Source organism: Pseudomonas proteolytica (assembly GCF_007858275.1).
Classification (GTDB): domain Bacteria; phylum Pseudomonadota; class Gammaproteobacteria; order Pseudomonadales; family Pseudomonadaceae; genus Aquipseudomonas; species Aquipseudomonas proteolytica.
On record NZ_VFEV01000026.1, the window covers coordinates 1 to 92659 of the forward strand.

84 protein-coding genes are annotated in these 92659 nt (G+C 60.1%); 39 read left to right on the forward strand and 45 right to left on the reverse strand.

Features of this window, described 5'->3' with window-relative positions; translation table 11 throughout:
• Positions 1 to 185: 185 nt before the first annotated feature.
• From FIV38_RS18610 to rplU, 5 genes are all read right to left on the reverse strand, one after another.
• A complete protein-coding gene (locus tag FIV38_RS18610; RefSeq protein WP_092230502.1) occupies positions 186 to 650 on the reverse strand; it encodes a CreA family protein in 465 nt (154 codons plus the stop codon).
• A gap of 13 nt (positions 651 to 663) precedes the next feature.
• On the reverse strand, positions 664 to 1782 hold the full coding sequence (gene proB / locus FIV38_RS18615; RefSeq protein ID WP_057441105.1) for a glutamate 5-kinase: 1119 nt from the start codon (positions 1780 to 1782) through the stop codon (positions 664 to 666).
• A gap of 123 nt (positions 1783 to 1905) precedes the next feature.
• Complete coding sequence (gene cgtA, locus FIV38_RS18620; protein ID WP_092230505.1) at positions 1906 to 3129, reverse strand: Obg family GTPase CgtA; 1224 nt, start codon at positions 3127 to 3129, stop codon at positions 1906 to 1908.
• Positions 3130 to 3322: 193 nt separating this feature from the next.
• Entirely contained in the window at positions 3323 to 3580 is a 258-nt protein-coding gene (gene rpmA / locus FIV38_RS18625; protein WP_029292052.1) for a 50S ribosomal protein L27, read from the reverse strand.
• 34 nt (positions 3581 to 3614) lie between these two features.
• On the reverse strand, positions 3615 to 3929 hold the full coding sequence (rplU, locus tag FIV38_RS18630; protein ID WP_003176051.1) for a 50S ribosomal protein L21: 315 nt from the start codon (positions 3927 to 3929) through the stop codon (positions 3615 to 3617).
• A gap of 377 nt (positions 3930 to 4306) precedes the next feature.
• On the opposite strand from rplU, the gene FIV38_RS18635 reads away from it, so the two are divergent.
• The 3 genes from FIV38_RS18635 to FIV38_RS18650 all read left to right on the forward strand — a co-directional run bounded on the left by FIV38_RS18635 (position 4307) and on the right by FIV38_RS18650 (position 6243).
• Positions 4307 to 5275, forward strand: a complete 969-nt coding sequence (locus tag FIV38_RS18635; protein ID WP_092230507.1) for a polyprenyl synthetase family protein — start codon at positions 4307 to 4309, stop codon at positions 5273 to 5275.
• A gap of 172 nt (positions 5276 to 5447) precedes the next feature.
• Positions 5448 to 5789 carry a zinc ribbon domain-containing protein YjdM gene (locus FIV38_RS18645; RefSeq protein ID WP_029292067.1) on the forward strand — a complete coding sequence of 114 codons (342 nt, stop codon included), beginning with the start codon at positions 5448 to 5450 and terminating at the stop codon, positions 5787 to 5789.
• Positions 5790 to 5985: 196 nt separating this feature from the next.
• Positions 5986 to 6243, forward strand: coding sequence for a PA4570 family protein (locus tag FIV38_RS18650; protein WP_029292069.1), 258 nt, complete (start codon positions 5986 to 5988; stop codon positions 6241 to 6243).
• Between the two features lie 147 nt (positions 6244 to 6390).
• On the opposite strand, the gene FIV38_RS18655 is transcribed toward FIV38_RS18650, so the two are convergent.
• Together FIV38_RS18655 and FIV38_RS18660 are read right to left on the reverse strand one after the other, a co-directional pair.
• On the reverse strand, positions 6391 to 7008 hold the full coding sequence (locus tag FIV38_RS18655) for a BamJ family beta-barrel-assembly machinery protein (protein ID WP_029292071.1): 618 nt from the start codon (positions 7006 to 7008) through the stop codon (positions 6391 to 6393).
• A 146-nt stretch (positions 7009 to 7154) separates the two neighbouring features.
• Entirely contained in the window at positions 7155 to 7643 is a 489-nt protein-coding gene (locus tag FIV38_RS18660; RefSeq protein ID WP_029292073.1) for a TIGR00645 family protein, read from the reverse strand.
• A 164-nt stretch (positions 7644 to 7807) separates the two neighbouring features.
• Here FIV38_RS18660 and FIV38_RS18665 point away from each other — a divergent pair, with 164 nt between their 5' ends.
• Positions 7808 to 9628, forward strand: a complete 1821-nt coding sequence (locus FIV38_RS18665) for a hypothetical protein (protein ID WP_092230509.1) — start codon at positions 7808 to 7810, stop codon at positions 9626 to 9628.
• Between the two features lie 41 nt (positions 9629 to 9669).
• On the opposite strand, the gene FIV38_RS18670 is transcribed toward FIV38_RS18665, so the two are convergent.
• Both FIV38_RS18670 and FIV38_RS18675 read right to left on the reverse strand, forming a co-directional pair.
• Complete coding sequence (locus FIV38_RS18670; protein WP_029292076.1) at positions 9670 to 9990, reverse strand: PA4575 family protein; 321 nt, start codon at positions 9988 to 9990, stop codon at positions 9670 to 9672.
• 272 nt (positions 9991 to 10262) lie between these two features.
• Entirely contained in the window at positions 10263 to 12701 is a 2439-nt protein-coding gene (locus FIV38_RS18675) for a Lon protease family protein (protein ID WP_029292078.1), read from the reverse strand.
• A 265-nt stretch (positions 12702 to 12966) separates the two neighbouring features.
• On the opposite strand from FIV38_RS18675, the gene FIV38_RS18680 reads away from it, so the two are divergent.
• From FIV38_RS18680 to FIV38_RS18695, 4 genes are all read left to right on the forward strand, one after another.
• Complete coding sequence (locus tag FIV38_RS18680) at positions 12967 to 13455, forward strand: DUF3015 domain-containing protein (RefSeq protein WP_029292080.1); 489 nt, start codon at positions 12967 to 12969, stop codon at positions 13453 to 13455.
• 92 nt (positions 13456 to 13547) lie between these two features.
• A complete protein-coding gene (locus FIV38_RS18685; RefSeq protein ID WP_092230512.1) occupies positions 13548 to 15401 on the forward strand; it encodes an Lnb N-terminal periplasmic domain-containing protein in 1854 nt (617 codons plus the stop codon).
• Between the two features lie 162 nt (positions 15402 to 15563).
• The gene (locus FIV38_RS18690) at positions 15564 to 15866 is read left to right on the forward strand and encodes a chorismate mutase (protein WP_092230514.1); all 303 of its coding nucleotides are present in this window, start codon (positions 15564 to 15566) and stop codon (positions 15864 to 15866) included.
• Between the two features lie 132 nt (positions 15867 to 15998).
• Entirely contained in the window at positions 15999 to 16355 is a 357-nt protein-coding gene (locus tag FIV38_RS18695) for a hypothetical protein (protein WP_092230517.1), read from the forward strand.
• A gap of 66 nt (positions 16356 to 16421) precedes the next feature.
• Here FIV38_RS18695 and gdhA read toward each other — a convergent pair whose 3' ends face one another.
• From gdhA to FIV38_RS18710, 3 genes are all read right to left on the reverse strand, one after another.
• Positions 16422 to 17759 carry an NADP-specific glutamate dehydrogenase gene (gene gdhA, locus FIV38_RS18700; protein ID WP_029292088.1) on the reverse strand — a complete coding sequence of 446 codons (1338 nt, stop codon included), beginning with the start codon at positions 17757 to 17759 and terminating at the stop codon, positions 16422 to 16424.
• A 349-nt stretch (positions 17760 to 18108) separates the two neighbouring features.
• Positions 18109 to 19773 carry an energy-dependent translational throttle protein EttA gene (gene ettA, locus FIV38_RS18705; protein WP_029292090.1) on the reverse strand — a complete coding sequence of 555 codons (1665 nt, stop codon included), beginning with the start codon at positions 19771 to 19773 and terminating at the stop codon, positions 18109 to 18111.
• A gap of 121 nt (positions 19774 to 19894) precedes the next feature.
• Complete coding sequence (locus tag FIV38_RS18710) at positions 19895 to 21091, reverse strand: benzoate/H(+) symporter BenE family transporter (protein ID WP_070994152.1); 1197 nt, start codon at positions 21089 to 21091, stop codon at positions 19895 to 19897.
• Between the two features lie 127 nt (positions 21092 to 21218).
• Here FIV38_RS18710 and FIV38_RS18715 point away from each other — a divergent pair, with 127 nt between their 5' ends.
• From FIV38_RS18715 to glyA, 13 genes are all read left to right on the forward strand, one after another.
• Positions 21219 to 21890, forward strand: coding sequence for a GntR family transcriptional regulator (locus FIV38_RS18715; RefSeq protein WP_029292093.1), 672 nt, complete (start codon positions 21219 to 21221; stop codon positions 21888 to 21890).
• 34 nt (positions 21891 to 21924) lie between these two features.
• Entirely contained in the window at positions 21925 to 22917 is a 993-nt protein-coding gene (locus tag FIV38_RS18720) for a class I SAM-dependent methyltransferase (protein ID WP_029292095.1), read from the forward strand.
• 65 nt (positions 22918 to 22982) lie between these two features.
• Positions 22983 to 23783, forward strand: a complete 801-nt coding sequence (locus FIV38_RS18725) for a hypothetical protein (protein WP_092230520.1) — start codon at positions 22983 to 22985, stop codon at positions 23781 to 23783.
• Positions 23784 to 23840: 57 nt separating this feature from the next.
• Entirely contained in the window at positions 23841 to 24071 is a 231-nt protein-coding gene (locus tag FIV38_RS18730) for an acyl carrier protein (protein WP_029292099.1), read from the forward strand.
• 11 nt (positions 24072 to 24082) lie between these two features.
• Complete coding sequence (locus tag FIV38_RS18735; protein WP_092230523.1) at positions 24083 to 24931, forward strand: alpha/beta fold hydrolase; 849 nt, start codon at positions 24083 to 24085, stop codon at positions 24929 to 24931.
• Positions 24928 to 26703: a non-ribosomal peptide synthetase gene (locus tag FIV38_RS18740; RefSeq protein ID WP_139273514.1), complete on the forward strand. Its 1776-nt coding sequence runs from the start codon at positions 24928 to 24930 to the stop codon at positions 26701 to 26703. The genes FIV38_RS18735 and FIV38_RS18740 overlap by 4 nt, the downstream gene beginning before the upstream one ends.
• Positions 26704 to 26711: 8 nt before the next feature.
• Complete coding sequence (locus FIV38_RS18745; protein WP_070994156.1) at positions 26712 to 27638, forward strand: chlorinating enzyme; 927 nt, start codon at positions 26712 to 26714, stop codon at positions 27636 to 27638.
• Between the two features lie 12 nt (positions 27639 to 27650).
• Positions 27651 to 28073 (forward strand): VOC family protein, encoded by a 423-nt coding sequence (locus tag FIV38_RS18750; protein WP_070994157.1) that lies wholly within the window; start codon positions 27651 to 27653, stop codon positions 28071 to 28073.
• Between the two features lie 10 nt (positions 28074 to 28083).
• Entirely contained in the window at positions 28084 to 28848 is a 765-nt protein-coding gene (locus FIV38_RS18755) for a thioesterase II family protein (protein WP_092230526.1), read from the forward strand.
• Positions 28849 to 28853: 5 nt separating this feature from the next.
• On the forward strand, positions 28854 to 29492 hold the full coding sequence (locus FIV38_RS18760; protein ID WP_092230529.1) for an alanyl-tRNA editing protein: 639 nt from the start codon (positions 28854 to 28856) through the stop codon (positions 29490 to 29492).
• A 37-nt stretch (positions 29493 to 29529) separates the two neighbouring features.
• The gene (locus FIV38_RS18765) at positions 29530 to 30141 is read left to right on the forward strand and encodes a LysE family translocator (RefSeq protein WP_092230532.1); all 612 of its coding nucleotides are present in this window, start codon (positions 29530 to 29532) and stop codon (positions 30139 to 30141) included.
• A gap of 115 nt (positions 30142 to 30256) precedes the next feature.
• Positions 30257 to 34108, forward strand: a complete 3852-nt coding sequence (locus tag FIV38_RS18770) for a bifunctional diguanylate cyclase/phosphodiesterase (protein WP_092230534.1) — start codon at positions 30257 to 30259, stop codon at positions 34106 to 34108.
• Between the two features lie 223 nt (positions 34109 to 34331).
• The gene (glyA, locus tag FIV38_RS18775; protein ID WP_029292115.1) at positions 34332 to 35585 is read left to right on the forward strand and encodes a serine hydroxymethyltransferase; all 1254 of its coding nucleotides are present in this window, start codon (positions 34332 to 34334) and stop codon (positions 35583 to 35585) included.
• 188 nt (positions 35586 to 35773) lie between these two features.
• Here glyA and yjiA read toward each other — a convergent pair whose 3' ends face one another.
• The 3 genes from yjiA to FIV38_RS18795 all read right to left on the reverse strand — a co-directional run bounded on the left by yjiA (position 35774) and on the right by FIV38_RS18795 (position 39163).
• The gene (gene yjiA, locus FIV38_RS18780; RefSeq protein ID WP_092230537.1) at positions 35774 to 36733 is read right to left on the reverse strand and encodes a GTPase; all 960 of its coding nucleotides are present in this window, start codon (positions 36731 to 36733) and stop codon (positions 35774 to 35776) included.
• A 150-nt stretch (positions 36734 to 36883) separates the two neighbouring features.
• A complete protein-coding gene (locus tag FIV38_RS18790; RefSeq protein ID WP_029292120.1) occupies positions 36884 to 37081 on the reverse strand; it encodes a YbdD/YjiX family protein in 198 nt (65 codons plus the stop codon).
• Positions 37082 to 37096: 15 nt separating this feature from the next.
• Complete coding sequence (locus FIV38_RS18795; protein WP_029292122.1) at positions 37097 to 39163, reverse strand: carbon starvation CstA family protein; 2067 nt, start codon at positions 39161 to 39163, stop codon at positions 37097 to 37099.
• A gap of 173 nt (positions 39164 to 39336) precedes the next feature.
• Here FIV38_RS18795 and FIV38_RS18800 point away from each other — a divergent pair, with 173 nt between their 5' ends.
• A complete protein-coding gene (locus tag FIV38_RS18800) occupies positions 39337 to 39705 on the forward strand; it encodes a PilZ domain-containing protein (protein WP_092230540.1) in 369 nt (122 codons plus the stop codon).
• An 89-nt stretch (positions 39706 to 39794) separates the two neighbouring features.
• On the opposite strand, the gene radA is transcribed toward FIV38_RS18800, so the two are convergent.
• The 3 genes from radA to FIV38_RS18820 form a co-directional block, all read right to left on the reverse strand.
• Positions 39795 to 41162 (reverse strand): DNA repair protein RadA, encoded by a 1368-nt coding sequence (radA, locus tag FIV38_RS18805; protein WP_029292126.1) that lies wholly within the window; start codon positions 41160 to 41162, stop codon positions 39795 to 39797.
• Positions 41163 to 41197: 35 nt separating this feature from the next.
• Positions 41198 to 41728: an ankyrin repeat domain-containing protein gene (locus FIV38_RS18810; RefSeq protein WP_029292128.1), complete on the reverse strand. Its 531-nt coding sequence runs from the start codon at positions 41726 to 41728 to the stop codon at positions 41198 to 41200.
• A 137-nt stretch (positions 41729 to 41865) separates the two neighbouring features.
• On the reverse strand, positions 41866 to 43407 hold the full coding sequence (locus tag FIV38_RS18820; RefSeq protein ID WP_092230543.1) for a catalase: 1542 nt from the start codon (positions 43405 to 43407) through the stop codon (positions 41866 to 41868).
• Positions 43408 to 43693: 286 nt separating this feature from the next.
• Here FIV38_RS18820 and mscL point away from each other — a divergent pair, with 286 nt between their 5' ends.
• The gene (mscL, locus tag FIV38_RS18825) at positions 43694 to 44110 is read left to right on the forward strand and encodes a large-conductance mechanosensitive channel protein MscL (protein ID WP_029292131.1); all 417 of its coding nucleotides are present in this window, start codon (positions 43694 to 43696) and stop codon (positions 44108 to 44110) included.
• A 59-nt stretch (positions 44111 to 44169) separates the two neighbouring features.
• On the opposite strand, the gene FIV38_RS18830 is transcribed toward mscL, so the two are convergent.
• Positions 44170 to 44946: a ferredoxin--NADP reductase gene (locus tag FIV38_RS18830; protein ID WP_092230546.1), complete on the reverse strand. Its 777-nt coding sequence runs from the start codon at positions 44944 to 44946 to the stop codon at positions 44170 to 44172.
• Positions 44947 to 45374: 428 nt separating this feature from the next.
• On the opposite strand from FIV38_RS18830, the gene FIV38_RS18835 reads away from it, so the two are divergent.
• Together FIV38_RS18835 and FIV38_RS18840 are read left to right on the forward strand one after the other, a co-directional pair.
• Entirely contained in the window at positions 45375 to 46085 is a 711-nt protein-coding gene (locus FIV38_RS18835) for a helix-turn-helix transcriptional regulator (protein WP_092230549.1), read from the forward strand.
• 165 nt (positions 46086 to 46250) lie between these two features.
• Positions 46251 to 47375, forward strand: a complete 1125-nt coding sequence (locus FIV38_RS18840; RefSeq protein ID WP_092230552.1) for a methyltransferase — start codon at positions 46251 to 46253, stop codon at positions 47373 to 47375.
• A 47-nt stretch (positions 47376 to 47422) separates the two neighbouring features.
• On the opposite strand, the gene FIV38_RS18845 is transcribed toward FIV38_RS18840, so the two are convergent.
• The 3 genes from FIV38_RS18845 to FIV38_RS18855 are packed head-to-tail and all read right to left on the reverse strand — an operon-like array spanning position 47423 to position 50053.
• The gene (locus FIV38_RS18845; RefSeq protein WP_065942821.1) at positions 47423 to 47590 is read right to left on the reverse strand and encodes a DUF2474 domain-containing protein; all 168 of its coding nucleotides are present in this window, start codon (positions 47588 to 47590) and stop codon (positions 47423 to 47425) included.
• A gap of 12 nt (positions 47591 to 47602) precedes the next feature.
• Positions 47603 to 48610 (reverse strand): cytochrome d ubiquinol oxidase subunit II, encoded by a 1008-nt coding sequence (cydB, locus tag FIV38_RS18850; RefSeq protein ID WP_029292140.1) that lies wholly within the window; start codon positions 48608 to 48610, stop codon positions 47603 to 47605.
• Positions 48611 to 48613: 3 nt separating this feature from the next.
• Positions 48614 to 50053 (reverse strand): cytochrome ubiquinol oxidase subunit I, encoded by a 1440-nt coding sequence (locus tag FIV38_RS18855; RefSeq protein WP_029292142.1) that lies wholly within the window; start codon positions 50051 to 50053, stop codon positions 48614 to 48616.
• A 343-nt stretch (positions 50054 to 50396) separates the two neighbouring features.
• On the opposite strand from FIV38_RS18855, the gene FIV38_RS18860 reads away from it, so the two are divergent.
• Positions 50397 to 51629, forward strand: a complete 1233-nt coding sequence (locus FIV38_RS18860) for an MFS transporter (RefSeq protein WP_092230555.1) — start codon at positions 50397 to 50399, stop codon at positions 51627 to 51629.
• Positions 51630 to 51668: 39 nt separating this feature from the next.
• Here FIV38_RS18860 and FIV38_RS18865 read toward each other — a convergent pair whose 3' ends face one another.
• The gene (locus FIV38_RS18865) at positions 51669 to 52115 is read right to left on the reverse strand and encodes a DUF4879 domain-containing protein (protein ID WP_029292145.1); all 447 of its coding nucleotides are present in this window, start codon (positions 52113 to 52115) and stop codon (positions 51669 to 51671) included.
• A gap of 211 nt (positions 52116 to 52326) precedes the next feature.
• Here FIV38_RS18865 and FIV38_RS18870 point away from each other — a divergent pair, with 211 nt between their 5' ends.
• Positions 52327 to 53622: an NCS2 family permease gene (locus tag FIV38_RS18870; protein ID WP_029292147.1), complete on the forward strand. Its 1296-nt coding sequence runs from the start codon at positions 52327 to 52329 to the stop codon at positions 53620 to 53622.
• Positions 53619 to 54698, forward strand: coding sequence for a tRNA (uridine(54)-C5)-methyltransferase TrmA (gene trmA / locus FIV38_RS18875; RefSeq protein WP_092230558.1), 1080 nt, complete (start codon positions 53619 to 53621; stop codon positions 54696 to 54698). Before FIV38_RS18870 ends, trmA begins: the two co-directional genes overlap by 4 nt.
• A 165-nt stretch (positions 54699 to 54863) precedes the next feature.
• On the opposite strand, the gene FIV38_RS18880 is transcribed toward trmA, so the two are convergent.
• From FIV38_RS18880 to FIV38_RS18900, 5 genes are all read right to left on the reverse strand, one after another.
• The gene (locus FIV38_RS18880) at positions 54864 to 55301 is read right to left on the reverse strand and encodes a DUF2442 domain-containing protein (RefSeq protein WP_092230561.1); all 438 of its coding nucleotides are present in this window, start codon (positions 55299 to 55301) and stop codon (positions 54864 to 54866) included.
• Positions 55298 to 55726 (reverse strand): DUF4160 domain-containing protein, encoded by a 429-nt coding sequence (locus FIV38_RS18885; RefSeq protein WP_092230563.1) that lies wholly within the window; start codon positions 55724 to 55726, stop codon positions 55298 to 55300. The genes FIV38_RS18880 and FIV38_RS18885 overlap by 4 nt, the downstream gene beginning before the upstream one ends.
• A 173-nt stretch (positions 55727 to 55899) precedes the next feature.
• Positions 55900 to 58650 (reverse strand): TonB-dependent receptor, encoded by a 2751-nt coding sequence (locus FIV38_RS18890; protein ID WP_092230566.1) that lies wholly within the window; start codon positions 58648 to 58650, stop codon positions 55900 to 55902.
• A gap of 172 nt (positions 58651 to 58822) precedes the next feature.
• Positions 58823 to 59809: a FecR family protein gene (locus tag FIV38_RS18895; protein WP_092230568.1), complete on the reverse strand. Its 987-nt coding sequence runs from the start codon at positions 59807 to 59809 to the stop codon at positions 58823 to 58825.
• Between the two features lie 62 nt (positions 59810 to 59871).
• Positions 59872 to 60393: an RNA polymerase sigma factor gene (locus FIV38_RS18900; RefSeq protein WP_029292158.1), complete on the reverse strand. Its 522-nt coding sequence runs from the start codon at positions 60391 to 60393 to the stop codon at positions 59872 to 59874.
• A gap of 216 nt (positions 60394 to 60609) precedes the next feature.
• Between FIV38_RS18900 and aroQ the strand changes: the two genes are divergently transcribed.
• Positions 60610 to 61047: a type II 3-dehydroquinate dehydratase gene (aroQ, locus tag FIV38_RS18905; protein WP_029292159.1), complete on the forward strand. Its 438-nt coding sequence runs from the start codon at positions 60610 to 60612 to the stop codon at positions 61045 to 61047.
• Positions 61044 to 61898, forward strand: coding sequence for a shikimate dehydrogenase (locus tag FIV38_RS18910; RefSeq protein WP_092230570.1), 855 nt, complete (start codon positions 61044 to 61046; stop codon positions 61896 to 61898). Before aroQ ends, FIV38_RS18910 begins: the two co-directional genes overlap by 4 nt.
• 74 nt (positions 61899 to 61972) lie before the next feature.
• Here FIV38_RS18910 and FIV38_RS18915 read toward each other — a convergent pair whose 3' ends face one another.
• A complete protein-coding gene (locus FIV38_RS18915; protein ID WP_092230573.1) occupies positions 61973 to 62638 on the reverse strand; it encodes a TetR/AcrR family transcriptional regulator in 666 nt (221 codons plus the stop codon).
• 71 nt (positions 62639 to 62709) lie between these two features.
• Entirely contained in the window at positions 62710 to 64605 is a 1896-nt protein-coding gene (gene quiC / locus FIV38_RS18920) for a 3-dehydroshikimate dehydratase QuiC (protein WP_092230576.1), read from the reverse strand.
• Between the two features lie 254 nt (positions 64606 to 64859).
• Here quiC and FIV38_RS18925 point away from each other — a divergent pair, with 254 nt between their 5' ends.
• The gene (locus FIV38_RS18925) at positions 64860 to 66194 is read left to right on the forward strand and encodes an MFS transporter (protein ID WP_029292168.1); all 1335 of its coding nucleotides are present in this window, start codon (positions 64860 to 64862) and stop codon (positions 66192 to 66194) included.
• 1 nt (position 66195) lies between these two features.
• Here the strand turns inward: FIV38_RS18925 and FIV38_RS18930 are convergent, their stop codons facing one another.
• Entirely contained in the window at positions 66196 to 67074 is an 879-nt protein-coding gene (locus tag FIV38_RS18930) for a DMT family transporter (protein ID WP_092230579.1), read from the reverse strand.
• Between the two features lie 193 nt (positions 67075 to 67267).
• Here FIV38_RS18930 and FIV38_RS18935 point away from each other — a divergent pair, with 193 nt between their 5' ends.
• The 3 genes from FIV38_RS18935 to FIV38_RS18945 all read left to right on the forward strand — a co-directional run bounded on the left by FIV38_RS18935 (position 67268) and on the right by FIV38_RS18945 (position 69704).
• The gene (locus FIV38_RS18935) at positions 67268 to 67681 is read left to right on the forward strand and encodes a hypothetical protein (RefSeq protein WP_092230582.1); all 414 of its coding nucleotides are present in this window, start codon (positions 67268 to 67270) and stop codon (positions 67679 to 67681) included.
• 157 nt (positions 67682 to 67838) lie between these two features.
• Complete coding sequence (gene ypfJ / locus FIV38_RS18940) at positions 67839 to 68726, forward strand: KPN_02809 family neutral zinc metallopeptidase (RefSeq protein ID WP_029292172.1); 888 nt, start codon at positions 67839 to 67841, stop codon at positions 68724 to 68726.
• Entirely contained in the window at positions 68727 to 69704 is a 978-nt protein-coding gene (locus tag FIV38_RS18945) for a hypothetical protein (RefSeq protein ID WP_029292174.1), read from the forward strand.
• A 136-nt stretch (positions 69705 to 69840) separates the two neighbouring features.
• Here FIV38_RS18945 and FIV38_RS18950 read toward each other — a convergent pair whose 3' ends face one another.
• The 3 genes from FIV38_RS18950 to FIV38_RS18965 all read right to left on the reverse strand — a co-directional run bounded on the left by FIV38_RS18950 (position 69841) and on the right by FIV38_RS18965 (position 72023).
• Entirely contained in the window at positions 69841 to 70428 is a 588-nt protein-coding gene (locus FIV38_RS18950; protein WP_092230585.1) for an HAD family hydrolase, read from the reverse strand.
• Entirely contained in the window at positions 70425 to 71294 is an 870-nt protein-coding gene (gene tesB / locus FIV38_RS18955) for an acyl-CoA thioesterase II (RefSeq protein ID WP_029292178.1), read from the reverse strand. Before tesB ends, FIV38_RS18950 begins: the two co-directional genes overlap by 4 nt.
• A gap of 159 nt (positions 71295 to 71453) precedes the next feature.
• Positions 71454 to 72023 carry a GNAT family N-acetyltransferase gene (locus FIV38_RS18965; RefSeq protein WP_092230589.1) on the reverse strand — a complete coding sequence of 190 codons (570 nt, stop codon included), beginning with the start codon at positions 72021 to 72023 and terminating at the stop codon, positions 71454 to 71456.
• Between the two features lie 75 nt (positions 72024 to 72098).
• Here FIV38_RS18965 and FIV38_RS18970 point away from each other — a divergent pair, with 75 nt between their 5' ends.
• Positions 72099 to 73019, forward strand: coding sequence for a histone deacetylase family protein (locus FIV38_RS18970; RefSeq protein WP_029292181.1), 921 nt, complete (start codon positions 72099 to 72101; stop codon positions 73017 to 73019).
• Positions 73020 to 73193: 174 nt separating this feature from the next.
• Complete coding sequence (locus FIV38_RS18975; protein ID WP_092230591.1) at positions 73194 to 74429, forward strand: TIGR03862 family flavoprotein; 1236 nt, start codon at positions 73194 to 73196, stop codon at positions 74427 to 74429.
• Between the two features lie 118 nt (positions 74430 to 74547).
• Here the strand turns inward: FIV38_RS18975 and FIV38_RS18980 are convergent, their stop codons facing one another.
• Complete coding sequence (locus FIV38_RS18980; RefSeq protein ID WP_092230594.1) at positions 74548 to 75879, reverse strand: RNA helicase RhlE1; 1332 nt, start codon at positions 75877 to 75879, stop codon at positions 74548 to 74550.
• A 48-nt stretch (positions 75880 to 75927) separates the two neighbouring features.
• Positions 75928 to 76824, reverse strand: coding sequence for a drug/metabolite exporter YedA (gene yedA, locus FIV38_RS18985; RefSeq protein ID WP_029292188.1), 897 nt, complete (start codon positions 76822 to 76824; stop codon positions 75928 to 75930).
• A 159-nt stretch (positions 76825 to 76983) separates the two neighbouring features.
• On the opposite strand from yedA, the gene FIV38_RS18990 reads away from it, so the two are divergent.
• Positions 76984 to 77442 (forward strand): Lrp/AsnC family transcriptional regulator, encoded by a 459-nt coding sequence (locus FIV38_RS18990; RefSeq protein WP_029292189.1) that lies wholly within the window; start codon positions 76984 to 76986, stop codon positions 77440 to 77442.
• Between the two features lie 148 nt (positions 77443 to 77590).
• Here FIV38_RS18990 and FIV38_RS18995 read toward each other — a convergent pair whose 3' ends face one another.
• From FIV38_RS18995 to FIV38_RS19005, 3 genes are all read right to left on the reverse strand, one after another.
• Positions 77591 to 78202, reverse strand: coding sequence for a 3'-5' exonuclease (locus FIV38_RS18995; RefSeq protein WP_092230597.1), 612 nt, complete (start codon positions 78200 to 78202; stop codon positions 77591 to 77593).
• A 25-nt stretch (positions 78203 to 78227) separates the two neighbouring features.
• Positions 78228 to 78704: an NYN domain-containing protein gene (locus FIV38_RS19000; RefSeq protein ID WP_029292193.1), complete on the reverse strand. Its 477-nt coding sequence runs from the start codon at positions 78702 to 78704 to the stop codon at positions 78228 to 78230.
• A 119-nt stretch (positions 78705 to 78823) separates the two neighbouring features.
• Positions 78824 to 79516: a DUF2076 domain-containing protein gene (locus FIV38_RS19005; RefSeq protein WP_092230600.1), complete on the reverse strand. Its 693-nt coding sequence runs from the start codon at positions 79514 to 79516 to the stop codon at positions 78824 to 78826.
• A gap of 169 nt (positions 79517 to 79685) precedes the next feature.
• Between FIV38_RS19005 and FIV38_RS19010 the strand changes: the two genes are divergently transcribed.
• Complete coding sequence (locus FIV38_RS19010; protein WP_092230603.1) at positions 79686 to 80348, forward strand: YciC family protein; 663 nt, start codon at positions 79686 to 79688, stop codon at positions 80346 to 80348.
• Between the two features lie 72 nt (positions 80349 to 80420).
• Positions 80421 to 81509: an endonuclease/exonuclease/phosphatase family protein gene (locus FIV38_RS19015; protein ID WP_029292198.1), complete on the forward strand. Its 1089-nt coding sequence runs from the start codon at positions 80421 to 80423 to the stop codon at positions 81507 to 81509.
• A 142-nt stretch (positions 81510 to 81651) separates the two neighbouring features.
• Here the strand turns inward: FIV38_RS19015 and hrpB are convergent, their stop codons facing one another.
• The 6 genes from hrpB to FIV38_RS19045 form a co-directional block, all read right to left on the reverse strand.
• The gene (gene hrpB, locus FIV38_RS19020; protein WP_092230606.1) at positions 81652 to 84159 is read right to left on the reverse strand and encodes an ATP-dependent helicase HrpB; all 2508 of its coding nucleotides are present in this window, start codon (positions 84157 to 84159) and stop codon (positions 81652 to 81654) included.
• A gap of 187 nt (positions 84160 to 84346) precedes the next feature.
• The gene (locus tag FIV38_RS19025) at positions 84347 to 84922 is read right to left on the reverse strand and encodes a DUF6037 family protein (RefSeq protein ID WP_070996352.1); all 576 of its coding nucleotides are present in this window, start codon (positions 84920 to 84922) and stop codon (positions 84347 to 84349) included.
• Positions 84923 to 85077: 155 nt separating this feature from the next.
• Positions 85078 to 87300 carry a DEAD/DEAH box helicase gene (locus FIV38_RS19030; RefSeq protein ID WP_092230608.1) on the reverse strand — a complete coding sequence of 741 codons (2223 nt, stop codon included), beginning with the start codon at positions 87298 to 87300 and terminating at the stop codon, positions 85078 to 85080.
• Positions 87297 to 88913, reverse strand: coding sequence for a HamA C-terminal domain-containing protein (locus FIV38_RS19035; RefSeq protein ID WP_070996361.1), 1617 nt, complete (start codon positions 88911 to 88913; stop codon positions 87297 to 87299). Before FIV38_RS19035 ends, FIV38_RS19030 begins: the two co-directional genes overlap by 4 nt.
• A 223-nt stretch (positions 88914 to 89136) precedes the next feature.
• Positions 89137 to 91368: a hypothetical protein gene (locus FIV38_RS19040; RefSeq protein ID WP_070996354.1), complete on the reverse strand. Its 2232-nt coding sequence runs from the start codon at positions 91366 to 91368 to the stop codon at positions 89137 to 89139.
• 1 nt (position 91369) lies between these two features.
• A complete protein-coding gene (locus FIV38_RS19045; RefSeq protein ID WP_070996355.1) occupies positions 91370 to 92530 on the reverse strand; it encodes an ATP-binding protein in 1161 nt (386 codons plus the stop codon).
• Between the last annotated feature and the right edge of the window lie 129 nt (positions 92531 to 92659).

The following is a 92659-nucleotide window of genomic DNA, read 5'->3' on the forward strand; positions in this document are numbered from 1 at the left end:
CCCAATAAGACGAATGCGTTGTACCAGATACACCGCAGCGGCTGGTTTTGGGGCTGCTTCGCAGCCCAGCGCGGGGCAAGCCCGCTCGCCACAGGAGAGTTCGTCAGTTTCTGAAAGTTGTGTAGATACCTATGGCTATCGCAGGCAAGCCAGCTCCCACATAAAGCAACGCTGCACTGTCAGGCTTATTGCGCACTAGGCCAAGGCAGAATCGGAATCGCCGTCACCGCATTCTGCGGACTGCCTTCGATCAGGCGGTCGCTGTAGACCAGATACACCAGGGTATTGCGCTTCTTATCAAGGAAACGCACCACCTGCATGGTCTTGAACACCAGCGAAGTGCGCTCCTTGAACACTTCGTCGCCATCCTTGAGCTCACCCTTGAAGCGGATCGGCCCGACCTGGCGGCAGGCAATCGACGCTTCGGCGCGATCTTCGGCCAGGCCCAGGCCACCTTTGACACCGCCGGTCTTGGCGCGAGACAAGTAGCAGGTCACGCCGTCAACCTTGGGGTCGTCAAACGCTTCGACGACGATTCGGTCGTTGGGGCCGACAAACTTGAACACCGTCGATACCTGGCCAATCTCTTCAGCCGAAGCCAGCAGCGGCATCACCACCAACAACCCCAGCAACCCCTTCAATACACGCATCGCAGCTTTTCCTTTAAACCAGGATCAGGTTATCGCGGTGAACCAGCTCCGGCTCAGCCATGTAACCCAACAGACCGACAATCGACTCAGACGACTGCCCAATGATTTTCTGCGCCTCAAGGGCGCTGTAGTTGGCCAGGCCACGGGCGATCTCACGACCGTCCGGCGCTACGCACACCACCATTTCACCACGGCGGAAGCTGCCCTGGACCAGCTTGACGCCTACCGGCAACAAGCTCTTGTTACCCTGGGACAACGCCGACACCGCCCCCGCATCCAGTACCAGGGTGCCACGGGTCTGCAGATGGCCGGCCAGCCACTGCTTGCGCGCCGCCAGCATGCCACGCTCGGGCGATAGCAACGTGCCAATGCGCTCGCCAGCCTTGAGGCGATCCAGCACGCGCTCCAGGCGCCCGCCGACGATGATGGTATGGGCACCAGAGCGGGCCGCCAAGCGCGCAGCGCGCAACTTGGTCTGCATGCCACCACGCCCCAGCGCACCACCGACACTGCCGGCCACGGCATCGAGCGCCGGATCATCGGCACGCGCCTCGTAGATCAGCTGGGCGTCCGGGTTATTGCGCGGATCGGCGTCGAACATGCCATCGCGATCCGTGAGGATCACCAGCAGGTCAGCCTCCACCAGGTTGGCCACGAGGGCAGCCAAGGTGTCGTTGTCGCCAAAACGGATCTCGTCGGTCACCACGGTGTCATTCTCGTTGATCACCGGGATCACCTTGAGCTCGACCAGGGCACGCAAGGTGCTACGGGCATTGAGGTAACGCTTGCGGTCAGACAGATCGTCATGGGTCAACAGAATCTGCGCGGTATGGCGCCCGTGCTCGGCGAAGCTGGATTCCCAAGCCTGCACCAACCCCATCTGACCAATCGCCGCAGCAGCCTGCAACTCATGCATCGCGCTGGGTCGCGCGGTCCAGCCAAGGCGGCTCATCCCGGCGGCAACCGCCCCGGACGACACCAGCACCAACTCGACACCCGCCTCATGCAAGGCCACCATCTGTTCAACCCAGACGCTCATGGCTGCGCGATCCAGCCCCTTGCCATCTGCCGTCAGCAGCGCACTTCCGATCTTTACGACCCAGCGTTGCGCACCCGTCACTTTGCTCCGCATCATCTTCAACCTTAGATTGAGGGCCACGCGACCCAGCGCCGCCCATAACGTTATTCGTGACTACCGATTACCAGATACTAAAACGCCGCTCGATTGAGCGGCGCTTAAGTTTATCGCAACAGATCAGTCACGCACGTAAATGATTTCCGGACCATCTTCATCATCCACATCTTCCTCATCCCAATCATCGTCACCGATATCATGGACCGACTTGACGCCACTGCGACGCAGGGCACGCTGGTCATCCAGCGCCTGCAACTGCGCACGCGCCTCGTCTTCGATGCGCTGATCAAGATCCGCCAGCTCGGCCTTGTAGACCGGATCGGCAGCCAGGCGATCGGCACGATCTTCCAGGTAGCGCATGATGTCACGGGTCAGACGCTCAGTGCCTTCTTTGGCAATGGCGGAGATCACGTAGACCGGACCCTCCCACTGCAGGCGGTCAACGATTTCCTTGACCCGCTCTTCGTGCTCTTCTTCGAGGATCTGGTCGCACTTGTTCAACACCAACCAACGGTCACGCTCAGCCAGGGACGGGCTGAACTTGGCCAGTTCGCTGACGATCACTTCGGCAGCATCCGGGGCACTGGTTTCATCCAGCGGCGCCATATCGACGAGGTGCAGTAACAGACGGGTACGGGACAAATGCTTGAGGAAGCGAATCCCCAGGCCCGCGCCATCGGAAGCACCTTCGATCAGACCCGGAATGTCCGCGACCACGAAACTCTTCCAACGATCGACACTGACCACACCCAGGTTCGGCACCAGGGTGGTGAACGGATAATCCGCGACTTTCGGCTTGGCTGCGGACACCGAGCGAATGAAGGTACTTTTACCGGCGTTCGGCAGGCCCAACAGGCCAACATCTGCCAGTACTTTCATTTCCAGCTTCAGGTCACGCTGCTCGCCCGGCTTGCCCGGCGTAGTCTGGCGTGGCGCACGGTTGGTACTGGACTTGAATCGGGTATTACCCAGACCGTGCCAGCCGCCCTGCACAACCATCAGCTTCTGGCCGGCCTTGGTCAGGTCGCCAATCACTTCCTGGGTCGCAGAGTCGATGATCGTGGTGCCGACCGGCACGCGCAGCACCAGGTCCTCACCTTTTTTACCGGTGCAGTCGGTGCTGCCGCCGTTGGAGCCACGCTCGGCATCAAAGTGCCGGGTGTAACGATAGTCCACCAGGGTATTGAGGTTTTCGTCGGCCATCATGTAGATGGAACCGCCATCACCACCATCACCACCGTTCGGACCACCGTTCTCGATGAACTTTTCGCGGCGGAAACTCATGCAACCGTTACCGCCGTCGCCTGCTTTTACTCGGATGGAAACTTCATCAACGAACTTCATAACAAAACGCCTCTCGCCGCACGGACGAGCTTAAGAAACCAAGACATAAGACTCTTGCAAAAATGAGCGCAGCGACCTCAATCAACGACCGCAAATCCAGCGCTTGAGCCCATCACAAACAGCTTTGCAAGAGACTCACCCCACAAACGAAAAAGCCCCGTCGCAAGACAGGGCTTTTCCAGCGAGCTCGCAATTAAGCCGAGACAACGCTCACGTAACGGCGGTTGAACGCGCCTTTTACTTCAAACTTGATCACGCCTTCGATTTTCGCGAAGAGGGTGTGATCTTTACCCATGCCTACACCGTAACCGGCGTGGAATTGGGTGCCGCGCTGACGCACGATGATGTTGCCCGGAATGATTTTCTGGCCGCCATACATCTTAACGCCAAGGCGTTTGGCTTCTGAGTCGCGACCGTTACGGGTACTACCACCAGCTTTTTTGTGTGCCATGAGTCAATTCTCCTAGTGAGGAATTAGGCTGAAATTAAGCCTGAATACCGGTGATTTTGATCTCGGTGTACCACTGGCGGTGGCCCATACGCTTCATGTGGTGCTTACGACGACGGAACTTGATGATGCGGACTTTATCGTGACGACCTTGGGAGATCACTTCAGCCACAACGGTAGCGCCAGCAACAACTGGAGCGCCGATGTTCACGTCATCGCCATTGGCGACCAACAGAACGCGATCAAAAGTAACGGATTCGCCGGTAGCGATTTCCAGTTTTTCGATCTTCAGGTATTCACCTGGGGCGACCTTGTATTGCTTGCCACCAGTAACAATTACTGCGTACGACATGGTATTTCTCCGATAATCCTGCTCACCCAGCGCTTTATAAGAAGAGGTATTGGCTGGCATGGCTGCATGGGATGGACGTCCCGAATGCAATTGCGTAAGGCAGGTGCTGCCCAGGAAGTTCAGGGTGCGCGATTGTACGCAAGCTGTGAAAGGCTTGCAAGTAGCCGCCAGTCGCCGTGAAAGCGTAGCGAGCGAAGGGAAGACAAGGAAAAAACAGGCGAGGAAGCGGAGTTTACTGGTTGTAAATGAGCATTCCGAGCCTGTTTTTGACGCAGGATTACCGAGCGCAGTAGCTTTCACGGTGACTGGACGCGCCTTGACACCCGGGGGCGCGGGTCCTAGCATGCCGCGCAACCCTTCTGGAGCGACTGTCGCTGATGCAACCCCAAGCTTTCTACCGCGCGGTGGCGGACGATTTTAGCGCCGTCGACGACATCATCAAGAAGCAACTGACTTCTAAAGTGCCGCTGGTCTCCAAAATTGGCGACTATATTACGTCGGCCGGCGGTAAACGCCTGCGTCCTTTATTAGTGTTGCTGTGTGGCAAGGCCCTGGGCCGCGAAGGCGATGACCTGCGCCTGCTGGCCGCTACTATCGAGTTCCTGCACACAGCCACCCTGCTGCACGATGACGTGGTCGACATGTCCGGCATGCGCCGTGGTCGCGAGACCGCCAACGCCATGTGGGGCAATGCGCCCAGCGTGTTGGTGGGCGACTTCCTGTATTCGCGCTCGTTCGAAATGATGGTCGAACTGGGCTCGATGCCGGTGATGAAAATCCTGTCCCAGGCCACGCGCATCATCGCTGAAGGCGAAGTGTTGCAGCTGTCCAAGGTGCGTGACGCGAGCACCACCGAAGAAACCTACATGGAAGTGATTCGCGGCAAGACCGCGATGCTCTTCGAAGCCTCGACCCACAGCGCCGCCGCCCTGTGCCAGGCGACTGCCGAACAGGCCGAAGCCCTGCGCACCTTTGGTGACCACCTGGGCGTGGCCTTCCAACTGGTGGACGACCTGCTCGACTATCGCGGCGACGCCGAAACCCTGGGCAAGAACGTCGGTGACGACCTGGCCGAAGGCAAGCCGACCCTGCCGCTGATCTACACCATGCGCGAAGGCACGCCGGAACAGGCGGCACTGGTGCGCAAGGCGATCCAGAAAGGCGGCATCGAGGACCTGGAAAGCATCCGCGCAGCCGTGGAGGCCTCGGGCTCTCTGGAGTACACCGCACAACTGGCGCGCGACTACGTGGCCCGTGCCATCAAGTGCCTGGAAGCCCTCCCCGCCAGCGAATACCGGGACGCCCTGGTGGAGCTGAGTGAGTTTGCGGTAGCCCGTACTCACTAACGCTCTGTGGGAGCTGGCTTGCCTGCAATAGCATCACCTCGGTACCGCTGATAGACCGAGGTGCCTGCATCGCAGGCAAGCCAGCTCCCACATTTAGACCGCAGCGCCCCCGCCCCAGCAAAACCCTATATAATGTGCGACTTTTAGCCATCCTGACTTTCAAGGAGCTTTAGTGAGCACGTTGCCACCCTGCCCAAAATGCAATTCCGAATACACCTATGAAGACGGCGCCCAGCTGATCTGCCCGGAATGCGCCCACGAGTGGTCCGTCGGTGGTGAAGCCGAAGCAGCCAATGATGAAGCCGTGAAGAAAGACTCCGTGGGTAACGTCCTGCAAGACGGTGACACCATCACCGTGATCAAAGACCTCAAGGTCAAGGGCACCTCGCTGGTGGTCAAGGTCGGCACCAAGGTCAAGAACATCCGCCTGTGCGATGGCGACCACGATATCGACTGCAAGATCGACGGTATCGGCCCGATGAAGCTCAAGTCCGAGTTCGTCCGCAAGGTCTGACCTGCCTGCTCCATCCCGCGCCCGCCGCGGGATGGCGTCTCACCCTCCCCGCATCACCTCCCTCCAAGTAGCAAAAAGCCATCCCTTTTGACCTTGCACAATGCCCACACAGAAAAATCAGGAAATTGCCAATAGGGACTTGCTATTCTACGAATAAGAATTATTCTCATTGAAACCTTTCAAGGAGATGCGAACCATGACTTATTTGATTGATGCCTGGCTGGACCGTCCGCACCCTTACCTGCGGATCCTTCATCGGGAAACCGGCGAAGTGTGTGCGGTGCTCGAAGAAGAAGCGCTGAATGAATTGCAGGACCAGGGCGACCTGGACGTCAACGGCCTGAGTTCCAGTGAACCTGGGGTGCTGAAGGAGGTAGTGAGGAATCTGTTTCTGTTCTGCTATGCCCGAGCATTGCGCCCGGTGACAGAGCTGCATGGCAAGTTTCACCCATGAGCAACCCGAAAAGCCCTGATTGCACCGGGCTCATGTGGGAACTGGCTTGCCTGCGATAGCAGCACCTCGGTGTAGCTCAAGACCGAGTCATCTGCATCGCAGGCAAGCGAGCGCCTACACAGAGCCAGGCGCAACCATCAGCAGGTCTTACAGAACGTCGAGCAGCTCGACGTCGAATACCAGAACGCTGTGCGGCGGGATGCTGCCAACGCCTTGTGCGCCGTAAGCCAGTTCGCTCGGCACGTACAGGCGCCATTTGCTACCGGCATTCATCAGTTGCAGGGCTTCGGTCCAGCCAGCGATCACGCCACCCACCGGGAATTCTGCCGGCTGGCCACGCTCGTAGGAGCTGTCGAACACAGTGCCGTCGATCAGGGTGCCATGGTAGTGGGTACGCACCTGGTCTTCACGGGTCGGCTTGGCGCCTTCACCGGCGGTCAGCACTTCAAACTGCAGGCCGGAAGCCAGGGTGGTGATGCCTTCACGCTTGGCGTTTTCAGCCAGGAATGCCAGGCCAGCGCCTGCGGCGGCTTCAGCCTTGGCTGCTGCTTCGGCTTGCATGATGTCGCGGATCACCTTGAAGCTGGCAGCCATTTGCTCTTGGTCAACACGGCTTGGCTTGCCGCCGAACGCGTCGGTCAGGCCAGCCAGGATCGCGTCCAGGCTCACGCCAGGTGGCGGGTTGTCGCGCAGTTGGTCGCCCAACTGACGGCCAATACCGTAGCTGACGCGGGTTTCGTCGGTGGACAGATTAACTTCGGACATGGAAAGGCTCCGCTGTAGGACAACCGCAAAGGCCTGCAAAAGCGCAGTTTCTGCGTGCTATCCAAACTAAAAGGGCGAGCAGACTAGCACACTCGCCCTACGCTTGATGAGCCCAAAATCCCGGGCCAAAAGGCGCCGGGCCTGGATCAATGCTTGGTGACTTTATCCAGGTAACCCATGGCAAACGCCGAGATCACGAAGGTCATGTGAATGATCACGTACCACATCAGGTGCTGTGGATCGACATTCTTGGCATCCATGAAGATACGCAGCAGGTGGATCGAGGAAATCGCCACGATGGATGCCGCCACTTTCATCTTCAGCGACGAAGAGTCCATGGTGCCCAGCCAGTTGAGCTTTTCCTTGTTGTCGTCGATATCCAATTGCGAGACGAAGTTCTCGTAGCCGGAAATCATCACCATCACCAGCAACCCACCCACCAGGGCCATGTCGATCAGCGACAGCAGCACCAGGATCAGCTCCGACTCGGCCATCGCAAAGACATTGGGCAGCAGGTGGATCACTTCCTGGAAGAATTTCAGCGCCAACGCCAGCAGCCCGAGGGACAAGCCGAAATAGATCGGCGCCAGCAGCCAGCGGGAGGCGTACATTGCATTTTCGATAAAGCGTTCCATGGAATCTCACACAGCGTGGCTAGAAATGGCGGCGAGTATATCAGCCACGTACATCGCGCCATAACCACCCGGAAACTGACCTGTAGCGCTTCTGTAAGACTATTTTTCTGCTAGTGTCGGCCTCATCAAAGTGGCTCGATGCTGCCGGACAGGAATCTCAAATAATGGATGTGCGATCTCCCTTGGCCAGTCTTGGCCTGTGTGTGGTATTGCTGGCGGCCAGTGGCTGCTCCCCCAGCGACGAGCACAAGCAAGCCAGTCTCGAAGAAAAAACCGCTCAGTTCGAGCAATCCCTGGACGTCATCCAGGACCCACGCCTCAAGGAGGCCGTAGCCGAACTGGGCGGTTCGCTGCTGCTGCTGGAGCGTGCGCGCATCAAGCTAGACACCAAACCCGTCGAGACCGAGTACGGGGAAAACACCCTGGCCGCGCTTGCGCACTACCCGACGCCACAAGCACTGGTGGATACCTACATCAACGGGCTATTCGTCCTGCGCAAGAACTCGCACTCGGACTACCTGACCGATCTGCAACCGGTGTTCCCGTTCAGCTTCAATATGCCGGACCAATTCCCCTTTCCCCATGGCCTGGAATGGCAATCGGTGACCTTGAGCAACAACAAGATCATCCCATTCCAGCCGGAATGGTCGGAAACCGACCCCGGCATTCAACTGAGCCCCAGCAGCTCCAACCTGACCAACCCGGACGACCTGACCGTCACCTATCCGTTCATCGAAGGCATCGAGACGGACAACAAGAGCCAGCCCCAACCCGTCACGCTCAAGGGCCAGGTCGAGGTCATCGCACCGCGTAAAGTCCTGACCTTCGACCTGACTCGCAAAGACGTGGGCCAGAAACGCAGCGAAGAAAACCTCACCGTTACCCTGCTGGCCCTGGAAAACAACTACGCCGAGATCGAACTGACCAACACCGCGCCCCTGGCGCCGCAAGTAGCGGATGAATCGCCCAACCCGCTGCTGGTCCAGGCCCGCGACACTACGGGGCTGTTTCTTTCCCGCTCCGGCTCAATCAACGAGAGCGCCGCCCAGGTGGCGTTCTACGAGCAGCAACTGGCGCAGATGCGCAAGCAAAAAACCTGGTCCGACGCCTTTGAGAAACAGCTGGGAGACGAGCAGAAAGCCTTTGAACAAAAGCAGGCCAGCCACTACGCCAAGGTCTACTTCAATGGGCAGATCGATAACCTGCAGGTCAGCGTACTGGACTTTTCCCAAGCAACTGTCACCCGCAAGGACCTTGAACTGCCGATCCGGCGCTTCGACAAAAACAGCCTGGAAAAAACCGTGCAGGCCCTGCCCATGCCGGTCACGGTGTATGACGACCAGGCAGCCGACTGGCTGCAAAGCGCCAGCCTCACCGAAGACCAGTTGAAAAGCAGCATCACCATCAGCCAGTCAGTGGAGGACGCCAGCGCCGCCCACATCGCCTTTGACCATCCTTTCACGTTCAATGACGACCTGATCGGCTCGACACGCACCAGCAGCGATGCACCGCTGACGTTCTTTACGGCAAATGATGAAGGCAAGCGCGGCGAGCCCATCGAGTTGCCCACCGAGGCCTTTGAGGTCGACCCATGGCGCGGCACGATTACCTACGATCTGAATTTATTCCCGGAAAACCCAGGGTTTGCCGTGGGATCGATCCCACTGTTCCTCGCCACCATCGAAAAAAGCACCGTCAGCACGGCACAATTGCCCAAGGGCCTGTCGCTCCAGGACAACGCGCTGATTGTCGACCAGGCGCTTTTTCCTTCCGACAGCTGGCGGTTCTTTGCCAAGGACGCCAGCGGCAACTACTTGAAGGAAATCCTCGGCGTCAGCCATCGCGCCCAGGAATACGGCACTGCACTGTTTGATGTGCATTACTTTTATGGCCGGCCGACCGAGCTTGAAACCTACCAACGCACGGCGTTGAACACGGTGCAGTACGGCTTTGAGGTCAAGCTGGACAAACCCGAGACCAAATAACCTGTAGGAGCCGGCAAGCCGGCTCCTACAGGGGTTGCGGGTTACAGGTGCAGGGCGTGGGGCCGGCCGCCGTTGAGCTGGCGCAGATGGGCTTGCAGGTGAATGCACCATATCTGCGGGTCGTCGGCCAGTTCGTAGCCGTGCAGGGTCAGGCTTTGCACGATGGATTCAAGAATGTTTTCCGCGACGAACGGCCCGTGGAACGGCCCTTGGGACTTGATGGTCGAGGGCTGCTCACCGGTCATTCCGGCGGCAAACAGCAACGTCCACATCCCTGCGTCCCCCGCAAGAGGACGAATGGAACATTCAATTCGGGTAACCAGGCCCAGGCACTGGCGGGTGAGGCAAAGGCTGCGCGGCATGGCGGCGACCCTCGGTAGATCCGGTGTTCAGCCTCCAAGTGCAAGGCTGTCTCTATCCCATGACTCCTGTAGATATCCCTTGAGCTGAGAATAGAAGAAAACCGGTACAAACCAAGGTTGTAGGGACCAACGGTGGTTGGCCCCATACAATTGAGCCAAAAATATGGCACCCCCTGTAGGAGCCGACTTGCCGGCGATAGCGCCAAAGCTGCTGGCCTATCAATACCTGACAGACCGCCATCGCCGGCAAGCCGGCTCCTACAACGGATACATCAGGTTGGCTTGGCCTCAGCCAACGCCTGCTGCGCCAGTTCCTTTTCCGCCTCTTTGAGGTCTTCCTCGCTGATCATCTCGGCAATCGCCCGCAGACGCTCAACCACGCGGGCGTTGACGCTACCCTCGGGGAATTGCCCTTCTGCATCCGGCTCACCCGCAGGTTCGCCCACCAACAGGCTCAACGCCTCGTCGGCCTGGCGCACGGCATACACATGGAACTGCCCTGCCCGCACGGCCTGCAAGACCTTCTCATCGAGCATCAACGTCGCGACGTTGGCCTGGGGAATGATCGCGCCCTGCTCGCCCGTCAAGCCACGAGCCTCGCACAGACGGAAGAAGCCTTCGATCTTCTCGTTGACCCCGCCCACCGCCTGCACTTCGCCGAACTGGTTGATCGAGCCGGTGATGGCAAAGCACTGCTTGAGCGGCGTCTTCGACAGCGCCGAAATCAACGTGCAGGCCTCGCCCAACGAGGCACTGTCGCCGTCGACGTAACCGTAGGATTGCTCCAGGGCAATGCTCGCGGAGATCGCCAGGGGGAATTCCTGGGCATAACGGCTGCCCAGGTAACCGGTAAGGATCATCACGCCCTTGGAGTGGATCGGTTGCCCAAGGTTGACCTCGCGCTCGATGTCGACAATGCCGCTACCGCCCGGGTACACCGTGGCGGAAATCCGCGCCGGCACGCCAAACGCCGAATCACCGACCTCGAGCACAGTCAGCCCGTTGCATTTACCCACCGCGGCGCCAGCCGTGTCGATGAGGATGACCCCGGCGAGCATGTCGTCAAGAATCCGCGCAGAGACCCGCCCGGTGCGCGTGGCCTTGGCTTTCAGGGCACGTTCGATATGCCCGGCGTCGGTGCGTTCGTCGCCTGCCAAGTGGCGGATGAAGTCCGCCTCGCTGACCAGTTGGAACAGGTCGCCAATCCGGGCCGACAGGCGTGCCTGGTGCTCCGCCAGGCGAGCGCTGTAGGTCGCCAACCGCGCCACGGCATCCGAGGTCAGCGGTGCCATGCCTTCTTCCGAGGTGCGGGTTTTCAGCAATTGGGCAAATTGCTCCAGGCTCTCATCGACCATCGGGATATCTTCATCGAAATCCACCAGTACCCGGAACATCTCCTGGAAGTCCGGATCCAGGTCTTGCAACGTGTAGTACAGCGAACGGGCGCCGATGATGATGACCTTCACCTGCAATGGAATCACTTGCGGGTTGAGGGTCACGGTGGCCAGGCGGCCCAACTCGCCCAGTGGCGATTCCATCTTCAGCTTGCGTGATTGCAGGGCCCGCTTGAGCGCGTCCCAGACAAACGGCTCGCTGAGCATTTTCTCGGCTTCCAGGATCAGGAAGCCGCCGTTGGCGCGGTGCAGCGCCCCCGGGCGCAGTTGCCGATAGGTGGTGTAAAGCGCGCCCTGGTCGGTGCTGTACTCGATCCGGCCGAACAGGTTGTCGTAGGTCGGGTGCGGCTCGAACACCACGGGTGCGCCGCCATTGAGCGCATGGCCCACTACCAGGCTCGGGCAGTACTGCTCTTCGAGCAGCTTGCGCGCCTGGGCGTCGGTTTTCGCGTCATCCACCAACAACTCGACCACGGTCTTGAGCAGATAGACCTGCATCGCCTGCAGGTAGCCGCAGACGCCGGCGTTCTCGGCGTACTTCTCCGACAACGGCGCCAGCAGTGGCTGCAAGGCCAGGGTGATGGTCTCTTCGTTGAACTGGCGCATCTGGTTGTTGGACTCGCGCTTCCACTGCGGCAGGCTGGCGAGTTCTTCGTTGAGGCGTTCTTCGAGCTCGGAAATATCCGTGTGGAAGCGCTCACGATCGGCTTCCGGCAGTTGCGAGAACTCGGCCTCGTCCAGGGCCTTGCCATCGAGCATCGGGGTAAAGGCGATGTTGGTGCTGTCACGGTACAGCGCCACGTCCTTTTCCAGGGCCAGGCGCTCGATCACGTCCAACGCACGGTCGTAGCGCTGGTTGAAGGCGCGGTCGATGGCGCTTTTGCGCTGCTGATACGTCGGGTGCTCGAACACCGCCGGGAACGTGGCGACCAGGTTGTCGATCAGGCCACTGATATCGGCAATGAACGGGGCCGCGCCGCCTGCAGGCAATTCCAGGGCGCGGGGCTCGCGGGGCTCGTCGAAATTATTGACATAGACCCAGTCTGCCGGGGTCTGCAGGCGCTTGCCTTCGGCCTTGAGGTAGCGTTTGACGAACGAAAAGCGCCCGGTACCGGGCTCACCCATGACAAACACGTTGTAACCGGGGCGTGGCATCGCCACACCGAACTGCAACGCTTCAACCGCGCGTTCCTGGCCAAGCACACCGCGAAAGGGCTCCAAGTCATTGGTGGTCGAGAAGCTGAACTGTTCAGCGGAGAAAGGACGAGTCAGCGCTTCGGGCGCTAGACGCAAGCTGGCAGCAACAGGATCAGGCATCGGGCTTCCTTACATCAGGCGGGGCAATGGCGGCATTCTGGCGCCGTGCGTAGCTGGCTGGCAAGGCACGACTGAGGTAAAGCATAGACACGGGATGCGGCGTGCAAAAAAACCGGTCTGCATTGATTGTTTTACAAAAACCCACGGAACCCTTGGAACATGCCTAAACTCCAAACTGCGCGGGTTGGACTAATAACTGGCCCCTAGGGCGCCGTGAGGCGCCTGAACCCTTGTCCATTGGTTTGCACACTAAGAGAACAAAGCTATGAAACGGATCCTTCTCGGTACTCTCTTCACCGTTGTCTCCCTCAATGCAATGGCCGAAGCGCCAGGTGGCCCGAACTGCGGTTGGGGCAACATGCTGTTCGAAGGCCAGCGCGGCACGCCGGCCCACTTCCTGGCCTCCACCACCAACGGCACCTCCGGTAACGCCACGTTCGGCATGACCTCGGGCACCAACGGTTGCAGCACCAACAGCGCGCTGACTTACGGCGGCAAATCGTGGATTGCCATGAATGGCATGATGAACGAGCTGTCCGAAGACATGGCCAAAGGCAATGGCGAAGCGCTGACCACCTATGCCGTGGTCCTGGGCGTTGCTCCAGAGGATCGTGATCACTTCGCAGCAGTGACTCACGAACACTTCCAGCAGATCTTCAGCAAGGCTGACGTAACCGCAGAAGACGTGCACTCCAACACCATCGCTGTTCTCAAAGGCGATGCCCGCCTGGCGAAATACGCCACCCAGGCTTAAGCTCGACCTGCCCGCGCCCTTATCCGGCGCGGGTTTTGTTTTTTGGACCTGCCCGCTTTGGGTCTTTATTTATTCCGACTTAAGTTGCCCCTATGCTCAAACGCCTTGCCTACCTGGCACTCTTCGCATGCGCCCCGCTATCTGCGGCGCCGCATCTTGATGATCAACGTTTGCAGCAACTGGCCAATGATCCGTTCTGGCTTTCGCTGGGGCACTACGAAGCCGGCAAGATCAGCGGTTGGCGCAGCTATGTCAGCGACCAGAAATTTTTCATCGCCAAAGACGGTGCCCATCACCCGGACGCCGAGCTCAAGGCCACCGTAGAGGCGTTGTACGCCCCGGCCAGCCTTGGCGAAAAACACACCCAATGCGTGTACCCGGCCCGCACCCGCTGGCTCAAAGACCAGTTGCAGCTGAGCGACCTGCCGCCCGTGGACTGCGCCGAGTTCAAGCAATGGTTCAAGGACGTCGCGCCCCACAGCGCGGTGATGATCTTCCCGGCGGCCTATCTCAACAGCCCGTCCTCGATGTTCGGCCATACCTTGCTGCGCATCGACCAGGCCGACGTACAAAGCAACAAGACTGCCCTACTCAGCTACGCGATCAATTTCGGCGCCTACATTGAAGGCTCGGACAACAGCATCCTCTACGCCTGGAAAGGCCTGATGGGCGGTTACCCAGGGCTGTTTGCCCTGGTGCCCTACCAGGAAAAACTCTCGGAATACCGTAGCCTGGAGAACCGCGACCTGTGGGAATACCGCCTGAACCTGACCCAGGTCGAAACCGAGCGCATGGTCGAGCACGTGTGGGAGCTCAAGCAGATCCAGTTCGACTACTTCTTCTTCGATGAAAACTGCTCGTACCGCCTGCTGGAACTGCTGCAAGTGGCGCGCCCCGGCCTGCGCCTGACCGAACAGTTCCCGCTGACTGCCATTCCTACCGACACCGTAAAAGCGGTGAAGGACGCCGGCCTGGTGGAAAAAATCGATTACCGCCCGTCCCGTGAACGGGAGTTGCTGGAGCGCGCCAAGCCCCTGGGCAGCGACGAGCAACAATGGGTGCTGAAGATCAGCGATGACCAGAAACAACTGCAAGACCCAACGTTCAAAAGCCTGGGCAAAGACCGCCAGGCCCTGATCATCGACGCTGCCTACCGCCTTGGCCGCTACCGTGCCAACGGCCTGGAGCGCGACAGCGAGCGCTCCCAGCGCAGTTTCGAGTTGCTGCGGGCAATCAACCAGAACCCGGCGCCCGACCTCCAGATCGATCGCCCTGGCCTGCCGGAAAACGGCCATGAGTCGCGCACCTGGCAAGCAGGCATCGGCACCCGTGGCGACAAGGCCTTCGGCGAATACGGCCTGCGCATGGCTTACCACGACCTCAACGACAACGCCGAAGGCTTCCCCCTGGGCGCGCAGATTGAAATCCTGCAGATGAAACTGCGCCAGTACGAAGGTAACAACTGGCAACTGCAGCAACTGGACCTGGCGACCATCCGCTCCCTGACCCCGCGCAATGAGCTGCTGCAGCCGTTGTCCTGGCAAGTCACCGGCGGCCTTGAGCGAGTACCGGGCAAACATGACGACGAAACCCTGGTCAGCCACGTCAATGGCGGCGCCGGCGGCACCTGGCAACTGCACGACGACATGCTCGGTTTTGCCCTCGGCACCGTGCGCGTGGAACATAACAACGACTTCAGCGAATTCATCTCCCCGGCGGCCGGCTTCAACACTGGTGTCTTGTGGAAAAACCCGCTGGGCAACCTCAGCCTGGAGGCCAAGGGCGACTTCTTCACCAATGGCGAAGTACGCCGTAGTATCAGCCTGAATCAGCAGTGGGAAGTGTCACGTAACCTCGGCGTACGCCTGAGCGCACAACGCGAGTTCAGCCACATGGCCACGCCGGTGAACGAAGTGATGCTGGAAGTGAAGTGGTATCACTATTGACCCGGCGCAAAACCCACTGAAACTCCAGTGTGGGAGCGGGCTTGCCCGCGATGGAGGAGTATCAGTCGCCGGATAGATTGACTGAAGCACCGCTTTCGCGAGCAAGCCCGCTCCCACATTTTTAGTCCGTGTTTACCCCATACCTACAGGAGTTCTAACGACATGGCCGTCACCTGCACCACCCTTGAACAAGTCCGGGAAAACATCGACCGCCTGGACCGCCAGATCGTCGCCCTGCTGGCCGAACGCGGCAGTTTCGTCTCCCAGGCCGCGCGCTTCAAAAAAGACAGCGATGGCGTCAAGGCTCCCCAGCGTGTCGAACAAGTCATCAACAAGGTTCGCGAGCTATCGCACACCCTTGGCGCCAACCCCGACGTCACTGAACAGGTGTACCGGGCGATGATCAGCGCATTCATCCAGCAGGAATTGGCCGAACACGCCGCTCTCACCCAACCCACGACATAACCCCCTGTGGCAAGCGGGCTTGCCACCAAAAATATGTCGTCCAAACAAATAGCTCACCCAGCTTTCACATCTCCCCGACGAATCCCCTTCTAGACTTCCCTTATCAGCCGCTCAACGGCCGGGGAGTATGAGATGTGGCGGTTCGCTGTGATGCTGGGCGTGGTGATGGCGCTTTCAGGGTGCCAGACCACCCACGAGGAGTTGCTGGCCAGGGGTTATCCACCGGCCTTCGCCGACGGTTTTGAGGATGGCTGCGGCAGTGGGCGCCAGGCGGCCGGGGTGATCACTGGGGTGTTTCGCAAGGACGTCCCACGCTATGTGAAGGACCGCACCTACGCCGAAGGCTGGGAGGATGGCTTTCGCCAGTGCAAGGCCATGCGCGAGAGCGAGGACCAGCAGGACTACCGGGAGCGCCACTGGGACGAGCGCGAGCGCGCCTGGCAGCAAGAGAAGGACCGCGACGCCGCACGGGCCTATCGCAGCCAATAACACCTCTGTAGGAACTGGCGTGCCAGCGATGGCAAGCCAGTTCCTACAGTGGATCAGCGTTATGGCTTAGACGATGCCCTGGGCCAGCATTGCATCGGCCACTTTCACAAAGCCCGCGATGTTCGCGCCCTTCACGTAGTTGACCCGGCCATTTTCCTCACCGTAGTGCACACAGGCGTGGTGGATCGATTGCATGATGTTGTGCAGTTTGCTGTCCACTTCACCGGCGGTCCACAGCAGGCGCATGGCGTTTTGCGACATTTCCAGGCCACTCACCGCCACGCCGCCGGCATTGGAGGCTTTGCCCGGTGCGAACAGGATGCCGGCGTCGATAAAGATATCCACAGCCTCGAGGGTGGTCGGCATATTGGCGCCTTCGGCCACGCAGATGCAGCCGTTGCGCAACAGGTGGTGGGCGGCTTCGGCGTCCAGTTCGTTCTGGGTCGCGCATGGCAGGGCGATATCGCAGGCCAGTTCCCACGGGGTCTTGCCGGCGCGGAATTCCAGGCCGAAGCGCGAGGCCAATTCGCTGATGCGCCCGCGCTGTACGTTTTTCAGCTCCAGCAACGCCGACCATTGCTCCTCGGTCAAACCACTTTCGCAATACAGGGTGCCTTCGGAATCGGACAGGGAAATTACTTTGCCGCCCAGGTCCATGACTTTGCGCGCCGCGTACTGCGCGACGTTGCCCGAGCCAGAAACCGCCACGCGCTTGCCTTCGACACGCTGGCCCTGGCGCTTGAGCATTTCTTCAGCGAAGTACACACAGCCAAAACCGGTGGCCTCGGGGCGGATCAGGCTGCCGCCGTAGCTCATGCCCTTACCGGTAAACACCGAGGTGAATTGGTTGCTCAGGCGCTTGTACTGGCCGAACAGAAAGCCGATTTCCCGGGCGCCCACGCCAATGTCGCCAGCGGGTACGTCCACGTCCGCGCCGATATGGCGATACAACTCGCTCATGAACGACTGGCAGAAACGCATGACCTCGGCGTCGCTCTTACCCTTGGGATCAAAGTCCGAGCCGCCCTTGCCGCCGCCCATGGGCAGCGAGGTCAGGGAGTTCTTGAAGGTCTGCTCGAAGGCGAGGAATTTCAGCACCCCGAGGTTGACCGACGGATGGAAGCGCAGGCCGCCTTTATAGGGACCAATGGCGCTGTTCATCTGGATACGGAAACCACGATTGACCTGGACCTTGCCCTGGTCATCGACCCACGATACCCGGAAGGTAATGGCCCGCTCCGGCTCGCAGATGCGCTCGAGGATGCCCGAAGTCAGGTAGTGGGGATTGGCTTCAAGAAAAGGCCACAGGCTGCGTAGGACTTCTTCCACAGCTTGGTGGAATTCCGGCTGGTCCGGGTCGCGTTTTTTGAGGCGGGCAAGGAAGGATTCGACGGATTCGATCATGAAAAGTCTCGGCAGATTTATTGTCGTTAATGGCGAATTGCCCAGGACTTTATCAATTCATGTCGCACCGCGACAGGGCAAAATGTCGCTTTTGTGAATTTAAATGGTGCATTGGATATAAATAACCCTGATTTTCTGCCCCCTAACAGGGATTTCAACTCGGGGAATGCACCAATAGTTAAACCGCTATCGCAGGCAAGCCAGCTCCCACATTTGATCGTGTTGTAGCGCAGGTACTCGATCTAATGTGGGAGCTGGCTTGCCTGCGATGAAGTCACCTCGGCGTACCTGAAATGCGCCCAAAAAAAACGGAGCCCGAAGGCTCCGCTTTTCAAACCACCGACCCGATTCAGGCCAGTTTCTTGTGCCGTACACGATGCGGCTGGGCAGCCGCTTCGCCCAGGCGCTTCTTGCGATCGGCTTCGTACTCGGTGTAGTTGCCTTCGAAGAACACTGCTTGCGAGTCATCTTCGTACGCGAGGATGTGTGTCGCCACGCGGTCAAGGAACCACCGATCGTGAGAGATCACAATCGCGGCGCCCGGGAAGTCCAGCAGGGCTTCTTCCAGGGAACGCAGGGTTTCAACGTCGAGGTCGTTGGACGGTTCGTCGAGCAGCAGGACGTTGCCGCCCTCTTTCAGGGTCAGGGCCAGGTGCAAGCGACCACGCTCACCACCGGACAGGTCCTTGACGAACTTCTGCTGGTCGCCACCCTTGAAGTTGAAGCGGCCGACATAGGTGCGCGACGGGATTTCATAGTTGCCGATGCGGATCTGGTCGGAACCGTCGGAAATCTGCTGGAACACTGTCTTGCTGCCGTCGAGGTCTTCGCGGCTCTGGTCGACGCAGGCCAGTTGCACGGTTTCGCCGACTTCGATGGTGCCCGAATCCGGTTGCTCCTTGCCCATCAGCATGCGGAACAGCGTGGATTTACCCGCACCGTTACCACCGATCACGCCAACGATGGCGCCTTTAGGCATGGAGAACGACAGGTTGTCGATCAGCACGCGGTCGCCATAGCCTTTGCAGACGTTCTTGAACTCGATGACCTTGTCACCCAGGCGCGGACCGGCCGGGATGTAGATTTCGTTGGTCTCGCTGCGCTTCTGGAATTCCTGGGACTGCATTTCCTCGAAGCGTTGCAGACGGGCCTTGGATTTCGACTGACGGGCCTTGGCGCCTTTGCGCACCCACTCCAGCTCGTCTTTCATGGCCTTTTCATGGGCCGACTGCTGCTTGGATTCAGCGGCCAGACGGTCGGACTTGGCTTCCAGCCAACCGGAGTAGTTGCCCTCGTAAGGGATACCCGCGCCACGGTCGAGTTCCAGGATCCAGCCGGCGACGTTGTCCAGGAAGTACCGGTCGTGCGTGATCGCAACCACGGTGCCCGGGAAGTCATGGAGGAAGTGTTCCAGCCAGGCCACGGAGTCGGCGTCCAAGTGGTTGGTCGGTTCGTCGAGCAGCAGCATGTCGGGGGCCGAGAGCAGCAGGCGGCACAAGGCCACGCGGCGCTTTTCACCACCGGACAGGTGCTCGACCTTGGCGTCCCACGCCGGCAGGCGCAGCGCATCAGCGGCGACTTCCAGCTGGCGTTCCAGGTTGTGACCGTCACCGGCCTGCAGGATGGCTTCGAGCTTGGCCTGTTCGGCGGCCAGTTTGTCGAAGTCGGCATCCGGCTCGGCGTAGGCGGCATAGACCTCGTCCAGGCGGGCCTGGGCGTCCTTGATGACGCTGACGGCTTCCTCGACCACTTCACGCACGGTCTTGGACGGATCCAGGATCGGCTCTTGCGGCAGGTAGCCGATGTTCAGTTCGGGCATCGGGCGGGCTTCGCCTTCGAACTCGGTGTCGACGCCAGCCATGATTTTCAGGAGCGTGGACTTACCCGAACCGTTGAGGCCGAGCACACCGATCTTGGCGCCCGGGAAAAAGGACAACGAAATGTTTTTCAGGATTTCCCGCTTCGGTGGAACAACTTTGCCCAACCGATGCATGGTGAAAACGTATTGAGCCAAAATATGGACCTCGTAAAAAGATGAGAACAGGGCCTGCGTAGCGGCATGGCGCTGTACGTAGCACATCGAATGATCAAGGTTAACCTAAGTCAGCGGCGGCGGGCAGGTTGACAGGTGCTTTTCAGCCGCGCTTTTTCCTGCTGTAGGCCAGATAGAACACAAACCCCAGCGCCAACCCCCAAAATGAAGAAGACACATGGAAGAAGTCGGGGAAATACACGGTGATCATCAAGGTGGCGACAGCCGGGTAATAAAGATCACTTTTGAGCGCGTCCCTCAGGGCGTCCGCCAGCGTGCTGAACAATGCCAGTGCAGCCAGCGCCAGCACAACCGCCGAAGGAATGACCGATAACAGGCTCACCAACCCGGCGGCAAAGAACGCCATGACCCAGTAACTGATGCCCGCCGCACAACTGGCGATATACCGCTGCGACTTGTCTTCGCAGGCCAAGGGCCCGGCACACATGGCCGCCGTCAGCGCCGCCAGGTTGAGATTGTGGCAGCCGAACAGGGAGGCACAACTGGTGGCGAATCCGGTGACGAACAGCATCCCGGGGAAATGGCTGGTGTAGCCGTTATTACGCAAAATCAGATAGCCGGGAATATTCTGTGAAAACAACGTGACCACAAACAGTGGGATGGACAGGTTGATAAACGAGGACAAGGTGAAGACCGGCACTACCCACTCAAACGTCAGGGCTGAAGCCTCCACCACCGGTGCCAGCGGTGGCTGGAGCAGGAAATAGGCAAATAGCGCGCAAAGCGTCACCGGCAAGGCGAATAACGGTTTGAAGATAAACAGCACCAACCAAAGGGCGGCCACCACTCCCATGATCAAGGGGTAGCGCTCAAAGGCCGGTACAAACGAGGTGGACAGTGAGAGCAAAACCCCCGCCAGCATCGCCGATGACAGGCTGGCGGGTATTTTTTCAATATAGCGGGCAATGTTCGGTACCACGGCCAGCGCCAGCATCAGTACCCCGGACATGAAAAAGGCACCGACTGCTTCACCAAACCCAACCAGGGGCTGGTTATACCCAAGCAGGATCGCCGACCCCGGTGTCGACCACGCAAACGCGTACGGCTTTCGGGTTAACAAGGAGTAGGCGATCCCCAGCCCTCCCTGAAACAGACACAGGACCGCCAGGGCGCTGACCGCCTGGCTGGGTGAAGCCCCTACGTTGTAAAAACCCTGCAGCACAATAAAAAAAGTACTGATAAACCCTATCAGCGCTGCACTCGCTCCTGTGCTGATCAGGCTCCACCAAGCCACGGGTAGGCCACTGCGCGCACTCCATCGCTTGCTTGAAACACTCATCACCGCCACCTCGCTTGTCGACTTTTCGAGCCGTGACAGGAACAAACTTGCACAATCGAAAATACGATGCTAAACCAATATCCAATGGATATTGGTTGCTTCGTCTGAATAGTAGTGAGTAGTAGATTTGAAAAGCAAACGGCTTAGTGACCTGGGTGAGATTCAACACAGAACAGCAAGCGAGCAGATTGAACAGGTGCTGAAGCAGGCAATCCTGGAGGGCCGGCTCCCTCCCGGAGAGGTGTTGCGCCAAGAGGAGCTGGCGCAGACCTTCAACGTCAGTCGCATGCCGGTTCGAGAAGCGCTGAAGAAACTGGAGGCACAGGCGCTAGTGGATTTCGTGCCTTACAAAGGCGCGATCGTGACGCAGATATCGAAGGCCGATGGCCTTGATAACTACGCGATCCGCCTGGCACTGGAACCGGCCGCCATACGGCAGTCGATTCCCTACTTGACCCACGAAGATCTGCAGATGGCCAGGGACTTGATCCAGCAGATGAATGACGAAACGGAAATGGACCAACTGGGGGTGCTGAACAAGCGTTTTCACATGTGCCTCTACGGGAAGACGCCTCATGCCAAGTTCTTGCAACTGGTCGAGAAACAACTGTCCGTGGAGGATCGTTACCTGCGCTTTCACTTGTCTGCCATGGGCCGTGAGCACATGTCACAGGACGAACACCTGGCGATGGTCGAGGCCGCCACCCACCAGGATCTGGACCGCGCCGAGGAGTTGGTGCGCAAGCACTTGATAAAGGCCGCTATTGCACTGGAAAACTTTTTCGACCGCAAAACTTAAAAGTGAGTGCTTACCGCACAACAAGGAGGTAGTCGTGGTAGAGGTCATTTCAGCAACCGCCGTGGATTCGGCGCAGAACCTGGCTGGAAAGTCGATTTTCCTGGAAATGGGCGCACGTTTGGGCGTTGTCGAGCTGCTGTTGCAAGCAGAGCCCTTCGATGCGCAACAGGTCGTAGACCTGAGCGGCGCCAAGCACCATTTCGTCGTGTCCTACCTCAACGCGCTATGCAAGCTGGGGCTGGCCGCGCCTGGCCCTGACCCCGAAAGCTACAAGGGCACCGCCGAACTGCCAGCGGCGGTGAACAACTGCGGCTACCTGCTGTGGGCCTTGCAGTCCTGCGCGCCGTTGATCGAACACCCTGTGCAGTTCGCCAATGATATGCAGGGTGCTATCGACACCTACGTACGCAATGGTGAGCACGTGGCCAGGACGTCCAAATGGATGGGGGCGACCGACTTTTATCCCCATGCCGAAAAGGAAATCCTGCAAGCCAACCCGCAAAAAATCATTGATTTCGGCTCAGGCACTTGCGGCCTGCTGATCCGCCTGCTTGAGCAACTGCCACAGGCCACGGCAATTGGCATAGACCTGAGTGCCAGCGCTTGCCAGAAAGCCCGGGAAATCATTGAAGGCAAAGGCCTGAGCCAGCGGATCCAGGTGATTCATGCACCGGTTGAAAGCCTTATCAACGATCCGGCCTTGCTCAAGGACGTCGATGTCATTCACGCAGGCTTCGTGTTCCATGACCTGAACCCGACGCAAAGCCAGGTTCTGCCGCGCCTGCTGGCGGCCATCAAGGGCGCATCCCCCCGCGCCAAACTGGTGATTGCGGACGCCATCCCCGACGACACGCCTTGGCAAAACAACGCCTATTCGCTGGCGTTCACGTTTTTACATACCCACTTCATGGATCGACGGTTTCCTTCTGAGCAAGGCTGGCGAGCGCTGCTCGAACAGGCTGGGTTCATGGACGTGACCATCAGTAAACCCGGCCTGTCGGGCAGTCGCCTGATTGTCGGTCACTAAAGCACCACCCTTCCTTTAAAGCAGTAAGGAACCCTATGTCGTAACCAATCCTTGGGAGATCGATCATGCGTATAGAAACCCTTGTGGACCGTGTCAAAACCCATCGCTGCTACAGCCACCCCATCTTCCACAACTGGGCCCGGGTCAACCCCAGAACCGAAGCTATCGGCGCCTTGTTCCACCATATACGCAGCTTTTGCGATGCCACCCGCCCGGGCTGGAACCTGCCTGAAGGCCTGAAGCAGATCGGCCTGCCCACCGAAAGCCATCTGCTGCAGGAAATCGTCGACAGCGAGGAAAACCATGGCCCGGAACTGGCGATGATGGCCGGGCATATCATCAACCGTTCAGTGCCGGGCAAGGCGTTGTTCGACGACCTGTCCGACCAGGCCCATATCGAGTCCATGCTCAAGCGTTGCTCCGACAAGTTGCTCGGCCAACTGCCTGGTTACGACTTTGCCACCGGCCTGATGCCGCAAACCAAAAAAGCCATCCACACCTTTGAAGCACGCAAATCGACGGCGCCCCAGGATGTGTACAAAAGCCTGGGCACCGCGCTGGCCCTGGAGATCATCTCCAATCGCCAACTGATACCCGGAGAAAAAGCCTGCCTGATTGATAGCGGCCTGTACCGCGCCAGCTTCGACGAGCCGGCCATGCACTACCTGCTGGAGCACTACGGTGAAACCGGCGCCGAATGCCAGCACGAACAGAATGCCATCGAAGCCGTAGGGTCAGTCCTCAGCGCCGAGAACAGCACGGCAATCGTCCAGGGCGCCGATGATTTCCTCAATAACCTGGAAGCGTTATGGGACTTGCTGGACGCCACTCTCCTCCAGGCCGAGGATAGCCGCGCCGCGGCCTAAAGCGTACCGACGGGCCGGGCGACCGGCCCCTTTCACCGACCAAACCACAGGTGAACCATGAACCTACAAGCACTCGACACCCTCTTCGAAGAGTTCTTCCGCAGGCCCGTCGCCAATGCCGAGGACATATTCGACCTGGGCGCGAACTCCTTGACGGCCATTCAATTGATCGGCCGGGTCAATGAGGCGTTTGGCGCGAATATCAACATGGAGCAGTTTTTCCTAAAGCCGTGCAAACAAACCATCATCGATCAGTTGCAGCCGGCAACGGCGGCCCATTACGCCTGATGAGGTACGCCATGCACAGCCTGTTCCCCTTGACCCTGAACCTGCCGCGCGCCGGCAAGGTGATCTGTGTACAGAGCCTGCCAATTGATCCGGCCCGGGAGACCTTGCTGCTGTTGTCGCCAGTGGGCACGCAGTGTTTCTACATGAAGAACGCCGCATTGTTTTTCATCAGCCGCTTCAATGTGATCATTCTGGAAAGTGACGCCTTGCTGTCCTATGCCTCCACAGCGCAACTGACACCGAGCGCGGGGGTCAGCGATTTTTTCACGCAGCTGCACACTGCGCTGCCTGAGGGCGTATGCCTGGATGCTCTGGTGGGTTACTGCTCTTCCGCACCTTTGGCGCTGTTGGCCGCGACCCAGGGTGCCTGCCGCAAATTGCTATTGCTCAACGGCGCCTACTTTCTCAGGGGCGATGAAATTGCCAAGAGCCAGTATGAACGCGACGTCGAACGCATGATGCAATCGATCGCGCAGGGGAACTGGGCCCAAGTGTATGAAGCCGTCAGCCTGATCCACACCGCGTGCAGCTATACCCCCAGCGACTACCGCTACCAACAGGTCCGGCCTTTGCGCGAGCTACAGGCCTTTCACCAATACCTGACCTTCCTCAACCACTTGGCGAGCCTGGAAGTGGCGAGCACCGCCCAGGCCGTCAAGACACCCACCCTGGTCTGGTGTGGCAGCAACGATCGCTACACCGACACTGCGTCTTCAAAATACGTGGCGCAGTGGCTGCCTGACTGCCAACTGATCGAAGACCCGGCCGGACATCATCACGACTTTGTCGACGGCCATGAACAGCTGTACCAGGCCATGAGCTGTTTTCTGACCCGCGACACAGCGCAGGCCAGCCGATGAACGCACATAATCGGTCCACGACCCGGGTGTTTCGCAAGTTCCAATCGATTTGCACGGTGACGCCCGACGCGGTCGCGGCTGTCGCTGAAGACGCGTCGATTACCTATCAACAGTTGCATGAGCGAGTACTGGGGCTATGCGAGCAATTGACCCAGCGGGGCCTGGCCGATACCCCATGCCTGCCGCTGGTCGCCAATCGTTGCCTGGACTATCTGGTGACGCTGCTGGCTTGCGCCAAGCTGGGGCTGGCCTATGTTGCCATCGATCCCGGCACCCCCGCCAAGCGCATCGTCGCGCAGCTTGATCAACTGGGCTGCAACCATGTTTTGCTGCTCGACCAGCCCGAAGCAGTCAATTTAGATCCACGCCTGACCCACTTGCGTCTTGACGAAAGCGGCGCCCTTAGCGCCCAAGGTCCAGCCTTTCGCCGGCCCACCCGGCCGTATCCAATGGACATCGATCCGCTCACGGTGATGTTCACCTCCGGCACCACTGGCGTCCCCAAAGGCGTGCTGATTGGCCAGGATGGGCTGCTGAACCTGGTGGAGAACGTACAGCGGCAAGTTCAAGGCCTGGCGCGCAACTATGTTCATCACTCCTCGATCGGCTTTGACGCCGCGTTGTTTGAGGTCTGGGTCCCTTTGCTGACAGGTGCCTGCGTCACCTTGCACAAACCCGCTTTCAATATCGAGACCCTTTGCGAGGCGGTGCAAAAAGCCCGGTGCGACGTGCTGCTGTTGACCACCTCGCTGTTTCATCTGGTGGCGCAGCACCGCCTGCACATGCTCGCCGCAGTGCGGGTGCTGTACGTCGGTGGCGAAGTACTCAAGCCGGTGCATGCCCGGGCGCTGCTGGCGGCCAACCCAGGCATCACCCTCATCAACGGCTACGGCCCGACCGAGAACACCGTGTTTTCCACCTGGCATAGCCTGGGCACACTCAAGGATGCCCAGGCGCAGGTCATCCCGATTGGCCATCTGCTCGGCCAGGTTTACGCCAAAGTCGTCAATGCCGACCTTCGAGAGGTCACACCCGGCACATCCGGCGAGTTGCTCCTCGGCGGACGAAACCTGGCCCTCGGCTATCTGGACGTCGAACTGACCCGCAAGCGTTTCCTGCGCCTGCCAGAAGGTATCTATTACCGTACCGGCGACTATGTGATCGAGGACGAACATGGGGTTTTCCGCTATCAGGGCCGCATCGACGAACAGGTCAAGATCCACGGCTACCGCGTCGAGCTCGCCGAGGTCGAACAGGGGCTGATGCAGTTACCGGGCATCGCCCAAGCGGTGGTGCTGGCCCGCGCCATGAATCCTCTGGAAAGCTGCCTGCATGCCTTCATTGTGTTCCAGCATGGCTGGCCGGATACCGACGAAGGCAAGTTACTGAGCCTGCTATCCAGCCGGCTTCCCCCCTATATGCTGCCATCGCGCATCCATCGGTTGTTCGAACTGCCGGTGACGGCCAATGGCAAGGTGGATAAACGCGCGCTGCAATCACTGGCGGACGAACAGGCCGTTCATATTGCGCCCCACCCTGCAGGCTCCGCGGTGCTGGAAGCCTGGTCCAGCATCCTGGGCACCCGCGACTTGCGGCCTGAAAACTCCATTTATACCTATGGCGCCTCATCCCTGAGCGTCGTCATGGCCCACACGCGAATCAACCAGACCCTTGGCAGAAAAACCCCATTCGATGAAGTCGCCCGGCTGAACACCTTGCAGGAATGGGTGCAGTACTACGTAGCGCATGAAAACCTCAGTAACCTCTCTTAGGAGCCGACATGGATATCACTGACTTTTCGTTGACGGAACAGGAGCATCAGCAATTCGACCGGGACGGCTTTATCGGGCCCTTCACGCTCTACGAGCCTGAAGAAATGATGCAACTGCATAAAACCGTACGGGCGCAATTGTTCAACCGTACGCACGCGCCCTATGACGCGCCCCTGGATGTGGCGATCACCAATTACGACCGGCACCTGGACGTTGAATTGCTGACCCGTCATGTCTTTCGCAAAGAGATCGTGCACCGCCTCAAAAGCATCCTGGGCCCGGACGTAATCTGCTGGCGCAGCGAGTTCATTCCCAAATATCCCGGCAATGAAGGCACCGATTGGCACCAGGCGGACACGTTCGGCCATGCCTCCGGGGAACCCCAACTGGTCTGGCCCGAGGATGAAGCATTCGGCGGCGCCATCAACGTGTGGACCGGTTTTACCGACGCCACCCCGGAAAACGGCTGCATGCTGTTTATTCCAGGCACCCACAAAAAAATGAACTACGACGAGTCCATCGGCATGACGTTCGACCCGGTCGCCAATAAAGATGTGGTCAAGGGCCAATACGCCCGCGGCTTCAACGGCTACGACTACAGCACCCTGCAAAAAGACAAATCCTGGCAACCGGACGAAGCCGCAGCGGTGCCGATCGTGATGAAAGCCGGGCAGTTTGTGATCTTCCGCTCGATGCTGATGCACTCCTCGCTGCCCAACTCGACGTCGGACAAAACCCGCCTGGGGTATGTGGCGCGCTATGTTCCAGGGCGGGTGAAGGTCTACCCCGGCACCGACTATGTGAAAGAGTTTGGTGGCGAGTATCGCCTCGACAAATTCGGCGTGGTGCAAGTTGCCGGGACCTGTACCGACCAGCAAAACCGCGTGGCGAACAGGAGCCTCAGCGGCCTGGACCTCAAGCCTCTGGCCAGTTGACAAGGATCGCCCATGGAACAGCCCTCGTACCTGGCGATCGACCATATCGCCTACGCCACCCGATCCACGGAAAAAACCTCAGCGTTCTTCAAGACCCTGGGGTTCGAGGTGCTGTTTCATCGGCAACCGATCGAGACCTTTGGCGTATTCATCACCAAATTGCGTTCTCCGGCGGGTGAGATCGTCGAAGTGGTCGAACCCTTTCGCGCCGACAGCGTGGTCAGCCGGCTGCTGGTGGACGTGGAGGCGTGTATCTATCACGTGGCCTTCAAGGTCGGTGACCTGCACACCACCCAGGCGTCACTGGCAAAAATCGGGGGGGTGACCGTGACCAATGCCATGACGATCCCCTATCCCGCCACACCAGAACACCGTTCACTGACGACGTCACACATGTTTCATCCGGCGGTAGGCCTGTTCGAGATCACTGGATGAGAGGGACGCCATGAACCACACAACCCTGGCGCAGCCCCGCTGGCTCGCACCGTTCCACACAGGGCACGCCGCCGTCCAGCGACGCATATTGCTGTGCTTCCCCTATGGCGGTGGAGGCATGGCGCCGTTCCTCGGGTTGAACGCCTTACACAGCATCGACATCGCGGCCTGGGGGGTCAGGCTGCCTGGACGTGAGGAACGTATCCAGGAGGCGCCAGCGCTCAGTGTCGAGCAAATGATCAATGCCATAGTCACCGAGCTGCAAGCGCTGACACTTCCGTTTGCCTTCTATGGCCACAGCTTCGGCGCCGGCCTGGCACTGGATATCGCCCATGCCCTGGCCGAACGGGGCCACCCTTTACCCACCCACCTGCTTCTTTCCGGGCGCATGCCGCCCCATACCGGCTATTCCCCGTTACTGGGAGCGATGAACGATCAGCAGCTATGGGCGCACATCCGAGCGCAAAGCACCCTGCCGTTGCCACCGGACCCTGCGTGCAGTTTCGCCCGTACCGCCGTGAAGAAACTCAAGGCCGACCTGGCGCTCAACCAACAACTGACCTACCGCTTCCTGCGACCCTTGCCGGTCCCCCTGCATACCCTCAATGGCTATGACGACCCGTTGATCGACCCCCATCGCCTCGACGAGTGGGGTTGCTACACCAGTGCCACCTTTCAGAGCCAGTGCGTACCAGGCGGGCACTTTTTTTTCGAAGACGACTTTCCACGCTTTTACTCGTTTTTTTTAACCGCCCTCAGTGAACAAGGCAGCTAAGTCATATGGAACGCGCATTCTGGAGCACCCCTTACCTTTCGACCCTGGACGCTCGTGTGCTGAGTATCGAGGGGCGTAACGTGGAGATCAGCCCGACGATTTTTTTTGCCGAGTCGGGCGGCCAGGAGTCTGATCACGGTACGATCAACCGCATTGAGGTCAGCCAGGCCACGGTGGCAGGTGAGCGGATCATCTATGCCCTGGCCCAGGACCCGGACTTTGCCGTTGGCGACCAGGTCAACGTAACGATCGACTGGCCTCGGCGCTACGCATTGATGCGGTTACACTTCGCCGCGGAAATCGTGCTGGAACTGTTCTACAAGAAATTCCCCGACCTGCAGAAAATCGGCGCCCACATAGGCCAGACCAAGGCGCGGATCGACTTTACCCTGGCAGAGAATGTCAGCCAGTACTTTCCCGAAATCCTGCAGGAAGTCGAAACGCTGGTCGCGGCCGATCTGCCCATTGAAAGCCGCTTCACCGACACCGCGCGCTTGCGCCGCTGCTGGCACATCGACGGGTTTTCCCAAGTGCCCTGTGGCGGTACGCACCTGAACACCACCGGCGAAATCGGCAAGATCCGCCTCAAGCGCAATAACATCGGGGCGCAAAAAGAGCGTGTCGAAATCTACCTGCTGGACTAACCGCCCTACCCCCTGACTGTCCTGGGAGACAGCCTTCATGCTCAACGTCATGTCTGCACTTGGGTTGCTGCTATTAATGCCGGGGCCGACCAATACCCTGTTATTGCGCTCTGGGGTGCTTTCTGGTTTCAGGCGGGCCTGGACCTTGAGCTTGTTGGAATGCCTGGCTTACCTGCTGCAGATTTCATTTTGGGGCTACCTGCTCAGCCATATGGGTGCCAGCGCGCCCTGGTGCCTGAAAGTGATGCAGTTTGTCTCGATCTGTTATCTGGCCAAGACCTCGTACTGCCTGTGGCGCGAGCCCACCGTCGGCCTGCCCGCTATACCGGGCGCGCGGGTATCGCGCCGGCAATTCTTTTTGCTGACGCTGATCAACCCCAAGGGCTTGCTGGTGGTGTCGTTCATCGTGCCCGTGCAAACCTTTGCCGATACCGCCTTGTATGGGCAGTTCGTCATGCAATTCACCGCGGTAGTGATCCCGGTAGGCTGCGCCTGGGTGCTCTTCGGTGCGCGTATCAAGCGCAGCGGGCATGCCTGGTTGACCCCGCAAAACATAAACCGCACGGCGTCTGTGGTTATTAGTTGCTTTGCACTGGCAATTCTATTCAAACTGGCGGATGCGTTGATCCGTACCGGCCCGGCCTTATAGTCCTGCCAGGCGGCGCTGGCACTTTGCCACAACTCAAGGCATGCTAGCCGCCCTTCGGGCGTCCGGCTTATAGTGCACGTCGCGCGCCAGTACAGCCAAACCGCAGGATCACAGCTTGACCAACGTAACAAAGCCAAGCCCGTTGCGCGCAGCCCATATTGCGCCGGGCGCCCCCCTGCACGGAACCCTCAAGGGCGCGTTGGCGACGCTGGTCCTGTTGCTGCTCGCGCTATTGTTCTGGCAACTGCTGGACCAATTGCAGCAAAACCAGAAGAACCAGCAGCAATACACCATCAATTACAGCGCCGACCTGGCCGAACAGATCAGCCTGAACATGGCCCTGAGCGCGCAAATCGCCCTCAACCTGCTGCCGATTGTCGAGCCCCCACGCAACGAAGAACAGCACCAGGCCTTGGTGCGCAGCTTGCAACGCTCGCTGCCGGAACTACGCAGCGTCGCCCTGCTCGCCCCCAGCGGCGCGATCATCAGTGACACCGCCGACAACAGCCAGGACGGTGCCTGGCTCGAAGAACTGGTCAAGCGCAGCCATGCCCAGTCCTATTACCTGAGCAACAACAGCGACGGCTCCGTCATCTACTTGCTGCTGCACCAACCCAGTGGCGGCGCAAAAATGTACTGGGCGTTGCGCCTGGCCCCCAATTACCTGGCCAACCTGACGCGCCAGGACGGCCAGGGGCCGCGCCCGATGTGGGCGATTGAAAACCAGTTGAACCATCGGATTGTCAGTCGCGACAGCGGCATGCCCAGCCAATGGTCGTCCGGGCTGACCCCGGAAGAACTGAATAAAACCGTACTGGTCACCCCCTTGAGCAAAAGCGACTGGCAACTGCGCGGCCTGTTCGACCGCGCCGCCGTGCTGGAGCAACTGCTGCCGGCGTTTATCGGCAAGTGCCTGCTGGGCCTGGCCTTTTCGCTGATCCCGGTGCTGGTGCTGCTGAACATGCGCCGCCGCCAGCGCCAGGTCAACGAAGGCCGGCGCCGCTATCAGGATATCTTCGACGGCACCGGCGTGGCCTTGTGCGTGCTCGACCTGTCGGGCCTGCGGGGGTTCTTCGACAAGGCCCAGTTGCACACCCGCGAGCAGTTGCAGGACTGGCTGCAAAACAGCCCCGAGCAACGCCAGCATCTGCTCAAGGAACTGCGTATCACTGAAGTCAACCAGGTGGCGGTGCGCCTGCTGAATGTGGCGTCCTGCGAACAGGCCTGGGACCGTTTGATCGACGGTTGCGCGCTGAACACCAGCGCCATTGGCTACCAAGTGCTGGAAGCCGTGCTGACCCAGCAAAAACAGCTGGAGCTGGAGATTCAACTCAGCGACATCGACGGCAACGACCAGTACCTGTGGCTGGTGATGCGCCTGCCGGAAGCACAGCACGACTATAAGGCAGTGATCCTCAGCATCAGCGATATCACCAGCCGCAAGCTGATCGAACTGTCGCTGGTGGAGCGCGAAGGCTTCTGGTCGGACGTGGTGCGTACCGTGCCGGATCACCTGTATGTGCAGGATGTGATCAGCCAGCGGATGATCTTCAGCAACCACCACCTGGGCCATACCCTGGGCTACAACCGGCACGAACTGCAACAGATGGGCGAGTACTTCTGGGAGATCCTGCTGCACCCCGAAGACGCCGAGTATTACCACGAACTGCGCCAGCAACAGCGCGCCGCCGGTTACCTGGCACAGTTGCAGTGCCAGCTGCGCTTTAGGCACCGCAACAACCAGTGGCGGCGCTTCGAGATCCGCGAACAGGCCCTGGCCCGGGACAAGACCGACCAGGTCACGCGGATCATCGGCGTGGCCAAGGACATCACCGACCAGATCGAAGCCAGCGAGTCCCTGCGCGACAGCGAGCAGCGCTACCGGATGCTGGCCGAAAGCATCAGCGACGTGATTTTCTCCACCGACAGCAAGCTGGCCCTCAACTACGTCAGCCCGTCGGTGAATGCAGTACTGGGCTATGAAGTCGACTGGATCTTCAAGAACGGCTGGCAATCGACCATCGCCAACCCACAACAACTGACCGGCATCTACACCCTGGTAGAACGGGTCAGCCGCGCCCTCGACCAGCCCGAAGCCCTGGCCCTGCTGCGCGATGACGTGCAGACCCAACTGTTCCTGTTCGACTGCCTGCGGGCCGATGGGCGCAAGGTGCCGATCGAGCTGCGCCTGGTGCTGGTGTGGGACGAGCACGGCGCGTTCGAAGGCATCCTCGGCGTGGGTCGCGATATCAGCCAGCAACGCCGCGCCGAGAAAGACCTGCGCATGGCGGCCACGGTATTCGAGCATTCCACCTCGGCAATCCTGATCACCGACCCGGCCGGCTATATCGTGCAGGCCAACGAAGCGTTCAGCCGGGTCAGCGGTTATGCGGTGGCCGACGTCCTCGACCAGTTGCCGAACATGCTCACCGTCGACGAACAGCAGGAAGCGCACCTGCGCTACGTGCTCAAGCAGTTGCACCAGCACAGCACCTGGGAAGGCGAAGTGTGGCTCAAGCGCCGCAGCGGCGAACATTACCCGGCCTGGGTCGGCATTACCGCCGTACTCGATGATGAAGGCGACCTGGCCAGTTATGTGTGCTTCTTCAGTGATATCAGCGAGCGCAAGGCCAGCGAGCAACGCATCCACCGCCTGGCCTACTACGACGCTCTGACCCACCTGCCCAACCGCACCCTGTTCCAGGATCGCCTGCACACCGCGTTGCAGTCGGCCGAACGGCAGAAGTCGTGGGTGGTGCTGATGTTCCTCGACCTCGACCGCTTCAAGCCGATCAACGACTCCCTGGGCCACGCCGCCGGCGATCGCATGCTCAAGGAAATGGCCACCCGCCTGCTCGGCTGTGTGGCCGAAGACGACACCGTGGCGCGCATGGGCGGTGACGAGTTCACCTTGCTCCTGCAACCGCGGGTCAGCCGCGAAATGGCGCTGAACCGGGCGATCCACGTGGCCGAGCAGATCCTCGCCAGCCTGGTGAAGCCGTTTGTGCTTGAAGGCCGCGAGTTTTTTGTCACCGCCAGTATCGGTATCGCCCTGAGCCCTCAGGACGGCAACGAACTGAGCCAACTGATGAAAAACGCCGACACCGCGATGTACCACGCCAAGGAGCGCGGCAAGAACAACTTCCAGTTCTACCAGGCCGACATGAACGCCAGCGCCCTGGAGCGCCTGGAACTGGAGAGCGACCTGCGCCATGCCTTGGACCAGAACGAATTCGTGCTGTATTACCAGCCGCAGTTCAGTGGCGATGGCAAACGTTTGACCGGCGCCGAAGCCCTGCTGCGCTGGCGCCACCCACGGCGCGGGCTGGTGCCGCCGGGGGATTTCATCCCGGTACTGGAAGAATTGGGCCTGGTGGTGGATGTGGGCGACTGGGTGATCGACGAGGCCTGCCGCCAACTCAAGACCTGGCACCAGAACAAGGTGCGGGTACCCAAGGTTTCGGTGAACATTTCGGCCCGGCAGTTCTCGGACGGGCAGTTGGGTACGCGGATCGCTACCATCCTCAAGGAAACCGGGCTGCCGCCGGCGTGCCTGGAACTGGAGCTGACCGAAAGTATCCTGATGCGCGAGGTCAACGAGGCCCTGCAGATCCTTGCCAGCCTGAAAAACCTTGGCCTGAGCATCGCGGTGGACGACTTCGGCACGGGTTATTCATCGCTCAACTACCTCAAGCAATTCCCCATCGACGTGCTCAAGATCGACCGCACCTTCGTCGACGGCCTGCCGTCCGGCGAGCAGGACGCGCAGATCGCCCGCGCAATCATCGCCATGGCCCACAGCCTGAACCTGGCGGTGATCGCCGAAGGCGTGGAAACCCATGAGCAACTGGACTTCCTTCGTGAACACGGGTGCGACGAGGTGCAGGGCTATCTGTTTGGGCGGCCGATGCCGGCCAATCGGTTTGAGGCGCAGTTCAGCAATGATGCGCTGTTCATGTTTGACTGAAATTTTGCGGTGAGGCTGATGGCCTCTTCGCGAGCAAGCCCGCTCCCACAATTGAAATGCGTTCCCATGTGGGAGCGGGCTTGCCCGCGATGAGGCCCTCAAATACGCCATCCATCTCTGGATGAGCGCCACTTGTCCGCGACATGATGTCCTTTCATATGCCATCTAAAACCCATTGGGTTAGAATGCCCCTCTTTTCTGCCCCCGATCCTTGAGGACCGCCATGTTCAGCCGTGATTTGACTATTGCCAAGTACGACGCCGATCTCTTTGCCGCCATGGAGCAAGAAGCTGTGCGCCAGGAAGAGCACATTGAGCTGATCGCTTCGGAAAACTACACCAGCCCTGCGGTGATGGAGGCTCAAGGTTCGGTTCTGACCAACAAGTACGCCGAAGGCTACCCAGGCAAGCGCTACTACGGCGGTTGCGAGTTCGTCGACGTGGTTGAGCAACTGGCCATCGACCGTGCCAAGGAACTGTTCGGCGCCGATTACGCCAACGTCCAGCCACACGCCGGCTCCCAAGCCAACGCGGCCGTTTACCTGGCCCTGCTGCAAGGCGGCGACACCATCCTGGGCATGAGCCTGGCCCACGGCGGTCACCTGACCCACGGCGCCAGCGTTTCGTCCTCCGGCAAGCTGTACAACGCTGTGCAGTACGGCATCGACGGCAATGGCCTGATCGACTACGACGAAGTCGAGCGCCTGGCGGTCGAGCACAAGCCAAAAATGATCGTGGCCGGTTTCTCTGCCTACTCGCAGATCCTCGACTTCCCACGCTTCCGTGAAATCGCCGACAAGGTTGGCGCCTACCTGTTCGTCGACATGGCCCACGTGGCCGGTCTGGTCGCCGCTGGCGTCTACCCGAACCCAGTGCCTTACGCTGACGTCGTGACCACCACGACCCACAAGACCCTGCGCGGTCCACGTGGTGGCCTGATCCTGGCGCGCGCCAACGCCGAGATCGAGAAGAAGCTCAACTCCGCGGTATTCCCGGGCGCCCAGGGTGGCCCGCTGGAGCACGTGATCGCCGCTAAAGCGATCTGCTTCAAGGAAGCGTTGCAGCCTGAGTTCAAGACTTACCAGCAACAAGTGGTGAAAAACGCCCAGGCCATGGCCAGTGTGTTCATCGAGCGCGGTTTTGACGTGGTTTCCGGCGGTACTGAAAACCACCTGTTCCTGCTGTCGCTGATCAAGCAGGACATCTCCGGTAAAGATGCTGACGCTGCCCTGGGCAAAGCCTTCATCACCGTGAACAAGAACTCGGTACCGAACGACCCACGTTCGCCGTTCGTCACCTCGGGCCTGCGCTTCGGCACCCCGGCCGTGACCACTCGTGGCTTCAAGGAAGCAGAGTGCAAGGAACTGGCTGGCTGGATCTGCGACATCCTGGCAGACCTGTCCAACGAAGCCGTGATCGACGCGGTACGTGAGAAGGTCAAGGCCATCTGCAAGAAGCTGCCGGTGTACGGCGCTTGATTGCAGTTGCTTGAATGAAAAGCCCGGCTCTTGAGCCGGGCTTTTTTATGCCGATTTGAATTTGGAATGCAGATCAAAAGGTGGGAGCGGGCTTGCTCGCGAAGGCAGTGTATCAGTCGGCACATGCATCAACTGACAGGTCGCCTTCGCGAGCAAGCCCGCTCCCACATTTTTGACTGTATTTCAGGTCAGGGTTGGTAGACCCGCTGGATGCCCGCGCGAATCTTCTCTTCGGGCAATTCGTCAGCAATAAACACAATCACACTCTCCCGCGCCTCGCCCTCGGCCCATTCAGTATCCCAATCGAAACCGTAGAGCTTGAGCACGCCCTGGAACACCATGCGCCGGTCTTCCCCGGCGATGTTCAGCACGCCCTTGTAGCGCAGCAGTTGCTTGCCGTGCTCCTCCAGCAGTTCGTTCATGAACTCACTGAGGCGGTCGATATCCAGCGGCTGGTCGGTACGCAATACCAGGCTGGAGATACGGTCGATGGACGGTGCCTGGCTGACCGGGCGCAAGGTCATGCCGGCGTTGAGGTTGAAGCCACGCACGTCCAGCAACTCGGCGAGGTCAATCTTGCCGTGCTCCACCACCCGGATCGGCGCACGGCGGTTGATGCGGGTCAGGCGCTCGCAGAGGGCGTCGAAGCTGGCGTCGTCCACCAGGTCACGCTTGCTCACCAACAGGCGGTCGGCAAAGCCGATCTGCGCCTGGGCGATGGTCTGGGTCAGGTGGTGTTCGGCGTGGGCCGCGTCCACCAGGGTGATGATGCCGTCGAGGATGTAGCGCTCGCGCAATTCTTCATCGATGAAAAAGGTCTGGGCCACCGGAGCCGGGTCGGCCAGGCCGGTGCATTCGATCACCAGGCGGTCGAAGGCGATCTCGCCGCTGTCCAGGCGTTCGAGCAGCAGGTACAGGGCTTTGGTCAAGTCGGTGTGGATGGTGCAGCACACGCAACCGTTGGACAGGGTCATGACTTGCACCGGCTCATCGCCCAGCAACTGGGTGTCGATACCGGCGTCGCTGAATTCGTTTTCGATCACGGCGATTTTCAAGCCGTGTTCGGCCTTGAGCAGATGACGCAACAAGGTGGTCTTGCCAGCGCCGAGGAAGCCGCTGAGGACGGTGACGGGGATGGGAGAGGACAAAAATATTCTCCTTGAGGAAACTTAAAACAAATGTGGGAGCGGGCTTGCCCGCGATTGCGATCTCACATTCAACATCGCTGCTGACTGACAGTCCGCCATCGCGGGCAAGCCCGCTCCCACAAGGGATCACATAGGCCCAAGCCTATGGGTTCAACAGCACTTGGGCCCGCCCTTGCCGCCGTAACGGGCTTCCTGGCGTTCCCGGAAGAACGCCTTGTAGTCCATCATCGGCTTGTCCGGGTGCTTGGTTTGCATATGCTCGACGTAGGTGTCGTAGTCGGGCATGCCGACCATCAGGCGCGCGGCCTGACCGAGGTATTTACCGAGGCGACCAATGTCATTGAACATGTTTGCAACCCTCTATCACGCGTCCGGCATGGCTTGGAATGGCGCTTCTTTATCCGTACGTTCCTTGGTACCCCAGGCGGCTACGCCGACTTTGATCGCATAGAACAGGATGCTGAAGACCACGAACAGGAACAGTACCGTCAGCGTCGCGTTGGTGTAGGCGTTCCAGATCACATGCTGCATCTGGTCGATGTTCTTCGCCGGGGCAAGGATCTGGCCGTTGGCCAACGCATCGCTGTACTTCTTGGCCAGCGACAGGAAGCCGATTGCCGGGTTGGCGTCGAACAGCTTGATAAAGCCTGCGGTGGTGGTGCAGATCAGCAGCCAGACAGCCGGCAGCAGCGTGACCCAGATGTAGCGCTGGCGCTTCATTTTGATCAGCACAACAGTGGCGAGCATCAGCGCGATACCGGCCAGCATCTGGTTGGAGATGCCGAACAGCGGCCACAAGGTGTTGATGCCACCCAGCGGATCGATCACGCCTTGGTACAGCAAGTAACCCCACATCGCCACACAGCCTGCGGTCGCGATCAGGTTGGCGGTCCAGGACTCGGTACGCTTGAGCGCCGGGACGAAGGAGCCGAGCAAGTCCTGGAGCATGAAGCGACCGGCACGGGTACCGGCGTCAACTGCAGTCAGGATGAACAGCGCTTCGAACAGGATCGCAAAGTGGTACCAGAATGCCATGGTGTTTTCACCCGGCAGGACACTGTGCAGGATCTGCGCGATACCGACCGCCAGGGTCGGCGCACCGCCGGCACGGGCCAGGATGGTGGTTTCACCGATATCGTTGGCCACTGCCTGCAGCGCTTCCGGGGTAATTGCAAAGCCCCAACTGCTGACGGTCTGGGCAACGGTCACCACATCAGTGCCGACAATCGCCGCAGGGCTGTTCATGGCGAAGTACACGCCTGGCTCGATCACCGAAGCGGCAACCATGGCCATGATGGCGACGAACGACTCCATCAACATGCCGCCATAGCCGATGTAGCGCGAGTGGGCTTCATTGGCCAACAACTTGGGCGTGGTGCCCGAGGAGATCAGCGCATGGAAGCCGGACACCGCACCACAGGCGATGGTGATGAACAGGAACGGGAACAGGCCGCCCTTCCACACCGGACCAGTGCCATCGATAAACTGGGTCAGCGCAGGCATTTTCAGGTCAGGCATGGTGACCAGGATGCCGATCGCCAGGGCGATGATCGTACCGATTTTCAGGAACGTCGACAGGTAGTCACGGGGAGCCAGGATCAGCCACACCGGCAACACCGCCGCCACGAAGCCGTAGCCGACCAGCATCCAGGTGATCTGGATCCCGGTGAAGGTGAAGGCCTTGGCCCAGACCGGATCAGCGGCAATCTGCCCGCCCAGCCAGATCGAACCCAGCAGCAACAGCACGCCGATGATCGAGATCTCGCCAATGCGGCCCGGCCGGATGTAGCGCATGTACACGCCCATGAACATCGCAATCGGGATGGTCGCCATCACCGTGAAGATGCCCCACGGGCTCTCGGCCAGGGCCTTGACCACGATCAGCGACAACACCGCGAGGATGATGATCATGATCAGGAAGCAGCCAAACAGCGCGATGGTCCCGGGAATGCGGCCCATCTCTTCGCGAACCATATCCCCCAGGGAGCGGCCGTTGCGACGGGTGGACAGGAACAGGATCATGAAGTCCTGCACCGCACCCGCCAGCACCACGCCGGCAATCAGCCACAGGGTACCTGGCAGGTAGCCCATCTGCGCGGCCAAGACCGGGCCGACCAAAGGCCCTGCACCGGCAATGGCGGCGAAGTGGTGACCGAACAGGATATGTTTGTTGGTCGGCACATAGTCCAGACCGTCGTTGTTGATCACTGCGGGGGTGGCCCGCCGTGGATCGAGTTGCATCACATTATTTGCAATGAACAGGCTGTAGTAACGATAAGCCACCAGATAGATGGCGACTGCCGCGACTACAATCCACAAGGCGTTGATCGCCTCGCCGCGACGCAAAGCCACTACGCCCAGGGCGCACGCTCCTACGATTGCCAGCAACAGCCAGGGTAGATGGCGGAGCAGGCTATTATTATTTTTCATTTTTTTATTCCAGCCAGGTTGGACAGAAAGACAGCCATCCGGAGTTTAGCGCGCTGTGCCCTAAAGACCAGCCCCCTACGTTGGTCTAGAGCCTTGCCGGGGCGAAAAAAACAGAAATAAATGCCCGATAATGGCGCAAGGCTACAATCCCTGTACCTACAGAGGGTTTCACCATGAGCGACCAGCCGTCAGATCGCCGCCGTTTTCGGCGGATTGCCTTCGATGCCAGGACCGAACTCAAGCAGAACGGCCAGCAATGGCCGGTGCAACTGGTGGATTTATCGCTCAAGGGGCTGCTGGTGCAAAAGCCCGCGCCGTGGTTGGCCAAGGGTGATGAGCCATTTGACGTGGACATTCACCTGGACGCCCAGACCGACGTCAGCATGCAGGTGCGGCTGACCCATGATGACCAGGGGCAACTGGGGTTTGTCTGTGAGCATATCGATCTGGACTCGATCAGCCATTTGCGCAGGTTGATCGAGCTGAATCTGGGGGATGAGGAGGAGTTGCATCGGGAGTTGGGCGAGTTGCTGAACATCTGACCTTTGCCGGCGATGGCGGCGTGTCAGTCAGGGATGTAGCGACTGATTCGACGTCATCGCTGGCAAGCCAGCACCTACAGGGTTTTGGGTTATTCGAACAAGGCGTCCAGGGCCTGCTCCAGACGCGTCACCGCAATCACCTGCAACCCCGGTGGCGCCTCCTTCGGTGCATTGCCCTTGGGCACGATGGCACGCTTGAAGCCATGCTTGGCCGCTTCCTTCAGACGCTCCTGGCCGCTGGGCACCGGACGCACTTCGCCCGACAAGCCCACCTCACCAAATACCAGCAGGTCATGGGGCAACGGCCGATTGCGCAGGCTGGACATCACCGCCGCCATCAACGCTAGGTCCGACGCGGTTTCCAGTACCTTTACACCGCCAACCACGTTGAGGAACACGTCCTGGTCATGGGTCGGAATCCCGCCGTGGCGATGCAGTACCGCCAGCAGCATCGCCAGGCGGTTCTGATCCAGGCCCAGGGTCACGCGGCGCGGGTTGGCCAGGTGGCTGTCGTCCACCAGGGCCTGGACTTCCACGAGCATCGGCCGGGTGCCCTCCCACGTTGCCATTACCACACTGCCCGGTACTTCTTCCTGGGCGCGGGTCAGAAAGATCGCCGAGGGGTTGGAGACTTCTTTGAGCCCCCGGTCCGTCATGGCGAACACCCCCAACTCGTTGACCGCACCAAAACGGTTTTTCACCGCGCGCAACAGGCGCAGGCGCCCATCGGACTCGCCCTCGAAATACAGCACCGTATCGACCATATGCTCCAGCACCCGCGGGCCGGCCAACGCGCCTTCCTTGGTGACATGGCCCACCAGGAAAATCGCCGTACCGCTTTGCTTGGCATAGCGCACCAGCAACGCCGCGCTCTCCCGCACCTGGGACACCCCTCCCGGCGCCGATTGCAGCTGCTCGGTGAAGATCGTCTGGATCGAGTCGATCACCATCACCTTGGGTTTTTCCACACGGGCGGTGGCGATGATGCTTTCGATACAGGTCTCGGTCATGACCCGCAACTGGTCCTGGGGCAGGCCCAGGCGACGGGCGCGCATGGCCACTTGCTGCTGGGATTCTTCGCCGGTGACATACAAGGCCGGCATGCGGCTGGCGATGCTGCACAGGGTTTGCAGGAGGATGGTGGATTTGCCGATCCCCGGATCGCCGCCGATCAACACCACCGAGCCGTCCACCAGGCCGCCACCGAGCACTCGGTCAAGCTCGCCGGAAGCGGTAGAAAAGCGCGGAATTTCTTCGACGCTGACTTCAGCCAGGGTCTTGATCTGGGCTTGCTGGCCGGTCCAGCCTGCGCGACCGGTGGGCGCTGCGGCGCCGCCACTTTCGATCATGGTTTCAGTGAGGGTGTTCCACGCCCCGCATTCGCCACACTGGCCCGCCCATTTGGGAAAGGTCGCGCCGCACTCCGTGCAGCCGTACATGCGCTTGGCCTTTGCCATCTGAGAACCTCCAACCGAAAAACCGCGATGATAGCTCAGCGCGGCGGCGCGGTACGGATTTCACCGTTGGCCAATCGTGTAGCGCTGTTGCCCAGCGGGTCCTCGGCGTTCAGGTCGGCGCCCTGGGCCTTGAGTGCATCGAGCAGTTCCACGCGCTTGAACAGCCCGGCGTACATGGCCGCCGTCTGTCCGGCACCGTTGCGTTGGTCAGGGTTGCAGGCGGTGCCCAGCAAACGCCGGGCAATGCTCAGCTCACCCTTGAAAATCGCTCCCATCAACGCCGTGTTGCCGCGTTTGTCCTGCACGCAAGCATCGGCACCGGCCGCCAGCAGTTGCTCCACGGCCGGTCCCTGCCCGTGATAGGCGGCCAGGATCAGCGCGGTGTAGCCCTTGTCATCGACGGTATTCAGGGAATAGCCGGACTCGATAAAGGTGTTGAGCATCTCCACATCGCCACGCCGGGCGGCGTCGAAGTAGTAGTCCTGCAATTGCGCCTTGAGGGCCTGCGGGTCGGCCAATACGCTCAAGGACCAGCAGGCCAAAAGCGCTCCAATAAAGCTACGCATAAGCGACATCCTCCAAGGCTCCTGTGGGAGCGAGCTTGCTCGCGAAAAACGTAAGGGCACCGCGTTAATCCTGAATGTACGCGGTGCCTTTGAGAGCTTCGCGAGCAAGCTCGCTCCTACAGAAGTGGGTATTAAGATCAGTCGTTCAGCTTTTCAGCCAATGCCTTGACCCGCGCCAGATCACCCTTGGCCACTTTGGCCACGCCAGTGCCATATTCCGGGTCGGCCTTGTACAGGAACGACAGGATAATGTGCTTGCTGACGTCATCCGTGGTCGCCAGGGAGCCACCGAAGTTGTCGATCAAGTCCTGGCGCTCCTTCTTGCTGAAGGAGCGGTACAAGTCGCCTGCCTGCTTGAAGTTCTGCTCACGCTGGATCTTCGCCTGCTGGGTGCTGCCGGCCAGGGGCATCTGGCTGTAGCGCGCACTTTGCGGCTCTTCCCGCGGTTCCAGGCGGCTTGGCTGGTAGTTCACGCCGCTGCTGGTCTTGCCGAAGTTCATCGTGCCGTCCTGGTTACCGTTGTTGACGGTGACCCGTGGTGCGTTGATCGGCAATTGCAGGGCATTGGCGCCCAGGCGGTACATTTGCGTATCCGCATAGGAGAACACTCGGCCTTGCAGCAGGCGATCTTCCGACGGCTCGATACCCGGCACCAGGTTCGCCGGGGCCATGGCCACTTGCTCGGTTTCCTGGAAGACGTTGGCCGGGTTGCGGTTGAGCACCATCTGCCCGACTTTGCGCTGGGGAACATCGGGCCAGATCTTAGTGGCGTCCAGAGGATCGAAATCAAACTTGGCCAGTTCTTCCGGCTTGAGCACTTGTACGTACAGATCCCACTTGGGGAAGTCGCCCTTGTTGATATGGGTGACCAGGTCGTTAGTCATATGGCTGTAGTCACGGCCCTGGACCTCGACAACTTGTTTTGGATCCAGGTTCTTGATGCCCTGCAGGCTCTTCCAATGGAACTTGACGTAGTGCACTTCACCCTTGGCATTGATCAACTTGTAGGCATGTACGCCATTACCATCCATCTCGCGGTAACTGGCCGGGGTGCCGGAGTCCGAATACAACTCGGTGAGTGTGCGGGTGGACTCGGGAACATGGGAAAAGAAGTCAAAACGACGGGAGTCGTCATCCAGGTTAGTGCGTGGGTCAGGTTTGAACGCATGCACCATGTCCGGGAACTTGATGGCATCGCGAATAAAGAACGTCGGGAAATTATTACCTACCAGGTCCCAGTTACCTTCGGCGGTATAGAACTTGGTGGCGAAACCGCGAGGGTCGCGCAGGGTTTCCGGGGAATGGTTGCCGTGGACTACGGCAGAAAACCGGACGAATACCGGCGTGGCCTCACCTGCGGCAAATACTTTGGCCTTGGTCAGGTCGCTGAGGTTATCGGTGACGGTGAAGGTGCCGTGGGCACCAGTGCCACGGGCATGCACCACACGCTCAGGGATGCGCTCACGGTCAAAGCGTTGCAGCTTCTGGATCAGTTGTACGTCCTGCAGCAGCACCGGGCCGTTGGCGCCGGCGGTCTGCGAGTTCTGGTTGTCGCCCACCGCCGCGCCATTATCGCGCGTCAAGTTGGCGGCACTGACCGACAATGACAATAGACTGATACCGGCAATCAACAGCAGATTGCGCGCAGCAATAGGCCTGCGACTATTAAGGTTTTTCATCAAGGATTCCTCTGGTTTTATAGGCACTTTTTAAGGGTGCATGCCAGAGGCTAGTGATCCTGGCGCCAGAAGATAAATAGAAAACTCACACACACTCGATTGAGAAAATAGTGTGGTAAACCACTGAAATGGCGGGTATTTCGCGCGCGATTGGTGGCACTTTGCAAACTATTTGCGTTTTAATGTGTCGATTACAACGAACAGTGTTAACAGTTGTGTCGAGCAAGTCACTGCAGACTGACTTACACTGAGTTCCTCTCCTCTCAACTGTAACAAGGAATAACCTATGGGCGTGATCAGTGAGTTCAAGGCCTTCGCGGTCAAAGGTAATGTGGTCGACATGGCGGTCGGTATTATCATCGGCGCCGCCTTCGGCAAAATTGTTTCGTCCTTTGTAGGCGACGTGGTGATGCCGCCGATCGGTCTGCTGATCGGTGGTGTGGATTTCGGTGATCTGGCGGTAACGCTCAAGGCCGCCCAGGGCGATGTCCCAGCAGTGGTCCTGGCCTACGGCAAATTCATCCAGAGCGTGATTGACTTCGTGATCGTCGCGTTCGCGATCTTCATGGGCGTCAAGGCCATCAACCGCCTCAAGCGTGAAGAAGCCGCCGCGCCAAGCCTGCCGCCGGTGCCGACCAAGGAAGAAGAACTGCTGGGCGAGATCCGCGACCTGCTCAAGGCTCAGAACAACAAGCCCCTGTAGCCGACCTGCAACACCTGTCGGCCACTGAAAAAAGGCGCCTCTGATCGGGCGCCTTTTTGCTACCAGTAGTTTTCTACCGCCACCTGCCCTGGCCGACGCGTCAGGCTCAATTGCATATCGCGCTGTTTAAGCAATTGCCGGGTGTCGTCGATCATCTGTGGGTTGCCGCAAATCATCACCCGCGAATGCTCTGGCGTCAGGGCCACACCCGCCGCACGTTCCAGCTCACCATTTTTGATCAGGGTGGTGATACGCCCATTCAATGCGCCCGGGTGCTGCTCACGGGTCACGATGGGCAGGTAGGTGAGTTTATGGGCGTATTCCTTAAGGTACTCACGCTCGCCCAACTGCTGGATCAGTGTCTGGTAGGCCAGCTCGCGAGCCTCGCGGGCGCTGTAGACCAGAATGATGCGCTCGAATTTTTCCCAGACTTCAAAGTCCTGCAGGATCGACAGAAACGGCGCAATGCCGGTGCCGGTCCCCAGCAACCAAAGGTCCCGGCCATCGACAAACCGGTCCAGGGTCAGGAAGCCCGTGGCTTGGCGCTCCACCAGCAGTTCGTCGCCGGCACGCAAGCGGCTCAACTCACTGGTGAATTCGCCGCCGGGCACCACAATCGAGAAGAACTCCAGGAACTCATCGAAGGGCGACGACACCACCGAGTAGGCGCGCCACACCAGGCTGCCATCGGGTTTGCTCACACCCAGGCGGACAAACTGCCCGGCGACGAAACGAAACCCCGGGTCGCGGGTAGTCCGCAGGGTAAACAGACTGGGGGTCAATGACTGCACATCGATCAGGGTCTGGCGTGTGAATTTTTCAGCACTGGCCGTCATAGCGGGCTCCGGGCGACAGGTAACCCCTAGTGTCGCCCAAAGTGGCGCCGGCAAACACCGTTGGTTTGTAGTGACATCCGCCCTGCCGGCGACAACCGGTGTGTATCACTGCTGTAACGGTACTTGAGTAATAGCTCTAATTGCGCAAACCAAACTATTTCGCGATTAACCAGGCCCCTTGACTGCACATCTAAACAGCCACTGTTGAGCGCGCGTTTAAAGGCAAGCGGCTAACCCTCTCTAAGAGAAGGAAAATCGTCTATCGCAAGAAAACGTAGTTTGTTGCTCATCTCGCAATCCGACTAAAAAGCATGGCGCTAAGTACGAAAATTCCCATGCCCACTTTAGAAGCTGTCCTACACTCGATCGATACCGGTATGGGGACCCGCGTTACGAAGTGTCAGTGTGCGACTCATGGAGAGTTACCGATGGTCAAATGGCGCAACACACGTCTACCCAAGCTAGAGGGCGAGGATGAGGTGAATACGATGTTCGAGGCGGCTCTGAACATTACCTATGAGCTGGGTTTTGAGTACTGTGGTTATGTAATGGGTTCCAATGCTCTTTACCGCCCCAATAAGAACGTTCGCCTCAACAACTATCCAGATGAATGGAACAACATCTACAAGGCAGAGAATTACTTCGAAATGGATCCCTTGGTCGGCCATTGCAAACGCGATGTCTTGCCGATCGTCTGGGACGAAAAAACCTTCGCTGCAGTGCCGGACATGTGGGTTCACGCACAAGCCCATGGCTTGAACCATGGCTGGGCCCAGTCAGTGCATGACTTCCGTGGTCTTTTCAGCATGATTATCCTGGGCCGCAGCAAGGGTGCGGTGAAAGCCCATGAGCTTTACGAAAAAGCCGGCCAGGTCCTGTGGATATGCCATGCACTGCATACCGTTGCCGTCCAGTCCTATGTCAAGGAGCCGTTTTTCCAAAGGCCCAACAAACTTACCAGCCGTGAGACCGAGATTCTGCAATGGTCAGCCATGGGCAAGACAGCTGCCGATATTGCGACGATTCTGTGCCTGTCAGAACGCACCGTCGGCTTTCATATCAGCAGTTCGATGAAAAAACTGGGCGTCACCAACAAGATTGCCGCCGTATTTACCGCAGTCAGACAAGGCCTTTTTTAAACGCAACTAGCACGAGCCCCCTGAAAACACTGAATGTATTCCCTTTGAAAAAAACGTAACATTTACGGCCAGTTCTGAGTGATGACGCCGCCCGCGTCGCAGTCCACTCAGAAGGTTCCTCCCCCCGCGAGGAACACCCGCCGATTAGCCAGAGTTCCCCCCGCCATGCCCCTGCTCGATAGCCCCTTCGCCCAACTCGACCTGATCCGCCAGCCCGAGCAGCCAAATGAGCCGCTGCAAGCATTCGATGCGGCAGACGAATACCTGCTTGCCCACTTGGCCGAGCAGCAACCGGCCAGCAATACCCGCGTGCTGGTACTCAATGACAACTTTGGCGCGCTGGCAGCCAGCCTGGAGGGGCATGTGCACGTCACCAGCAGTGGTGACTCGTTTTTGGGCACCCAGGCCTTGCAGAAAAACCTGATACGCAACGGCAAAGCCTTCGACGCCCTGTCGCTCGTGCCTGCCAGCCAGGCATTCAGCGGGCCCTTCGACCGCGTCCTGATCCGGGTACCAAAAACCCTGGCGCTGTTGGAGGAACAGTTGATCCGTCTGCAAGGCCAATTGGCGCCCGGTGCCGAAGTGATCGCTGGCGCGATGGTCAAGCATCTGCCCCGGGCCGCCGGTGAACTGCTGGAACGTTACATCGGCCCGATGCACGCCTCGCTGGCGGTGAAAAAGGCCCGGTTGCTGATCGCCACCCCGGCCGATCGACCGTTGGCCGTATCCCCCTACCCCACGCGCTATCGCCTCGACGCCCCGGCCATCGAGTTGCTCAACCACGCCAATGTGTTCTGCCGCGAAGGCCTGGACATCGGCACCCGCGCCTTCCTCCCGCACCTGCCGCAAAACCTGGGCAGCGCCCGGGTGGCGGACCTGGGTTGCGGCAACGGAGTACTGGCGATTGCCAGCGCCCTGCAAAACCCAGAGGCGCAGTACACCCTGGTCGACGAGTCCTATATGGCCGTGCAATCAGCGACCGAGAACTGGCAGGCCGCACTGGGCGAGCGGGCAGTGACCATTCGCCCCGGCGACGGCCTGGCGGACCAGGAACCGCAATCTTTGGACGTGGTGCTGTGCAACCCGCCGTTCCACCAACAGCAGGTAGTGGGCGACTTCCTCGCCTGGCGCATGTTCCAGCAAGCCCGCGAAGCGCTGGTGGTCGGTGGCGCCTTGTACATCGTCGGCAACCGCCACCTGGGCTATCACAGCAAACTGGCGCGGTTGTTCCGCGGTGTGGAGCAGGTGGCAGCGACGCCAAAGTTCGTGTTTCTCAAGGCCCGCAAATAATCCCAGGCAAAAAAACCCTCCACAAGGAGGGTCAAAAGGGTGGGATATCAGTGAGTGCTCAGGCCTGCAGCGTTCATAAACATGCGCATCAGGCTGGCCACCACGAACAGGGCCAGGACGCTGCCGGTCCAGATCATCGCCAGCCAACCCAGGCGCTGCCAGAGCGGCTTTTTCTCGGCCTGTTCGATGTCGTCCAGTGAAGGTTTACCGCTCATGGTGCAAGCCTCCTAGTGATAGCCGTCTTCATGGGTCACCTTGCCGCGGAATACGTAGTAGCTCCAGAAGGTGTAGCCCAGGATGAATGGGATGATGAACAGCGTACCCACCAGCATGAAGCCCTGGCTTTGTGGCGGTGCGGCAGCGTCCCAGATCGAGACCGACGGCGGAATGATGTTTGGCCACAGGCTGATACCCAGGCCGCTATAGCCCAGGAAGATCAGCACCAACGTCAACAGGAACGGCGCGTAATGGGCATTGCGGGCCACGGCGCGCACCAGGGCGTACATGGTCACCAACACCAGGATCGGCACCGGCAGGAACCAGAACAGGTTCGGCAGGGTGAACCAGCGCGAGGCGATGTCCGGGTGGGCCAGGGGCGTCCAGATGCTGACAATGCCAATCACCGCCAACACTACAAACGCCAGGGGCCGCGCCAGGTTGTGCATCTGCTCCTGCAACTTGCCTTCGGTCTTCATGATCAGCCAGGTGCAGCCCAGCAGCGCATAGGCCACGATCAAGGCCACACCGCAAAACAAAGCAAACGGCGAGAACCAGTCCAATGAACCACCGGCAAACTGGCGGTCGACCACCGGAATGCCTTCAATGAATGCCCCCAGCGCCACGCCCTGGAAGAAGGTGGCGGCCAGCGAGCCGCCAATAAACGCCTTGTCCCACAGGTGGCGCTTGTCATCCTTGGCCTTGAAGCGGAACTCAAAGGCCACGCCCCGGAAGATCAGGCCGATCAGCATCAGGATCAGCGGCAGGTAAAGCGCCGAGAGCACCACCGAGTAGGCCAGCGGGAACGCGCCGAACAACGCCGCGCCCCCCAGCACCAGCCAGGTCTCGTTGCCGTCCCACACGGGGGCGACGGTGTTCATCATTACGTCGCGGTCAGTCTTGCCTGGGATAAAGGGGAAGAGAATGCCGATCCCCAGGTCAAAGCCATCCATGACCACGTACATCATGATGCCGAAGATGATGATCACGGCCCAGATCAGCGGAAGATCAATACCCATGACTCAATTCCCCTTGTTCAGAGTGTCGCCGTGATCGGCGTCGCCGCTGTCATCGGCCGCCGACAATGGACGCGCCGGGGTGCGTTGCTGCCCAGGGCCACCGTGGGCCGGCTCGGTGCTTTCGTGGGTGACCGGGCCTTTGCGCACCAGGCGCATCATGTAGCCCAGGCCCGCGCCGAACAGAGCGAAGTACACCACCACAAACAGCGCCAGGGTGATGCTCATCTGCACCACGCTGTGGTTGGAGGAGGCATCCGCCGTGCGCATCAAGCCGTAGACCACCCAGGGCTGGCGCCCGATTTCGGTGGTGAACCAGCCGGCCAGGATTGCAATCAAGCCCGACGGGCCCATCCACAGCGCCAGATAGAGGAACGGTTTGTTGGTGTACATCCTGTCGCCCTTGCGCAGCCAGAGGCTGAACAGGCCGGTGAAGATCATCAGCATGCCCAGGCCGACCATGATGCGGAACGACCAGAACACGATGGTCGAATTGGCGCGGTCCTCGGGCGGGAACTCCTTGAGGGCCGGCACTTGCTTGTCCAGGGAATGGGTGAGGATCAGGCTGCCCAGGTAGGGGATTTCCACCTTGTACTTGGTCCGCTCCTCCTTCATGTCCGGCCAGCCGAACAGGATCAGCGGGGTCGGTTCATTCCCAATGTTTTCCCAATGGCCTTCAATCGCGGCAATTTTTGCCGGCTGATGCTTGAGGGTGTTGAGGCCGTGGAAGTCACCGATCACCGCCTGGATCGGCGCGACGATCAGCGCCATCCACATTGCCATCGACAGCATGGTGCGGATCGCCGGGTTGTCCTTGCCACGCAACAAGTGCCAGGCCGCCGAGGAACCGACGAAGAACGCGGTGGCGACAAACGCCGCCGTAGCCATGTGCGCCAGGCGATAGGGGAACGAGGGGTTGAAGATCACTGCCAGCCAATCGGTGGGGATCACTCGGCCATCGATGATTTCAAAGCCTTGCGGCGTCTGCATCCAGCTGTTGGACGCGAGGATCCAGAAGGTCGAGATCAACGTACCGACCGCTACCATCACCGTGGCAAAGAAGTGCAACTTGCGCCCGACCTTGTTCCAGCCGAACAGCATCACCCCCAGAAAGCCCGCTTCGAGGAAGAATGCGGTGAGCACTTCATAGGTCAGCAAGGGCCCCGTGACGGAACCGGCGAAGTCCGAGAAGCGGCTCCAGTTGGTGCCGAACTGATAAGCCATGACTAGGCCCGAGACCACACCCATGCCGAAGTTGACGGCAAAGATCTTTGACCAGAAGTGGTAGAGGTCACGGTAGGTATCGTTGTGGGTCTTGAGCCACAGGCCTTCCAGCACCGCGAGGTAACTGGCCAGGCCAATGGTGATGGCCGGGAACAGGATATGGAACGAGATGGTGAATGCGAATTGAATTCGGGCGAGATCTAGCGCCTCCAAACCGAACATAAGTCTTCCTCTGTCAGGTAATACCGGCTGCTGGCTGGGGGCCTGCACCCACTGCCCCCACGGATATGGAGTGTGGCGAATTGCAATTCGTTCTTTTTTTACCAACCACGTAGGGATTCTGGCCTTCTGGCCGCCACACCAACGCTCCAATCAGCATTGATCTGGATCAAGCAACGATGAAAGAGTAGTCCCATTTTTCGGCTTGGACTGTGTGGTCTTTTGCCGCGTGACAGGATGACTCAGCGAAATAGATGCCTTGCTAAGGATATTTCCTTGGCAGCAACTATTTGTTACAGCTTGATGCTAATCTCGGCGCTTCCCAGGTTCAGTCCAGTGCTTGCCGATGCCCAGTGAAACCCCGCTGCTGTTACGTCATCACCGCCCGTTTATTGCGTTTTGGCTGGCCCGGATCTTTACCGCCAGTGGCTTCCAGATGCTCACGGTGGCCATCGGCTGGAACCTCTACCAACTGACCGGCAATGTGCTGGACCTGGGGTTGGTGGGCCTGGTGGAGTTTGTGCCGCGGGTGCTGTTCATGCTGCACACCGGGCATGTGGCCGATCGCTACGAACGACGCAGAGTCGCCGCCATCTGCCAGACGCTGCAGGCGTTAATCGCCCTGGCGCTGGTCGTTGGCAGCCTGACGGACAATATCACCCGCGAGATGATTTTTATCCTGGCCTTCCTGCTGGGCGCGGCCCGCTCCTTCGAGCTGCCCACCACCCAGGCCCTGCTGCCAAGCATCGTGCCCACTGCCCTGTTCCCACGGGCGGTGGCGGCGGCGCAGTCAGCCCAGCAATCGGCAACCATCGTCGCGCCGGCACTGGGCGGCCTGCTCTATGCCTTCGGCAGCGCATGGGTGTATGGCCCGACGGTATTGCTGTACCTGATTGCCTGCCTGCTGACCCTCAACCTGCCCGCCCGGCAGACCCCACTGAACAAGGGCAAGGCGACGCTGGATTCGTTGCTGGCGGGGATCCGCTTTATCCGCAGCCGCCCAGACATCCTCGGGGCGATTTCCCTGGACCTGTTTGCGGTGCTGCTGGGCGGCGCCACGGCGTTGTTGCCGGTGTTCGCCAAGGACATCCTGCTGACCGGCCCCTGGGGCTTGGGGCTGCTGCGTTCGGCGCCAGCGGTGGGCGCGCTGCTGATGTCGTTGTGGCTGGCGCGGTTTGCCGTGGACCGGCATGTGGGCCGCGTGATGTTTACTGCCGTCGGGGTGTTTGGCGTGGCGACGATTGCCTTTGGCCTGTCCACCTCGTTCTGGTTCTCGTTGGCCGTGCTGGTGGTGCTGGGGGCGGCGGACATGATCAGCATGGTGATCCGCGCCTCATTCGTGCAATTGGAAACCCCCGATGAAATGCGCGGGCGGGTCAGTGCAGTCAATGGCTTGTTTATCGGGGCGTCCAATCAGTTGGGCGAGTTCGAGTCCGGCGTCACCGCCCACTGGCTGGGCACGGTGCCCGCCGTGGTGCTGGGCGGGGTCGGCACGCTGCTGGTGACCGGGGTGTGGATCAAGCTGTTCCCGACGCTGGCCAAACGGGACCGCATGCATACCCCGGCCGAAACGCCCTGAACCTGTAGGAGCCGGCTTGCCGGCTCCTACAGGGGGTCATCATTGGATGCGCAACTGAGTCTTCAGGGTATTGCGCGGCACATTGATCGACGTGTTGCTGTACTCGAACCAGCCCGCGGCGCGGATATCCACGTCAAATACATAGATGTAGCCCATCAACGTGCCAGCGCCATTGCAGGCCTGGCTGATGGAGCCCACCTGGCAAATCGCCGTCTTTTGCCCCGCAAGCCGCGCCCCATCAAAGGTGGCGATGGCGTTGTTGCCCAGCCCCACTTCCATCACCGAGACCCGCGTCGGCCCGCGGTGCTGGCACTGCCGGGTGCTGTCGACGCCTTCGGCGACGGACTCCTTGCACGCCTGGGATTGCACCTGGAACACCCGCACCTCGCTCAAGGCTGGTGCAGGCGCGCCCCACGCCGGTGCCGCCGCCAGCCACAGGCCAATGCAGGCGAACGGAGCTAGACTCCACGCGATGGCTTTTTTCATGCTTTGGATGACCCCGGACTGAACGTCGACGGAGTATGCCTCAAGGCCACACTCAACAAAACCGAGGCCGGGCGCCACAGGCCGTCGACCTGCTGGTATGATGCGCCGCTTTTTCCGATCCTCTGTAGAAAACACGCGGCGCTTGGCGCAGTTTGTGCTTTGACTTTGAGGTCAACAAATCACGGCGCCAAGCGCGCCACAGGGAGCAGGCATGCTGGAAAAGCTGTTTCAACTCAAGGCACACAACACCAACGTGCGTACCGAGATTCTGGCCGGTATCACGACATTCCTGGCCATGGCCTACATCCTGTTCGTCAACCCGAGCATCCTCGGCGAGACCGGTATGGACAAGGGTGCGCTGTTTGTCGCCACCTGCCTGGCGGCGGCCATCGGCTCGACGATCATGGGCCTGATCGCCAACTACCCGATTGCCCTGGCACCGGGCATGGGCCTGAACGCCTTCTTTACCTACACCGTAGTGCTGCATCTGGGGCATACCTGGCAAGTGGCGCTCGGCGCGGTGTTTATCTCCGCCGTGCTGTTTTTCCTGCTGTCGATCTTCCGCATCCGCGAGTGGATCATCAATGCGATCCCCCTGCCCCTGCGTTCGGCAATTGCCGCTGGTATCGGCCTGTTCCTGGCGCTGATCGCCCTGCATAACGCCGGGATCGTGGTCAGCAACCCGGCGACCATGCTGGGCATGGGCGACCTGGCCAAACCTGCACCGATCCTGGCCACCCTGGGCTTTTTCCTGATCGTGGCCCTGGAAGCCCTGAAAGTGCGCGGCGCGGTGTTGATCGGCATCCTTGCGGTGACCGTCGCGGCCATCGCGCTCGGCGTGACCCCATTCGGCGGCGTGGTTTCGATGCCTCCGTCCCTGGCCCCGACCTTCCTGCAACTGGATATCGCCGGCGCCCTCGACGTAGGCTTGATCAGCGTGATCTTCGCCTTTCTGTTCGTTGATCTGTTCGACAACTCCGGCACCCTGATCGGCGTCGCCAAGCGCGCGGGCCTGATGGGCAAGGACGGCCACATGCCGAAAATGGGACGCGCCCTGATCGCCGACAGCACCGCGGCCATGGCCGGTTCGCTGCTGGGCACCTCGACCACCACCAGCTACATCGAGTCTGCTGCTGGCGTGAGCGCTGGTGGCCGCACTGGCCTGACCGCCATCGTGGTGGCGATCATGTTCCTGCTGGCGCTGTTCTTCTCGCCATTGGCGGCCAGCGTCCCGGCGTTTGCCACCGCTCCCGCGCTGCTGTTTGTCGCGGTGCTGATGACCTCGGGCCTGGCGGAAATCGACTGGGACGATATTACTGTTGCCGCACCGGTGGTGATCACCGCCCTGGCGATGCCCTTCACTTACTCCATCGCCAATGGCATCGCCTTCGGCTTCATCGCCTGGACCGGTATCAAGCTGCTTACGGGCCGCTACCGTGAACTCAACCCAGCGCTGGTGATCCTGTCGATCCTGTTCGTGATCAAGCTAGGCTGGTTCCCCGCATGACTTTTGACGCAGCAAGTTACGCCCTGCAACTGCAAGAAAAGGTCACGCGCTTGCGTGACCTGCTCGCGCCGTTCGACGCGCCCGAGCCGCAGGTGTTCGATTCGCCCCTGCAGAACTTCCGCCTGCGCGCCGAATTCCGCCTGTGGCGCGAAGACGGCCAGCGCCACTACGCGATGTTTTCCCAGGACGACAAGCGCACGCCGATCCTGATCGAAGAATTCCCCATCGCCAGCTTGCGTATCAACCAGTTGATGCCGCAACTCAAGGCCGCCTGGCAAGCCAGCGCCGCCCTGAGCCACAAGCTGTTCCAGGTGGAGTTCCTCACCACCCTGGCCGGCGACGCGATGATCACTCTGTGCTATCACCGCCCGCTGGACGAGCATTGGCACACCGCAGCCAACAAGCTGGCGGCCGATCTGAACGTCAGCATCATCGGCCGCTCCAAGGGCAAGCGCGATGTGATTGGCCACGACTACGTGGTCGAGAAACTCGCTGTCGGCGGTCGCACCTTCAGCTATCGCCAGCCCGAAGGCGCCTTCACCCAGCCCAACGGTACGGTGAACCAGAAGATGCTCAACTGGGCCTATGACGCCCTGGGCGATCGCAGTGATGACCTGCTGGAGTTGTATTGCGGTAACGGCAACTTCACCCTGCCCCTGGCGACCCGCGTGCGCAAGGTGCTGGCCACCGAGATCAGCAAGACGTCGGTCAATGCTGCCTTGAGCAATCTCGATGAAAACGCGGTGGATAACGTGACCCTGGTACGCCTGTCCGCCGAAGAACTGACCGAAGCCCTGAACGAAGTGCGGCCGTTCCGACGCCTGCACGGTATCAACCTCAAGAGCTACGAGTTCGGCAGCGTCTTCGTCGACCCGCCCCGTGCCGGCATGGACCCGGACACCTGCGAGTTGACCCGGCGCTTCGAGAACATCCTGTACATCTCCTGCAACCCGGAAACGTTGGCGGCGAACATTGCACAACTGCACGACACCCACCGCATCACACGCTGCGCGATGTTCGACCAGTTCCCGTGGACCCACCATATGGAATCGGGCGTGCTGCTGACCCGGCGCTAACCCTTTAGGCCATAGCAGATCCAAAAATATGGGGCTTATGTGGGAGCGGGCTTGCTCGCGAATGCGGTGGATCAGTTGCCAAGTAGTTGGCTGACCTACCGCATTCGCGAGCAAGCCCGCTCCCACATAAGCCCGTACACATTGGATTGGCGGGTATCCCCCGGCTTATTCTTCCTTACGCGGCCGACCGCCCTTCTTGCCATTGGCGCGGGCGGCCTCGGACTTGGCGGCACTGGTTTTACGGCCGTTACGCGATGCCACCATGCTCGCAGCCAGGTCCATCAACGGCTGGCTGGTGGCGATCAGGCCTGTGATCGATACATGCAGGTCACGGGCTTCACAGCACAGCGCCTTGCCACCAAACCCGACCTCCAGTGCCCGAAAGTCTTCTACAGAAAAACCTTCGAACTCCGTAAGACCGGCCACTGGCAACATGATGCGGCTACCGTCGCTGAAGCCAATGCAAATGCAGTCGTCTGCGTAACTCACCGAACTGGCGTTGGCGTACACCCGCTTGAGCTTGCGCCCACGGGCTACAGCCTTATCGATGTCGGCCTCAGTGATCGGGACATCGGGCCGTACTTTGGCTTTTACACTTTTCATAACTCAATCTCCACGGATCCTGGCGCCCTCACCAGATTCAAAATGGTTCGCCGCCCCGCAACATCGTGCCGGGCACTGGCAATCACGTAGACTCCCGGCCGGATGACCAGCCCCGGCACAACCTCATCGGCCTCCCAATCCCAGGAATGGTTGTCCAGGCAGACCGTTTGCAGCTTCTCCCACCAGATCCTGCGAGCCCGCGCCAGATAATGCTGCTGCATCAATGTCTGGCGAATGCCTTCCAGAACTGCCCCTGATGGTCGCCGCCGCTCAGGATCCACATCCCACAACGCCACATCCCCATCCAGAAAACTGAAACGAAAACGCGCATCCCATTCCTTGCCCATGACATGTACGTGGGGCGGGCAATGCTCATCCCTGAGCAACACTGCAATCACATGTCCTTTGTAAGTGCCTACTCTCATCGTAACCCATCCGTTAGGTTATTTATTACCGATCAGCGCCTGCTCGGGCCCCAACCGACAGCCGGCTCCTTCTAAATGCCAAGGCTGCCTCACAGACTAGTAACGAATGACACGGCTTCAAATGCCGGGTTGTAACCGCGAATGCCCAAGACCTGCGGGCTCAAACGCCTTGCTCAGAACCGGTATTCGAGCATCCCGCTCAACGTGCGGCCCCGCGCCAGGCTGAGGTTGTTGGCGTCGCCCATGGCCACGAAATAGGCTTCGTCGGTGGCGTTTTCCAGGGCCAGGCCAAGGTTCAGGTGGTCGGTCATCCAGTAACTGGCGTACAGGTCGTAGAGGGTGTATTGCGGCCACAGCGCCTGGTCGATGAAGTCGTAGCCCTGCTGGTTGAGGTTGGCACCGTTACCCGAGCTGTAGCGCACCCGCACCCCGGTATCCAGGCGTTTTTCCAGAAACCGCGCGCCCAGTGTCAGCGAGCCGCGATCCGCTGGCATATAGGTAGCGTTGCCCATGATTCGGCCGCAGCTCTCTTTGTTGTTGGCAACCTCATCATCCAGCACCTCATAAGTGGTGACAGGCCTGACCCCCGGACGGCCGTCCGGACGAATGTAGGATTCGATACGCGTAGTCCTCGGCCCGCTGGTCTTGGCTCCGCCCATGTAATAGTTTTTCGAACAGAAGTCGTTACTGCCGATCATATGGGTGTAGCTCAGGTTGGCGTAGGCCCGGCCCATGTCGTAGTTGAGCTGGTATTCCATGCCGCGAAAGCGCGTCGGTGCAGTGTTGTTGACGTAGGCCATGGTCCCCAGGAAGCCGCCAACGCTGGTTTCCGGCAAGCTGACGCTGTGGTTGAGGAACGAGAAGTTTTCGATCTTGGTATCGAAGTAGGCGACCTTGATGCCCAGGCGGTCGTCGTTGAAAAACAGCCCTTCCTTGAACACGTTGACCCCCATTTCCCAATCCCGCGACTCTTCAGCCTTCAGATAAGGGTTGGGAAACACCCGCTCTGACGAGCTGCCGCCATGGGGCCGACCGGTCATGAAGGTCTCCGTGACTGCCGGCGGGCGCCAGCCCTTGCCCCAGCGCGCATAGAGTTGCATCCACTCCAGCCCAGGCTTGATACCGATGCCAAAGGTGGGCGAGAAGTGCCCCTCTTCATTGTCGATATCAAACACCTCGGCCACCCGCTTGGCGCCCACCAGGCTGTTGTAGAAACGGTCACGTTTGTAGAGGGTCATTCCGGTCTGGCCTTCAAGCCGGTAGCGGTCGTACCGCAGGCCGGCATCCAGGGTCAGCCAGTTGTCGTATTCGTATTGCAGGTTATTGAACAGGCTGGCGATGGTGCGCTTGCCGCCAGGGGTGGCGCCTTCGACGTACGGCAGCAAGCCCTGGAGGTTGACCGCCTCGACCTTGTTGCTGCGCGGTTTGAATTCGTCCTGGTACATCTCCAGGCCGTAGTTCCAGCTGACGCGCCCCAACGTATTGAAATCGAAGCGCGAGGTGTTGTCGGCCTGCAAGCCCCAGGTGTCGGTCTGGAAGTGATCGGTGTAGCCGCCGACCTCGTTGCCCGTGCCCGGCGTCGCCAGGTTCGGCGCATTGGTCCGCTCCAATTGCGTCGTGACGTAGTACGCCTTGGCCTTGAAGTCGATCAGTGGGTTGTCCGGGGTGTAGCTGTAGTCCAGCGCGACGTTCTTGGCGTTGAGGTTGTTCTTGCTCACACGCTGGTAGTAAACGCTTTGCGCATCGTCGGCGGTATAGGCCCAGGCATCGTTGCTGTCGCTGTCGCTTTGCAGGTAGCTCAGTTGCACACGCTGGTCGTTGGGCAGGTTCAGGCCCAGCTTGACGATCTGCGAGCGGGTCACGCTGCCCATGTCGCCGACTTCGCTGTTCAACCAATCGTCAAACGCTTCGGGTTGGTATTTGCGCGCGCGCAGGTTGGTGCCCAGTTTCTGATCGTTGTGGGTACCGGCGCGGTAATCGCCAAAGTGTCGCTCGCTATAGCCCAGCAGCACATCGCCACGCTCATCGCCAAAGGCAAACACGCCGCTGCCGTTGAAGTGGGTGCCGTTACCCAGTTTACCGATGCCGTTACCCGCGCGCAGACGCCCGCCGTACTCCTTGCCATCGGCCAAAAACTCACTGGCGTCCAGGGTCTTGAAAGACGCGATCCCGCCGAGCACCGCCGCGCCGCCCATGCCCGACTGGCTGCCTTTGTCGATCTCGATGCTGGAGACAAACTCCGGGTCGATCACCATCGTGCCGTTGCGTTGCTGGTGGCCGTTGACGTTGAAGTTCTGGCGCATGCCATCGATGTTCATATTGACCCGGCCGTAGTCCTGCACCCCACGGATATTCACCGACAGGCCAGGGTCACGCTGATTGACGGCGGTGTAGACGCCGGCGGTTTCTTCAAGCATGTCGGCGGCGTGCCGGGGTGGGCGCTTGTCGATCTGCTCACGGGTGATCACCGCTACCGAGCGCGGCGTTTCATACACCCAGTCACTGGGCTTGCCGTTGGTATTGGCATGGATGGTGGTGGTGCCGACAGTCAACGCGCCGTCCTGTTCGACACTCACGCGATTGAGGGTGACCTGGCGTGCGCCGGTAAAGCGATACTCCACCGGCGCGCTGCCCAACAAGCGTCCCAGGCCTTCCTGAACACTGTACTGGCCCTTGAGCGCGGTGCTGCTGAGGCCTTGCAGGCGCGGGCTGTCGAACAGCACCTGCAAGCCGGCCTGGTCGGCAAAGGCCAGGACTGCGCCGCCCAGGGGTTGGGCGGGAATATCGAACATCAGCGTCGAAGGCTGCGAAGCGCCGGCCACGGGGGCAGCGGCGTAGGCCTGCCCTGCAGTGGCAAACAGAGCCAAGTGAATGGCCAGGGCCAACCGGCTGCCGGTGGTGCGCCCTTTGGTGATTGCAGACATTGTGGTGATCCCCTCGCTGAGCGTTTTTTGTTTATGCGAATACTTCTCGATTAGCAAGACGCGTCAGGGATAGGGACTCAGTAAGTGTTTCTGAAAATTGTTTGAAGATCAGCCAGGAATGCGGGCCAGCTCCCACACACAAGCGCCCGTTCACAGGAAGGTTTGCGATATGTCAGTAGATCAGGCTGACGCCCGCCAGATCAAAGCGTCGCACCTGCAACTCTTCGGTCAAGGTGCCCAGCGCCTGGTCCAGCATGTCGAGGCGGAACACCGCGCTGACTTCACGATTGGCCAGGTCGGCATTGCTCAATACCACCCGGCCGGGGCGGTAGCGATTGAGTTCTTCAACCACCTTGGCCAGCGGCTGGCGATCGAACACCAGCACCCCACGCCGCCAACTGGTGGCCCGCGCCAGGTCAAAATCTGGCAGGCCGCTCACACCATCCTGCGCCCTGTAGCGGGCGGCCTGCCCTTCGTGGAGGACCGTGGTTTGCGCTCGGTCTTGTTGGGTCACCGCCACGCTGTGTTGCAGCACGCCCACCCACGCCTGGTCGTCGGCCTCGCGACCGACCACAAAGCGCGTGCCCAGCGCCCGGGTTTGGCCGCCGGCACTCTGCACCACGAATGGCCGGGTTTCCTGCCCGGCCATGGGCGCCACGTCAAAAATCGCCGAGCCGGCCAACAGGCTGATCCGCCGCTGCTCGCCGTCGAAGTCCAGGCGGATGGCGCTGGAGGAATCCAGCTCCACAGTGCTGCCGTCAATCAGGCGGACCATGCGCACTTCGCCCTTGGCGGTCAGGTAGTCGGCCTGCATCTGTAGCAAGGCTTGCGGCCCCTGCAACCAGCCAACACCGGCGACCACCAGCAACAGCGCGACACTCGCAGCCACGCGCCAGGTTCGCCGACGCTGGGCGCGACGCGGTGCCACGCCAGCAGGTGGTGGACGCTGGCGATGCACCGGTGCATCCAGTTGCAGTTCACCCAGGGCCGCCCAGGTCTGCTGGGCAAACTCCAGTTCTGCGGCGTGGCGACTGTCGCTGTCGATCCAGCGTTGCAGTGCGGCATGTTCCTGCACATCCAGCCCCCCCGCATGCAGGCGCACCGCCCAATCGGCGGCGACCTCGGTAATGCTGGGCTGTTGCGACTCCTGGCTATTCACGTGTGAGTCTCGAATTCTCGTTGTATGAAACAGTGACGTTTGAGCTGCGTTTTTTCAGTAATTCATTCGTCGGATGGCGTCACATCGCCCTCCCGCAAACGCTGTATGACATGCGCCAGCGCCTTGGCCAGATGCTTTTGCACTGAACTGTCGGAAATTTCAAGATGCCGCGCGACCTGGGCGTGGGTCATGCCTTCGACGCGGTTCAGGCGGAAAATCTGCTGGGTGCGCTCCGGCAGTTCCGCCAACGCCTGCTTCAATGCCTGTCGTTGTTGCTGCGCCATTGCCTGAGCCTCCAACCCGGCCACTTCATCTTCAATCTCGGCCAACGCCTCATGGGGCACGGAGTCGGTCTTGCGCCGTGCTTCCTGGCGAATATGGTCGATCAGCAGATTGCTCGCCGTGCGGTAGAGATAGCCCTGGGAGTTGTCGATCCGCTCGCTGGACGGCTTTTGTGCCAGGCGCAAGAAGCTCTCCTGCACCAGGTCCGCAGCCAACTGAGGGTCCCGCACCTTGCGCAGCAGATACCGACGCAGGGTATCGGCATGCTTGAGAAACAGGCCCTTGAGATCCACGTCCGACAAACCGACTCCCTGGGGGTGTAAAGGAAACAGGCGCGCATCTTAAGCGTTGTCGAGAATGATTTTCAATTGATATCAACTCTTGGGTGGTATCGCCTGCCTCTATTCAGCGTTCGATAATCGAACGGTTATCCACGGTGCGGCGTTTGGCCAATTGACCAAATTAACCATTCAGTACATTTTGTCCCCATCAATAAAAACAACAGTGGAGACATTTCCATGGCGCCTATCGTGCTGGTCCTCAACGGCCCTAACCTGAACCTGCTTGGCACCCGCGAACCGGCCACCTATGGCCACGAGACCCTGGCCGACGTCGCCGCGCTGTGCGGGCGCAGCGCCGAACAATTGGGGTTGAAACTGGAGTTTCGCCAGACCAACCACGAAGGCGAACTGCTGGACTGGATCCACGGGGCCCGCGCCCGTTGTGCCGGGATCGTGATCAACCCGGCGGCCTGGACCCACACCTCGGTGGCCATCCGCGACGCCTTGGTGGCCAGTGAACTGCCGGTGATCGAAGTGCATCTGTCCAACGTGCACGCCCGTGAACCCTTCCGCCATCACTCCTTTGTTTCCCCTATCGCCAAGGCCGTGCTCGCCGGGTTTGGCAGCCACGGCTATCACTTGGCCCTTGAGCATTTCAGCCGGGTGCTCAAATGAAGCCACGCATCCTCGCCGGCCTGATCGGTGCCGGCATCCAGGCCTCCCGCACACCGGCCCTGCATGAGCAGGAAGGCGATGCCCAGGGCTTGCGCTACCTGTATCGCCTGATCGACCTCGATCAGTTGCACATGGACAGCAGCGCCCTGCCCGACTTGCTCACGGCCGCCGAACAGATGAACTTCACCGGGTTGAACATCACCTACCCGTGCAAGCAAGTGATCCTGGCGCTGCTCGATGAACTATCGCCCGAAGCGCGGGGCATCGGTGCGGTCAACACCGTGATCTGGCGCGACGGCAAGCGCATCGGCCACAACACCGACTGCCTGGGTTTTGCCGAAGGATTTCGCCGTGGCCTGCATGAGGCTGCGCGCCAGCGCGTGGTGCAGATGGGGGCCGGTGGCGCGGGCGCAGCAGTGGCCCACGCACTGTTGGCCGAAGGTGTCGGGCAGTTGAGTATTTTCGATGTGGACCACGGGCGCGCGCAAAGCCTGGCGGATAACCTCAACCAGCATTTCGGCGCCGGCCGCGCGCAGGCCGGCAGTGATCTGGACAGCGCGATGACGGCGGCTGACGGCCTGGTCAATACCACGCCCATGGGCATGGCCAAGCTGCCGGGCATGCCAGTGCCAGCGCGGTTGCTACGCGCTGCGCTGTGGGTCGCGGAAATCGTCTACTTCCCGCTGGAAACCGAACTGCTGCGCACGGCCCGGGCCTTGGGCTGTCGCACGCTGGATGGGGGCAATATGGCCGTGTTCCAGGCGGTGAAGGCGTTTGAGTTGTTCAGTGGCAAGAAAGCAGACGCACAAAGGATGCTCGATCATTTCCAGAGCATGAACACTTCACTGTAGAAACCGGTTCCTAATGTGGGAGCAGGCGTGCCTGCTCCCACACAAGCCCGCACCACATTGAATTCGGCGGTGGATCAGGCCTGCAGGTAACGCAGCACCGACTCGCAGATCATCGCGCGATGCCGCTGCTTGATCGCTTCATCCGACAATTCGATCTGGAAAATCTCACTGAAGGTATGCCGGTTGGATACCCGGTAAAAGCTGAACGAATTGATCAGCAGATGCACATCCAGCGGCTCCAGCCCCGCACGAAACACCCCCAGTTCCGCGCCCCGGCGCAAGGTCGCGCCCAGCGCTTCAAGGATATTGCTGTTCATCGCCTTGATCGCATCCGACCGTTTCACATACTCGGCGTTGTGAATGTTCTCGATGCTGACGATCCGCACAAAGTCCACATTCTGGTCATGGTGGTCGAAGGTGAACTCCACCAGGCGCCGAATCGCTTCCCGCGGCTCCAAGGCGGTGAGGTTCATCCGCGTCTCGGTGTTGCGGATATCACCGTAGAGTTTTTCCAGGACCTCGACGTACAACTGCTCCTTACTGCCGAAGTAGTAATAGATCATGCGTTTGGAGGTGTGGATGCGCTCGGCGATAGCGTCCACCCGCGCTCCGGAAAGCCCCTGCTGCACGAACTCTGCAATGGCCTCTTGCAGAATGTTCTCGCGGGTCTTTTCCGGGTTGTTCTTGCGACTCTTGCGCGGCGCCACGGGGGCGACGGGCAGTTCGGACGTCGGGGTCATGGTGCGCTCACGGCCATTTATGCAGGCCGTGATTATGGGCCGCCAGGTCTCACGAAGGAAGCGCCAACACCCTACAACTTGGCCTGGCGCAACGCCCCACTGCGCGACTTGGCCATCGCCGCCAGGCGTACCGCCACGTTGGCGGCGCCATAGCCGGCGTACCCGTTCTTGCGCTGGATAATCTCGAAGAAGAACCGCCCTTCGAAGGGCTCGGTGTACACATGAAACAGCTCACCGCCCTGGGCGTCACGGTCGTACAACACGTTGTAGTACGCCAGTTCGCTGAGGAACTGATCGTCGAAATCAAACCGCGCCGCCAGGTCATCGTAGTAATTGAGCGGGATATCCAGCAGCGGCACGCCCGCCTCTTTGGCCCGGCTGACCTCGGCAAAAATATCCGCACAATCGAAGGCAATGTGATGCACCCCGGAGCCACGGTAGCTCGATAGCGCGTGGGAAATCGCCGTATTGCGGTTCTCGGAAATATTCAGCGGCAGGCGGATCGAGCTGCAGCGGCTACGCAGCGCCCGGCTCTTGACCAGGCCGTAGGGGTCCGGCAGCACCACCTCGTCGTCGGCCTCGAAATCCAACAGGCTCTTGTAGAACAGCACCCAACTGTCGAGGCTGTCGGCCGGCAGGGCCATGGCCATATGGTCGATGCGCAGCAAGCCGCCGCCGCTGGTGTTGGCGGCCTGCAGGTTGAAATCGGTGTCGTAGATCCCGCCCGCATGCTGGTCCACCAGGTAGATCAGGCTGCCATCCGGCGCGCGGACCGCCGCCAGCTCCAGTTCATTGGGCCCGACCAGGCCGCGATAAGGTTGGCCCTTGTAGGCCACTGCCCGTTCCAGGGCCTTGGCGCTGTCCTTGACGCGCATCGCCGTGGCGCACAACGACGGGCCATGGGCCTCGAAAAAGTTATGGGCAAAGGAGTAAGGCTCGCAGTTGAGGATCAGGTTGATATCGCCCTGGCGCAGCAGGCTGACGCTCTTGGAGCGGTGCTGCCCAGCCTTGACGAAGCCCAGGCGTTGCAGCCACTGGGTCAACCGGGCGCCAAGGTTTTCATCCACCGCGAATTCCAGGAACTCGATGCCGTCGTACTCGCTGGCGGCTGGGGTCTCAAACAGGATATCCACCGGCGTGGCCTGTTTTTCCAGACGTTGACGGGTCTTCTCTTCCAGGTACAGCAACGACCGCAAACCATCCGCCGCGTTGGCCCGGGTGGGCGCGGCGCGAAAGCCATCGTTGAAAATCTCCAGGGACAGCGGCCCGGTGTAGCCACTCTGGATGATCGGCGCGAGAAAACCCGGCAGGTCGAACTCGCCCTGGCCGGGGAAGCAGCGAAAGTGCCGGCTCCACTCCAGCACGTCCATGGCCAGGATCGGCGCGTCGGCCATTTGCACAAAAAAGATCTTGTCGCCAGGGATCTGGGCGATCGCCGTCGGATCGCCCTTGAGTGACAAGGTATGAAAACTGTCCAGCAACACCCCGAGGCTGGGGTGATCGATCTCGCGCACCAATTGCCAGACCTGTTGCCAGGTGTTGACGTGCCGCCCCCAGGCCAAGGCTTCATAGCCAATGCGCAAGCCACGGCGGCCGGCGTGTTCGGCCAGCAGGCCGAGGTCATCACGCAGGATCGAATGCTCGCCCGTCGAGTCCGCCGAGGCATTGCTGCACACCAGCACCAGGTCAGTGCCCAGCTCCTGCATCAGGTCGAACTTGCGCTCGGCGCGCTCCAGGTTGCGCGCCAGGCGATCGCGGCGGCATCCTTCAAAGTCACGAAACGGCTGGAACAACGTGATGGCAATGCCCAGGTCGGCACACATCTGCCGCACCTCACGGGGGCTGCCGTCGTAATACAGCAAGTCGTTCTCGAAGATTTCCACCCCATCAAACCCGGCCGCAGCAATGGCTTCGAGCTTTTCCGGCAGGGTGCCGCTCAGGGAAACAGTGGCGATGGAACGTTGCATGGGGTGACTCCCGGCAATGAAGGCTGGTCTTATTTGCGGCAAATTATTGGCCGCGCGCGATAAAGCAGCAATTTAAAATGTACCAACCGGTTAGTTTTATGGGCGATTATCGAACACAATGGCGATTGGTGAATTGACGATTTTTTAGCCGCTGCGCACCATCGATTGCGCATCCAGGGCCGTTTTTTTGTTGGCGCGCACCTGTGATCACGACCCAGAACACACCATAAAAATTTCAAAAACGGGTACCTCTCATGCCTTCGCAAAATTCCGCCGTGGCCCCGCGCCCCGGCAACCCGCAAGCGGCCATTGGCGACAAGATTCGCGGCGCCCTCGCCGTCGGCAAAACCCGCTGGGGCATGCTGGCCCTGGTGTTTTTCGCCACCACCCTGAACTACATCGACCGTGCCGCCCTGGGCGTAATGCAGCCGATCCTGGCCAAGGAGATGAGCTGGACGGCGATGGACTACGCCAACATCAACTTCTGGTTCCAGGTCGGCTACGCCATTGGTTTTGTCTTGCAAGGCCGGTTGATCGACCGGGTCGGCGTCAAGCGCGTGTTCTTCTGTGCGGTGCTGCTGTGGAGCATCGCCACCGGTGCCCACGGCCTGGCGACCTCGGCGGTGGGCTTTATGGTCTGCCGCTTTATCCTCGGCCTGACCGAAGCGGCCAACTACCCCGCCTGCGTCAAGACCACCCGCCTGTGGTTCCCCGCCGGTGAGCGCGCGGTGGCCACCGGCATCTTCAACGCCGGCACCAACGTCGGCGCCATGATGACCCCGATGCTGTTGCCGCTGGTGCTGCATGTGTGGGGTTGGCAGGCTGCCTTCCTGTGCATGGCGGCGCTGGGTGGGGTCTGGCTGGTGTTCTGGGGCCTGAAGTACTACAACCCCGAAGACCATCCGAGCGTGAAGCAATCGGAACTGGACTACGTGCAACAGGAAGTCGAGCCGGAACAACCTCGCGTGCCCTTCAGCCGTATCCTGCGCATGCGCGGCACATGGGCCTTCGCCATTGCCTACGCCCTGACCGCCCCGGTGTTCTGGTTCTACCTGTACTGGCTGCCGCCGTTTCTCAACCAGCAATACAACCTGGGGATCAACGTGACCCAGATGGGCATCCCGCTGATCATCATCTACCTGACGGCGGACTTCGGCAGCGTGGGCGGCGGGATTCTGTCCTCGTTCCTCATCGGTCGCGGCATGCAGCCGATCAAGGCGCGCTTGCTGTCGATGCTGCTGTTTGCCTGCTGCATCGTCGGCGTGATCATGGCTGCAGGCTCCAGCCAGCTATGGGTCGCGGTGTTTGCCATCTCCCTGGCCATCGGCGCACACCAGGCCTGGACCGCCAATATCTGGAGCCTGGTGATGGACTACACGCCCAAGCACATGATGAGCACGGTGTTCGGTTTTGGCGGGATGTGCGCGGCCATCGGCGGGATGTTCATGACGCAGATCGTCGGCCATATCCTGACCGTGACCAACAACAACTACACCGTGCTGTTCACCCTGATCCCGGCGATGTACTTCCTCGCCCTGACCTGGATGTACTTCATGGCGCCGCGCAAGATTCCGACGGTCGAGGTCTGACTCACCGCCGCCGCTGCTGCCAGGCAGCGGCCAACCCGCTCAGGCAGATCACTCCGATCCCGACCACCGTGGTCAGGTCCGGGGTGTGGTTGAACACCAGCCAGCCCAATAACCCCGCAAACACGATCTGGCAATAGCCGAACGGCGCCAGCAAGGCCGGCGCAGCGAAGCGGAAGGCCTGGGTCAGCATCAAGTGCGCGGTCATCCCGCAACTGCCCAGCGCCAGCATCAACAGGCCATGACCCAGGGTTGGCACCACCCAGAAGAACGGCACCAGCGCGCTCATCACCAAGGTGTTGCACAGGCCGGCGAAGAAGTTGCTGGTGGTCGGGCTGTCGTACTGGCTGAGGATGCGGGTCAGCAGTTGGTAGAAACAGAAGAACAACGCCGAGACCAAGGGCAACAACACCGCCGGGGTGAACAACTCACCACCGGGATGCACGATGATGATCACCCCGACAAACCCGCAGATCACCGCCAGCCATTGGCCCCGCGTCACATGCTCGCCCAGCAGCGGCACCGACAGGGCCGTCACCAGGATCGGCGCGAGAAAGTTCACCGCCGTGGCTTCCGCCAGCGGGATGTAATGCAAGGCTGCGGTAAAAAACAGGCTGGTACCCAGCAGGCACAGGGCCCTGGCGACCTGCAACAACGGGCGTTTACTGCGCAGCACGCGCAAGCCCGATTGCGGCAGGAAAATCCCCGCCATCAGCAGCGTATGCACCATGTAGCGGGCCCACACCACCATCACGATGGGATAGAACCCGGCCAGGTACTTGGACAAGGCGTCATGGCTGGAAAACAGGAGCGTCGCCAGTACAATCAGCGCGATGCCCTTGAAGGGATGGTTGACGCCGGAAAGAGGGGTGCTGAGGGTCATTGAATTCTCGTGCGTGACAGGCTGAAATGACCGCCGCAAGCAGTGGCACTCAACGCGCTAATCTAGAGCGGGTGGTGCATCGGTCTCAAGAGCATAACCAAACAGCGGGCGATCAGCGCACTAAATTGCCCAAACCCAGTCCAACGCTGCACGCCAGCCTGCCATTGCACGCTTTTTAACCAAGGCCCACTCCATGAAAAAATCCCTGTTGCTCCTTTCGACCCTCGCCCTGCTCAGCGCCTGCGATAAACCCCCCGAGGCCCCGAAGCCGGCGCCGCCCTCGGTGCAGGCGACCCTGGTCCCGGAAACCCTGCCCACCGACAAATGGGTCGGCAAATGGATCGGCGTCGAAGGCCTGCACCTGACGGTCAGCAAAGACGACAGCATTGGCCGCGGGCACTACCTGCTGACCATGCAATACGGCCTTGATGCAGATGCCTCCGGCACCTTCAAGGGCGAGGCCGGCGAAGACGGCATCATCTTCAACCGCCCCGACGGCCCGCAAGTGCTGCGCGCCGGCGACGGTGCCGCGACCGGTTTGAAATGGCTGGCTGATAAAAAAGATTGCCTGGTGGTCAATACGGGCGAAGGGTATTGCCGCGAATAACGGCCATACTCAATCACCACAACCCCGATTACTGTAGGAGCGAGCTTGCTCGCGAAAGTCGTTAACGCTAACGCCGCATGCCTGGTTTAACGCGGTGCCTTTGCGTTTTTCGCGAGCAAGCTCGCCCCTACATAACGATCATCAAGAGGATTGCCACATGCTATGGAAAAAGGGTCGGCGCAGCGACAACGTGGTCGACGCGCGTAATGACGGCGGCGGTGGCGGCGGCATGCGCTTTGGCGGCGGCAAGGGCCTGAGCCTGACCGCTATCGTGCTGATCGTCGGCATCGGCCTGCTGACCGGCCAGGACCCGATGCAAATCCTCGGGCAACTGAGCGGCCAGATGACCGAGCAAGCCCCCTCGGTCAGCCCGCAAACACGCCAGGCACCACCGGCCAACGATGAACAGGCGGACTTCGTGCGTGCCGTGCTGGGCGATACCGAAGACACCTGGGGCCAGGTGTTCCAGGAAAACGGCCTGGCCTACAAGAATCCCAAGCTGATCCTGTTCCGTGGCCGAGTGAATTCCGCCTGCGGCGGCGCCACCTCCGCCAGCGGCCCGTTCTATTGCCCGGCCGACCAGCAGGTCTACCTGGACCTGGACTTCTTCCGGGAAATGTCCCAACGCTTCCAGGCGGCCGGCGATTTTGCCCAGGCTTATGTGATCGCCCACGAAGTGGGTCACCACGTGCAAACCCTGCTGGGGATTTCGTCGAAAATCCAGGTCGCGCGCCAGCAAGGCCGGCAGATGCAAGGCGATGGTGGCCTGCTGGTCCGCCAGGAACTGCAAGCCGACTGCTTCGCCGGGGTCTGGGCCAACCGTGCGCAAAAACGCCTGAACTGGCTGGAGCCGGGTGATATCGAAGAGGCGCTGAACGCTGCCAACGCCATCGGCGATGACCGCTTGCAGCAGCAGGGCCAAGGCCGCGTAGTACCGGACTCGTTCACCCATGGCACTTCGCAACAGCGCGTGCGCTGGTTCAAGACCGGGTTTGCCCAGGGCCAGATCAGCCAATGCGACACGTTTTCGGCCAAGAGTCTGTAAATGAATAAACGCTGCGGATGGCTGCTGGGCCTGCTGATCACCTGCTCGACCGCCACCCTGGCCGCCGGGCAGGCGGTCAAGGTGATCAGCCCCGATCGATTCACCCTGCAAGCCGGCGACCTGAGCCTGGGCCTTAGCCAGGACTGGCGCCAGCCGCTGCCACAGGTCACCCGCGCGTTGATTATCGTGCATGGCCGACTGCGCAACGCCCAGACCTACCTCAAAAGCGCCAAAGACGCCGCCGCCCACGCCGGGCAAAGTGCCAATACCCTGGTGATCGCGCCGCAGTTCCTCAACGATGCCGATGTCCAGCGCCATCACTTGGGCGACAGCGTGCTGCGCTGGCACGGTAATGCCTGGATGGCGGGCGAGTCGTCAATCGGCCATGGCCAGATCAGCTCCTACGGTGCCCTGGACCAAATCATCAAGCACCTGGGCAACCGCAAACTATTCCCGGCCCTCAAAGAAATAGTGATCGCCGGGCATTCCGGGGGTGGCCAGGTGGTGCAACGCTTTGCCCTGACCGGTCACGACCACCCGGCCCTGCAAGCGGCGGGGATCAGCCTGCGCTATGTGATCGCCAACCCGTCGTCCTATGCCTACTTCAGCCCGCAACGCCCGGTGCAATTCGCGCCGGCCAGTTGCTCAGGATTCAACGACTGGAAGTACGGCATGCAAAAGCTGCCGGCCTACGCCAACGGCCAAAGCCCCGAGCAACTGGAAAAAGCCTACGCCGCGCGCGAAATCACCTACCTGCTCGGCCAGCAGGACACAGACCCCAACCATCCGGCCCTGGACAAAAGCTGCGCAGCCGAGACCCAGGGCGCCTACCGGCTGATTCGCGGGCACAACTATTTCAACTACCTCAAGCAACGCCATCCGCAGTTGAGCCAGCGGTTGGTTGAAGTGCCAGGGGTGGGGCATGACGGCGACAAGATGTTCACCTCGCCGCAGGGGCAGGCGGTCCTGTTCCACTAATCCGTCAGACAAAACCCAATCAAAAATGTGGGAGCGGGCTTGCTCGCGAAAGCAGCCTGTCAGTTGATGCATGTGCCGACTGACACACCGCTTTCGCGAGCAAGCCCGCTCCCACATTTGATTTTTGATGCTTGCTTTAGATCATCTGGCGTAATGCCGCGCAGTCCCTGGCGTGCCAATCGGCCAATTCCGGCCATGGGTTTTCCGGCAAGTTCACCAACACCGTCCGCGTCCCCGCCGCCCGCCCGCAATCGAGGTCGAAGCGATAGTCACCCACCATCACCATCTCGCCGGGGGCCACGTCCCAGGCCTGCGCCAGTTTCAGCAGGCCACCGGGGTCCGGCTTGGGCGGGGCGTCGTCGCGGCCCAACACATCTTCCACGGCAAAACAGTCCGCCAGGCCGATGGCCTGCAAGGTAATGTGAGCCAGTTCCTGGGCATTGCGCGTCAGGATCCCCAGGCGATAGCCTCGGGCCGCCAAGTCCCGCACCAATTCCACCGCGCCCGCAGCTGCCACCGAACCCAGCGCCAGCTCCCGTTCATGCTCCAGCAACCAGGCATGCTTGGCCGCCGCTTCAGCCGCCGGCAACGCCGCCAAATGGGTGAGGATGTCGTCGGCAGGCGGAATGTCCAGGGCCACGCGGATCGCCGCGAAGTCATGCACAGCCACAGTCAGGGTGCCGTCCATATCAAACACCCAGTGTTTAACCTGCGCCAGGCTCATGCCCAATCCTTGCGATGCCGGATCAAGCCTTCCTGAGTCACCGAGGCCACCAGTTGACCGGCGCGGTTATACACGCTGCCACGGGAGAAACCACGGGAATTGCCGGCCCATGGGCTGTCCATGGCGTACAGCAACCAGTCGTCGGCGCGCAGATCGGCGTGGAACCACAACGCGTGGTCGAGGCTGGCCACTTGCATATCCTTCTGCCACACCGTCTTGCCATGGGGCAGCAACGAGGTGGTCAGCAGGCCGAAGTCCGAGGCATAGGCCAGCAGGTATTTATGCAGCGCCGGTAAGTCGGCCAGGGCGCCATCGGCGCGGAACCACACGTATTTGACCGGATCGGTGGGCTGCGGGTTGAACGGGTCTTTTTCGGTCACCGGCCGCACTTCGATCGGCTTGGGGCACAGCAGTTTTTCGCGCATGGCTTCGGGAATCAGGTGCGCCCGTTGCTGGGTCAGCTCCAACTCCGACGGCAAGTTCTCCGGCCCCACCACCACCGGCATGGTGGTCTGATGCTCGAAGCCTTCCTCGTCGTACTGGAACGAGGCGCTGCAGGTGAAGATCGGGTTGCCCTTCTGGATCGCCGTGACCCGACGCGTGCTGAAGCTGCCGCCATCGCGTACCCGGTCCACTTGATAGACCACCGGCAGGCCGGCATCCCCAGGACGCAGGAAATAGCCGTGCAACGAATGCACATGCCGCGCTTCTTCGACGGTCTGGCTGGCCGCCGACAGCGACTGGCCCAATACCTGGCCGCCGAACAGTTGGCGAAAGCCCAAGTCCTGGCTACGGCCGCGAAAGAGGTTTTCTTCAATCGGTTCCAGGGTCAGCAAATCGACCAGATCTTCCAACACTTGGCTCATACACTCTCCTCAGAGCAAAACGGTTTCTACCTTCTATTTTCTACTGTAGGAGCGAGCATGCTCGCGAAAAAACCAGAGACGCCGCTGGGTATCAGGCCCTGCGCGTTATCGTTGACGTTTTTCGCGAGTAAGCCCGCTCCTACAAGTATTACCGCCTGCTTATCCGTGCAGCGTGTCCAACCATTGGGCGCGGGTGATGCGATACAACACATGATGGCGCAGGGGATCGTCCGCCGCGAGCCTGGGGTGCTGAAAATCTGCGGCCGGATCGTAATGCATGCCGATGGCCTGCATGACTTTCTGCGACGGCAAGTTGGGCTCGGTGGTGAAGGCCACTATCTCGTCCAACTGCAAACGGTCAAAACCACAGCGCAATGCGGTCCAGGCCGCCTCACTGGCAAACCCCAGGCCCCAGTGCTCGCGGGCCAGGCGCCAGCCTATTTCCACCGCCGGGGTGAAGTCGGCGTCAAAGCCAACATTCAGCAACCCCGTCAGGCCGATAAACTCGCCGCTGTCCTTGCGTTCCAGGGCCCACAGGCCAAAGCCGTACTCGGCAAAATGCCCACGTATTCGCCCGATCAATGCCGCGCTTTCCAGGCGATCCAAGGGGGCCGGGAAATAGCGCATCACCTGCGGATCGGCGCACATCCGGGCAAACGTCGGCAGATCGCTGTCGCGCCACTGGCGCAGCACCAGGCGCGCGCTTTCCAACTCAAGTATCGGCTCCATCGTTCCCCTCCCTTGCCATGTGCGTGAGTGTACAGCGCTGTTAAGATCCGTCGCTGGTTCCTGTCAGAAATTGCCATGCCTTTGCCACTGATCTACCACGACGACTACAGCCCCGAGTTCCCAGCGGATCATCGCTTCCCCATGGACAAGTTCCGGCTGCTGCGCGATCACCTGGTCGACAGCGGCCTGACCCAGGACAGCCAACTGCTGCGCCCACAATTATGCCCGGCCGAGGTCCTCGCCCTGGCCCATGACCCTGGCTATATCGAACGCTATATGAGCGGTGAGTTGTCCCGCGAAGACCAACGGCGCCTGGGCCTGCCCTGGAGCGAAGCCCTGGCCCGGCGCACCGTGCGCGCAGTCGGCGGCTCGTTGCTGGCGGCCGAACAGGCCCTGGAACACGGCCTGGCCTGCCACCTGGCGGGCGGCACCCACCATGCCCACTACGACTACCCGGCGGGCTTCTGCATCTTCAATGACCTGGCGGTGATCAGCCACTACCTGCTGGCCAGCGGGCGGGTCAACCGAGTGCTGATCTTCGACTGTGACGTGCATCAAGGCGATGGCACCGCGCGCATCCTCCACGACACGCCGGATGCCATTACCGTGTCCCTGCACTGCGAAAAGAACTTCCCGGCGCGCAAGGCCACCAGCGACTGGGATATCCCGCTGCCCATGGGCATGGGCGATGCCGACTACCTCAAGGTGGTGGACGACGCCCTCAACTACCTGCTGCCGCTCTACCAGCCCGACCTGGTGCTGTATGACGCGGGTGTCGATGTGCACAAGGACGACGCCCTGGGTTATCTCAAGCTGACAGACGCAGGCGTCGCCGCCCGGGACGAAAGCGTGATGCGCCATTGCCTGGGCCGCGACATTCCGGTGGTGGGCGTAATTGGCGGCGGCTACAGCAAGGATCGCCCTGCCCTGGCCCGTCGCCATGGCATCCTGCATCACAGTGCCCAACGGGTGTGGACATCATCAGGCTGTCATTGAAGTGTGGTTGCGTTACCCACAATGCCTGTGGAACGGCCTGTGGATAAGTTGAGCGTAAGCGCCTGCAAGGCACACGCCACATAGGGTGTAGGAACGTGTACGTTTTTTGATCAGGCAGTTTCGCGGTGCTCGGGTAGAATGCTCGGCCTACTTCGCCGAACCGCAGTCACCACCATGCCCCAGATTCCAGCCCAGCCCCCTCACGTCACGATCATCGGTGGCGGCCCCGCCGGGCTGATGGCCGCCGAAGTATTGAGCCAGACCGGGGTCCGTGTGGACCTGTATGACGGCATGCCATCGGTGGGTCGCAAGTTCCTGCTGGCCGGGGTTGGCGGCATGAACATCACCCATTCCGAGGCCTACCCGGCCTTTCTCTCACGCTATGCCGAGCGCGCACCCGACATCGCCCCCTTGCTGCGCCAGTTTGGCGCCGAGGCGTTGTGCGAATGGATCCATGGGCTGGGGATAGAAACCTTTGTCGGCAGCTCTGGCCGCGTGTTTCCGACCGATATGAAAGCCGCACCGCTGCTGCGCGCCTGGCTCAAGCGCTTGCGCGACCAAGGGGTAGTTATCCACACCCGCCACCGCTGGCTGGGCTGGAATGCCGATGGCGGATTAATTATCCACAGCCCGGATGGCGAGAAAACTGTCCACAGCGATGCCGTGCTCCTGGCCCTCGGCGGCGGCAGTTGGTCGCGCCTGGGTTCCGACGGCGCCTGGCTCAAGTTGCTGGAAGACCAAGGCGTGCCTTACGCCCCGCTGCAACCGAGCAACTGTGGCTTCGAGGTGACGGCCTGGAGCGACTTGATGGTGAGCAAATTCGCCGGAGCGCCGCTGAAAAACGTCGCCATCGGTTTGGCCGATGACAAACCCCGGTTGGGCGAATGCGTGATCACCGCGACCGGTATCGAGGGCAGTTTGATCTACGCCCTGTCGGCGCCGATTCGCGAAGCCATCAACCGCGACGGCTCAGCCACCGTGCATATCGACCTGCTGCCGGGCAAGCCACTGGACAAGGTGCAGGCTGCATTGGCCAAGCCCCGTGGCTCACGTTCGATGAGCAAGCATTTGCACAGTCAGTTGGGGTTGGATGGGGTCAAGGCCGCGCTGTTGCGCGAGTTGGCGCCTGCCGAGCATTTCAGCGACCCGCAGCAATTGGCCGTCGATATCAAGGCTCTGCCGCTGACCCTGGTGAAAACCCGGCCAATGGACGAAGCCATCAGCACCGCAGGTGGCGTGCCGTTTGAGGCGCTGGATGAGCGCTTGATGCTCAAGCAATTGCCGGGAGTGTTCTGTGCCGGAGAGATGCTGGACTGGGAAGCGCCGACGGGCGGGTATTTGCTGACGGGGTGTTTTGCCAGTGGGCGGGCTGCGGGGCGCGGGGTGTTGGAATGGCTCCAACGCCAATAGTTGCGGCGAACTCAGGTCCGCCATCGCAGGCAAGCCAGCTCCCACATTTGAATGGGTTCACAGTTCAAAATGTGGGAGCTGGCTTGCCTGCGATGAGGCCCTGACAGGCAGCAAAGAATTACTTCTTCTTACGCGGCCCGGTATTAAAGACCGGCACCTTGCGCACCGGCTTGATCGAAGGCTCGGCCGCCACTTCACCGCTCTCCACCCACTTGCCCAGGTTGCGCTTGCCGCCACCACCCGAGGTCTTGGGCTTCTTCGGTTTTTTCGGCTTCTTCACCACCTGGCCACTGGCATCGGTATCCGGCACGCGGTGCTCCGGTTCGAAGTCCTGTTCCATTTTGCGGGTCAGGGTTTGGCGGGTCAGCATCTCGATGGCCGAGAGCATATTCACTTCATCGGCACACACCAGGGAAATCGCCTCGCCGGTGTTGCCCGCCCGGCCAGTACGGCCGATGCGGTGGATGTAATCCTCGGCGACAATCGGCAGGTCAAAGTTGACCACCATCGGCAAATCTTCGATATCCAGGCCACGGGCCGCCACATCGGTGGCCACCAGGATCTGCACATCGCTGGCCTTGAAGCGGTCCAGGGCACGTTGGCGCGTAGCTTGTGGCTTGTCGCCGTGGATGCCGTCGGCATTGATCCCCAGGCCTTGTAGCTTATCTACCAGCGCATCCACGCCATTGCGGGTCTTGGCGAACACCAGTACCTGCTTCCACTTGCCCTTGCGCATCAGGTGCACAAACAGCTCGGCCTTGCGCTTCTTGTCCACCGGCACCACCCATTGCTTGACGGTGTTGGCGGCGACGTTGCGCGGGCTGACTTCAATGCTCAAAGGGTCATTGAGCATCTGCCCGGCCAGCAGGCGGATATCGTCGGAGAAGGTCGCGGAAAACAGCAGGGTCTGGCGCTTTTTCGGCAGCATGCGGTAAATGTTCGCCAGTTCTTCCGAGAAGCCCAGGTCGAGCATGCGGTCGGCTTCATCCAGCACCAGGGTTTGCAGCTGATTGAGTTTCAGCGCGTTCTGGCGGAACAGGTCGATCAAGCGCCCAGGGGTGGCAACCAGAATGTCGACGCCCTTGCGCAGCTTCATCATCTGCGGGTTGATGCTCACCCCGCCATACACCGCGTAGGTGGTCAGGGGCAGATGTTCGGCGTATTGGGCAACGCTGGCGTGAACCTGCTCGGCCAACTCGCGGGTGGGGCACAGGATCAGCGCACGCAACGAGTTGGCGGTGACCTTCGGCCCTTCCATGGTCAGCAGTTGCAGGAGCGGCACGGCAAAGCCGGCAGTCTTGCCGGTACCGGTCTGGGCCGCGGCCATCAGGTCGCGACCGGCCAGCACCGCCGGAATGGCTTGCGCCTGCACCGGCGTCGGGGTCTGGTAGCCAAGCGCCTCAAGGGCGCGCAGCAAGGGTTCGATCAGGCCAAGTGTGGCGAAAGTCATGTGTTTACCGTAGGAAAAATTCAGCGCAAGGGCGTAATGCGCGGCAGTTTACCTTATTTCCGGCTTCGGCTTACGCCACTGGGGCAGGCTGATCAACAGCACAGCGCTGATGATCACGAGCATCGCCAGGGCTTCTTCCAGGCCGATGGTCTCGCCGACAAACACAATCCCCAGCAATACCGCCACGGCCGGGTTGACGTAGGCATAGCTGGTGGCCGCTGCCGGACGCACATGCTTGAGCAGGTACATATAAGCGTTGAAGGCGATGATCGAGCCAAACACGGTCAGGTAAGCCAGGGCCAGCCAACCTTCTACCGGCGGCATCGCCTCCAGGTGTTCGCCCTTGAGTGCGCTGCCGATCAACAGCACCACACCGGCGATCAGCATTTCGGCGGCGCTGGCCATGGCGCCCTGAGGCAACGGCAAGTGCCGGCTCCAGACCGAACCAAACGCCCAGGAAGCGGCGGCGAACAACAGCAGCCCAGCGCCCAGCGGGCTCGACTGCAGGTTGGAGCCCATGTTGAGCATGGCGATGCCGATCATCCCCAGAATCACCCCGGCCCATTCCAGACGGGTATTACGCGCGCCCCAGAAATAGCCACAGAGCAAGGTAAACAGCGGCACCGTCGCCACGGCCAGCGCGGCGACGCCGGAGGTCACGCCGGTGTGTTCAGCCACACTCACGGCGCCATTGCCGAACGTCAGCAGCAAAATGCCGATCATGCCCGCGGCTTTCCACTGCGCCCAGGTCGGCGCCGGCACCCCGCGCCAGCGCAAGTAGCCATACATCAGCGCCCCCGCCGTACAAAAGCGAATCCCCGCCAGCATCAACGGCGGCCAGTACTCCACGCCAATGCGGATAACCAGGTAGGTAGAACCCCAGATCACGTACAACGCAAAAAAAGCGGCGATCAACGGTAACGGAAAACGACGTGGGCCAGGCATGGGCAGCTCTGCGGCAAGACAAGGGATCGCTATTTTAGGAATCCGCGCCAGTAAACATAAGTTACAAAACCTGTTTAAAGCGCCCATACACTTTTCAAATCATGGTTATCAAGGCTATAAGCCTTGTATTCGAAAGCCCCCTACTGCCAGAGCCTTATCATGGACAAATACGACCGCATGCTCCTCAGCGCCCTGCTGGAGGATGGCCGCGCCACCTACGCGCAACTGGCCCGTACCGTTAACCTCTCCGCCCCCGCCGTGGCCGAACGCGTGGCCAAGCTGGAGGCCAGCGGCGTAATCACCGGCTACCAGGCCAAGGTCGACCTGTCCAAGATCGGCTTGCCGATCCAATGCACAATCGAACTGCGCTTGACCAACAACGGCAGCCAGAAGGTCTACGACGCCCTGGCAGAAATCCCCGAACTGACCGAATGCCACCGGGTCACCGGCGACCCCTGCGTGATCATGCAAGCGGCGGTGGGTTCGATGCCGGAATTGGAAAACCTGATCAACCGGGTGGCAAAGTTTGGCTTCAGCAAGACCTCGATCATCTTGTCGAGCGCCATAGAGCGGCGAGTGCCGCTGGGGCATTTGGAAGGGAAGAATGGCGGTGCCTGAGCGCAGGCCTACTGTTGATCGGGTTGCCGGGGCTGGATGCGAATAAGTGTAGGAGCGGGCTTGCCCGCGATAGCGGTGTAACTGACCCACCGCCATCGCGGGCAAGCCCACTCCCACATGTTGATCTTGGTTGTGCTCGGGATTGCGATCAGAACCCGCGATGTTTCTTCAGATGATCATTAATCTTCGCCGCCGGTACTTTCTGCAGGCTGCACAGCAGGTCATGGGACAACTCGCGCAAGCCATGGGCACGGCGCAGTTCCTGCGCCAAGTGAGCGGTGAGGTTGGCGGCCATTTCTGCGTCGGCCATGGCCCGGTGAGCCTTGCCGGTGTGGGGCAACTGGGCATAGGAGGTCAGGGTGCCAAGCTTGTGGTTCGGTGCTGCCGGCATCAGCCGGCGCGCCAACAGTAGCGAACAGGCGAATTTTTGCAGGCGGGTGCGGCGGATCAGGCCCAGTTCGAAGTCCCAGAACTTCTGGTCGAACGCGGCGTTGTGCGCCAGTAGCGGTGTGGTGCCGACGAACTCATTGACCTCGTTCATCACCCGCTCCGCCGGCGGCGCGCTGCGCAGCATGGCGTTGCTGATGCCGGTCAGTTGCTCGATAAAACCCGGCACGCGTACGCCGGCGTTCATCAGGCTCTGGTAGCGGTCCACGATCTGGCCCTGTTCCAGGATGACCACGGCAATTTCCGTGGCCCGGCAGTTGCTGCTCGGCGAGATGCCGGTGGTTTCAAAGTCGATGACCGCTATACGTTCCAAACCTGTTCCAACCCCATCTGAAAATCTATTTGAGCAACAACGCGCCTTCGATAGGCACGTAGCGGCTGGCTGCGCGGATCAACGAGTTGGCCGTCAGCCCCGGCACGCCGTAGGCCACGGCTTCGACGCCATGTTTATGAATGATGCGATCGAGCAACATGTCGAAATCGCCATCACCCGAGGCCAGCACTATTTCGTCGACATGGTCGGCAGCGTCCATGATGTCGATGGTGATGCCCACGTCCCAATCGCCTTTGGCCGAGCCATCGCTGCGCTGGATGTAAGGCTTGAGCTTCACGGTAAAGCCCAGGTTGCGCAGGATCTGCTGGAACTGCTGCTGCTTGCTGTCGCCACGGTCGATGGCGTAGGCATACGCCTCGACGATCTGCCCGCGCTGGCTGATATCAGCCCACAGGGCGGCGTAGTTGAAGTGGCAGCCATAAGCCTGGCGCACGGTGTAGTAGAGGTTCTGCACATCGGCGAACACTGCTATTTTTTTCACCGCATATCCTCATGGCACCGGGGACGTGATGGCCCGCAAAGGCGCTCAGTATGCCAGCCAAGAGGAGGTTTCCGAGAAAAATCAGACCGGGGCGACAGAGCGCCCCGATTCAGTGGGTGTCAGACGAAGGAATCGTCGTCGCCAAAGTAGGAGGAGTCGTCGGCGTAACCGCTGTCGGCGAAGCTGTCAGCGCTATCATTGCCCCAACCGCTGTTGTCACTGGCCGGCGCCGGCTCTTCGCGAACGATCTCTTCCACCACCTGCGGCTGCTGGTTATGGCTGAACAGGCTGCTGATACCTTGGGCCAGCATCACACCACCGGCCACGCCGGCTGCGGTTTTCAGGGCGCCGCCGAGAAAGCCGCCGCCGGCGGGCGCTGCCGGCTGGGGTTGCTGATAACTCTGTTGTGGCGCAGGCGCGCTGTTGAAGCCCGGTCGGCTCGGCTCGCGCCAACCACCGGCGCCAGAGGCCGGCGCGCTGGGCGCAGGCTGCGGCTCACGGGAGCTGCCACCAAAGATGCTCGACAGAAAACCACCACCGCTTGCGGCCGGCGGGGCTGTCCGGGTGCGTTGCAACTCATCCTGCAACTGCTGAATTTGCTGCGCCTGCTGCTTGTTCTGCGCATCCAGGCTCTTGATCGCCGCTTCCTGCACCAGAATCGCCTGGGTCATGAAGTACCCGGCGGCTGGTTGGCGAGTGATGTGCTCCTTGATCCGCGCTTCTGCCTGGGCGTCGCGGGGGGCTGAATCCGTTTCGGCTTGCTGCAACCGTGAAAACAGTCCATCGATCAGGGTTTGCTCTTCGCTGTTCATGGCGACCTCGTTAGATTGCCGGTAAAAATCTGCGTCCCGCCCGCAATGGGCAAGGTACGCCACCAGTAATGGGGCTGGGCCGCGGCGTTTCAATGGTCTTTACCCAAGGTTTACGTTTGTCGGTGATCAGTTAAAGTGTCTGCTGCTTTTTTGGCCTGTGATGACTTTGATGAATCCGTTGACCGTTCTGCGCGACTCTTTCTATTTCTTCCAGCGCAACCTGGGCGCCATCGTGCAGTTGTGCCTGCCCTTGGTGATCCTGGAAGCCGTACTGCAACAAGTGCTCGATCGCACGCTGGGCCCGGAGGCGTTCACCGGCTACAGCATGATCGTCGGGCTGCTGGTGTATCCGCTCTACACCGCCGCGTTGATCCTGTTCCTCGACGCCCGCAGCCGTGGCGAGTCGCCGCGCACCGCCGACGTGCTGGCCATGGCGCTGACCCTGTGGCCTCGCTATGCGCTGCTGACCGCCATGAGCACCCTGCTGATCCTGCTGGGGCTGTCGCTGTATTTCCTGCCGGGGATATGGCTGATGGTCACCCTGGCCTTCGCCGAATACCTGCTGGTACTGCGCGGCATGCCTGCGCTGGCGGCGATGAAGGAAAGTTTCCGGCTGACCCGAGGGCATTTCCTGCGCATCCTGATCTGCCTGCTATGCGTAATGACCCCACTGTGGCTGCTCAAGGGCGCCAGCGTCGCGGCCTGGCCCGACCTGCAGAACCCGCTGCTGGCGGTGCTGATCGACAGTGCCCACAGCTTCTTGCAGTTGTTTACCAGCGTGGTGCTGTTCCGCCTGTTCATGCTGATCGCCGGTGATGCAGACGCCCGCTAACATGGTCCTTGGGCTCCCGGCTGCCGGTCGGGTATGCTCCGTGCCTGTCCTGCAGCGCCATAAGGCGAGCCGATGAACCGTTTACTGCGTACAACCCTGGTAGGTCTGCTGATTCTGGCTGGCGTGCTGACCGCCCTGGTCTACAGCCTGACCTGGCGCCCCGCCGACAAACAGACCTTGCCCGTAAGCTGCGTCGCCCCGCGCGCGCCGACGCTGCTGCCCGGCCAGGCGCTCAAGGTGATGACCTGGAACGTGCAGTACCTGGCGGGCAAGAACTACGTGTTCTGGTACGACACCCCCGACGGCAGCGGCCCGGACGAGCGCCCCACCATCGAAGACATGGCCTCCAGCCTGGACGAAGTGGCACGGGTGATCCGTGACGAACAGCCAGACGTACTGTTGTTGCAGGAGCTGGACGAAGGCGCCAAGCCATCCCACTACCAGGATCAACTGGCGCTGCTCCAGGAGCGTCTGGTGGACCTCTACCCTTGCAGCGTCCAGGCTTTCGACTGGAAAGCCGACTTTGTGCCCGACTGGCATATCTTCGGCAGCGTCGGCCGCAAGCTGGTGACCCTCAGCCGCTACCAGATCGAACACGCCGAACGCCTGCAACTGCCCGTGGCCTCGGCCAACCTGCTCAGTCGCCAATTCCAACCCAAGCCTGCGTTGCTGCTCAGTTACCTGCCGTTGAGCGACGGCGGCCAACTGGCAGTGCTCAACACCCGCCTGGACAATGGCGCACCCGGCCACAGCGCGGTGCGCGAACAAGTGCAGGCAACCATCAAACTGCTGGATAAATTCGAAAGCCGAGGCACGCCGTGGCTGATTGGCGGGGATTTCAACCTGTTGCCGCTGGGGCAATTCCTGCGCCTGGACCCTGGCCGACGCGGGCAGTACTCACCGGACAGCGAACTGCATCTGCTGTGGGACAAATACCCGATGGTCCCCAGCAACAGCCAGTCCAGCGGGATTGACCGCGCCCAGTGGCTGACCCACTTCCCCAACGACCCGGGCCTCGATGGGCCGGATCGCACGGTGGATTATCTGTTCTTCAGCCCAAGGCTGAAGAAGGTCGAAGCCAGAGTGCGCCAGGACGATACGTTACGTATTTCCAATCATTTGCCGGTGATTGCGCGGTTCCTGCTGCCTGCGGCGCAATAGCAAACACCCCCAAACCCAATGTGGAATAGGGTTTGTGTAGGAGCTGGCTTGCCTGCGATAGCGGTCTGTCATCCAGCACCTGGCTAACGGACCCACCGCCATCGCAGGCAAGCCAGCTCCCACAGTTAGATCTTGATCGGGATTACTTGCGCGGTTTGATCCGCGCAGTCGCCTCTGCCACCAAGGGGTCATCCGGCCAGTAATGCTTGGGATACCGCCCCTTCAGATCCTTCTTCACCTCGGCGTAGGTACTGCGCCAGAAGTTCGCCAGATCCTGGGTCACCTGCACCGGCCGCCGTGCTGGGGACAGCAGGTGCAACTTGACCACCTGCCGCCCACCGGCGATGCGTGGGGTGTCGGCCAGGCCGAACAGCTCCTGCAAGCGCACCGCAAGAATCGGCGGCTGTTCACTGTAGTCCAGGCGCACCGATGACCCCGAAGGCACTTTCAAATGATGGGGCGCCAGTTCGTCCAGGCGCTGGGGCAGCGGCCAGGGCAACAGGTTATGCAGGAAGCTGGAAACATCCAGGTTGGCGAAATGGCTCAAGCGCGAGACCTTGCCCAAGTACGGCATCAACCAATGTTCCAGGCTGGCGAGCAAGGCGCTGTCGCTGACGTCGGGCCACTCACTGGGTTTGCCGGCATCCAGTTGACGCAGCAGCATGACGCGGGCCTGCCACTGGCGCAGTTCAGGGGTCCAGGGCAGCAGCTCCAGGCCCTTGCGCCGCACCAGGTTGACCAGCGCCTGGCTGCGGGCGGACTCGTCCAGGCCTGTCAGCGGCTCGCGGCTGAGGATCAGCTCACCGACCTTGCGCTGGCGTTCAGCGCGCAACACGCCCTCGCGCTCATCCCAATCCAGTTGATCGAAGCAGCGCACTTGCTCGGCCAATACCGAATCGAACAGCGCCGGATCAAAATCCGCGGCCAGGTAGATCCGCTCTTCACGCTGGCCCTGGCGGCTGCCCAGGTCGGCAATCACCAACCATGCTTGTTTCATCAGGCTGTCGGCCTCTGCAAACAACGCGGCGCGACCGTTGGCCAGGCGATACTCCGCACCGCCCGCACGACGCTGCTGCGCCACCCGGTCCGGGTAGGCCAGCGCCAGCAACGCCCCAAGCCAACGCGGGTGATCGGGATCGGCCACCGGCTGCTCGGCCTTGCCTCTCAGATAGCCGCGATATTGCCGGGCCAATTGCCTGGCCCGCTGTACGCCACCCTGGGTGCCACGGGCGCGCTCCTCGCCGGACAACAACGCCAGGCGACTGTGCAAGTCCGCACCGGCGCCACGCAAGATGTCGCGCTCGCCCAGTAGCGCGGCAACATCACACGCCATGTTCGCCAGCCCCAGGTCCTGCCCCCGCAACAACAAATGCGCGATGCGCGGGTGCGCCGGCAGGCTGGCCATTTTCTGCCCGTGGGGAGTCAAGGTCGCGTCCTTCAACGCGCCCAAACGTTCCAGCAAATCCTGGGCCTGGGCATAGGCGGCGGTGGGCGGGACATCAAGCCAGACCAACTGCGTCGGCGTCACGCCCCAGCGCGCCAGTTGCAGGGCGAGGCCGGCAAGGTCCGCCGAGAGAATTTCCGCGCTGCCATAGGCCGCCAGCGCTTCATGCTGGTCTTCGGACCACAAGCGATAACACACGCCTGGCTCCAGTCGCCCGGCCCGGCCTGCGCGCTGGGTAGCACTGGCACGGGAGATGCGCTGGGTGTCGAGACGGGTCATGCCGCTACCGGGGTCAAAGCGCGGTACCCGCGCCAGCCCGGCGTCGATCACCACTCGCACGCCATTGATGGTCAGGCTGGTCTCGGCAATGTTGGTGGCCAGCACCACCTTGCGCTTGCCGGCGGGTGCCGGGTCGATAGCCGCCCGCTGGGCTGTCAGGTCGAGCTCGCCATGCAACGGGCAGAGCAGCACATCGCTGCGCTCACCGAGGGCGTCGGCCAGCTGTTGATTGACCCGGCGAATCTCCGCCTGCCCCGGCAGGAACACCAGCACGCTGCCGGTTTCGTCGTGCAGGGCTTCAAGGATGGTCTGCACCAACCGTGGCTCGATAAACTCACCGGGCTGGAATGGCCGCCCCCAGCGCATCTGCACCGGGTACATGCGGCCTTCGCTGCGCAGGATCGGTGCGTTGTCCAGCAGACCCGACAAGCGTTCGCCTTCGAGGGTGGCAGACATGAGGAGGATTTTCAGCGGCTGCTCGTCGCGAAACAACTCGCGGCCATTGAGACTCAGGGCCAATGCCAGGTCGGCGTCGAGGCTGCGCTCATGGAATTCGTCGAAGATCAGCAAGCCCACGCCATCGAGTGCCGGATCATCCTGCAGGCGGCGGGTGAGGATGCCTTCGGTGACCACTTCGATACGGGTGTTGGGGCCGACCTTGCTGTCCAGGCGGATACGGTAGCCAACGGTCTCCCCGACCTTCTCCCCCAGTTCACTGGCCAACCGCTCGGCGGCGGCACGGGCGGCGAGCCGGCGGGGTTCAAGCATCAGGATGGTTTGCCCGGCCAGCCAGGTTTCATTCAACAGCGCCAACGGCACCCGCGTGGTTTTACCGGCGCCGGGCGGTGCTTCGAGCACGGCTTCATGGCGCGTCGCCAAGGCTTTACGCAAGGCGGGTAAAACATCATCGATTGGCAACGAATTCATACTGGCTCCAAGGCAGAGCGGCGAGTATAACGGCGAACTGCTCAATCCCATTGGGAACAGAGTCAGATGTGGGACGTGCTCGCGAATGCGGTGGGTCAGCGACATATCGGATGACTGATACACCGCTTTCGCGAGCAAGCCACAACCCTGCAAGCTTCCCATTCTAGTAATACAAAGCCGCTTATATTCAGGATCGCTCCCAATTTCCACCAGTATCTGTAGAACTCCATCGCGACGAAGCATTTCGCTCCCGACTATGACGCGCGGCTTCGGGCCCGAGCAGTAAAAGTGTCTTGTGCTGGTTTTCCTCGCTCGGACGTTTACCGCTGTCTGCCTTCCAGTAAATCCAGGCATTGAAATACGGCTTCTCGCGCTCCTCGATGATGTCAGGGCGCAGACGGACAATTTCAGACGGTTTGGGGTTGGCCGGCACAGAAGCTTGGGTTGGAATGGCCTGGTTCAGTTGCTCTAGGAAGTCCTTGGGCTTCAATGGCTCACCGCTCATCCCGTCTGACCGAAGCACAGCAAGCAGGTCGCCATACATGTCGCCCAGATAGTCCCGAATTCTGTACCCATTGAGCACGTCAAAGCGGAAGAAACCTCTGACCTCGCCACGTGCGGTGAGTGTCAGTATGAAGGGCGTGTCGCGAGTGGAGAAGAGGCAATCAAAGCTTGCGGCGCCCGTCGTCACCAAGAACTGCTGCATGTCGCTGCCAATTGAAATCATGCTGCGATGAAGCAGCCTGAGAGACGTCATTTCCATATAGCTCGAACCTCACAAAAGCTTGAGCTAGAGATAATGGCGAGATCAAACAGGGCGAGCAAGCCAAGTGCCACCCCTGTTAGACCTTCGTCGCAGACAGAGCACGGATCCGTGCCAGCAAGCCAACCAGATGGGTAGCCCCGCTCCTGCCTCTCTCACACTGACCCGAGCGCCCGCCTCACGAAGCTCTGGTCGACGTATCCCATAACACCCCAGGCCGGCTCGTTATGGCGGAGATAGTCAGCCAGCTCATCCACCCCGGCCCCTTCGGGAAACTCCAGCAGCTCACACATGCGGTGCAGCGTCTGGATGGGAATCCCAATTTCCTCAAGGGCATTCACCCCTGGCGGTAAATGAAGGTTCTCGAATTTGATTCTGACGTAGCTGTAGTCAATCGTGCTCCGGATGCCCTTCTTGATAGCGTGCAAGCGAACCACGTCTTCCAGCAGCGCCAGCACCTTGGGAATGGTGTAGCCGAAGGTATTGCTCACCAGCTTCAAGTCGTTGTTGAGCCCAGTGGAAAGGGTCAACTTCTCATCAGCTTTGATCCGTTTTTGACCAGTCCTGATCCGTTTCTCATCATCCTTGATCCGCTGCTTGGTGTATTCGATTTGGCCCTTCAGATAGGCAGAATAGCTCTCAGCTCTCTGAAAGCTCGTCAGCTTGGCCAGGATGGCATCGGGAGTTTTGGTCTGCAGCCCATTCGTGGAAAAAGCCCTGGGCACGAGCTTGCTGCTGATCATGGCCAGGGTGGTCAGGAAACCAGGCGCTGGCGACCAGTGAAACAGAAGGGACTCGAATTCGTTCTCGCTGAGCATCTCGACCATGCTGTAGAGCTGCTCGAACTGCTCCATCCTGAAGTAGGAGTGCTTCTTGAGCAGATCTATGGAAAATCGATCTTGGGCAAAGGCGGCCTCAAACCTCTCCTGAGAATATTCTGACAAATGATCCGGCTGTGCACTGGCGAGCAGATTCAGCGGTGTATCCGCATCCTGAATTCCCAGAGGCACATCAACCTCTTGGTTCAGATTGTCCTCCGGAACGTCTTCCAGACAGAACACTTTGCCCACAAAATGGATACCCATCCGGCCCGCACGTCCCTTGATGTTCCCATGGGTGAATTTGTCGATCCCGCGAGTGCCATTACGGTTGTCGTAAATGACCACGTTCTTCGCAACCGTGTTCACCCCCTCAATGATGGTGGCCGTGCACAGCAGAAAACGAAGGTCGCCGGCATTGAACCGGTCGGCGGTGTACTGTTGGAGCGCCCTGGGGAGGCCACCGAAATGCAGGCCAATGCCGTTCCTGAGGGCATAGGTATAGTCCCACTCTGGGTCGAATTCCTCAGCAACCCAATCAATGTGCTCACTCTGGAACGGACGGCCATACCCAAGCCGGACGAGTTCGCGTGCAACCTTGCCTGCAACGCCAGAGGACTTGCAGTAGATGATCGTGGCGCCTTCGCACTGGGGCGCAATAGTCGCCAACATTGCAAGCTTTCCTTCGTCGTCATTGGCATCCACACCGAACGTCTGCACATCGACAGCCACCGTGTTGAAGTCGGCGGAAATGAAGGTGTGGTCGTACCCAAGTTCAGTCAGGCCTCGAATGCTGTTGACGAAAGGCCCGGTAAGGTAGAACTGCTTGGACACCTTTAGCAGCTTGCTAAGGGCGATATTCAGTTCGATGACCCGCTCATCATTGAAGTCTATGGTGCCACTTTTGAGCTGCTGGAAGGCCAGTTTGTAAAATTCGTCGATAACGAAGAGGTCGATGGCCTTGATGTCATCACGCTCGTTGACCCGCTCCTGGGTCAGGACGTACACGACCCGTTCGCTGCGGCATTCTTGCGAGCTGTGATGGATGATCTGATAGACCTCTCCGAAGCGCTCCTGAAGGCGTCTGCGCGTCTCATCAGCTAGCGCGACCGTGGGTACCACTAAGACGACCCGATTGAAGCGACCGAGCCCCAATAGCGAGTCGACAATGGCACTCTTGCCCATGCTGGTGGGCGCACTGAGCACAACGTTGCGACCGTCCTTGAGCAGGTCGAAGATCCGGAACTGCATAGAGTGGAAAACAAAATCCTCTGAGAATGGCGTGCGGTAAACGTCGAGCGCAATCAGGTCACCCAGGGACAGCTCAGAGAACTCTTTCTTTAAGTAGGGGAACAGCCCAGCCTTCCTGACCATGTTGCGCAGAATGCCAACGTGGTCGGTGAATTTCTCACGGGCATCGAGCGCTCGGATTGTCAGATCTCGGCCCAGAGGGGTGGAGACAGGGTTGGACAGGAGGGTGTTGACCGCTGACAGGTAGCGGAATGCGGAGAATCCATCACCGCCCAAGCTCAACTTGGCTGCTTCATAAACTTCGGTCATATGGCCTCCCTGACCTTTTTGTCCACCAACTGGGTCAACGTCTCCAAGCTCGGTGCGGGGTAGATGAACACGTCGATCGCAAGCACAGCGAACGTTGGGTCGCGTTTCAGGTCGTCGGCAAACATTTCGAAGAGAGCTGTCGTTTCCCGTTCTAAATGATCTTCATGCCCGGGTGTCTCAGGGTCGGTGAGCAACGAGGAGTCGTACCCAACGAACAGCACAAATTTGAATCGATCCAGGTGTGCATCGAAGGGGTTGCTCTCGTCCAGGATCATGTCGATGTCATGCCGCAGTAGGTACTCATCATCCTTGATGTCGAGAATCTTGCCCCGGGCGTTGCTGAAACTCTCCACGATCTCTTCGTAAAGCTGTTGGCGAATCTCCGGAAGACGCGTAGTGATGTTGGCTGCTGTGACCAGCTCACTGAAGCCGACCCACAGCTGATCGCCCTCCGGATCTCGCCTGACGATATGGACGTTTTCGAGGATCTTTTCTTCGCCCTTACCTTCGAGGTAAAGCAGACACGGAATAGGCTGGCTCGCATGCATCTGCCGCATCGTGGCATGGAGTAGCACTCGCCCCAGGAGTGAGCGGACGTCTGCCAAGGAAGCAAACACCGTGTTTTTCAGGCGCTGAGATTGCTCGACTAGGGACAACTTGTGAATGTCTGCGAGCTCATTGGGGCGAAGGAACACTTCATCCAGCCATTTGCACACATTGTCCACAATGTGTTTGTAGCGATAGCGCTTGAAGCTGTATTGCTGGTGCAGGACGTGACCATTGCGCTTAGCACATGGGGTCGCCAGCGAGCTGCGAAACGGAACCAAGATATGGGGCAGTTGCCGTTTGACGTACACTTTGCGACCCGCACGCATCTGATCCTCCTCGACCAGCACCTGGAACCACGCGTTTAGATCCGCACGCAGGTAAGATTTGCTGTCTACGGAGTGAATTTTGCGGGACAGGGCACCTTTACGGGTGATCGTATCCAGAATCCCCTGCCAGATGTTCTCCGCCGAGGCTTCGCTGCTCAATAAGACACCGTGAAGATCATACGAGGCTAGTCGAATGTTCCTGATGCCCAAGAGCTCAATCTCGCGCATCGTGCGGAAGACTTCCCAGCACGCTGCGTCGACCCAGGTCGCCACGTCCACCCCACTGGGTGCGACGTAGTCGGAGGTTTTGGAGTTGAGGTAGTCGACCAGATCACCGCGCCCAGCTTTTCCATCGCGCTCTTCACGGTTGATCAGCAGGTATTCGAGGGTGACATTGGTCGGATGCTCCGTGACGATCCTGAACTTCCTGGGCACGGAGAGCGTGGGCTCGCATTGCATGGACTTATGCATGATCGAGCTGTATTTGATCTTTTTGTTGCCGGCACCTGAACTGAGTACGACAAGGTCGCTTCTCGCCCAGAGTGTCTTAGTGGTGGTTTTCACCTGCACGAATTCGACGAAATCATCGAAAACAACATCAATGTCATCGGTGACTTCACATCGAACGCGTTGAATAGTTTTGTCCCGCAACATCTGGGTGACGTAGTAGGCTGCGACACAATCTTGGAAGATGAAGCCGTGCTTGGCAGCGACTCCGCCAGCATCATTAGGTTCCATCTCGACATCCATGGCAATTTTAGCCATCGAATTTATGACAATCTCCCTCACCCGTCCAGATTATTGATAGCACATTGACGCGTCGGATAGGCTACAACCCTGGCGCCCCCCCTTTGGTAAGCATCAGCCGCCAAATGCTCAGACCTCAGCCCAAACACGAGCCGGGCCAAGCCGTGGTTGCTAGCAAATACACCATCGCTACAAAGGGTTTAACAAATATTGATCACAGCGGCGGCTCGTACTCAGGATCAAGCAGGTAAAGAGTCTCGGGCACGTGCGGTGACAACATCGAGATCAGGCTGGCCCGCAGGCGGCTGTCGACATCCTTATGCAGACGGATTTTGCCGATCGCCAACGCCATCACGAATTCCATGGCGGCTTCCCCGCGCTCTTGCCCATATCCTGCAGCAACGCGCTGAATGATGTCCGCCATCGACAAGCTGTGGGTTTCCTGAGCTCGATAATCAAGCTCCGTCGGGAGCGCGGCGCGCAAGAATGCCCCCTGGATGACACCATCGTCGAAACGCGAGAACACATCTGGCGAGAGAAGCACCTGCTGAAGCTCCCCGGATTCAAGCCGCTTGGCATTCTGCACCTTATCGCTGTACCGGGCGTTCTGCAGAATCCACAGAATGGTTAGATAGATGTCAGTCGACGAAGCCCCTCTCACGTCCTTCTTGCCGTCGACAAACGCAAAACCTCGGCTGAGTGTCATCGGCTGACCGGTGAGGCTGCTTGGCCAGAACGGATTCAGACCAAGCCCACCGGCAGCAGCGTTATCAAACACCGCCATGCGCTGAGTGACTGCCGGCGAGAACGTAGTGGTAACCGAGTGCAATGAACCGAGCAAGCGCTGCTCTTCTACCCAATGACTCGTGCAGGCAAGTTCAGCTGCGGGGATTTCCACGAACGTCTTGAAGACGTAGCGACTGTGCCCTTTGGGTGGTTGCGTCAGGTTGCTCTGCAGTTCCTTCATCATCTGATAGCTACGCCCGAAAAGCGCACCCGTGATGTACAGACGAGTGCCTGGTTTCTCGGCGTTCTGCGCAGTACGTAGCCGACGGCTGACGCTCAGCAGGCGCGACCCACGCTCGGCAGCAGCGGCAATGATGATGACAGCCCCTTCAAAGTTCACGCTGGCATCGAATCTATCGAAGGACACCTTGTTCTCGACCGTGACGCCACACGATGCCAGGTAAACGATCGCCCGGTCGGCCAAGGCTTCACTGGCCGGGTCATCGTCGTGGATGATCCACTTGGTCGACGCGACGGCCTCCTCCCGCAATACCCGTTCGTACCAGCCGCCAAAATCATTGGCAACCACTAGGCTGTCTTTATGGACATGCACCGTCCGAGGCCTAAGCCCCGGTCTATCTTGGGTATAGCAGCTGAACAAGTCGGCCCCCATGAAGGAGTAGAACTTGGCTTGCAGCGAGTCTGGCGCATGATCAGTGCCTATATTCAGCACCTTGGTCTCGCTGTGCTCGGCAACGAACCGTTCGCCATGGATACGGATCAGACGAATCCCACCCGCTTCGCCCTCGCCCAGTACTTCGAAGTCTTCAGGTTTCTTGAGCGCATGCAAGATCGTGCAAGAACTCGATGTTTCATCAAAAGACAGAAGGGTCGCCACGCGCGTCGGCGAAGCGCTGTTTACCTTTAGCCACTGCTGCGCGAGGCCACACTGGCTCGATGCGGAAATAAGGCATAGGGCAGAAACGGCCTTAGGTAAAGGCCCATCCTTGAGAAGGCCTTCGTGCGAATGGAATGACCGGATGTTAGCAAAGCCCGCCTGCCCGAACCGCATGAGGTACATCTGCATCGCCATTCCTAAGGGCAGCAAGGCGATCGTGTCCAGATACAGGGTATCGGGTGCCGCCATGCCATCTTCCGTGGCCTTCTTGATGAGGGGTAAGCAGGTAAATGCTAGGTAGTGGGCGTGCAAGGTCTCGGACAACAAGTCTTCCGCACGGATGAAATAGTTCGAGGCCCGAGACGACGGTTTTGAGTAGAAGAAGCCTGCAGGCGCCTTCTTCAGCACGTTGGAACGATCGACGAGGTGATTCAGGCCAGCCTTCGCAATTTCGCTGGAATTGCCTTTGATGAGCGTCTCGAAACGCCGCTTCGGGCCGGAGATGTGAACGTAAGCAGTTATGGCGCCATCTACGTCGTAGAAAGCACATGCGTAGGTGCGCGGTGAGCCTGGGCCTTTACGACTCAACTCCGCCATCAGCGGCGATGTAGGGGCCGCCTGCTGGGCGCGAAATTCGTCCAAGGCATAACCTGGCATCAGAAACACCAACAGATCAGGCATGATGTGGCCGGACAACTGATGCTGAAGTGCATGCGCGGCTTGCGTGTCCGTGAGCAAATCTAGACCGGTGAAGAAAAAAACCGCATAGACCGGGTTGCCGGCCTGGCTCAACTCGACTTCAAAATCCATCAGATCGAACATGTCAGTTCACCGGAATGCAGATGGTGAACACAGTGCCTTCCACAGCCGCCAGCACCCGCCCCCCGTATCGAGTCGACGGGGCGAACTCCATGATCTCATTACTTCCCTGAAAAGCCTGATGCAGCGAAAGTCGGCCCGTCCGGATTCGCACGAACGCCTCAAGCTTGTTGAGTGCCTGAACGGCGTTATGCAGCCCCATACCTGAGTTCGGAGACTGAGGTTTGGACGTAACGTGCTTTTTGAAGCAATCGAGTGTCGCCTCAAGTTCTGCCTCAAGGCTTAGCGTTTCGAGGCTTTCAACTGGCCGCTTCTCCTTAGCAGTCAGCCATCGCCGCGCCAATCCTGGGCCACTGTCGATGACCGAGATTTCCAAAAAGTCCAACATTTCGGCTTTCAGGAAGTGCTTCAGGATAAACCGCGCCAGCTCGGGCTCGTTGGCCGAATACTCCAGCGCATCCTGACGATTCATGCGGTTGAATTTGATGGAGGTGCCGCGCAGAGCCTTTTTGTACTTGACCCCGTCCACGTCCGTGACGGCGTGCTGGTCGGCGTTGGAAATCAGCTCCCATAGCACGCTGCCTAATGCTGGCAAGCCTGCCTTGAGCAACGCCCCCTGGTCGCCCCTAGCATTCATCAGCTTCGACGACGTTTCCACAAGCGTAGAAAACCAGGACTTGGGTTGGACTTTCGGCAACGCGTGATCAAAGTAGAACGGTTTGATGAATTCACGCTTGGCGTTGTTGACGCTGAACAGATTGATGACCGTAGGGCGGGCGCCACGAGTGCTCGCCGTGTAACGCAATTCACCCTCGAACATGGCATCAACCAAGGGTCTGATGGCGATAAGGGCCGCGCGTCGATCAATGACTTGATGATCTTGAGCGTGGACTTCATTGCACATGATCAACGCAAAGAACCCGGCAGCGCTCTGGGCCAATTGAGTGATTTGCGCTATGGCGTCGTCGCCAGCGGAGGCGTAGAGGTGAAGGACGCTTTTTTCGCAGGTGCGGGCCCAAGTGACGATGAACTGAGCCAAAGCGGCGTCCACGCCCAGCCCACCGCCGTGGCTCATGCTGTTGGGAAGCCTGAGATTGGGATCCGTACCGTGCGACTGGTAAAGATCCTCAATCTCGTAAATGTTGAGCTTCCGGCTGATTTGCATTTGTGTTGGCGCTGATTTAAAACTGACCCACCCTGCCGATTGAAAATTGACCCAGGACGGATTGCTGATTTTTGCCCCAGCAATTGTGGATAAGCTTAGCAGCAGTGTTCCGATTCAAGACCATCAAGC

What these genes read in the sequence shown, in the direction of transcription:
- glyA (WP_029292115.1), top strand. Translation starts at nt 34,332, where the DNA reads ATGTTCAGCCGTGATTTGACTATTGCCAAGTACGACGCCGATCTCTTT.
- ypfJ (WP_029292172.1), top strand. Translation starts at nt 67,839, where the DNA reads ATGCTATGGAAAAAGGGTCGGCGCAGCGACAACGTGGTCGACGCGCGT.
- FIV38_RS18830 (WP_092230546.1), bottom strand. Translation starts at nt 44,946, where the DNA reads ATGACGGCCAGTGCTGAAAAATTCACACGCCAGACCCTGATCGATGTG.
- FIV38_RS18635 (WP_092230507.1), top strand. Translation starts at nt 4,307, where the DNA reads ATGCAACCCCAAGCTTTCTACCGCGCGGTGGCGGACGATTTTAGCGCC.
- FIV38_RS18710 (WP_070994152.1), bottom strand. Translation starts at nt 21,091, where the DNA reads ATGAGTGTTTCAAGCAAGCGATGGAGTGCGCGCAGTGGCCTACCCGTG.
- FIV38_RS18860 (WP_092230555.1), top strand. Translation starts at nt 50,397, where the DNA reads ATGCCCAGTGAAACCCCGCTGCTGTTACGTCATCACCGCCCGTTTATT.
- FIV38_RS19045 (WP_070996355.1), bottom strand. Translation starts at nt 92,530, where the DNA reads ATGCAAATCAGCCGGAAGCTCAACATTTACGAGATTGAGGATCTTTAC.
- FIV38_RS18820 (WP_092230543.1), bottom strand. Translation starts at nt 43,407, where the DNA reads ATGAAAAACCTTAATAGTCGCAGGCCTATTGCTGCGCGCAATCTGCTG.
- FIV38_RS19030 (WP_092230608.1), bottom strand. Translation starts at nt 87,300, where the DNA reads ATGACCGAAGTTTATGAAGCAGCCAAGTTGAGCTTGGGCGGTGATGGA.
- FIV38_RS18870 (WP_029292147.1), top strand. Translation starts at nt 52,327, where the DNA reads ATGCTGGAAAAGCTGTTTCAACTCAAGGCACACAACACCAACGTGCGT.
- FIV38_RS18755 (WP_092230526.1), top strand. Translation starts at nt 28,084, where the DNA reads ATGAACCACACAACCCTGGCGCAGCCCCGCTGGCTCGCACCGTTCCAC.
- FIV38_RS19005 (WP_092230600.1), bottom strand. Translation starts at nt 79,516, where the DNA reads ATGAACAGCGAAGAGCAAACCCTGATCGATGGACTGTTTTCACGGTTG.
- FIV38_RS18945 (WP_029292174.1), top strand. Translation starts at nt 68,727, where the DNA reads ATGAATAAACGCTGCGGATGGCTGCTGGGCCTGCTGATCACCTGCTCG.
- FIV38_RS18980 (WP_092230594.1), bottom strand. Translation starts at nt 75,879, where the DNA reads ATGACTTTCGCCACACTTGGCCTGATCGAACCCTTGCTGCGCGCCCTT.
- FIV38_RS18740 (WP_139273514.1), top strand. Translation starts at nt 24,928, where the DNA reads ATGAACGCACATAATCGGTCCACGACCCGGGTGTTTCGCAAGTTCCAA.
- FIV38_RS18650 (WP_029292069.1), top strand. Translation starts at nt 5,986, where the DNA reads ATGACTTATTTGATTGATGCCTGGCTGGACCGTCCGCACCCTTACCTG.
- FIV38_RS18970 (WP_029292181.1), top strand. Translation starts at nt 72,099, where the DNA reads ATGCCTTTGCCACTGATCTACCACGACGACTACAGCCCCGAGTTCCCA.
- FIV38_RS18840 (WP_092230552.1), top strand. Translation starts at nt 46,251, where the DNA reads ATGCCCCTGCTCGATAGCCCCTTCGCCCAACTCGACCTGATCCGCCAG.
- FIV38_RS18735 (WP_092230523.1), top strand. Translation starts at nt 24,083, where the DNA reads ATGCACAGCCTGTTCCCCTTGACCCTGAACCTGCCGCGCGCCGGCAAG.
- FIV38_RS18910 (WP_092230570.1), top strand. Translation starts at nt 61,044, where the DNA reads ATGAAGCCACGCATCCTCGCCGGCCTGATCGGTGCCGGCATCCAGGCC.
- FIV38_RS18935 (WP_092230582.1), top strand. Translation starts at nt 67,268, where the DNA reads ATGAAAAAATCCCTGTTGCTCCTTTCGACCCTCGCCCTGCTCAGCGCC.
- FIV38_RS18790 (WP_029292120.1), bottom strand. Translation starts at nt 37,081, where the DNA reads ATGTTCAATGACATTGGTCGCCTCGGTAAATACCTCGGTCAGGCCGCG.
- gdhA (WP_029292088.1), bottom strand. Translation starts at nt 17,759, where the DNA reads ATGATCGAATCCGTCGAATCCTTCCTTGCCCGCCTCAAAAAACGCGAC.
- cgtA (WP_092230505.1), bottom strand. Translation starts at nt 3,129, where the DNA reads ATGAAGTTCGTTGATGAAGTTTCCATCCGAGTAAAAGCAGGCGACGGC.
- FIV38_RS19040 (WP_070996354.1), bottom strand. Translation starts at nt 91,368, where the DNA reads ATGTTCGATCTGATGGATTTTGAAGTCGAGTTGAGCCAGGCCGGCAAC.
- FIV38_RS18750 (WP_070994157.1), top strand. Translation starts at nt 27,651, where the DNA reads ATGGAACAGCCCTCGTACCTGGCGATCGACCATATCGCCTACGCCACC.
- FIV38_RS18675 (WP_029292078.1), bottom strand. Translation starts at nt 12,701, where the DNA reads ATGCCTGATCCTGTTGCTGCCAGCTTGCGTCTAGCGCCCGAAGCGCTG.
- FIV38_RS18810 (WP_029292128.1), bottom strand. Translation starts at nt 41,728, where the DNA reads ATGCGTAGCTTTATTGGAGCGCTTTTGGCCTGCTGGTCCTTGAGCGTA.
- FIV38_RS18800 (WP_092230540.1), top strand. Translation starts at nt 39,337, where the DNA reads ATGAGCGACCAGCCGTCAGATCGCCGCCGTTTTCGGCGGATTGCCTTC.
- FIV38_RS18845 (WP_065942821.1), bottom strand. Translation starts at nt 47,590, where the DNA reads ATGAGCGGTAAACCTTCACTGGACGACATCGAACAGGCCGAGAAAAAG.
- yedA (WP_029292188.1), bottom strand. Translation starts at nt 76,824, where the DNA reads ATGCCTGGCCCACGTCGTTTTCCGTTACCGTTGATCGCCGCTTTTTTT.
- mscL (WP_029292131.1), top strand. Translation starts at nt 43,694, where the DNA reads ATGGGCGTGATCAGTGAGTTCAAGGCCTTCGCGGTCAAAGGTAATGTG.
- FIV38_RS19015 (WP_029292198.1), top strand. Translation starts at nt 80,421, where the DNA reads ATGAACCGTTTACTGCGTACAACCCTGGTAGGTCTGCTGATTCTGGCT.
- FIV38_RS18745 (WP_070994156.1), top strand. Translation starts at nt 26,712, where the DNA reads ATGGATATCACTGACTTTTCGTTGACGGAACAGGAGCATCAGCAATTC.
- FIV38_RS18930 (WP_092230579.1), bottom strand. Translation starts at nt 67,074, where the DNA reads ATGACCCTCAGCACCCCTCTTTCCGGCGTCAACCATCCCTTCAAGGGC.
- FIV38_RS18610 (WP_092230502.1), bottom strand. Translation starts at nt 650, where the DNA reads ATGCGTGTATTGAAGGGGTTGCTGGGGTTGTTGGTGGTGATGCCGCTG.
- FIV38_RS18915 (WP_092230573.1), bottom strand. Translation starts at nt 62,638, where the DNA reads ATGACCCCGACGTCCGAACTGCCCGTCGCCCCCGTGGCGCCGCGCAAG.
- FIV38_RS18760 (WP_092230529.1), top strand. Translation starts at nt 28,854, where the DNA reads ATGGAACGCGCATTCTGGAGCACCCCTTACCTTTCGACCCTGGACGCT.
- FIV38_RS18660 (WP_029292073.1), bottom strand. Translation starts at nt 7,643, where the DNA reads ATGGAACGCTTTATCGAAAATGCAATGTACGCCTCCCGCTGGCTGCTG.
- FIV38_RS18925 (WP_029292168.1), top strand. Translation starts at nt 64,860, where the DNA reads ATGCCTTCGCAAAATTCCGCCGTGGCCCCGCGCCCCGGCAACCCGCAA.
- FIV38_RS18795 (WP_029292122.1), bottom strand. Translation starts at nt 39,163, where the DNA reads ATGAAAAATAATAATAGCCTGCTCCGCCATCTACCCTGGCTGTTGCTG.
- FIV38_RS18855 (WP_029292142.1), bottom strand. Translation starts at nt 50,053, where the DNA reads ATGTTCGGTTTGGAGGCGCTAGATCTCGCCCGAATTCAATTCGCATTC.
- FIV38_RS18725 (WP_092230520.1), top strand. Translation starts at nt 22,983, where the DNA reads ATGCGTATAGAAACCCTTGTGGACCGTGTCAAAACCCATCGCTGCTAC.
- FIV38_RS18865 (WP_029292145.1), bottom strand. Translation starts at nt 52,115, where the DNA reads ATGAAAAAAGCCATCGCGTGGAGTCTAGCTCCGTTCGCCTGCATTGGC.
- rpmA (WP_029292052.1), bottom strand. Translation starts at nt 3,580, where the DNA reads ATGGCACACAAAAAAGCTGGTGGTAGTACCCGTAACGGTCGCGACTCA.
- aroQ (WP_029292159.1), top strand. Translation starts at nt 60,610, where the DNA reads ATGGCGCCTATCGTGCTGGTCCTCAACGGCCCTAACCTGAACCTGCTT.
- quiC (WP_092230576.1), bottom strand. Translation starts at nt 64,605, where the DNA reads ATGCAACGTTCCATCGCCACTGTTTCCCTGAGCGGCACCCTGCCGGAA.
- FIV38_RS18765 (WP_092230532.1), top strand. Translation starts at nt 29,530, where the DNA reads ATGCTCAACGTCATGTCTGCACTTGGGTTGCTGCTATTAATGCCGGGG.
- FIV38_RS18965 (WP_092230589.1), bottom strand. Translation starts at nt 72,023, where the DNA reads ATGGAGCCGATACTTGAGTTGGAAAGCGCGCGCCTGGTGCTGCGCCAG.
- FIV38_RS18695 (WP_092230517.1), top strand. Translation starts at nt 15,999, where the DNA reads ATGTGGCGGTTCGCTGTGATGCTGGGCGTGGTGATGGCGCTTTCAGGG.
- FIV38_RS19035 (WP_070996361.1), bottom strand. Translation starts at nt 88,913, where the DNA reads ATGGAACCTAATGATGCTGGCGGAGTCGCTGCCAAGCACGGCTTCATC.
- FIV38_RS18885 (WP_092230563.1), bottom strand. Translation starts at nt 55,726, where the DNA reads ATGAGAGTAGGCACTTACAAAGGACATGTGATTGCAGTGTTGCTCAGG.
- tesB (WP_029292178.1), bottom strand. Translation starts at nt 71,294, where the DNA reads ATGAGCCAAGTGTTGGAAGATCTGGTCGATTTGCTGACCCTGGAACCG.
- FIV38_RS18890 (WP_092230566.1), bottom strand. Translation starts at nt 58,650, where the DNA reads ATGTCTGCAATCACCAAAGGGCGCACCACCGGCAGCCGGTTGGCCCTG.
- radA (WP_029292126.1), bottom strand. Translation starts at nt 41,162, where the DNA reads ATGGCAAAGGCCAAGCGCATGTACGGCTGCACGGAGTGCGGCGCGACC.
- FIV38_RS18670 (WP_029292076.1), bottom strand. Translation starts at nt 9,990, where the DNA reads ATGCCGCGCAGCCTTTGCCTCACCCGCCAGTGCCTGGGCCTGGTTACC.
- FIV38_RS18835 (WP_092230549.1), top strand. Translation starts at nt 45,375, where the DNA reads ATGGTCAAATGGCGCAACACACGTCTACCCAAGCTAGAGGGCGAGGAT.
- FIV38_RS19010 (WP_092230603.1), top strand. Translation starts at nt 79,686, where the DNA reads ATGAATCCGTTGACCGTTCTGCGCGACTCTTTCTATTTCTTCCAGCGC.
- FIV38_RS18990 (WP_029292189.1), top strand. Translation starts at nt 76,984, where the DNA reads ATGGACAAATACGACCGCATGCTCCTCAGCGCCCTGCTGGAGGATGGC.
- hrpB (WP_092230606.1), bottom strand. Translation starts at nt 84,159, where the DNA reads ATGAATTCGTTGCCAATCGATGATGTTTTACCCGCCTTGCGTAAAGCC.
- FIV38_RS18685 (WP_092230512.1), top strand. Translation starts at nt 13,548, where the DNA reads ATGCTCAAACGCCTTGCCTACCTGGCACTCTTCGCATGCGCCCCGCTA.
- rplU (WP_003176051.1), bottom strand. Translation starts at nt 3,929, where the DNA reads ATGTCGTACGCAGTAATTGTTACTGGTGGCAAGCAATACAAGGTCGCC.
- FIV38_RS18655 (WP_029292071.1), bottom strand. Translation starts at nt 7,008, where the DNA reads ATGTCCGAAGTTAATCTGTCCACCGACGAAACCCGCGTCAGCTACGGT.
- FIV38_RS18690 (WP_092230514.1), top strand. Translation starts at nt 15,564, where the DNA reads ATGGCCGTCACCTGCACCACCCTTGAACAAGTCCGGGAAAACATCGAC.
- FIV38_RS18975 (WP_092230591.1), top strand. Translation starts at nt 73,194, where the DNA reads ATGCCCCAGATTCCAGCCCAGCCCCCTCACGTCACGATCATCGGTGGC.
- FIV38_RS18680 (WP_029292080.1), top strand. Translation starts at nt 12,967, where the DNA reads ATGAAACGGATCCTTCTCGGTACTCTCTTCACCGTTGTCTCCCTCAAT.
- cydB (WP_029292140.1), bottom strand. Translation starts at nt 48,610, where the DNA reads ATGGGTATTGATCTTCCGCTGATCTGGGCCGTGATCATCATCTTCGGC.
- trmA (WP_092230558.1), top strand. Translation starts at nt 53,619, where the DNA reads ATGACTTTTGACGCAGCAAGTTACGCCCTGCAACTGCAAGAAAAGGTC.
- FIV38_RS19025 (WP_070996352.1), bottom strand. Translation starts at nt 84,922, where the DNA reads ATGGAAATGACGTCTCTCAGGCTGCTTCATCGCAGCATGATTTCAATT.
- FIV38_RS18880 (WP_092230561.1), bottom strand. Translation starts at nt 55,301, where the DNA reads ATGAAAAGTGTAAAAGCCAAAGTACGGCCCGATGTCCCGATCACTGAG.
- proB (WP_057441105.1), bottom strand. Translation starts at nt 1,782, where the DNA reads ATGCGGAGCAAAGTGACGGGTGCGCAACGCTGGGTCGTAAAGATCGGA.
- FIV38_RS18730 (WP_029292099.1), top strand. Translation starts at nt 23,841, where the DNA reads ATGAACCTACAAGCACTCGACACCCTCTTCGAAGAGTTCTTCCGCAGG.
- FIV38_RS18950 (WP_092230585.1), bottom strand. Translation starts at nt 70,428, where the DNA reads ATGAGCCTGGCGCAGGTTAAACACTGGGTGTTTGATATGGACGGCACC.
- FIV38_RS18665 (WP_092230509.1), top strand. Translation starts at nt 7,808, where the DNA reads ATGGATGTGCGATCTCCCTTGGCCAGTCTTGGCCTGTGTGTGGTATTG.